Origin of the sequence: Paracoccus solventivorans (assembly GCF_900142875.1) — a bacterium.
GTDB classification, from domain to species: domain Bacteria; phylum Pseudomonadota; class Alphaproteobacteria; order Rhodobacterales; family Rhodobacteraceae; genus Paracoccus; species Paracoccus solventivorans.
On the sequence record NZ_FRCK01000005.1, the window covers coordinates 55,837 to 166,178 of the forward strand.

General features: G+C 70.7%; 103 protein-coding genes, 4 tRNA genes, 1 pseudogene and 3 riboswitches (2 of these 111 only partly in view). Of the genes and pseudogenes, 59 read left to right on the top strand and 49 right to left on the bottom strand.

Annotated elements, in window-relative coordinates:
* The 6 genes from BUB57_RS09260 to BUB57_RS17255 form a co-directional block, all read left to right on the top strand.
* Positions 1-521: the 3' end of a DNA-packaging protein gene (locus BUB57_RS09260; protein ID WP_143159694.1), read on the top strand. Its footprint begins 835 nt before the window's first position; only the last 521 of its 1,356 coding nucleotides appear in the window; its start codon lies off the left edge, out of view; the stop codon is at positions 519-521.
* 113 nt (positions 522-634) lie between these two features.
* Positions 635-1,897: a phage portal protein gene (locus BUB57_RS09265; protein ID WP_407670342.1), complete on the top strand. Its 1,263-nt coding sequence runs from the start codon at positions 635-637 to the stop codon at positions 1,895-1,897.
* A gap of 1 nt (position 1,898) precedes the next feature.
* Positions 1,899-2,129: a GTA head formation protein, RCAP_rcc01685 family gene (locus tag BUB57_RS09270; RefSeq protein ID WP_073065769.1), complete on the top strand. Its 231-nt coding sequence runs from the start codon at positions 1,899-1,901 to the stop codon at positions 2,127-2,129.
* Between the two features lie 11 nt (positions 2,130-2,140).
* On the top strand, positions 2,141-2,680 hold the full coding sequence (locus tag BUB57_RS09275) for an HK97 family phage prohead protease (protein WP_084732065.1): 540 nt from the start codon (positions 2,141-2,143) through the stop codon (positions 2,678-2,680).
* Positions 2,681-2,854: 174 nt separating this feature from the next.
* Positions 2,855-6,103 (top strand): baseplate multidomain protein megatron, encoded by a 3,249-nt coding sequence (locus BUB57_RS09280; protein WP_073065773.1) that lies wholly within the window; start codon positions 2,855-2,857, stop codon positions 6,101-6,103.
* The gene (locus tag BUB57_RS17255) at positions 6,096-6,812 is read left to right on the top strand and encodes a DUF2793 domain-containing protein (protein WP_073066158.1); all 717 of its coding nucleotides are present in this window, start codon (positions 6,096-6,098) and stop codon (positions 6,810-6,812) included. Before BUB57_RS09280 ends, BUB57_RS17255 begins: the two co-directional genes overlap by 8 nt.
* Before the next feature lie 147 nt (positions 6,813-6,959).
* Here the strand turns inward: BUB57_RS17255 and cobS are convergent, their stop codons facing one another.
* Genes cobS through cobU form a run of 3 tightly spaced genes read right to left on the bottom strand, consistent with a single transcriptional unit; the run spans position 6,960 to position 9,240 of the window.
* Positions 6,960-7,718 (bottom strand): adenosylcobinamide-GDP ribazoletransferase, encoded by a 759-nt coding sequence (gene cobS / locus BUB57_RS09290; RefSeq protein ID WP_200796438.1) that lies wholly within the window; start codon positions 7,716-7,718, stop codon positions 6,960-6,962.
* Positions 7,715-8,695: a nicotinate-nucleotide--dimethylbenzimidazole phosphoribosyltransferase gene (cobT, locus tag BUB57_RS09295; RefSeq protein WP_073065775.1), complete on the bottom strand. Its 981-nt coding sequence runs from the start codon at positions 8,693-8,695 to the stop codon at positions 7,715-7,717. The genes cobS and cobT overlap by 4 nt, the downstream gene beginning before the upstream one ends.
* Entirely contained in the window at positions 8,692-9,240 is a 549-nt protein-coding gene (gene cobU / locus BUB57_RS09300) for a bifunctional adenosylcobinamide kinase/adenosylcobinamide-phosphate guanylyltransferase (RefSeq protein ID WP_073065778.1), read from the bottom strand. Before cobU ends, cobT begins: the two co-directional genes overlap by 4 nt.
* A gap of 111 nt (positions 9,241-9,351) precedes the next feature.
* On the opposite strand from cobU, the gene BUB57_RS09305 reads away from it, so the two are divergent.
* The 4 genes from BUB57_RS09305 to cobD all read left to right on the top strand — a co-directional run bounded on the left by BUB57_RS09305 (position 9,352) and on the right by cobD (position 12,740).
* Positions 9,352-9,909 carry a histidine phosphatase family protein gene (locus tag BUB57_RS09305; RefSeq protein WP_073065782.1) on the top strand — a complete coding sequence of 186 codons (558 nt, stop codon included), beginning with the start codon at positions 9,352-9,354 and terminating at the stop codon, positions 9,907-9,909.
* A gap of 2 nt (positions 9,910-9,911) precedes the next feature.
* Positions 9,912-10,694 carry a hypothetical protein gene (locus BUB57_RS09310; RefSeq protein WP_073065785.1) on the top strand — a complete coding sequence of 261 codons (783 nt, stop codon included), beginning with the start codon at positions 9,912-9,914 and terminating at the stop codon, positions 10,692-10,694.
* A complete protein-coding gene (cbiB, locus tag BUB57_RS09315) occupies positions 10,691-11,614 on the top strand; it encodes an adenosylcobinamide-phosphate synthase CbiB (protein WP_073065788.1) in 924 nt (307 codons plus the stop codon). The genes BUB57_RS09310 and cbiB overlap by 4 nt, the downstream gene beginning before the upstream one ends.
* Before the next feature lie 175 nt (positions 11,615-11,789).
* Positions 11,790-12,740, top strand: a complete 951-nt coding sequence (cobD, locus tag BUB57_RS09320) for a threonine-phosphate decarboxylase CobD (protein WP_073066165.1) — start codon at positions 11,790-11,792, stop codon at positions 12,738-12,740.
* Here the strand turns inward: cobD and BUB57_RS09325 are convergent.
* Positions 12,737-14,179 (bottom strand): cobyric acid synthase, encoded by a 1,443-nt coding sequence (locus tag BUB57_RS09325; RefSeq protein WP_073065789.1) that lies wholly within the window; start codon positions 14,177-14,179, stop codon positions 12,737-12,739. The genes cobD and BUB57_RS09325 overlap by 4 nt on opposite strands.
* 256 nt (positions 14,180-14,435) lie before the next feature.
* Positions 14,436-15,050 (bottom strand): cob(I)yrinic acid a,c-diamide adenosyltransferase, encoded by a 615-nt coding sequence (gene cobO, locus BUB57_RS09330; RefSeq protein ID WP_073065791.1) that lies wholly within the window; start codon positions 15,048-15,050, stop codon positions 14,436-14,438.
* Positions 15,051-15,081: 31 nt separating this feature from the next.
* Positions 15,082-15,283: riboswitch (cobalamin riboswitch) on the top strand.
* 88 nt (positions 15,284-15,371) lie between these two features.
* Between cobO and BUB57_RS09335 the strand changes: the two genes are divergently transcribed.
* From BUB57_RS09335 to cobJ, 7 genes are all read left to right on the top strand, one after another.
* Positions 15,372-15,731, top strand: coding sequence for a DUF1636 family protein (locus BUB57_RS09335; protein WP_073065794.1), 360 nt, complete (start codon positions 15,372-15,374; stop codon positions 15,729-15,731).
* Positions 15,732-16,787: a cobalamin biosynthesis protein CobW gene (gene cobW, locus BUB57_RS09340; RefSeq protein ID WP_073065797.1), complete on the top strand. Its 1,056-nt coding sequence runs from the start codon at positions 15,732-15,734 to the stop codon at positions 16,785-16,787.
* Positions 16,787-19,999, top strand: coding sequence for a cobaltochelatase subunit CobN (cobN, locus tag BUB57_RS09345; RefSeq protein WP_073065800.1), 3,213 nt, complete (start codon positions 16,787-16,789; stop codon positions 19,997-19,999). The genes cobW and cobN overlap by 1 nt, the downstream gene beginning before the upstream one ends.
* A 77-nt stretch (positions 20,000-20,076) precedes the next feature.
* Positions 20,077-21,174 (top strand): precorrin-3B synthase, encoded by a 1,098-nt coding sequence (cobG, locus tag BUB57_RS09350; protein ID WP_268801861.1) that lies wholly within the window; start codon positions 20,077-20,079, stop codon positions 21,172-21,174.
* Positions 21,158-21,787 (top strand): precorrin-8X methylmutase, encoded by a 630-nt coding sequence (locus BUB57_RS09355; RefSeq protein ID WP_073065804.1) that lies wholly within the window; start codon positions 21,158-21,160, stop codon positions 21,785-21,787. The genes cobG and BUB57_RS09355 overlap by 17 nt, the downstream gene beginning before the upstream one ends.
* Positions 21,787-22,524: a precorrin-2 C(20)-methyltransferase gene (cobI, locus tag BUB57_RS09360; protein WP_073065808.1), complete on the top strand. Its 738-nt coding sequence runs from the start codon at positions 21,787-21,789 to the stop codon at positions 22,522-22,524. Before BUB57_RS09355 ends, cobI begins: the two co-directional genes overlap by 1 nt.
* Positions 22,521-23,264 (top strand): precorrin-3B C(17)-methyltransferase, encoded by a 744-nt coding sequence (cobJ, locus tag BUB57_RS09365; RefSeq protein ID WP_073065811.1) that lies wholly within the window; start codon positions 22,521-22,523, stop codon positions 23,262-23,264. The genes cobI and cobJ overlap by 4 nt, the downstream gene beginning before the upstream one ends.
* On the opposite strand, the gene BUB57_RS09370 is transcribed toward cobJ, so the two are convergent.
* A complete protein-coding gene (locus BUB57_RS09370; protein WP_073065814.1) occupies positions 23,231-23,974 on the bottom strand; it encodes a cobalt-precorrin-6A reductase in 744 nt (247 codons plus the stop codon). The genes cobJ and BUB57_RS09370 overlap by 34 nt on opposite strands.
* Here BUB57_RS09370 and cbiE point away from each other — a divergent pair.
* The 7 genes from cbiE to cysE all read left to right on the top strand — a co-directional run bounded on the left by cbiE (position 23,973) and on the right by cysE (position 30,480).
* Positions 23,973-25,154, top strand: a complete 1,182-nt coding sequence (gene cbiE, locus BUB57_RS09375; RefSeq protein WP_073065818.1) for a precorrin-6y C5,15-methyltransferase (decarboxylating) subunit CbiE — start codon at positions 23,973-23,975, stop codon at positions 25,152-25,154. The genes BUB57_RS09370 and cbiE overlap by 2 nt on opposite strands.
* The gene (locus tag BUB57_RS09380; protein WP_073066171.1) at positions 25,151-25,543 is read left to right on the top strand and encodes a cobalamin biosynthesis protein; all 393 of its coding nucleotides are present in this window, start codon (positions 25,151-25,153) and stop codon (positions 25,541-25,543) included. Before cbiE ends, BUB57_RS09380 begins: the two co-directional genes overlap by 4 nt.
* A 164-nt stretch (positions 25,544-25,707) precedes the next feature.
* On the top strand, positions 25,708-26,481 hold the full coding sequence (gene cobM, locus BUB57_RS09385; protein WP_073065821.1) for a precorrin-4 C(11)-methyltransferase: 774 nt from the start codon (positions 25,708-25,710) through the stop codon (positions 26,479-26,481).
* Entirely contained in the window at positions 26,478-27,791 is a 1,314-nt protein-coding gene (locus BUB57_RS09390; RefSeq protein WP_073065824.1) for a cobyrinic acid a,c-diamide synthase CobB, read from the top strand. The genes cobM and BUB57_RS09390 overlap by 4 nt, the downstream gene beginning before the upstream one ends.
* A gap of 55 nt (positions 27,792-27,846) precedes the next feature.
* A riboswitch (cobalamin riboswitch) is annotated at positions 27,847-28,036 on the top strand.
* Between the two features lie 68 nt (positions 28,037-28,104).
* Positions 28,105-28,782, top strand: coding sequence for an energy-coupling factor ABC transporter permease (locus tag BUB57_RS09395; RefSeq protein ID WP_073065828.1), 678 nt, complete (start codon positions 28,105-28,107; stop codon positions 28,780-28,782).
* Positions 28,783-28,833: 51 nt separating this feature from the next.
* Positions 28,834-29,574, top strand: a complete 741-nt coding sequence (gene cobF, locus BUB57_RS09400) for a precorrin-6A synthase (deacetylating) (protein ID WP_073065831.1) — start codon at positions 28,834-28,836, stop codon at positions 29,572-29,574.
* An 84-nt stretch (positions 29,575-29,658) separates the two neighbouring features.
* Positions 29,659-30,480 (top strand): serine O-acetyltransferase, encoded by an 822-nt coding sequence (gene cysE / locus BUB57_RS09405; RefSeq protein ID WP_143159689.1) that lies wholly within the window; start codon positions 29,659-29,661, stop codon positions 30,478-30,480.
* A gap of 5 nt (positions 30,481-30,485) precedes the next feature.
* Here the strand turns inward: cysE and BUB57_RS09410 are convergent, their stop codons facing one another.
* The 6 genes and pseudogenes from BUB57_RS09410 to gatC all read right to left on the bottom strand — a co-directional run bounded on the left by BUB57_RS09410 (position 30,486) and on the right by gatC (position 34,980).
* Positions 30,486-31,550, bottom strand: a complete 1,065-nt coding sequence (locus BUB57_RS09410; protein ID WP_073065838.1) for a quinone-dependent dihydroorotate dehydrogenase — start codon at positions 31,548-31,550, stop codon at positions 30,486-30,488.
* On the bottom strand, positions 31,550-31,918 hold the full coding sequence (locus BUB57_RS17090) for a DUF952 domain-containing protein (protein ID WP_234952033.1): 369 nt from the start codon (positions 31,916-31,918) through the stop codon (positions 31,550-31,552). The genes BUB57_RS09410 and BUB57_RS17090 overlap by 1 nt, the downstream gene beginning before the upstream one ends.
* Positions 31,901-32,560: pseudogene (locus tag BUB57_RS17095) on the bottom strand (N-acetylmuramoyl-L-alanine amidase); the annotation flags it as partial. The gene BUB57_RS17090 and the pseudogene BUB57_RS17095, both read right to left, overlap by 18 nt.
* Positions 32,560-33,174 (bottom strand): hypothetical protein, encoded by a 615-nt coding sequence (locus BUB57_RS09425; RefSeq protein WP_073065841.1) that lies wholly within the window; start codon positions 33,172-33,174, stop codon positions 32,560-32,562. The pseudogene BUB57_RS17095 and the gene BUB57_RS09425, both read right to left, overlap by 1 nt.
* Before the next feature lie 43 nt (positions 33,175-33,217).
* Positions 33,218-34,696, bottom strand: coding sequence for an Asp-tRNA(Asn)/Glu-tRNA(Gln) amidotransferase subunit GatA (gene gatA, locus BUB57_RS09430; protein WP_073065844.1), 1,479 nt, complete (start codon positions 34,694-34,696; stop codon positions 33,218-33,220).
* Positions 34,693-34,980, bottom strand: a complete 288-nt coding sequence (gene gatC, locus BUB57_RS09435; protein ID WP_073065847.1) for an Asp-tRNA(Asn)/Glu-tRNA(Gln) amidotransferase subunit GatC — start codon at positions 34,978-34,980, stop codon at positions 34,693-34,695. Before gatC ends, gatA begins: the two co-directional genes overlap by 4 nt.
* A 93-nt stretch (positions 34,981-35,073) precedes the next feature.
* Between gatC and BUB57_RS09440 the strand changes: the two genes are divergently transcribed.
* Complete coding sequence (locus tag BUB57_RS09440) at positions 35,074-35,763, top strand: metal-dependent hydrolase (RefSeq protein WP_073065850.1); 690 nt, start codon at positions 35,074-35,076, stop codon at positions 35,761-35,763.
* Between the two features lie 80 nt (positions 35,764-35,843).
* On the opposite strand, the gene phaZ is transcribed toward BUB57_RS09440, so the two are convergent.
* A complete protein-coding gene (gene phaZ / locus BUB57_RS09445; protein WP_073065853.1) occupies positions 35,844-37,193 on the bottom strand; it encodes a polyhydroxyalkanoate depolymerase in 1,350 nt (449 codons plus the stop codon).
* Positions 37,194-37,922: 729 nt separating this feature from the next.
* On the opposite strand from phaZ, the gene phaC reads away from it, so the two are divergent.
* From phaC to BUB57_RS09465, 4 genes are all read left to right on the top strand, one after another.
* Complete coding sequence (gene phaC / locus BUB57_RS09450) at positions 37,923-39,821, top strand: class I poly(R)-hydroxyalkanoic acid synthase (RefSeq protein ID WP_234952029.1); 1,899 nt, start codon at positions 37,923-37,925, stop codon at positions 39,819-39,821.
* A 205-nt stretch (positions 39,822-40,026) separates the two neighbouring features.
* The gene (locus BUB57_RS09455; protein ID WP_073066180.1) at positions 40,027-40,503 is read left to right on the top strand and encodes a Phasin; all 477 of its coding nucleotides are present in this window, start codon (positions 40,027-40,029) and stop codon (positions 40,501-40,503) included.
* Positions 40,504-40,639: 136 nt separating this feature from the next.
* A complete protein-coding gene (phaR, locus tag BUB57_RS09460; protein ID WP_073066184.1) occupies positions 40,640-41,323 on the top strand; it encodes a polyhydroxyalkanoate synthesis repressor PhaR in 684 nt (227 codons plus the stop codon).
* A gap of 39 nt (positions 41,324-41,362) precedes the next feature.
* Positions 41,363-41,452, top strand: a tRNA-Ser gene (locus tag BUB57_RS09465).
* A gap of 442 nt (positions 41,453-41,894) precedes the next feature.
* On the opposite strand, the gene BUB57_RS09470 is transcribed toward BUB57_RS09465, so the two are convergent.
* Entirely contained in the window at positions 41,895-42,359 is a 465-nt protein-coding gene (locus tag BUB57_RS09470) for an Lrp/AsnC family transcriptional regulator (protein WP_073066187.1), read from the bottom strand.
* 109 nt (positions 42,360-42,468) lie between these two features.
* Here BUB57_RS09470 and putA point away from each other — a divergent pair, with 109 nt between their 5' ends.
* Complete coding sequence (putA, locus tag BUB57_RS09475; protein ID WP_073065857.1) at positions 42,469-45,888, top strand: bifunctional proline dehydrogenase/L-glutamate gamma-semialdehyde dehydrogenase PutA; 3,420 nt, start codon at positions 42,469-42,471, stop codon at positions 45,886-45,888.
* A gap of 484 nt (positions 45,889-46,372) precedes the next feature.
* Here the strand turns inward: putA and BUB57_RS09480 are convergent.
* Positions 46,373-46,447 (bottom strand) — tRNA-Asn (locus tag BUB57_RS09480).
* Positions 46,448-46,526: 79 nt separating this feature from the next.
* Positions 46,527-47,390, bottom strand: a complete 864-nt coding sequence (locus tag BUB57_RS09485; protein WP_073065860.1) for an MBL fold metallo-hydrolase — start codon at positions 47,388-47,390, stop codon at positions 46,527-46,529.
* Positions 47,391-47,450: 60 nt separating this feature from the next.
* On the opposite strand from BUB57_RS09485, the gene BUB57_RS09490 reads away from it, so the two are divergent.
* The 5 genes from BUB57_RS09490 (at position 47,451) to BUB57_RS09510 (ending at position 52,759) form a co-directional block, all read left to right on the top strand.
* Positions 47,451-48,791 (top strand): ATP-binding protein, encoded by a 1,341-nt coding sequence (locus BUB57_RS09490; RefSeq protein WP_073065863.1) that lies wholly within the window; start codon positions 47,451-47,453, stop codon positions 48,789-48,791.
* Between the two features lie 248 nt (positions 48,792-49,039).
* Positions 49,040-51,469, top strand: coding sequence for an endopeptidase La (gene lon, locus BUB57_RS09495; protein ID WP_073065868.1), 2,430 nt, complete (start codon positions 49,040-49,042; stop codon positions 51,467-51,469).
* Between the two features lie 289 nt (positions 51,470-51,758).
* Entirely contained in the window at positions 51,759-52,085 is a 327-nt protein-coding gene (locus BUB57_RS09500; protein ID WP_073065872.1) for an HU family DNA-binding protein, read from the top strand.
* A 65-nt stretch (positions 52,086-52,150) separates the two neighbouring features.
* A tRNA-Val gene (locus BUB57_RS09505) sits at positions 52,151-52,225 on the top strand.
* A gap of 159 nt (positions 52,226-52,384) precedes the next feature.
* On the top strand, positions 52,385-52,759 hold the full coding sequence (locus BUB57_RS09510) for a putative zinc-binding protein (protein ID WP_073065876.1): 375 nt from the start codon (positions 52,385-52,387) through the stop codon (positions 52,757-52,759).
* On the opposite strand, the gene BUB57_RS09515 is transcribed toward BUB57_RS09510, so the two are convergent.
* The 7 genes from BUB57_RS09515 to BUB57_RS09545 form a co-directional block, all read right to left on the bottom strand.
* Entirely contained in the window at positions 52,756-54,090 is a 1,335-nt protein-coding gene (locus tag BUB57_RS09515; RefSeq protein WP_073065879.1) for a glutamine synthetase family protein, read from the bottom strand. The genes BUB57_RS09510 and BUB57_RS09515 overlap by 4 nt on opposite strands.
* 3 nt (positions 54,091-54,093) lie before the next feature.
* Positions 54,094-54,930, bottom strand: a complete 837-nt coding sequence (locus tag BUB57_RS09520) for an ABC transporter permease (RefSeq protein WP_073065882.1) — start codon at positions 54,928-54,930, stop codon at positions 54,094-54,096.
* Positions 54,927-55,811 (bottom strand): ABC transporter permease, encoded by an 885-nt coding sequence (locus BUB57_RS09525; RefSeq protein ID WP_073065885.1) that lies wholly within the window; start codon positions 55,809-55,811, stop codon positions 54,927-54,929. Before BUB57_RS09525 ends, BUB57_RS09520 begins: the two co-directional genes overlap by 4 nt.
* A gap of 52 nt (positions 55,812-55,863) precedes the next feature.
* Positions 55,864-56,622 carry a transporter substrate-binding domain-containing protein gene (locus tag BUB57_RS09530; RefSeq protein ID WP_073065888.1) on the bottom strand — a complete coding sequence of 253 codons (759 nt, stop codon included), beginning with the start codon at positions 56,620-56,622 and terminating at the stop codon, positions 55,864-55,866.
* 27 nt (positions 56,623-56,649) lie between these two features.
* Positions 56,650-57,483 (bottom strand): ABC transporter ATP-binding protein, encoded by an 834-nt coding sequence (locus tag BUB57_RS09535; RefSeq protein ID WP_073065891.1) that lies wholly within the window; start codon positions 57,481-57,483, stop codon positions 56,650-56,652.
* Between the two features lie 89 nt (positions 57,484-57,572).
* A complete protein-coding gene (locus tag BUB57_RS09540; protein WP_073065895.1) occupies positions 57,573-58,031 on the bottom strand; it encodes a tellurite resistance TerB family protein in 459 nt (152 codons plus the stop codon).
* Positions 58,032-58,157: 126 nt separating this feature from the next.
* A complete protein-coding gene (locus BUB57_RS09545; protein WP_073065898.1) occupies positions 58,158-58,454 on the bottom strand; it encodes a DUF1330 domain-containing protein in 297 nt (98 codons plus the stop codon).
* A 486-nt stretch (positions 58,455-58,940) separates the two neighbouring features.
* Here BUB57_RS09545 and BUB57_RS09550 point away from each other — a divergent pair, with 486 nt between their 5' ends.
* Positions 58,941-59,354: a protein tyrosine phosphatase family protein gene (locus BUB57_RS09550; protein ID WP_073065901.1), complete on the top strand. Its 414-nt coding sequence runs from the start codon at positions 58,941-58,943 to the stop codon at positions 59,352-59,354.
* A gap of 41 nt (positions 59,355-59,395) precedes the next feature.
* Here the strand turns inward: BUB57_RS09550 and BUB57_RS09555 are convergent, their stop codons facing one another.
* Positions 59,396-60,217, bottom strand: a complete 822-nt coding sequence (locus BUB57_RS09555) for a hypothetical protein (protein WP_073065904.1) — start codon at positions 60,215-60,217, stop codon at positions 59,396-59,398.
* A 137-nt stretch (positions 60,218-60,354) separates the two neighbouring features.
* Here BUB57_RS09555 and BUB57_RS09560 point away from each other — a divergent pair, with 137 nt between their 5' ends.
* From BUB57_RS09560 to BUB57_RS09570, 3 genes are read left to right on the top strand one after another with little or no spacing between them, the layout of a single operon-like run.
* Positions 60,355-60,768, top strand: coding sequence for a PepSY domain-containing protein (locus BUB57_RS09560; protein ID WP_073065907.1), 414 nt, complete (start codon positions 60,355-60,357; stop codon positions 60,766-60,768).
* Between the two features lies 1 nt (position 60,769).
* Positions 60,770-61,432 (top strand): response regulator transcription factor, encoded by a 663-nt coding sequence (locus BUB57_RS09565; RefSeq protein ID WP_073065911.1) that lies wholly within the window; start codon positions 60,770-60,772, stop codon positions 61,430-61,432.
* Complete coding sequence (locus tag BUB57_RS09570; protein WP_073065914.1) at positions 61,429-62,754, top strand: ATP-binding protein; 1,326 nt, start codon at positions 61,429-61,431, stop codon at positions 62,752-62,754. Before BUB57_RS09565 ends, BUB57_RS09570 begins: the two co-directional genes overlap by 4 nt.
* Before the next feature lie 193 nt (positions 62,755-62,947).
* Here BUB57_RS09570 and BUB57_RS09575 read toward each other — a convergent pair.
* A tRNA-Leu gene (locus BUB57_RS09575) sits at positions 62,948-63,031 on the bottom strand.
* Between the two features lie 45 nt (positions 63,032-63,076).
* Entirely contained in the window at positions 63,077-64,021 is a 945-nt protein-coding gene (gene lipA / locus BUB57_RS09580; RefSeq protein WP_073065918.1) for a lipoyl synthase, read from the bottom strand.
* Positions 64,022-64,174: 153 nt separating this feature from the next.
* Here lipA and BUB57_RS09585 point away from each other — a divergent pair, with 153 nt between their 5' ends.
* On the top strand, positions 64,175-64,720 hold the full coding sequence (locus BUB57_RS09585) for a peroxiredoxin (protein WP_073066190.1): 546 nt from the start codon (positions 64,175-64,177) through the stop codon (positions 64,718-64,720).
* A gap of 91 nt (positions 64,721-64,811) precedes the next feature.
* On the opposite strand, the gene BUB57_RS09590 is transcribed toward BUB57_RS09585, so the two are convergent.
* On the bottom strand, positions 64,812-65,993 hold the full coding sequence (locus tag BUB57_RS09590) for a DUF6456 domain-containing protein (RefSeq protein ID WP_143159690.1): 1,182 nt from the start codon (positions 65,991-65,993) through the stop codon (positions 64,812-64,814).
* A gap of 223 nt (positions 65,994-66,216) precedes the next feature.
* Between BUB57_RS09590 and BUB57_RS09595 the strand changes: the two genes are divergently transcribed.
* Complete coding sequence (locus BUB57_RS09595) at positions 66,217-66,543, top strand: DUF6477 family protein (protein ID WP_234952030.1); 327 nt, start codon at positions 66,217-66,219, stop codon at positions 66,541-66,543.
* 2 nt (positions 66,544-66,545) lie between these two features.
* Here BUB57_RS09595 and BUB57_RS09600 read toward each other — a convergent pair whose 3' ends face one another.
* The gene (locus BUB57_RS09600; protein WP_234952034.1) at positions 66,546-68,087 is read right to left on the bottom strand and encodes a helicase HerA-like domain-containing protein; all 1,542 of its coding nucleotides are present in this window, start codon (positions 68,085-68,087) and stop codon (positions 66,546-66,548) included.
* 492 nt (positions 68,088-68,579) lie between these two features.
* Here BUB57_RS09600 and BUB57_RS09605 point away from each other — a divergent pair, with 492 nt between their 5' ends.
* Positions 68,580-69,350, top strand: a complete 771-nt coding sequence (locus BUB57_RS09605) for an invasion associated locus B family protein (RefSeq protein WP_073065925.1) — start codon at positions 68,580-68,582, stop codon at positions 69,348-69,350.
* 103 nt (positions 69,351-69,453) lie between these two features.
* On the opposite strand, the gene BUB57_RS09610 is transcribed toward BUB57_RS09605, so the two are convergent.
* From BUB57_RS09610 to rpiA, 5 genes are all read right to left on the bottom strand, one after another.
* Entirely contained in the window at positions 69,454-70,854 is a 1,401-nt protein-coding gene (locus BUB57_RS09610) for a Do family serine endopeptidase (protein ID WP_143159695.1), read from the bottom strand.
* Between the two features lie 514 nt (positions 70,855-71,368).
* Positions 71,369-72,601: a protease modulator HflC gene (gene hflC, locus BUB57_RS09615; RefSeq protein WP_084732072.1), complete on the bottom strand. Its 1,233-nt coding sequence runs from the start codon at positions 72,599-72,601 to the stop codon at positions 71,369-71,371.
* Positions 72,601-73,848 carry an FtsH protease activity modulator HflK gene (gene hflK / locus BUB57_RS09620; RefSeq protein WP_073065928.1) on the bottom strand — a complete coding sequence of 416 codons (1,248 nt, stop codon included), beginning with the start codon at positions 73,846-73,848 and terminating at the stop codon, positions 72,601-72,603. The genes hflC and hflK overlap by 1 nt, the downstream gene beginning before the upstream one ends.
* 115 nt (positions 73,849-73,963) lie before the next feature.
* The gene (gene gorA, locus BUB57_RS09625) at positions 73,964-75,343 is read right to left on the bottom strand and encodes a glutathione-disulfide reductase (RefSeq protein WP_073065932.1); all 1,380 of its coding nucleotides are present in this window, start codon (positions 75,341-75,343) and stop codon (positions 73,964-73,966) included.
* Positions 75,340-76,068 (bottom strand): ribose-5-phosphate isomerase RpiA, encoded by a 729-nt coding sequence (gene rpiA, locus BUB57_RS09630; protein ID WP_073065935.1) that lies wholly within the window; start codon positions 76,066-76,068, stop codon positions 75,340-75,342. The genes gorA and rpiA overlap by 4 nt, the downstream gene beginning before the upstream one ends.
* A gap of 288 nt (positions 76,069-76,356) precedes the next feature.
* Here rpiA and BUB57_RS09635 point away from each other — a divergent pair, with 288 nt between their 5' ends.
* The 3 genes from BUB57_RS09635 to BUB57_RS09645 are packed head-to-tail and all read left to right on the top strand — an operon-like array spanning position 76,357 to position 78,523.
* Positions 76,357-77,526 carry a bifunctional 2-C-methyl-D-erythritol 4-phosphate cytidylyltransferase/2-C-methyl-D-erythritol 2,4-cyclodiphosphate synthase gene (locus BUB57_RS09635; protein ID WP_084732078.1) on the top strand — a complete coding sequence of 390 codons (1,170 nt, stop codon included), beginning with the start codon at positions 76,357-76,359 and terminating at the stop codon, positions 77,524-77,526.
* Complete coding sequence (locus BUB57_RS09640) at positions 77,526-78,023, top strand: phosphatidylglycerophosphatase A family protein (RefSeq protein ID WP_073065938.1); 498 nt, start codon at positions 77,526-77,528, stop codon at positions 78,021-78,023. The genes BUB57_RS09635 and BUB57_RS09640 overlap by 1 nt, the downstream gene beginning before the upstream one ends.
* Complete coding sequence (locus BUB57_RS09645; protein WP_073065941.1) at positions 78,020-78,523, top strand: CinA family protein; 504 nt, start codon at positions 78,020-78,022, stop codon at positions 78,521-78,523. Before BUB57_RS09640 ends, BUB57_RS09645 begins: the two co-directional genes overlap by 4 nt.
* Here BUB57_RS09645 and BUB57_RS09650 read toward each other — a convergent pair.
* The 9 genes from BUB57_RS09650 to BUB57_RS09690 all read right to left on the bottom strand — a co-directional run bounded on the left by BUB57_RS09650 (position 78,512) and on the right by BUB57_RS09690 (position 85,999).
* Positions 78,512-79,297 (bottom strand): HTH domain-containing protein, encoded by a 786-nt coding sequence (locus BUB57_RS09650; protein WP_073065945.1) that lies wholly within the window; start codon positions 79,295-79,297, stop codon positions 78,512-78,514. The two genes, BUB57_RS09645 and BUB57_RS09650, sit on opposite strands and share 12 nt — an antisense overlap.
* A 10-nt stretch (positions 79,298-79,307) precedes the next feature.
* On the bottom strand, positions 79,308-80,339 hold the full coding sequence (locus BUB57_RS09655; RefSeq protein WP_073065948.1) for a threonine aldolase family protein: 1,032 nt from the start codon (positions 80,337-80,339) through the stop codon (positions 79,308-79,310).
* Entirely contained in the window at positions 80,336-80,776 is a 441-nt protein-coding gene (locus tag BUB57_RS09660; protein WP_073065951.1) for a YcgN family cysteine cluster protein, read from the bottom strand. Before BUB57_RS09660 ends, BUB57_RS09655 begins: the two co-directional genes overlap by 4 nt.
* Positions 80,776-81,723, bottom strand: a complete 948-nt coding sequence (locus BUB57_RS09665; RefSeq protein WP_073066210.1) for a bifunctional riboflavin kinase/FAD synthetase — start codon at positions 81,721-81,723, stop codon at positions 80,776-80,778. Before BUB57_RS09665 ends, BUB57_RS09660 begins: the two co-directional genes overlap by 1 nt.
* 57 nt (positions 81,724-81,780) lie before the next feature.
* A complete protein-coding gene (locus BUB57_RS09670; protein ID WP_073066215.1) occupies positions 81,781-82,224 on the bottom strand; it encodes a MaoC family dehydratase in 444 nt (147 codons plus the stop codon).
* A gap of 102 nt (positions 82,225-82,326) precedes the next feature.
* Complete coding sequence (locus BUB57_RS09675) at positions 82,327-83,190, bottom strand: TIGR01459 family HAD-type hydrolase (protein ID WP_073065955.1); 864 nt, start codon at positions 83,188-83,190, stop codon at positions 82,327-82,329.
* Positions 83,191-83,275: 85 nt separating this feature from the next.
* Positions 83,276-84,193: a manganese-dependent inorganic pyrophosphatase gene (locus BUB57_RS09680; protein ID WP_073065959.1), complete on the bottom strand. Its 918-nt coding sequence runs from the start codon at positions 84,191-84,193 to the stop codon at positions 83,276-83,278.
* Between the two features lie 391 nt (positions 84,194-84,584).
* Complete coding sequence (locus tag BUB57_RS09685) at positions 84,585-84,929, bottom strand: nuclear transport factor 2 family protein (protein WP_073065962.1); 345 nt, start codon at positions 84,927-84,929, stop codon at positions 84,585-84,587.
* On the bottom strand, positions 84,926-85,999 hold the full coding sequence (locus tag BUB57_RS09690; RefSeq protein WP_073066218.1) for a TraB/GumN family protein: 1,074 nt from the start codon (positions 85,997-85,999) through the stop codon (positions 84,926-84,928). Before BUB57_RS09690 ends, BUB57_RS09685 begins: the two co-directional genes overlap by 4 nt.
* A gap of 207 nt (positions 86,000-86,206) precedes the next feature.
* Here BUB57_RS09690 and BUB57_RS09695 point away from each other — a divergent pair, with 207 nt between their 5' ends.
* The 3 genes from BUB57_RS09695 (at position 86,207) to BUB57_RS09705 (ending at position 88,761) form a co-directional block, all read left to right on the top strand.
* Positions 86,207-86,494: a co-chaperone GroES gene (locus BUB57_RS09695; RefSeq protein WP_073066221.1), complete on the top strand. Its 288-nt coding sequence runs from the start codon at positions 86,207-86,209 to the stop codon at positions 86,492-86,494.
* A gap of 43 nt (positions 86,495-86,537) precedes the next feature.
* Positions 86,538-88,178, top strand: a complete 1,641-nt coding sequence (gene groL, locus BUB57_RS09700; RefSeq protein ID WP_073065965.1) for a chaperonin GroEL — start codon at positions 86,538-86,540, stop codon at positions 88,176-88,178.
* A 151-nt stretch (positions 88,179-88,329) separates the two neighbouring features.
* On the top strand, positions 88,330-88,761 hold the full coding sequence (locus BUB57_RS09705; RefSeq protein WP_073065968.1) for a hypothetical protein: 432 nt from the start codon (positions 88,330-88,332) through the stop codon (positions 88,759-88,761).
* A 22-nt stretch (positions 88,762-88,783) separates the two neighbouring features.
* Here BUB57_RS09705 and BUB57_RS09710 read toward each other — a convergent pair whose 3' ends face one another.
* The 5 genes from BUB57_RS09710 to BUB57_RS09730 form a co-directional block, all read right to left on the bottom strand.
* Positions 88,784-89,392, bottom strand: a complete 609-nt coding sequence (locus BUB57_RS09710) for a LysE family translocator (RefSeq protein WP_073065972.1) — start codon at positions 89,390-89,392, stop codon at positions 88,784-88,786.
* Positions 89,393-89,453: 61 nt separating this feature from the next.
* Positions 89,454-90,980 (bottom strand): Ppx/GppA family phosphatase, encoded by a 1,527-nt coding sequence (locus BUB57_RS09715; protein ID WP_073065975.1) that lies wholly within the window; start codon positions 90,978-90,980, stop codon positions 89,454-89,456.
* 60 nt (positions 90,981-91,040) lie between these two features.
* Positions 91,041-93,206: an RNA degradosome polyphosphate kinase gene (locus BUB57_RS09720; RefSeq protein WP_073065978.1), complete on the bottom strand. Its 2,166-nt coding sequence runs from the start codon at positions 93,204-93,206 to the stop codon at positions 91,041-91,043.
* A 428-nt stretch (positions 93,207-93,634) separates the two neighbouring features.
* Complete coding sequence (locus tag BUB57_RS09725) at positions 93,635-94,315, bottom strand: P-loop NTPase family protein (RefSeq protein WP_073065981.1); 681 nt, start codon at positions 94,313-94,315, stop codon at positions 93,635-93,637.
* Between the two features lies 1 nt (position 94,316).
* Positions 94,317-95,588: an AI-2E family transporter gene (locus BUB57_RS09730; protein ID WP_073066224.1), complete on the bottom strand. Its 1,272-nt coding sequence runs from the start codon at positions 95,586-95,588 to the stop codon at positions 94,317-94,319.
* 280 nt (positions 95,589-95,868) lie between these two features.
* On the opposite strand from BUB57_RS09730, the gene proS reads away from it, so the two are divergent.
* The 3 genes from proS (at position 95,869) to rbsK (ending at position 98,795) form a co-directional block, all read left to right on the top strand.
* A complete protein-coding gene (proS, locus tag BUB57_RS09735) occupies positions 95,869-97,227 on the top strand; it encodes a proline--tRNA ligase (protein ID WP_073065984.1) in 1,359 nt (452 codons plus the stop codon).
* A 146-nt stretch (positions 97,228-97,373) separates the two neighbouring features.
* A complete protein-coding gene (locus tag BUB57_RS09740; RefSeq protein WP_073065989.1) occupies positions 97,374-97,820 on the top strand; it encodes a universal stress protein in 447 nt (148 codons plus the stop codon).
* Positions 97,821-97,853: 33 nt separating this feature from the next.
* Positions 97,854-98,795 carry a ribokinase gene (gene rbsK / locus BUB57_RS09745; RefSeq protein ID WP_073065992.1) on the top strand — a complete coding sequence of 314 codons (942 nt, stop codon included), beginning with the start codon at positions 97,854-97,856 and terminating at the stop codon, positions 98,793-98,795.
* Here rbsK and BUB57_RS09750 read toward each other — a convergent pair.
* Positions 98,771-99,259: an ureidoglycolate lyase gene (locus BUB57_RS09750; protein ID WP_073065995.1), complete on the bottom strand. Its 489-nt coding sequence runs from the start codon at positions 99,257-99,259 to the stop codon at positions 98,771-98,773. The genes rbsK and BUB57_RS09750 overlap by 25 nt on opposite strands.
* 112 nt (positions 99,260-99,371) lie before the next feature.
* Between BUB57_RS09750 and uraH the strand changes: the two genes are divergently transcribed.
* Both uraH and BUB57_RS09760 read left to right on the top strand, forming a co-directional pair.
* Positions 99,372-99,719, top strand: a complete 348-nt coding sequence (uraH, locus tag BUB57_RS09755; protein ID WP_073065998.1) for a hydroxyisourate hydrolase — start codon at positions 99,372-99,374, stop codon at positions 99,717-99,719.
* A gap of 1 nt (position 99,720) precedes the next feature.
* A complete protein-coding gene (locus BUB57_RS09760) occupies positions 99,721-100,944 on the top strand; it encodes a urate hydroxylase PuuD (protein WP_073066001.1) in 1,224 nt (407 codons plus the stop codon).
* Between the two features lie 169 nt (positions 100,945-101,113).
* On the opposite strand, the gene BUB57_RS09765 is transcribed toward BUB57_RS09760, so the two are convergent.
* Positions 101,114-102,010, bottom strand: a complete 897-nt coding sequence (locus tag BUB57_RS09765; protein ID WP_073066004.1) for a LysR family transcriptional regulator — start codon at positions 102,008-102,010, stop codon at positions 101,114-101,116.
* A 111-nt stretch (positions 102,011-102,121) separates the two neighbouring features.
* On the opposite strand from BUB57_RS09765, the gene xdhA reads away from it, so the two are divergent.
* The 6 genes from xdhA to thiD all read left to right on the top strand — a co-directional run.
* On the top strand, positions 102,122-103,561 hold the full coding sequence (gene xdhA, locus BUB57_RS09770; RefSeq protein ID WP_073066228.1) for a xanthine dehydrogenase small subunit: 1,440 nt from the start codon (positions 102,122-102,124) through the stop codon (positions 103,559-103,561).
* 2 nt (positions 103,562-103,563) lie between these two features.
* Entirely contained in the window at positions 103,564-105,897 is a 2,334-nt protein-coding gene (gene xdhB / locus BUB57_RS09775) for a xanthine dehydrogenase molybdopterin binding subunit (protein ID WP_073066007.1), read from the top strand.
* On the top strand, positions 105,894-106,622 hold the full coding sequence (gene xdhC / locus BUB57_RS09780) for a xanthine dehydrogenase accessory protein XdhC (protein WP_073066010.1): 729 nt from the start codon (positions 105,894-105,896) through the stop codon (positions 106,620-106,622). Before xdhB ends, xdhC begins: the two co-directional genes overlap by 4 nt.
* Before the next feature lie 14 nt (positions 106,623-106,636).
* On the top strand, positions 106,637-107,932 hold the full coding sequence (gene guaD, locus BUB57_RS09785) for a guanine deaminase (RefSeq protein ID WP_073066013.1): 1,296 nt from the start codon (positions 106,637-106,639) through the stop codon (positions 107,930-107,932).
* A gap of 97 nt (positions 107,933-108,029) precedes the next feature.
* A complete protein-coding gene (locus tag BUB57_RS09790) occupies positions 108,030-109,469 on the top strand; it encodes a Glu/Leu/Phe/Val family dehydrogenase (RefSeq protein WP_073066016.1) in 1,440 nt (479 codons plus the stop codon).
* 215 nt (positions 109,470-109,684) lie between these two features.
* A riboswitch (TPP riboswitch) is annotated at positions 109,685-109,789 on the top strand.
* A 60-nt stretch (positions 109,790-109,849) separates the two neighbouring features.
* A protein-coding gene (thiD, locus tag BUB57_RS09795; protein WP_234952031.1) for a bifunctional hydroxymethylpyrimidine kinase/phosphomethylpyrimidine kinase crosses the window boundary here: on the top strand, positions 109,850-110,342 show its 5' portion. Its footprint extends 314 nt past the window's final position; only the first 493 of its 807 coding nucleotides appear in the window; the start codon lies at positions 109,850-109,852; its stop codon lies beyond the right edge, outside the window.

Sequence of the window (110,342 nt, forward strand, 5' to 3'; positions counted from 1 at the left end):
GGGTGGTGGTGGCGGTGGACCCGTCGGTCACCGGCGGTCCGGGCAGCGATGAATGCGGGATCGTGGTGGCGGGGGTGGTCTGCGAGGGGCCGCCGCAGGAGTGGCGGGCCTATGTGCTGGAGGATGCCAGCGTCCGCGGCGGGCCGGTGGACTGGGCGCGGGCGGCGATCGCCGCGATGGCGCGGCACGGGGCCGAGCGGCTGGTGGCCGAGGTCAACCAGGGCGGCGATCTGGTGGAGAGCGTGATCCGGCAGCTGGACCCTCTGGTCCCGTTCCGGGCGCTGCGGGCCGGGCGCGGCAAGGGCCTGCGGGCCGAGCCGGTGGCGGCGCTGTACGAGCAGGGCCGGGTCCGGCATCTGCGTGGGCTGGGCGCTTTGGAGGACCAGCTGTGCCGGATGACGGTGCGCGGGTTCGAGGGGCGGGGTAGCCCCGACCGGCTGGATGCGCTGGTCTGGGCGATCCACGAGCTGATGATCGAACCGGCGGCGCATTACCGGCGGCCTCAGGTTCGGAGGCTGTAGGCGGCGGCGGCGGCTGGGGTGGTGCGGTCGCGGGGGTATTTGGGCCAGAAAGAAGCGGGAAGCGGTGGGGTCGTCCTTGGGGGGTGGCCCTTTTTCATGGACAGGAGGCACGCATGGCGATGCGGTGGTTCGGGCGGCGTGGGCCGCGGGATGTCGGGAACGCGCCGCCGCGGGCGGTGGGTGAGGTCGAGGCGATGCCGGTGCCGGTGGCGGCGGTGCCGCCCGAGGTCAAGGCAAGCGCGGCCGGGCGGGTCGCGGCGGCGGCGCAAGGGGCCGGGCGGGCGCTGTGGGGCGGGCGCGACACCGGCGGGCTGACGAGATCGGGGTTCCTGGGCAACCCGGTGGGGTTCCGGGCGGTCAAGCTGATTGCCGAGGCCGCGGCGGCGGTGCCGCTGGTCTGTCAGGACGCCGAGCGGCGCTACGAGGTGCATCCGGTGCTGGACCTGATGCGGCGGCCGAACCCGGCGCAGGGGCGGGCCGAGCTGTTCGAGGCGCTGTTCGGGCAGATCCTGCTGACCGGCAACGGGTATCTGGAGGCGGTGGACGTGACCGACTCGGGCCTGCCCGCAGAGCTGCATGTGCTGCGCTCCGACCGCGTGAGCGTGGTTCCCGGGGCGGATGGCTGGCCGGTGGCCTATGAATATGCGGTGGGCGGGCGCAAGCATCGCTTCGACATGACCGGCAGCCCCGACCCGATCTGCCATATCCGCAGCTTTCACCCCTCAGACGACCATTACGGGATGTCGCCGATGCAGGCGGCGCAGGTGGCGGTCGAGGTGCACAACTCGGCCAGCAGCTGGTCGCGGGCGCTGCTGGACAATGCGGCACGGCCCAGTGGCGCGATCATCTACAAGGGGGCGGACGGGCAGGGGGTTCTGAGCCCCGAGCAATACGACCGGCTGGTCAGCGAGATGGAGAGCCACCATCAGGGCGCGCGCAATGCCGGGCGGCCGATGCTGCTGGAGGGGGGGCTCGACTGGAAGCCGATGGGATTCTCGCCCTCGGACATGGAGTTCCACCAGACCAAGCTGGCGGCGGCGCGGGAGATCGCCATGGCCTTCGGGGTGCCGCCGATGCTGATCGGGATCCCCGGCGAGGCGACCTATGCCAATTATGCCGAGGCGCATCGGGCGTTCTATCGACTGACGGTGTTGCCGCTGGCGACGCGGGTGGCGGCGGGGATCGGCTGGTGGCTGAGCGAGCATCTGGGGGCCGAGATCGACCTGCGCCCGGACCTGGACCAGATCCCGGCGCTGGCGGAAGAGCGCGACCAGCACTGGCGGCGGGTCGGTGCGGCCGGGTTCCTGACCGAGGCCGAGAAGCGCGCGGCGCTGGGGCTGCCGCCGCTGGCCGCGGCCGATCCTGCGGGGGGCTAGGATGGAAGGGTCGAAGTTCGTCGACCGGCCGGGAATCTGGCATGAGCAGAAGCTCGAGGCGCAAGAGCGGATCATGGCGCTGCAATTCGGGCAGGTGGACCGGCGGCTGGAACGGATCGAGGCGCTGATCGAGGGGCTGGAGCGGCGGCTGTGGATGACGGTCTACGGCGTGGTCGCGGTGATCCTGACCCAGGCGGTGCAGTCGATCCTGCAATTCGCGCCGAAGGGATGAGGGAGAACGGAATGGATGATCCGGGGCTGGAGCTGAAATATGCGGGCGGGCTGCCCTTGCAGGCCGAGACCGGCGCGGAGGGCTGCGTGATCGAGGGTTATGCCAGCCTGTTCGGGGTTGCCGACCAGGGGGGCGACATGATCGCGGCGGGGGCCTATGCGGGCAGCCTGGCGCGGATCGCGGCGCGGGGGGACCGGGTGCGGATGCTGTGGCAGCACGACCCCGCCCACCCGATCGGCGTGTGGGAGGAGATCCGCGAGGACAGCCGCGGGCTGTGGGTGCGCGGGCGGCTGCTGCCCGAGGTGGCGCGGGCGCGCGAGGCGGCGGCGCTGGTCGCGGCGGGCGCCATCGACGGGCTGTCGATCGGCTATCGCACCCTGCGGGCCGAGCGCGACGGCCAGGGGCGGCGGGTACTGACCGAGGTCGATCTGTGGGAGGTGTCGCTGGTCACCTTCCCGATGCTGCGCGAGGCGAAGCTGGGGCAGAAGTCCCGGGCGGATCCGGCTGGGGTGCTGCGGGCGGCGGCGGAGGTTTTGCGCGCGGGGCGGTAGGGGGCTTTGCCCCCGTCCCGTGCCGGGACTCCCCCAGGATATTTTCAGACAGAAGATGTTTTCTGCGGCTTGTCGGCTGGGGGGCAGAGAGGATGCGGCGGGGCCCGGGCTCCGCCGACGGCAGGCGGCGTTCCCTTGGGAGCGGCCGCCTTTTTCAGATGAGGAGAGACGGCGATGACCGAGGTTAAGGCCGCAGGGGCCGGGGCCGCTGCCGGGGCCATGCCGGCCGGCGTGGAGGGTGCGATGGCGGAGTTCGTCAGTGAACTCAAGGGCTTTCGCGAGACGATCGAACAGAAACTGCAAGCACAGGACAGACGCATGACCATGCTGGACCGCAAGACCGCCCTTCGGGGCCGCTCGCCGCTTTCGCAGGCCGCCGAGATCGAGGCGCCGCATCAGAAAGCCTTTGCCGCCTATCTGCGCCGCGGCGACGACGCTGGGCTGCGCGGGCTGGCGGTCGAGGAGAAGGCCATGGCCTCGGGGACCGACGGCGGCTATCTGGCCGCGCCGGTGATTTCCGACACCGTGCAGGAGGCGCTGCGGGGCGCGGGCTCGCGGGCGATAAGGGCCTCGGGCAAGTCGGCGGTGTTCTATCCGTTCATCCTGTTGGAGCAGCTGGCGGGGAACGGCCTGCCTGATCCGTGGAGCGTGCCGGATGAGGACGGGGTGATCCCCGAGCAGCCGGTGATGCCGTGGCGGGGGCGGATCACCAGCTCGGTCGCGGCGGGGCGGGCGGGCTCGCCGCAAGGGACGGCGGCGGCTGAGGCCGAGGTGGCGGCGTTTTTCGGCCGCGCGGCGCCGGGGGATTTTGCCGTGCAGGCCGGGCGCGTGGTCTATTCCGGGCCGGATGAGTGGTCCTATCGCCGTTTCATCCTGCATTACGCGCATCTGTGCCGGCTGGCGGGGGGCGTGGGGGCATTCCTGATCGGGTCCGAGATGGTGGCGCTGACGCAGATCCGCGGCGCTGCCGGCTATCCGGCGGTGGCGGCGCTGCGGCAGCTGGCCGCGGATGTGCGCGGCATTCTGGGGCCGGGCGTCAAGCTGAGCTATGCTGCGGATTGGAGCGAGTATTTCGGCCATCATCCCGGTGGCGACGAGGCGCGGTTCCATCTGGACCCGCTGTGGGGCGACGAGAACATCGATTTCATCGGCATCGACAATTACATGCCGCTGTCGGACTGGCGCGAGGGCGATGCGCATCTGGACGCGCATTGGGGCGATGTGCGCAACCCCGATTACCTGCGCGCGAATGTCTGCGGCGGCGAGGGCTACGACTGGTATTACGCCAGCGAAGAGCACCGCGAGGTGCAGACCCGCACCCCGATCACCGACGGGCAGGCCGAGCCGTGGATCTGGCGCACCAAGGACCTGCGCGGCTGGTGGTCGAACTGGCATTATGAGCGCCGGCCCGGCGGCGAGCGCGCGGCCGAGCCGACCGCCTGGGTGCCGGGCTCGAAGCCGATCTGGTTCACCGAATACGGCTGCGCCGCGCTGGACCGCGCCACGAACCAGCCCAACAAGTTCCTGGATGCGATGAGCAGCGAATCCTCGCTGCCGCGCTATTCGCGGGGGCTGCGCGACGATGCGATGCAAGCGGCCTATGTCGAGGCGGTGAACTCCTACTGGGCCGATCCGGGGAACAACCCCGAGATGGAGGGCGGCGGGCGCATGGTCGATCTGTCGCGCGCCCATGTCTGGGCCTGGGACGCGCGGCCTTATCCGGCGTTTCCGGCGCTGGGCGATCTGTGGTCGGACGGGCCGGCGTGGGAGCGTGGGCACTGGCTGAACGGGCGTGCGGGCGCGATGGCGCTGGCGGATGTGGTGCGCGATATCTGCGCGGGCTCGGGGCTGGGGGCGGTGGATGCCGGCGGGCTTTACGGGGTGGTGCGCGGCTATGCGGTGCAGGGGCCGGAAACCGGCCGCGCCGCCTTGCAGCCGCTGATGCTGGCCCATGGGTTCGACGCGGTGGAACGCGAGGGCGTGCTGCGCTTCGTCATGCGCGACGGGCGGGCGGCGGCGGTGCTGGAGGAGGGCGTGCTGGCCGTGGCCGAGGGGCAGGGCGGGTTCGAGATCACCCGCGCGCCCGACGCCGAGATGCCGGGCCGCATCCGGCTGAGCCATATCGAGGCCGGTGCCGATTACGCGCTGGGCACGGCCGAGGCGGCGATGCCGGAACGGGCGCGCATCTCGACCGCGGACAGCGAGTTTCCGATGGTGCTGACCCGCCCCGAGGCGCAGGCGACCGCGCTGCGCTGGCTGGCCGAGACGCTGGTCGCGCAGGAGGCGGCGCGGTTCGCGCTGCCGCCCTCACTGGGGCATCTGGGGCCGGGGGATGTGGTGGCGATGGCGGATGGCACCGGCGCGGGCGGGCGCTGGCGCATCGACCGCATCGAGCGCGCGGGGGCGCTGCTGGCCGAGGCGGTGCGGGTTGAGCCGGGCGTCTACCGGCCGTTGCCGTTCGTTTCCGGGACGCTGCAGGGGAAACCTTATGTAGCGGCGGGGCCGGTCTGGCCGCTGTTTCTGGACCTGCCGCTGCTGACGGGGGACGAGGCCCCCCATGCGCCGTGGCTGGCAGTGGCGGCGACGCCCTGGCCGGGGGCGGCGCGGGCCTGGGTCTCGGTCGACGCGGCGGCGGGGTATCAGCCGAACGTGATCCTGCCGGGGCCTGCGGTGATGGGGGTGACGCTTGCGCCGCTGGTGGCGGCGCGGCCGGGGGTGGTGGACCGCGGCCCGGCGCTGCGGCTGCGGCTGAAGGGCGGCAACCTGCGCTCGGTGACGGCGAATGCGCTGCTGGCCGGGGGGAACCTGCTGGCGATCGGCGACGGCTCCCCGGACCGGTGGGAGCTGATGCAGTTCGCGCAGGCGCGGCTGGTGGCGCCGGGCGAGTGGGAGGTTTGGGAGCGGCTGCGCGGGCAGGCGGGGACCGATGCGCTGATGCCGGCGGAATGGCCCTCGGGCAGCGTGTTGGTGCTGCTGGATGGCGGGCCGCGGCAAGTGGAACTGCCTGCGTCCGCGCGGTTGCAGCTGCGGCATTGGCTTGTGGGGCCGGCAAGCCTGTCGCCCGAGGATGCGGCCTATCGCCATCAGGCGGTGGTGGCGGGCGGCGCCGGGCTGCGGCCGCTGTCGCCCTGCCATCTGCGGATTGAGGGGCGGGTGGTGCGCTGGATCCGGCGCACGCGGGTCGATGGCGACAGCTGGGAGGCGCCCGAGGTGCCGCTGGGCGAGACCTCGGAACGCTATCTGCTGCAGTTGCTGCGGGGTGATATCGAGCTGCATCGCGCCGAGGTCACGGGGCCGGAGTATGAAATCCCGGCCTCAGTCTGGGCAGCGGCGCGCGCGGGCGGCGGGTTTGCCGTCGCGGTGGCGCAGCTGTCGGAACTTTACGGGCCGGGCCCGTCTGTCAGGAGGAATGTCGATGTCTGAACAGGTCACGGGGCGCCACTTCCTGCCCTTGCTGCAGCCGGCGCAGGCGCAGAAACACGTCACGGTGAACGAGTCGCTGCTGCGGCTGGACGGGCTGGTCAATCTGGTGCTGCAGGGCGCGGCGCGGGTCCAGCCCCCGGCGGTGGTCGAGGGCGAGTGCTGGGGCGTGGGTGCTGGCGCCACGGGTGCGTGGGAGGGGCAGGCGGGCCGCATCGCCATCGGCGCCAATGGCGGCTGGGTGTTCGCGACGCCGCAGCGCGGGCAGCGGGCGTTCCTGCTTGACCGTGGCGCGGAGGCGGTCTGGGACGGGCAGGAATGGCGCGGCGGTGCGCTGACGCTGGGCCTGTGGGGTGGCGGCATCAGCGCCGGGATTCTTGAGGCAGAGGTTTCGCTGGGTGCGGGCGCGGTGGTGGCGACGGGGGTGGAAATTCCCTCGCATGTGCTGGTGCTGGGGGTGACCGCGCGGGTGGTCGAGGCGATCACCGGGACGCTGGGCGCCTGGGCGCTGGGGGTCGAGGGCGCGGCGGACCGCTATGGCTCGGGGCTGGGGCTGGGGGTGAACTCGTGGTCGCAGGGGCTGCTGTCGGCACCGATGGCGATTTGGGCGCCCGAGGAACTGCTGCTGACCGCCTTGGGCGGCGCGTTCGCCGGGGGGCGGCTGCGGCTGGCGGTGCATTACCTGGCGCTGCGGGTGCCGGATGCGGTGTGAAAGACGGGGCCGCTGCCGTGGCCTTTCTCGCTGAAACGCTCCACTGGATCATCCGGCGGGAAAACAGCCTTGGGGGCTGTTTTCTGATCCGCCTTCTATTCCGGGCGCTGGGAAGCCCCGGGATATTGCGGCCAGATGAAAAAGGATTCAGGCGATGAGGGCGGCGAGGGCGGCGATTTCGGCGGTGATCTGAGCGGCGCCGAGGACGTCGCCGGTGATGCCGCCGAGGCGGCGGCGGGCGTGGCACAGTAGCAGGAGCTGGGTCAGTGCCACGGCGGCGAGCAGGGTGAGCGCTTGGGTGAAGGGGAGCGTGGCCAGCGCCAGCGCCGCGGCGAGGGCCAGCGCGGCGGTGGCACGCGGGGCGGTCAGGCCGTCCGTTGCGGCGGCGGCGAAGCCGCGGGGGCGGGCTTGCGGGCCGGCGAGGTTCATCAGGCCGAGGCCGGCGCGGCTGGCGGTTTGCGCGGCGATCAGGGCGGCGAATATGGCGGCCGGGTGCCAGGCCGCGATGGCGGCGAGCGCGGCCCAACGCAGGCCGAGGGCGGTGATCAGCGCCACGGCGCCGTGGCTGCCGATGCGAGAGTCCTTCATGATTTCAAGCCGTTGCGCGGGGCTGCGCCCGCCGCTGAGCCCGTCGGCGAGGTCGGCGAGCCCGTCCTCATGCAGGGCCCCGGTCAGCAGCAACCCGGCGGCGAGCGCCAGTCCGGCAGCCATGGCGGGCGGCAGGACCGCCGCGGCGGCCAGCAGCACCGCGGCCTGCAGGCCGCCCACCACCACCCCGGCCACCGGCCACGCCCAGGCCGAGGCGCCGACCGGCGGGCAGTCGCGCAGCTGCGGGACCGGCAGGCGGGTGAGCATGGCAAGGGCGAGGGTGGCCTCGGCCGCGCGGCGGTGCAGGGGGGAGGTCACGCGATCCCGGCCTCGGCGAAGGTGGCCATGCCGTCGTGCATTGCCACGGCGTGACGTAGCAGCGACAGGGCCACGGCGGCGCCGGAGCCTTCGCCGAGGCGCATGTCGAGGGACAGCAGCGGGCGCTTGCCGAGCTGCCGGACCAGCGGCGCGTGGCCGGGTTCGGCGCTGGCATGGGCGATCAGGCAGTGGTCGAGCAGGGCGGGGTCCTGCGCGTGCAGCACGGCGGCGGCGGCGCAGCAGATGAAGCCGTCGAGCAGCACCGGGATGCGGGACGCGCGGGCGGCGAGGATGGCGCCGCAGATCGCGGCCTGTTCGCGGCCACCGATGGCGGCGAGCAGGTCCAGCGGCGCCAGCCCCTGATGGCGGGCGGCGCCGGTGGCGACGGCGGCGATCTTGCGCGCCATGGTGTCGCCCTCGGCGCCGGTGCCGGCGCCGGTCCAGTCCTCGGCGCGTCCGCCGAACAGCGCCAGGCACAGCGCGGCCGAGACGGTGGAGTTGCCTATGCCCATTTCCCCCAGCGCCAGCACGTCGGCGGCGGGATCGACGGCGGCGGCGCCCTGCGCCATCGCATCGTCGCGTTCGGCCGCGGTCATGGCGGGGCCTTGCGTGAAGTCGGCGGTGGGGCGGTCGAGGTCGAGCGCCACCACCGACAGCGTCGCCCCGGCCACGCGGGCGAGCTGGTTCACCGCCGCGCCGCCCGAGCGGAAGTTCTGCACCATCAGGGCGGTGACCTCTTGCGGGAAGGGGTTGACGCCCTGCGCGCAGACGCCGTGGTTGCCGGCGAACACCACCAGCTGCGCGCGGTCGATCCGCGGGCGCGGGGTGGCGCGCCAGCCGGCCATGAACAGGGCCAGTTCCTCGAGCCGGCCCAGTGAGCCCTGCGGCTTGGTCAGGCTGTCCTGCCGGGCGCGGGCCTCGGCGGCGCTGTCGTGGTCGAACTGGGTCTGCGCGGCGGTGGTGGCGAGGTCTTTCATGGATGCTCCTTTGCGTGCGTCAGCGGGGCGCCCTTGAGGCTGAGCGGCAGGCCGCAGGCGACCAGCACCACGCGGTCGGCGGCGCCCGCCACCCGCTGGTTGAGAAAACCGGCCGCGTCGCGGAAGGCGCGCGCAAGCGCGTTGTCGGGGACGATGCCCAGCCCGACCTCGTTGGTGACGATCACTACCGGGTCGCGCTGGTGCGAAAGCGCCTCCAGCAGCGCCTTGGTCGCCGCGTCGATGTCGTGGCCACCCAGCATCAGGTTGCTGAGCCACAGCGTCAGGCAATCGACCAGCCGCGGGCCGCGGCCGTCGCTGCCGTCGAGTGCGGAGGCGAGGTCGAGGGGGGCGTGCAAATCGTCCCACTCGGGGCCGCGGCGGGCGCGGTGGTCGGCGATGCGGGCGGTCATCTCGGCGTCCCCCGGCTCGGCCGTGGCGATGTAGAGCGGGCGCTGGCGGGCGCGGCAGAGGGCGCGGGTCTCGGCCTCGGCCAGGCGGCTTTTGCCCGAGCGGGCGCCGCCGGTGATGAGGGTGATGCGGGTCATGCCGTGGTCGTCCGGGCGTGGGTTCAGTCGGGGGGCTTGTCTGCCGGGACGGGACAAAGCACAACCGCGCCGTGGCCGAAAGATGAAACATTGACCCGGAGCCTGAGCCCTATGACCGGAACGCTGCTGCTGATCCGGCACGCGCCGCTGGCGGATCCCGCGCGGCTGACCGGGCGGCGCGACGTGGCGGCGGTGGTGGATGCGGCGGCGGCGCGGCGGCTGGCGGCGCTGGCGGGGCCGGTCTCGCGCGTGGTGTCCAGCCCGGCGCGGCGCTGCCGCGAGACGGCGGCGGCGCTGTGGCCGGATGCCACGGTCGCCGAGGATGCGCGGCTGTGGGAGCAGGATTTCGGCGCCTGGGAGGGGATGGCGCTGGCGGAGCTGCCCGATCTGGGGGTGATGAGCGGCGAGGAACTGGCGCGCTCGGCCCCCCATGGCGGCGAGAGCTTCGCGGCGCTGTGCGCGCGCAGCATCCCGGCGCTGGAGGAGCTGGCGGCGGGCGGCGGGCGGGTCGCGGTGGTGGCACATGCCGGCACGGTGCGGGCGGGGCTGGCGCGGGCGATCGGCGGCGCCGGGGCGGCGCTGGCGTTCCGGGTGGCGCCCCTGTCGCTGACGGTGATCGACGCGGCGCCCTCGGGCTGGTCGGTCGCCTGCGTCAACCTGTCGGTGTGAGCATGGCGCGGTCGCGGGTCCGGGTGGCGGGGCATTTCGGAGAGCTGTTGCAGGGGCGGCTGGGGCCGGAGGGGCCGGTGGTGCTGCTGACGCTGCCATGCCCGGCGCTGGGGGTGCGGGCGGTGCGGGTTGCAGCCGGCGCGGGACTGTCGCTGCGCGGCGGGCTGATTTCGCCGGCGCGGGCGCGGCGGTTCCTGGGTGGCTTGCGGCTGCCGCTGCGGGGCTGCGTGGCGCTGTTCCCCGAGGCGGTGCCGGGGGGCGGCGCGGGCATGTCCACCGCGGCGCTGGTGGCGCTGGCGCGGCTGGCGGGATGGCGGAGCGACCCGCTGCGGCTGGCGCGGGAATGTGTCGCGGCCGAGGGGGCTTCGGACCCGCTGATGCTGCCCGAGGAGGCGGTGCTCTGGGCCTCTCGCGAGGGGCGGGTGGTGGGGGCGATGGCGCCGCTGGAGCCTTGCGAGATCGTCGGCGGCTTTGTCGGGCCGCCGCGGCGGACCGATCCGGGCAAGGGGGATTTCGCGGATATCTCGGATCTGGTGGCGGGCTGGCGGGGGGATCTGCGGGTACAGGCGGCGCTGGCAGCGCAATCGGCGGCGCGGCGCTGGGGTGAGGCGCCGGCCGCGGTGCTGGTGCGCGAGCTGGGGGCGCTCGGCTGGGTTGCGGCGCATACCGGCTCGGCACAGGGGTTGATCTTTGCGCCGGGGACGGTGCCCGCGGGCGCCGGGGCGGCGCTGCGCGAGGCCGGGTTTGCCGGGGTGCTGCGGTTTCGGGCGGGGGTCGGCGCATGAGCCTGGCGATGCTGGTCGCGCTGGGGATCGACGCGGTGCTGGGCTGGCCCGCGGCGCTGTATCGCCGCTGCGGACATCCGGTGACCTGGCTCGGCGCGCTGATCGCGGCGCTGGACCGGCGCTGGAACCGCGGGCGACGGCGGCGGCTGAAGGGCGCGGCGGCAGCGGGGCTGGTGATCCTGCTGGCGGCGGCAGCGGGGGCGCTGCTGCAGGCGGCGCTGCCCGCGGGGGTCTGGGGCGCGGTGCTGGCGGGGGTGGTCGCCTGGCCGCTGATCGCGGCGCGGTCGCTGCACGACCATGTGGCGGCGGTGGCGCGGCCGCTGGCGTCGGGCGATCTGGAGGGCGCGCGGGCGGCGGTGGCGATGATCGTCGGCCGCGACCCCGCGGCGCTGGACGAGGCCGGCGTGGCCCGGGCGGCGCTGGAGAGCCTGGCCGAGAATGCCTCGGACGGGGTAATCGCGCCGCTGTTCTGGGGGGCGGTCGCCGGGCTGCCGGGGATTGCGGCCTACAAGGCGGTCAACACGCTGGATTCGATGATCGGCCACCGCACCGCGCGGCACGAAGATTTCGGCTGGGCGGCGGCGCGGATCGACGATGTGGCGAACCTGATCCCGGCGCGGCTGACGGCGCTGCTGGTCGCGCTGGCCGGCGGGCGGTTCGGGGCGGCGTGGCGGGTGATGCGCCGCGATGCGCGGCACCACCGCTCGCCCAACGGCGGCTGGCCCGAGGCGGCGATGGCGGGGGCGCTGGGGGTGCGGTTGTCGGGGCCGCGGATTTATGCGGACCGGGTGGCGGCCGAGCCGTGGCTGAATGCCGGCGCGGATGATCCGGGCGCGGGCGAGCTGCGGCGCGGGCTGGCGGTCTATCGGCGGGCGGTGGCGCTGGCGGCGGCGGTGCTTGCGGTGGTGGCGCTGGTCTGAGATGGCGCGGACCGGGGGCCATTGCCGTGGCGTTCCTCGCTGAAAACGGTCCACCGGACCATCGGCGGGAAAACGGCCTCGGGGGCTGTTTTCTGATCCGCCTCCTGTTCCGGGCGCTCGCAAGTCCCGGGATATTTGGACAAGGAAGAACGGGGATGTCTGGACAAGGATGATGATGCGGGATCACGGGGGCAATCTGGACGCGGCGCGGGGGCGCTATGGCGAGGGGGAGTGGATCGACCTGTCCACCGGGATCAACCGGGTGCCCTATCCGCTGCCCGCGATCCCGGCCGCGGCGTGGCAGGCGCTGCCGGACCGCGCGGCGATGGCGGGGCTGATCCGGGCGGCGCAGGCGGCCTATGCGACCGGGGCGGCGGTGCTTCCGGTGGCGGGAGCGCAGGCGGCGATCCAGATGATCCCGCGGGCGTTTCCCGTGGGCCTCGCCCGGGTGCTGGGGCCGACCTACAACGAGCACGCGGCGGGGCTGCGCGCGGCGGGCTGGCGGGTCGAGGAGGTGGGCGAGCTCTCCGCGCTGGCCGGGGCCGATCTGGCGGTGGTTGTCAATCCGAACAACCCCGACGGGAGATGTCATGCGCCCGAGGCGTTGCGGCGTCTGGCGGGGCAGGTCGGGCGGCTGGTGGTGGACGAAAGCTTCGCCGACCCGGTGCCGGAACTGTCGCTGGCGTCCGCGCCGGGGCGGGCGCTGGTGCTGCGCTCGTTCGGCAAGTTCTACGGGCTGGCCGGGGTGCGACTGGGGTTCGTGCTGGGGGACGAGGCCGCGATTGCCACGCTGGCGGCGATGGCGGGGCCGTGGCCGGTGTCGGGGCCGGCGATCGCCATCGGCTGCGCGGCGCTGGCGGATCGGGACTGGGCGGCAGCGAGTATCGCGCGATTGCAGGACGACGCCCGGCGGCTGGACGGGCTGGCGGCAGGCGCGGGCTGGCAGTTGGTCGGCGGCGGGCATCTGTTTCGCCTGTATGACACGCCGGATGCGGCGGCGGCGCAGGAACTGCTGGCCCGCCGCCATATCTGGTCGCGGATCTTTCCGTGGCATGGGCGCTGGCTGCGGCTGGGGCTGCCTGCGCCGGGCGAGTGGGCGCGGATTGAGGCGGCGCTGCGGCGCTAACGCGCCATCGCCAGCAGGCCGCCCACGTCCAGATGCGCCTCGAGATGATCGGCGAGGGCGTCGAGCGCTTGTTCCACGCCTGCATCGTAATCGAGGCGTGATGGCGCGGCGCCCAGCCGGGACAGGAAGGCGCGGCGGAAATCGTCGCTGGCAAAGGCGCCGTGCAGATAGCTGCCCATGATGCGGCCGTCGGCCGAGGTCGCGCCCTCGGGCTGGCCGCCGATCAGCGCAAAGGGGCGGGCACAGTCGGGGCCGGTGCTGCGGCCGAGGTGGATCTCATAGCCGCGGATCGGCTGGCCGGTGGCGGTATGGGTGCCCTCGACCAGCGCCAGGCGCTTGTCGGCGGTCATTTCGGTCGCCAGCTCCAGCAGGCCGAGGCCCGGGGTTTCGCCGGCCGGGCCCTCGATGCCCGCCGGGTCGCGGATCACCCGGCCGAGCATCTGGAAGCCGCCGCAGAGTCCCAGCACATGGCCGCCGCGTCGGACATGGGCGGCAAGGTCGATGTCCCAGCCCTGCGCGCGCAGGAACGCCAGATCGGCGCGGGTGGACTTGCTGCCGGGCAGGATCACCAGCGCGGCGTCGCCCGGAATGGGCTGACCGGCGCGCAGCAGGGTCAGCCGCACCCCCGGCTCGGCCGCGAGCGGGTCGAGATCGTCGAAATTGGCGATACGAGAAAATCCCAGCGCCACCACATGCAGCCCCTCGCCGCCGCCGGTGGGCAGGTCCAGCGCATCCTCGGCCGGCAGAAGATGCGCCAGCGGGAACCACGGCAGCACCCCGTAGCCGCGCCAGCCGGTGCGCGATTCGATCAGCCGGTAGCCGTCGTCGAAGAGCCGGGGATCGCCGCGGAACTTGTTGACCAGAAAGCCGGAAATCATCGCGGCGTCTTCGGGGTCGATCACCGCCTGGGTACCGACGATCTGTGCGATCACCCCGCCGCGGTCGATGTCGCCGGCCAGCACCACCGGCACCCCGGCGGCGCAGGCAAAGCCCATGTTGGCGATGTCGCGGGGGCGCAGGTTGACCTCGGCCGGGCTGCCAGCGCCCTCGACGATGACCAGATCATGCGCGGCAGACAGGCGGCGGAAACTGTCGAGGACCCGGGGCAGCAGCGAGGTCTTGAGCGCCGAATATTCCCCCGCCCGCACCGTCGCGGCCAAGCGTCCCTGTACGATCACCTGACAGCCGGTTTCGGATTCGGGCTTGAGCAGCACCGGGTTCATGTCGACCAGCGGCGCGATCCCGCAGGCGCGGGCCTGCAGTGCCTGCGCGCGCCCGATCTCGCCGCCGTCGGCAGTGACGGCGGCATTGTTGGACATGTTCTGCGGCTTGAAGGGCGCGACTGACAGCCCCCGCCTGCGCGCCGCACGGCAGAGCCCGGCGACCAGCATCGACTTGCCGACGTTCGAGCCGGTGCCCTGGATCATCAGCGCCGGCATCAGGGGGCAGCCCCGCGCTTGGGTGCGCGGCCGGAGCCTCCGGCGGGGATATTTGGACCACGCTGAAAGAAGGGGTCGCACCCTGCCTTGGGCCGGCGGACCGGGGAAGACAGGGTGCTTTCACCGTGGACGGTCATCGGCGTCCCCGCCTGTACCGTGCATCCCTTGGACCACGAAACGCTGAAGATTCGGTTAACGGCTCTTTCATCGTGGCGAAAATATCCCGGGGTCCGGGGCGGCGCCCCGGTCCGGCGCATCAGAACTCGACCCCCGGCTGCGCCTTGATACCGCCGCGGAAGGGGTGTTTCACCAGCGCCATCTCGGTCACCAGATCGGCCAGCTCGACCAGCTCGGGGGCGGCGTTGCGGCCGGTCAGGCAGACATGGGTCAGCGCGGGCTTTTCGTCGCGCAGGAAGTCCAGCACCTCGTCCAGCGGCAGATAGCCGTAGCGCAGCGCGATGTTGATCTCGTCCAGCAGCACGAAGCGGATTGCGGGGTCGCGGATAAGCTCCTTTGCCTTTTCCCAGCCGGCGCGTGCGGCGGCGATGTCGCGGGTCTTGTCCTGGGTCTCCCACGTGAAGCCCTCGCCCATCGCGTGGAACTGGCACAGGTCGGCGAAATTCGTGGTCAGCAGGCGGCGTTCGCCCGTGTCCCAGGCGCCCTTGATGAACTGCACCACCGCGCAGGGCATCCCATGCGCCACGCAGCGCAGGATCATCCCGAAGCCCGAGGACGACTTGCCCTTGCCCGGGCCGGTGTGGACGATGATCAGGCCCTTTTCGCCCTCTTTCCCCGCCATGATCCTGTCGCGGGCGGCTTTTTTCCGGGCCATCTTTTCGGCGTGGCGATCGAGGTCGGTGGTGCTGTCCATCGGCTGTCCCTTGACATCGGGGGTGCGCCCACGGCAGTTGGGCGGCGTCGGTTCCTGTCTATGACAGGCGAAGAGGGAATGATCTAGGGCCCCGGCCCGAAGTTCAGCCGCCCCCGCGACCGTGACCGGAGAGGTCGTCCAAGCCACTGGCATTCGTGCCGGGAAGGCGGGCGACCGGGGCCGCAAGGCCCGGCTCCGCAAGCCGGGAGACCTGCCGACACGGTTATGTTTCGGGCGGACGGGGTGTTCCGCGGCCGAGGTGTGTCGCGCCTGCCGGCCGTCCCCTTGCGTCATTGCCCCGTCCCTGAGGATGGGCGCGCGATGACGGTTACGCTGCATGTCTGCACCACCTGCCGGGCCGGTCTGCCGGTGGCCGAGGGCGAAAAGACCCCCGGCACCAGGCTGCTGGCGGCGCTGGCGCTGCACCCCGAGCTGCCGCCCGATCTGCGGGTGGTGGGGGTGGCGTGCCTCTCGGCCTGCGACAGTGGTTGCGCGGTGGCGCTGACCGGGCCGGGGCGCTGGTCCTATGTCTATGGCCGGCTGTCCCCCGACGATGCCCCCGACATCCTTGCCGGTGCCCGCGCCTATGCCGCCGCCCCCGACGGGCTGTCGCCCTGGCGCGAGCGGCCGGTGATCTTCCGCAAGCAGTCGCTTGCCCGCATCCCCCCGATGGAGAGCTGAATGTCCGATCTTGCCAAGACCCCCGTCACCGTCATCACCGGCTTTCTCGGCTCGGGAAAGACCACGCTGATCCGGCATCTGATGCAGAACCCGCAGGGTCGCCGGCTGGCGGTGCTGGTCAACGAGTTCGGCACCGTTGGCGTCGATGGCGACATCCTGCGCGATTGCGCCGATGAGAGCTGCCCGGCGGGCAATATCGTGGAGCTCGCCAACGGCTGCATCTGCTGCACCGTCGCCGACGACTTCATCCCGACCATCGAGGCGCTGCTGTCGCGCGAACCCCGTCCCGATCACATCCTGATCGAGACCTCGGGGCTGGCGCTGCCCAAGCCGCTGCTCAAGGCCTTCGACTGGCCCGAGATCCGCTCGCGCATCACCGTGGACGGGGTGGTGGCGCTGGCCGATGCCGAGGCGGTGGCCGCAGGCCGCTTTGCCCCCGACCCCGAGGCGGTCGAGGCGCAGCGGGCGGCCGACGACAGCCTGGACCATGAGACGCCGCTTTCCGAGGTGTTCGAGGATCAGATCGCCTGCGCCGACCTGATCCTGCTGACCAAGGCCGATCTGGCCGGCGAGGCCGGTCTGGCCGCCGCGCGCGAGGCGATCGCGGCCGAGGCGCCGCGCCCGGTCCCGATGCTGGCGGTGACCGACGGGGCGGTGGACCCGCGGGTGGTGCTGGGGCTGAACGCCGCCGCCGAGGACGACCTTGCCGCCCGCCCCAGCCACCACGACGGCGCCGACGACCACGAGCACGACGATTTCGCCAGCGCCGTGATCGCGCTGCCCGAGATCGCCGAGGCCGCCGCGCTGGCCGAGGCGGTGGCGGCGCTGGGGCGCGACCACAAGGTCCTGCGGGTCAAGGGCCATGTCGCCGTCGCGGGCAAGCCGATGCGGCTGCTGGTGCAGGCGGTGGGCGCGCGGGTGCGCCAGCAGTTCGACCGCCCCTGGGGCGAGGCCCCGCGGCAGTCGCGGCTGGTGGTGATCGCGGAACGGGGCGATCTGGATCCCGCCGCCATCGCCGCGCATCTGGGCGGCTCGGTCGAGGCCTCCGACCTCTGATGCATGTGGTCTTTCGCGAAAGCCACGGGCTCGAGGAAACCGCGGCCCCCTATGACCCCGGCCAGACGCCGGCGGACATGGTGGTGCTGTCGTTTTCCGACAGCGACCTGGGGGCTTTCGCGGCAGGCTGGCGGGGGATGGACGGGCCGCGGCCGTCGCTGCGCTTGCAGAACCTGGTGGCGCTGCGCCATCCGGTGTCGGTCGACAGCTATCTGGACAACACCCTGTCGGGGGCGCGGGCGATCCTGATCCGGCTGCTGGGGGGCGAAAGCTACTGGGCCTACGGGCTGGCCAGCGTGCAGGATCTGGCGCGCAGGCGCGGGATCGCGCTGGCCGTGCTGCCGGTGGACGGGCGCGAGGATCCGGCGCTGGCGGCGGCCTCGACCGTCGCGCCGGCGCTGCTGTCGCGGCTGACGGCGCTGTGCGACATGGGCGGGGCCGCGGCGGCAGGGGCGGCGCTGGCGGAGCTTGGCCGCGCCGCCGGGCTGGCGCTGCCGGCGTCGGGGCCGGTGGGCGAGCTGCCCGCCTGCGGCTGGTGGAGCCCCGAGGCCGGCGTCACCGCCCGCCCCGAAGGCCCCGGCCCCTGGGCGGTGGTGGTGTTCTATCGCAGCTATCTGGCCGCTGCCGATACCGACCCGGTGGCGGCGATGATTGATGCCCTGCGCGCGCGGGGGTTCCGGGCGGCGGGGCTGTTCGCGCCGTCGCTGAAGGGGGACGCGGCCGCGTGGGTGGAGCGCGAGCTGCGCGCCCTGTTCCCGGCGGCCATCGTCAACGCCACCGCGTTTTCCGCGCGCGAAAGGGGCGTGTCCCCGCTGGATGCGCCGGGCTGTCCGGTGCATCAGCTGGCGCTGTCCACCGCCCGCCGGCGGGATTGGGAAGGCGCGGCGCGCGGGTTGTCGCCCGCCGATCTGGCGATGCATGTGGTGCTGCCCGAGGTGGACGGGCGCATCCTGGCCGGGGTGGTCAGCTTCAAGCAGCCGACGCGGCGCGACGAGGCCCTGCAGTATTCCCGGTTCATCCACCGCGCCGACCCGCAGCTGGTTGACGCCGCCGCCGACCGTGTGGCGGCGTGGCACCGGCTGGGAACGGTGCCGGTGGCGCGGCGGAAACTGGCGCTGGTGCTGTCCACCTATCCCGGCCGCCCCGACCAGATCGCCCATGCGGTGGGGCTGGATGCGCTGGCCTCGGCCGATGCGATGCTGCGGCTGCTGGGGGATCACGGCTGGACCTGCGCGCCGGGGGCAGCGCTGGCGCCTTCGCTGCGGGAGACCATCCGCTGGCCGCTGTCTGAATATCTGCGGGCGCTGGCCTTGCTGCCGCAGCGGCTGCGCGACGATCTGGCGGCGGCATGGGGCGCGCCGGAGGCCGACCCGGCGGTCGCGGGCGGCGCCTTCCATTTCGCCGCCGTCCGCCGCGGCAACGCCTTGGTTGCCTTGCAGCCCGAGCGCGGGCAGCCGCAGCTCCGCGAGGATGATTATCACGACCTGACCCGCACCCCGCGCCACCACTACGTCGCCTTTTACCTGTGGCTGCGCTCGCAGGGGCTGCAGGCGCTGGTGCATGTCGGCGCGCATGGGACGCTGGAATGGCTGCCGGGCAAGGCGGTGGCGCTGGGGCCGGACTGCTGGCCGCAGGCGCTGCTGGGCGAGCTGCCGGTGATCTATCCCTTCATCGTCAACGACCCCGGCGAAGCCGCGCAGGCCAAGCGCCGCCTCGGCGCGGTGACGCTGGGCCATGTGCCGCCGCCGCTGCTGCAGGCGGCGCTGCCCGAGGCGCTGGCGGGGCTCGAGCGGCTGCTGGACGAATACGCCACCGCCGACGGGCTGGACCCCTCGCGCCGCACCCGGCTGATCGCGGCGATCCGGCAGGCGGCGCAGGCGGCGGGGGTCGAGGACGACCTGGCGATCCCTGTGGGCGCCTCGGCCGCCGAGGCGATCCCGCGCATCGATCGCTTCGTCTGCGATCTCAAGGAAAGCCGCTTCGGTGACGGGCTGCATGTCTATGGCGCGGCGGCGGGCGAGGCCGAGGGGCTGCTGGCGGCGCTGGACGGGCGGCGGGTCGAGCCGGGGCCGTCGGGTTCGCCCGCGCGGGGGCGCGGCGACGTGCTGCCCACCGGGCGCAACCTGTTTGCGGTCGATCCCCGCGCGGTACCGACGCGTGCCGCCCATGCGCAGGGGGTGAAGCTGGCCGAAGAGCTGCTGCGCGCGCATCTGCAGGACCACGGCGACTGGCCGCGCGGGCTGGTGGTGGATCTGTGGGGCTCGGCCTCGATGCGCACGGCGGGGGAAGAGTTCGCCATGGCGCTGCATCTGGCCGGGCTGGCGCCGGTCTGGGACGGCGCCACCGGCCGCGCCACCGGGGTCGAGGTGGTGCCGCTGGCGCTGCTGGGGCGGCCGCGCATCGACGTGACGCTGCGGGTTTCCGGGCTGTTTCGCGACATCTTCCCGGGACTGGCAGGGCTGTTCGAGCTGGGGGCCGAGGCGCTGGCCGCGCGCGAGGAAACCGCCGCCGACAACCCCTATCTGTCCCGCGCGCCGCGGGTGTTCGGGCCACGGCCGGGGTCCTACGGGCTGGGCATGGGCGACCTGAGTGCCGATCTGTCCGACGCCGGGCGGCAGGCGGCGGGGCTGGCCTGGCTGGCGGGCTCGGAATGGGTGGTCGACGGGGCCGAGGGGCGGCGCGACCGCGCGGCGCTGGAATCGCGGCTGGCCGGGGCGGATGCGGTGGTGCATGTGCAGGACCTGGCGGAAACCGACCTGCTGATGGCCCCCGATTTCGCCGCGCACCAGGGCGGCGTGCTGGCGGCGCGGGCGGCGCTTGGCCTGCCCGAGGCGGCGGCCTGGCATCTGGACAGCAGCCGGGTCGAGGCGCCGCGCGCTCGGCCGCTGGGGGCCGAGATCGCCCGCGTGGTCCGCGCCCGGGCCGCCAATCCCGACTGGGCCGCCGGGATGATGCGCCATGGTTTCCGCGGCGGCGCCGAGATCGCCGCCACGCTGGACAACCTCGCGGCCTTTGCGCAGCTGACCCGGTCCGTGCCGGGGCATCTGTTCGATCTTTACCACGAGGCCACGCTGGGGCGCGACGAGGTGGTGGCGTTCCTCGATGCCGAGAACCCGCAGGCGCTGGCCATGCTGCGCGCGCGTTTCGACGCACTGCGCGCGGCCGGGCTGTGGCGGGGGTTGCGCAATTCCACGGGGGGTGAGCGGCTGTGAGCGTGGTCACTGGGGGCGCTGCCCCCGTCTCCTGCGGAGACTCCCCCGGGGTATTTGGGCCAGAAAGAAGTCCCATCGTGCAGGGTTGGTGCCCGGGGGCGTTGCGGCCGATGGCGTCGGGCGACGGGCTGGTGGTGCGGGTGCGGCCGCCGGGCGGGCGGCTGACGCAGGTGCAGGCTGCGGGGCTGGCGGCGTTGGCCGGCGCGCATGGTAGCGGGGTGATCGACCTGTCCTCGCGCGCCAATCTGCAGCTGCGCGGGGTTCGGGACGGCAGCCACGCGGCGCTGGTCGAGGGGCTGCGTGGGCTGGGGCTGGTGGATGCGTCGGTTGCGGCCGAAACGAGGCGCAATATCGTGGTGACTCCGTTCGCCGATGCGACGGCGGATGCGCTGGCCGCAGCTCTGGCCGAGGCGCTGGCGGCGGCCGCGGATCTGGCGCTGCCAGGGAAGTTCGGCTTTGCGGTCGATACCGGGCCGCGGCCGGTGCTGCGCGGCGTCTCAGCGGATGTGCGGATCGAGCGTCTGGGAGAGGCGCTGCTGCTGCGCGCGGACGGGCTGGACGTGGGGCGGCTGACGAGCGATCCCGTCGCGGATGCGTTGGCTCTGGCGCGCTGGTTCCTGCGCAATGGCGGCGCCCCGGAGGGCCGGGGGCGGATGGCGGCGCTGGTGGCGCGGTGCCGGCCTGAGGGGTTCGACCTGGCCCCCGCCGAGCCTGCGCCCGAGCCGGTGCCGGGGCTGGTGGCGCAGGGGGCGCTGGTGGGTCTCGCCTTCGGGCAGATGCAGGCCGGGACGCTGGCCGCGCTGGCGGCGCTGGGGCCGATCCGTGCGACGCCCTGGCGGATGCTGCTGGTCGAGGGGGTCTCGGCGATGCCCCGCCTGCAAGGGCTGATCACCGACCCTGCCGACCCGTTGCGCCGTGTCGTCGCTTGCACCGGCGCACCCCACTGCCCGCAGGCGCTGGGGCCGACCCGGGTGCTGGCGCGCGCGCTGGCCCCGCAGCTGCCGCTGGGCTGCCTGCTGCATGTCTCGGGCTGCGCCAAGGGCTGCGCCCATCCCCGTCCCGCGGACCTCACGCTGGTCGCGCGGGGGCGGGGCTATGATCTCGTCCGCGCCGGCACGGCGGCGGACCCGGCTTTCCTGTCAATTCCCGGAACCCCCGATGCGCTACCATTATGAAACCGACGGGGCGGCGATCTATCGCGCCTCATTCGCCACCATCCGGGCCGAGGCCGATCTGGCCCGTTTCGACCCCGACGAGGAACCCGTGGCGGTGCGGATGATCCATGCCGCCGGGCTGGTGGGGCTGGAACGCGACATCCGCTTTTCGCCCGGCTTTGCGGCGGCGGCGCGGGCGGCGCTGGAGGCGGGGGCGCCGATCCTCTGCGATGCGCGCATGGTCAGCGAGGGGATCACCCGCGCCCGCCTGCCTGCCGGGAACCCGGTGATCTGCACGCTGAACGACCCGCAGGTGCCGGCGCTGGCGGCGGCGTTGGGCAACACCCGCTCCGCCGCGGCGGTCGAGCTGTGGCGCCCGCATCTGGCCGGCGCGGTGGTCGCCATCGGCAATGCGCCGACCGCGCTGTTCCATCTGCTCAACCTGCTCGGGGATCCCGGCTGGCCGTGCCCGGCCGCGATCATCGGCTGCCCGGTCGGCTTCATCGGCGCCGCGGAATCCAAGGCCGCGCTGATCGCGGACCCGCCCGTGCCCGCCATGGCGGTGCTGGGCCGGCTGGGCGGCAGCGCCGTCACCGTCGCGGCGGTGAACGCGCTGGCATCAAGGGCCGAGTGATGGCGCGCATTATCTGTGCCGGACTGGGCCCGGGCGACCCCGACCTGATGAGCGTGCGCGCCGACCGCGCCCTGCGCGGCGCCCGCCGCATCGCCTATTTCCGCAAGCCCGGCCGCCCCGGCATGGCGCGGCGCATCGTGCAGGGGTTGCTTGCCCCCGGCTGCGTCGAGCTGGCGATGGAATACCCCGTCACCACCGAGATCCCGCTGTCAGACCCCGCCTATAACGCGCAGTTGGCCGCGTTTTACGACCATTGGGCCGAGCGGCTGGCCGCATTGCCCGGCGAGGTGGTGGTGCTGTGCGAGGGCGACCCGTTCTTTTACGGCAGCTTCATGCACCTGCACCTGCGCCTGCAGGGGCGCTGCGAGATCGAGGTGATCCCCGGCATCACCGGCATGTCGGGCTGCTGGACCGCAACCGATATGCCGATCGCCTGGGGCGACGACGTGCTGACCGTGCTGATGGGCACGCTGGACGAGGACGCGCTGGCCGCGCGCATGGCGGGCACGGATGCGCTGGTGGTGATGAAGACCGGGCGCAACCTGCCCAAGCTGCGCCGCGCGCTGTCCCGCGCCGGGCGGCTGGACGCGGCCTGGCTGGTGGAACGCGGCACCATGCAAGGGCAGCGCGTGCAGCGGCTGGTGGAGTCCGACGCCGAGGTGGCGCCGTATTTCGCGATTCTGCTGGTGCACGGGCAGGGGCGGCGTCCCCTCGCCCTGCCGAGGGCCGCGGAATGAGCGGCTGGCTGGCCGTGGCCGGGCTGGGGCCGGGGCACGCGGCGCTGCTGACCCCCGAAGTGAGCGAGGCGCTGTCCCGCGCCACCGATATCGTGGGCTATGCGCCCTATGTGGCGCGGGTGGCGTCGCTTCCGGGGCTGGTGCTGCACCCGTCGGACAACCGGGTCGAGCTGGACCGCGCCCGCCACGCGCTGGAACTGGCGGCGGCCGGGCGGCGGGTGGTGGTGGTGTCCTCGGGCGATCCGGGGGTGTTCGCCATGGCCTCGGCGCTGTTCGAGGCGGTCGAGGCCGAGCCGCGGCTCGCGGCGCTCGACATCCGCATTCTGCCGGGGATTACCGCGATGCTGGCCGCCGCCGCTCGGCTGGGAGCGCCCTTGGGCCATGATTTCGCGGCGATCAACCTGTCCGACAACCTCAAGCCCTTTGCGCTGGTGGAACGGCGGGTGCTGGCGGCGGCGCAGGCGGGGTTTGCGCTGGCCTTCTACAACCCGCGATCCGCCTCGCGGCCGCATCAGTTCGCGCGGGTGCTCGAGTTGTTGCGCGGATGTTGCGAACCGGGGCGGCTGATCGCCTTTGCCCGCGCCGTGACCACGGCGGACGAATCGCTGCAAGTGGTGACGCTGGCCGAGGCGATGCCCGAGATGGCCGACATGCGCACCGTGGTGCTGGTCGGCAATGCCGACACGCGGCGGGTGGGGCGCTGGATCTACACGCCGCGTTCGGCCGGGGGGGTGCGATGAAGCCACGCCATCGCCTGCGCCACCGAAGCCACGGTTTCCCTTGCGGGGATCGCCGGGCGCTGCACCATCACCACCGGCAGGCGCAGCGCGCGGGCGGAGTCGAGCTTGGCGCGCGCGCCCTCGCCGCCAGCATTCTTGGCGACCACGATCTGGATGCGGTGATCGCGCATCAGCGCCATGTCGCCGTCTTTGGTGAAGGGGCCGCGGTCGACCACGCGGCTGGCGCGGGGCAGGGGCACCGGCTCGGGGTCGACAAAGCGCAGCAGCCAGCGATGCGGCAGGCCGGCGAAGATGTCGAGGTTCTGGCGGCCGATGGCGAGGAACACATTCGCCGGCGTCCGGGGCAGGGCCGCGGCCGCAGCGGCCAGATCGGGAACCGGAGTCCAGTCGTCGCCGGGTGCCTGCGCCCATGCGGGACGTTCCAGCGCCAGCAGCGGCACCCCCGTCACCGCGCAGGCCGTAACCGCGTTGCGGCTGATGCTGGCGGCAAAGGGGTGGGTGGCGTCGATCACATGGGTAAACCCGCCCTCGCGCAGACATGCCGCCAGCCCTTCGGCGCCGCCGAAGCCGCCGATGCGCAGGGGCAGCGGCTGCGGGCGCGGCGTGCTGGTGCGGCCGGCATAGGAATACAGCGCCTCGACTCCGGCGTCGGCCAGGGTGCGGGCCATGGCGGCGGCCTCGGTGGTGCCGCCCAGCAGCAGAACCCGCATGTCTGATCCCTGGCTGTCCATCATCGGTCTGGGCGAGGATGGCCTGTCCGGCCTGTCGCCCGCAAGCCGTGCCGCGCTGGACGCGGCCGAAATCGTGTTTGGCGGGCCGCGGCATCTGCGGCTGGCGCAGGCGGGACAGCGGGGGCGGGCTTGGCCGGTGCCTTTTGATCTCGCCCCGGTGCTGGCCTGCCGTGGGCAGCGCGTGGCGGTGCTGGCCTCGGGCGATCCGTTCTGGCACGGGGCGGGCGGCAGTCTGGCCGCGCAGCTTGCCCCCGGCGAGTGGCGGGCGTTCCCGGCGCCGTCCAGTTTCTCGCTGGCCGCCTCACGGCTGGGCTGGCGGATCGAGGATACCGCCTGTCTGGGCCTGCACGCCGCGCCGTTCGAGCGGCTGCTGCCGGTGCTGCGCCCGGGGGCGCGGGCGATCCTGCTGCTGCGCGACGGGCAGGCCCCGGCGGCGCTGGCGGCATGGCTGGCGGCGCGCGGCTGGGGGGCGTCCACGCTGTGGGTGATGGAGGCACTAGGCGGCCCGCGCGAGCGTATCCGCCAGGCGACGGCGGCGGGGTTCGAGCTGCACCTCACGCGGCCGCCGGTGGCGGTGGCGTTGCAGGCCGCGGGCGGCGTGGCGCGCCGGGCGGGGCCGGGGCTGCCGGACGATGCGTTCCAGCATGACGGCCAGATCACCCGCGCGCCGGTGCGGGCGCTGACGCTGGCGGCGCTGGCGCCGCAGGCGGGGGCGCTGCTGTGGGATCTGGGCGCGGGGTCGGGCTCGGTGGCGGTGGAGTGGGCGCTTGCGGGCGGCCGCGCCGTAGCGGTCGAGCGGCGTGCGGATCGTTTCGGAAATATTATTGCCAACATCAAAGGCTTCGGACTCTCTGAGGCGGTTACGACGCTGCATTCCGACAGCATCGCCGCCTTGCCCGGCCTGCCCGACCCCGATGCGGTGTTCGTCGGCGGCGGGTTGACCGAGGCGCTGGCCGCGGCGCTGTGGGCGCGCATCCCCCCCGGCACAACTCTGGTCGCCAATGCGGTGACGCTGGAAACCGAGGCGCTGCTGGCCGGGCTGCACCACCATCACGGCGGCACAATGCTGCGGATCGAACTGGCCGAGGCCGCCCCCCTGGGCGGGTTCCGCGGCTGGCAGCCGGCGCGGCCGGTGGTGCAATGGGCGGTGACGCGATGAGGGTCGCGGGCTTCGGGATGAACAGCCGCGCCACCGTCGAGTCGCTGCGCGCGGCGCTGGCCGCCGCCGGCCCGGCCGAGGCGCTGGCGGCGCTCGGTGGCGCCGGTCTGGCCGAAGCGCTGGCGGCGCTGCCCGCCCACGCAGCGATGGTCGCGGAACTGGCGCGGGCGCTGGACCTGCCGCTGATCGAGGTCGCCTCGGTCGCCGGCATCCCCACCCTCTCGCAATCCCTCGGCAGCCTTGCGACCCACCACACCGGCAGCGTCGCCGAGGCGGTGGCGCTGGCCGCCGCCGGACCCGGCGCGCGACTGCTCGCCCCCCGCGCGACCTCTGCCGACCGCTGCGCCACCTGCGCTATTGTCGTTGCTTGGCCGGGAGCCTCGACGTGACGTCGCGCGCGTCATGGCCCCTCGCGCCCTCTGGCCCGACCGCGGTGCCACCTGCGCCATCTGCTTCTTCGCCCGGCCCAGAGCCTCGGCATGATCGCCCATCCCATCGCTGCAAGTCCCGGCGGGCCAGACCGCCGCGCCATCGCCCAGACAGGAACCCACGAATGACCGTCCATTTCATCGGCGCCGGCCCCGGTGCTGCCGACCTCATCACCCTGCGCGGGCGCGACCTGATCGCGGGCTCGCCGGTCTGCCTCTATGCCGGGTCGCTGGTGCCGCAGGCGCTGCTGGAGCATTGCCCGCCGGGCGCGCGGATCGTGAACACCGCGCCGCTGTCGCTGGACGAGATCATTGCCGAGATCGCTGCCGCCCATGCGGCCGGGCATGATGTGGCGCGGCTGCATTCGGGCGACCTGTCGGTGTGGTCGGCGATGGGCGAGCAGCTGCGGCGCCTGCGCGCGCTGGGAATCCCCTATGACGTGACGCCCGGCGTGCCCTCTTTCGCGGCCGCCGCTGCCGCGCTGGGGGCGGAACTGACCCTGCCGGGCGTTGCGCAGTCGCTAGTGCTGACGCGGACCTCGGGGCGGGCCTCGGCCATGCCCGAGGGCGAGACCTTGGCCGCTTTCGCCGCCACCGGGGCGACGCTGGCCATCCATCTGTCGGTGCATGTGCTGGAGCGGGTGATCGCCGAGCTGACGCCGCATTACGGCGGCGATTGCCCGGTGGCGGTGGTGTTGCGCGCCAGCTGGCCCGACCAGCGCATCATCCGCGCCACGCTGGCGACGCTGGACCCGACGCTGGGGATGGGCGAACGCACCGGGCTGATCCTGGTCGGCCCGGCGCTGGCGCAGGAAGGTTTCGCCGAAAGCCGGCTTTACGCGGGCGATTACGACCGCCGTTTCCGTCCCGTGGGCGCTGCCCCGAGGTTCCCGGAATGAGCGCGGCGACCCCTGGGCTGATCGTCGCCGCGCCCGCATCCGGGACCGGCAAGACCACCGTGGCGCTGGGGCTGATGGCGGCGTTTCGCGGGCAGGGGCTGGCGGTGCAGCCCTTCAAGAACGGCCCCGACTATATCGACCCCGGGTTTCATGCCGCGGCGACCGGGCGGCAGTCCTTCAACCTTGACAGCTGGGCGATGTCGGCGCCGCGCATCGCCGGGCTGGTCGGCGATGCGGCGGATGCGGATCTGGCGATCGCCGAGGGCTCGATGGGGCTTTTCGACGGGGTGGCGTTGCCGGGCGAGGCCGGCACCGGCAGCGGCGCCGAGCTGGCGGTGCTGACCGGCTGGCCGGTGCTGCTGGTGCTGGATGTCTCGGGACAGGCGCAATCGGCGGCGGCGACCGCGCTGGGGTTCGCGCGGCTGCGCCCCGATCTGCAACTGGCGGGGGTGGTGCTGAACCGCGTCGCCTCAGGCCGCCACGAGGCGCTGGTGCGCGACGGCATGGCGCAGGCGGGCATCACCGTGCTGGGGGCGCTGCCCCGCCGCCCCGATCTGGAACTGCCCGAGCGGCATCTGGGGCTGGTGCAGGCCGAGGAGCAGTCGGACCTGACCGCACGCATCGACGCGCTGGCCGAGTTCATCGCCGCGCATTGCGATCTGGCCGCGATAAGGGCGGCGGCAAGCGGCATTCTGCCCCCCGCCGCGCCCCTGCCGGTCACGCCCCCCGGGCAGCGCATCGCCCTGGCGCGGGATGCGGCGTTTTCCTTTGTCTACCCACATCTGCTGGCCGGCTGGCGCGCGGCGGGGGCCGAGGTGGTGACGTTCTCACCCCTGGCCGATCAGGGGCCGGACGCTGCCGCCGATGTCTGCTGGCTGCCGGGCGGCTACCCCGAGCTTCACGCCGGGCGGCTGGCGGCGGCCGGCAATTTCCGCCGCGCGCTGGCGGATTTCGCGGCCACCCGCACGGTGCATGGCGAATGCGGCGGCTACATGGTGCTGGGGCAGGGGCTGGTGGCGGCGGACGGGACGCGGCACCGCATGGCCGGGCTGCTGGGGCTGGAAACCAGCTTTGCGAAGCGCCGGATGAACCTGGGCTACCGGCTGGCCGAGCTGCGCGGGCCGATGCCCGGCCACCCGCCGGGGATGCGGCTGCGCGGGCATGAGTTCCATTATGCCACCACCACCGCCCAGCCCGACGCGGCGCTGGCGCTGGTGCGGGACGCGACGGGGGTGGAACTGCCCGGCACCGGCTCGCGCCGCGGGAATGTCACCGGGACGTTCTTTCACCTCATCGCTGCGGCCAGTTAGTCTTTGGGGGCCAGCGATCCTTGACGCAACCCGCCCATGCTGGCACATCGCAACAGACGGTTCCCCAAGCCGGAAAAACCGCACGGGGATGAAAAGGGAACGCGGTGAGGTGTAGCCATCAGGCGCCAAACCCGCGACTGCCCCCGCAACTGTAAGCGGCGAGCCGCCCCCGATTGCGCCACTGGCCCCAAGGCCGGGAAGGCCAGGGGACCGGCCCCGACCCGCGAGTCAGGAGACCTGCCGTCAAAGCCCCGGGGCATTCCGCGCCCCAACCAACCACATTGCCGTCGGGGATGACGGGCAGGAGGGATACATGCATATCGAACCGGGCGTCGTCGACGCCGCCAAGATCGTGCTGAGCTACGCGACCGCCGCGGGCGCCGCGGGCTATGCGGGCTGGATGGCGCTCAATGCGATCCGCGAACAGGGCGTCGGCTCGCTGTTGCTGCGCAGCGGGCTGGCCACCGCCGCCGTCTTCACCTTTTTCGAGGTGCTGCCGCATTTCCCGGTCGGCGTCAGCGAGGTGCATTTCATCCTCGGCTCGACGCTGCTGCTGCTGTTCGGGGCGGCGCCAGCGGCGATCGGGCTGGGGCTGGGGCTGCTGGTGCAGGGGCTGTTCTTCGCCCCCTTCGACCTGCCGCAATTCGGGATGAACCTGACCACGCTGCTGGTGCCGCTGTTCGGGATCGAGGCCTTAGCGCGGCGCATCATCGCGCCGGGTACCCCCTATGTCGACCTGCGCTACGGGCAGGCGCTGGCGCTGTCGACCGCCTATCAGGCGGGCGTGGTCGCCTGGGTGGCGTTCTGGGTGCTTTACGGGCAGGGGCTGTCGGTCGGCACGCTGGCCGCGATCGGCAGTTTCGGCGCCGCCTACATGCTGGTGATTGTGATCGAGCCGCTGGCCGATCTGGCGGTGCTGGCGGCGGCGAAATCGCTGCGCGGCCTGCGCGGCTCGGCGCTGGTCACGCGGCGGCTGCATCACGCGGCCTGAACCTCAACGGCGCGGCCTTTGGCGGGCCGCGCCATTTCCAATGAGGCGGGTATGGAGCTGCTGCTGATCGGCATCGGCACCGGCAACCCCGATCACCTGACGCGCGAGGCGGAAGCCGCGCTGCGCTCGGCCGATCTGGTGCTGATCCCCGACAAGGGCGAGGACAAGGCCGAGCTTGCCGCCCTGCGCGACGCGATCTGCGACGCGGTGGCGCCCGCGGTCCTGCGCGGGCGCTTTGCCGTGCCCGCGCGGCGCGCGGATGCGGGCTATCTGGCGGGGGTCGAGGACTGGCACGACGCGCTGGCCGCCGCCTGGGCCGCGGCCATTCCCCCCGGCACGGGGCGGGTGGCGCTGCTGGTCTGGGGCGACCCCTCGCTTTACGATTCCACCCTGCGGATCGCGGCGCGGCTGCGCCCGGCGCCGCTTGTCCGCGTGGTGCCCGGCATCACCGCGCTGCAGGCGCTGACCGCGGCGCATGGGATCCCGCTGAACGATCTGGGCCGCCCGGTGGTCATCACCACCGGCCGGCAGCTGCGCGACCACGGCTGGCCGCCGGGCGCCGACCGGGTGGCGGTGATGCTGGACGGGGATTGCGCGTTCCGCCTGCTGGACCCGGCCGGCGTCCACATCTGGTGGGGCGCCTGCGTCGGGATGGCGCGGCAGCTGCTGGACCATGGCCCGCTGGCCGAGGCCGGTCCCCGTATCATCTCCGCCCGCGCCGAAGCCCGCGCCCGCCACGGCTGGGTGATGGACATCTATCTGCTGGCCCGGCACCCTGATTCCGGCCCCTGACGCGGCAGAAGCCTTTCGGTCGCCCGCCGTCTGCCCTAGATGAGGGGCAATGACCCCAGAAGGAGCCGCGGCATGGATGGAGACATGGACGCTCAGGCTTTCAGGAAACCCGCAGTCCCGGCCGGCGACCTCTGGCCGCATATCCAGGCCGAGGCCGCCGCCGCCGTGCAGGCCGAGCCGCTGCTAGGGGCGCTGATCCACGCCGGGCTGCTGCACCACCAGAACTTTCGCGCCGCGCTGGCCTATCGGTTCTCGCTGAAGCTCGCCTCGGGCGAGATGAGCGAGCAGATCCTGCGCGAGATCGCCGACGACGCCCATCGCCGCAGCCCGGCCTTGGAACGCGCGGCCGAGGCCGATTTGCGCGCCGTCTATGAACGCGACCCCGCCTGCCACCGGCTGATGCAGCCGATGCTGTTCTTCAAGGGGTTCCAGGCGCTGCAAGCCTATCGCATCGGCCACTGGCTTTGGGACAACGACCGCCGCGACATGGCGTATTTCGTGCAGATGCGCTGTTCCGAGGTGTTCGGCGTCGATATCCACCCGGCCGCGCGGATCGGCACCGGGGTGATGATCGACCACGCCCATTCCATCGTGATCGGCGAAACCGCGGTGGTCGGCGACAATGTGTCGATGCTGCATTCGGTGACGCTGGGCGGCACGGGGAAAGAGGACGGCGACCGCCACCCCAAGATCGGCGAGGGGGTGATGATCGGCGCCGGCGCCAAGGTGCTGGGCAATATCTCGGTCGGCCATCACAGCCGGGTGGCGGCGGGCTCGGTGGTGCTGACCGATATTCCGCCCTGCAAGACCGTGGCCGGGGTACCGGCGCGGATCGTGGGCGACGCGGGCTGCGACACGCCATCCGACACGATGGAGCAGATCATCGGGCTGGAGGGGATCGTCTAAGGCTCTCAGGCCGCCCAGCGGTCGGCGGCGCTGCCGGTCAGCGCCGAAAGCGTGGTGTTTTCGGACCTGAGCCGCGCATCCAGCCCGCGCGCGATGCGGTCGGCCAGCGAAAACCCCTGATAGATCAGCGCGCTGTAGATCTGGACGACTGAAGCGCCAGCCTCGATCTTGGTCCATGCCTCATCCACCGATCCGACGCCGCCGACCCCGATGATCGGCAGTTTCCCGTCCAGATGCCGGTAGAGCCGGGCGAGGATCCTTGTCGACAGCCTGAACAGCGGGGCGCCGGACAGCCCGCCGGTCTCGCCCGCGTGGCGCGATGCCAGCCCGTCGCGGGTCAGGGTGGTGTTGGTGGCGATGGCGCCGTCGATGCCGCTGTCGCGCAGCACCGCCGCCAGTTCCGCCAGCGCGGCCTCGTCCAGGTCCGGGGCGATCTTGACGAACACCGGAGGCCGCGCGTCTGATGCGTCGCGCGCATCCAGCACGCCGCGGATCAGCGCCGCAAGCGCCCGCGCCCCCTGCAGGTCGCGCAGCTTTTCGGTGTTGGGGGAGCTGACGTTGATGGTCAGGAAATCCGCCGCCCCTGCAGCAAGGCTGGCGACATGGGCGAAATCCGCGGCGCGGTCGGCGCTGTCCTTGTTGGCGCCGATGTTCAGCCCGACCGGCACCGGGCCGCGGGGCCGCGCCGCCAGACGGGCGCAGATCGCCTCCGCCCCCTCGTTGTTGAAGCCGAAGCGGTTGATGATCGCGCGGTCCTCGGCCAGGCGGAACAGCCGCGGTTTCGGGTTGCCCGGCTGCGGGCGCGGGGTGGCGGCGCCGACCTCGACAAAGCCGAAACCGGCGCGGGTCAGCGGTGCGACCACGCGGGCGTTCTTGTCGTAGCCGGCGGCGAGCCCGACCGGGTTCGGCAGCGCCATCCCAGCCAGCGTGGTCGCCAGAAGCTCTGATGTGAACGCCCGCCCCGGCAATGGCACCAGCCCCATTTCCAGCGCCCGGATCGACAGGTCATGGGCGCGTTCGGGGTCCAGCCGGAACAGGGCGGCGCGGCCCGCTTGCTCGATCAGGGACATCAGAGATCTCCGGTCTGGTGGTGGCCGTCGGGGCCAAGGGGCAGCGGGCGGTGCCACATCAAGTCGGCCAGCCGCAGGGGGCGGTAAAGATGGGGAAACAGCGCGCCCTTGCGCGAGGGTTCCCAGCGCAGCGCCGGGCCAAGCGCGGCGGCGTCGCAGGCCAGCAGCTGCAGCCCGTGTCCGCCCGCGAAATGCTTGCCCAGCGTTTCGGGCAGCTGCGCGGCGGTGGACAGATGCACATAGCCGTCGGCCAGATCGACCGGGGCGCCGGCGGTCTCGCCCTGCGCCTGCAGCACCGCCCATTCATCCGCGCGCAGCACCTTGTAGACCGGCAGCGTGGATTCGGGCGCGGGCAGGGCGGCCAGCACCCCGGCGGCGGCGCGGCGGTCGAGCTCGCTTTCCGGGCCGCGGTTCCACGGGCAGAAGCGCAGCCGGAACGCCGCTAGCCGCGCGCCCTCGTCGCAGGGCGGATAGCCGATGCGGTCCAGCATCGGCGGCAGCGGGCCGGGCGGCTCGGGCAGGCCATGGGGTGCCAGCGCCAGCCCCTGACGCGCCAGCCGCCCCCAGTCGAAGCGCGGGCCGGGGTCGGCCTTGCGGTCGGGCGCCATGTCGGAATGGGCAATTACCCCCTGCGCAGGGATGTTCCAGCGCGCCATGATCGCGGGCAGCAGCGCCTCGAGCGCCTGCATCTGCGGCTGCGGAAACGGGCGGTCGCCGGGGTTGTGCAGCTCGATCCCGATCGAGCGCGAGTTGATGTCGTCCATCCCGCGCCAGCTGCCGGCGCCGGCGTGCCAGGCGCGCAGGTTCTCAGGGACCAGCGCCTCGGTGGTGCCGTCGGGGGCGATCAGCCAGTGGGCCGAGACCTCTGCCGCCGGATCGCACAGCCGCGCGCGGGCGTCGGACAGCGAGCCCATGCCGGTATAGTGGATCACGATCAGCGCCGGCGTCAGCCTGCCGCGGCGGGCCGAGTGGTTCGGCGAGGCGGGCGCCGTCACGTCCCGGGGCGTCATCACATCCCGGGGCGATAGCCGCAGGCGTTGCCGTCGCCGTCCGGGTCCAGCCCCAGCGGGTCGCGCTCTGGGCCGCCGCGGGCGGTGAACTCGGCCTGCGCGGCGCGCGGGGTGGCATAGGCGGTGCAGTCGCCGCCGACCCGGATGGTGCGGGCGTAAAGCGGCTTGACCGAGCCCGGCAGCACCGTCGCGGTCACCGCCGCCGGCTGGGCCGAGGGCGCGCGGCGGCGGGCAGGCTGCGGCGCCGGGGCCGGGGCAGCCGCGGGGGCGGCGACGGCGGTGGTCACCACCACCGCATCCCCGGGCACCGGGTCGATGGCGGGGGCGCCGCGCAGCCGCACCCGGCGCGGCTGCGCCTGCGGCGCGGCGGTGGTGCGCACCGCCGATGCGCCGGCGATTTCCGCCGCCGTGGGTGCGCGGGCGGGCAGGGCGACCGGGACCACCTGCGGCGGCGCCTCGACCCGCCCGGTCAGCGCCATTTCCCGCGCGCGCAGGTAATTGCCGTAATTGCTGGCCCCCGCCTGGTAGTTGGGGTTCCAACCGCTGTTCTCGGCACAGCCCGCCAGCGCGAGCAGCGGGATCGCGACGAGGGGGATCAGGGTCTTGGCGCGCATCGGGCTCTCTCCTCGGGTGGCCGGGCGGGTGCGTGGGCTCAGCCTACCACCAGCGTTCGGGTTTGGCGACAAAGCCCGCGGCGCGTTCCAGCACCGCGGCGTGGTTGAGCAGCCCGCCCTCGTCCCAGGGCCGCCCGATCAGTTGCAGCCCCAGCGGCAGCCCCTGCGAATCGAGGCCCGCGGGCAGCGCCAGCGCCGGCAGCCCGGCCAGGTTCACCGTCACCGTGAACACGTCGTTCAGATACATCTGCACCGGATCGACCGCGTGCATGGTTCCCAGCGGGAAGGCGGCCGAGGGCGTCGCCGGGGTCAGGATCGTGTCGATCCCCGCCGCGAACGCCTCGTCGAAGTCGCGCTTGATCAGGGCGCGGACCTTGCGGGCGCGGTTGTAATAGGCGTCGTAGAACCCCGCCGACAGCACATAGGTGCCGATCATCACCCGGCGCTGCACCTCGGCGCCGAAACCCTCGGCGCGGGTGTTTTCGTACATCTCGTTGATGCCGTCGCCGGCACCCAGCCGCGCGCGGTGGCCATAGCGCACCCCGTCGTAGCGGGCGAGGTTCGAGGACGCCTCGGCCGGGCCGATCACGTAATAGGTGGGCAGCGCGTATTGCGTATGCGGCAGGCTGATGTCCACGATCTCGGCACCGGCGTCGCGCAGCATGGCGATGCCCTGCTGCCACAGCGCCTCGATCTCGGCCGGCATCCCGTCGACGCGGTATTCGCGGGGAATGCCGATTTTCTTGCCGCGGATGTCCCCGGTCAGCGCGGCTTCATAATCCGGGACCGGGCGGTCGGCGCTGGTCGAATCCCTGGGGTCGACCGAGGCCATGGCGCCCAGCATGATCGCCGCGTCGCGCACGGTCTTGGTCATCGGCCCAGCCTGGTCCAGCGACGAGGCAAAGGCCACGATCCCCCAGCGCGACACCCGCCCGTAGGTCGGCTTGAGCCCGACCGTGCCGGTGAACGCCGCGGGCTGGCGGATCGAGCCGCCGGTGTCGGTGCCGGTCGCGGCCAGGCACAGATCCGCCGCCACCGCCGCCGCCGAGCCGCCGGACGAGCCGCCCGGCGTCAGCTGCTGCTCGCCCAGCCGCCACGGGTTCACCGCGGGGCCATAGACGCTGGTCTCGTTAGTCGAGCCCATGGCGAATTCGTCCATGTTCAGCTTGCCCAGCATCACCGCACCGGCGTCGAACAGGTTCTGCGTCGCGGTCGATTCATATTCGGGCAGGAAGCCCTGCAGGATGCGGCTGGCGGCTTGGGTCGGCACCCCCTTGGTGCAGAACAGGTCCTTGATTCCCAGCGGAATCCCGCACATCGCGGGCGCATCGCCCGCCTGCAACCGCGCATCCGCCGCCGCCGCCTGCTGGCGGGCGATGTCGGCGGTGTTGTGCACGAATGCGTTCAGCGCGCCGGCATCCTCGATCGCGGCCAGGCAGGCGTCGGTCAGCTCGACGGCGGTGATCTCGCCCTTGCGCAGGCGGTCGCGGGCGTCGGCGATGGTCAGTCGGTTCAGGCTCATTCCACCACCTTCGGCACGGCAAAGAACCCCTCGCGCGCGTCGGGCGCATTCTTCAGCACCGCCTCGGCCATGTTGCCGTCGGTGACCACGTCCTCGCGCCGCTTCAGCCGCATCTTTTCGACCCCGGTCATCGGCTCGACGCCGGTCACATCGACCTCGGACAACTGCGCCATGAATTGCAGCATGTGGCTGAGTTCGGATGCCAGCGCGGGCAGCGCCTCGTCCGCGACCGCGATCCGCGCGAGCTGCGCGACCTTGCGGGCCTCGGTCTCTGAAATCGACATTGCGGGTGTTCCTTTCGATTGCCCCGCGTTTACCGCCCGTGGACCTGCCCTGCAAGCCGCGCTAGCGTTCCCGAAGATTAGTGGAGAAGCGCGATGAAACTGACCTGGCTGGGCCATGCCGGCTTTCGACTGGAGATCGAGGGCGCGGTGATCCTGATCGACCCGTGGCTGACCGGAAACCCGGTGTTCCCCGAGGAACGGCGCGCCGAGGCCATTGCCGGCGCCACCCATGTGCTGCTGACCCACGGCCATTCCGACCACACCGGCGAGGCGCTGGCGCTGGCGCGCGAGGGGCTGCCGCTGGTCGGCATCTACGACCTGCTGAGCTGGTGGGAATCGCAGCACGGCATCACCGCCATCGGCTTCAACAAGGGCGGCACGGTGGAGCTGAACGGGGCGGCGGTGACCATGGTGAACGCGACCCATTCCTCGTCCCTGACGGTCGAGGGGCGGCCGGTCTATGCGGGCCACGAATCCGGCTACATGATCCGGGGCGAGGGGCGCACGATCTATGTCTCGGGTGATACCGACATCATGGCCGATATGGAATGGATGGGGGAACTGCACCGCCCCGAGATCGGGATCCTGGCGGCGGGCGGGCATTTCACCATGGACATGGAACGCGCGGCCTGGGCGGCGAAACGCTATTTCGACTTCAAGACCGTGATCCCGTGCCACTACGACACCTTCCCGCCGATCCGGCAGGACCCCGAGGTGATGCGCCGGGCGCTGCCGGGGGTGCAGGTGCTGACCCCGAAGGTGATGGAGACGGTCGAGCTGTAGCGGCGCGGCGCGGCGGCGGAACGGCAAAAGCCCCGGCGGTGCCGGGGCTTTTTCGTGACTTGCAGCGGGGGCTGCGGCGCTCAGACCGCGATCTTGCTGTCGTCGGTATCCGGGCCGAAGCTCGAGACGCCGGTGACGCCCTCGGTCCCGCGCTTGCGCTTCTTGCGCGGCAGCTCTTGCGGCTCGCCCGAGTGCTCGTCCATGAAATCAAGCACCAGCGGCCGGATGTTCAGCCGCCAGCTTTTCCCGGCGAAGATGCCGTAATGCCCGGCGCCCTCCTCGAGATGCTGGGCCTTTTTCGCCGCGGGCACGCCGCTGCACAGCGACAGGGCTGCCACGCATTGCCCGGGGGCCGAGATGTCGTCCTTGGCGCCCTCGACCGTCATCACTGCCACGTCGCGGATCTTGCCGATGTCGGCCTTGCGGCCATTCACGCGGAAGTCGTTGCGGGCGATCTCGAGCTTCTTGAAGATGCGCTCGACGGTCGAAAGGTAGAACTCGGCCGTCATGTCCATGACCGCCAGATATTCGTCATAGAACTTGTAGTGCTTGTCGTCGACCGAGCCCTCGCCCGCGGCCTCGGCCACGATCTTGTCCACGAAGGCGCGGCGGTGGGTGTCGGCGTTCATCGCGATGAACGAGGCCAGCTGCGCCAGCCCCGGATAGACCATGCGGCCGGCGCCGCGGTATTTGAAGCCGACTTGCTGGATGAACAGATGCTCGAGCTCGCCCATGGTGACGCGGTTGCCGAAATCGGTGACCTCGGTGGCGGCGGCGTCGGGGTCGATCGGGCCGCCGATCAGCGTCAGGGTGCGAGGCTGGGCCGCGGGGTCGGCCTCGGCCAGCAGGGCGGTGGCGGCCAGCGCCAGCGGCGCGGGCTGGCAGACCGCGATCACATGCAGGTCCGGCCCCAGGTGGCGCATGAAATCCACCAGATAGCTGGTGTAGTCCTCGACGTCGAACTTGCCGTCGCTGACCGGGATGTCGCGGGCATTGTGCCAGTCGGTGATCCACACGTCGCAATCGGGCAGCAGCGAGGTCACGGTCGAGCGCAGCAGCGTCGCGTAATGCCCCGACATCGGCGCGACCAGCAGCACGCGGCGCGCCATCGGCTCGCGCCGGGCGACGCGGAAATGCACCAGGTCGCCAAACGGGCGGCGCAGCGCCGGCTCGACATAGACCAGGTGGTCCTGGCCGCTGTCGCCGGGAATGGCGGGAATGTCCCAGTCCGGCTTGATGACCATGCGGGCAAAGCTGCGCTCGGTCACCCGGCCCCATGCGCTCATCAGCTTGAACAGCGGCGTCGGCATGAGGGCGAACATGGGATAGGATGCGATGGCGCGGGCCGAGGCCCCCATCCATTCGTTGGTGTTACGCATCGTTTCGATGGCGTCATAGGACACCATTCCGCGATAGCCACTGAAAACCATTACCGCACTCCTACAGAACCCTCCCCCAACGTGTAATGTCGGGTTTACGAGTTTCGTCAAGCAGGTGTTAATGAGAATCATTACTTAGGGGGAGGCGACGCCATGGCAAGGATTCGGCACGAGAAGGACCCGGCGACATCGCGTCAGACCGGCGAAATCCCGGCAGAACCGGGCGCAATCGTTGCAGATGCAGCAGCCTCCCCGCAGGCGGCGGCCGCGGGTGAGGGGGCGGAGACCGTGGCACGGCGGACACGGCGCCGGGCCGCGGGCAGCGACGCGGTGCCGCAGCAGGCAGGCGCGACCGACCCGGCTGCAGCCGGGAAAGCCGAGATAATTCAAAAAGGTGATTCGACGATGGAACAGGACGACAGCCCGGCGCCGCGCCGGGGCAGGGGCAGCGCCGGGGCAGGGCGGGGCCGCAGGGCAGCAGGGACGGCGGACGCGGGGACGGGGCAGGGCGAGGCCGCACCGCGCCCGAATCCCGCAACGGAGGGCGGCAGGGCGGCGGATGCGCCGGTGACCCGGAAACCGGCGGCGCGGAAGGCGAAAGCCGCCGGCGCAGCGTCGGCAGAGGCCCCGGCGAAGCCCCGCACGCGCAAGGCCGCAGCGGCGCAACCGGCGCAGCCGGAAGCCGCCGTGGCCGAGACCACGCCGAAGCCGCGGGCGTCTCGCAAGGCCGCGGCTTCGGCCGCAGCGCCACAACCCGAGCAGCCGCAAGCCGCCGCAGCGATGGCCGAGCCCACCGCGAAGCCCCGCACGCGCAAGGCCGCAGAGCCGCAACCCGAGCAGCCGCTCGTGCCGCAGCCTGCGCCGCAAGCTGCGGCCGCTGAGGCGCCTTCCGCCGCCGCCCCGCTCGACCCCGCCAACCCGCTGACCACCCCCGGGCTTTCCGACCGGCTGGCGGAAAACATCGCGCGGATCGAGACGCTGGGCCACCGGCTGATGCGCTCGCTCGCCACGCGGCCGGTCTATCCCCCCGGGGTCGAGGGGCCGGGCCCCGAGCTTTACGGCTCGGTCGCGCAGGCGTGGCTGAAGCTGGCCACCGAGCAGCCCGCGCGGCTGATCGAGCAGCAGGTCCGCTACTGGGGCGAGACGCTGCGTCACGTCGCCGAGGCGCAGGGGGCGTTCGCGCAGGGCTTCCAGCCCGGCAGCCCCGACGCCCCCGCCGACCGTCGCTTCAAGAACCCGCTGTGGCAGACGAACCCGTTCTACAATTTCGTCATGCGCCAGTATCAGATCAACGCCGAGGCGCTGCGCAAGGCCGCCGAGGATCTGGAGATCGAGGGCGAGACCGAGCGCCGCCGCGTCGACTGGTTCACCCGCCAGATGATCGACATGCTCGCCCCCACCAATTTCCTGGCCACCAACCCCGACGCGCTGCTCAAGGCGCTGGAGACCGAGGGCGAAAGCCTGGTGCAGGGGCTGGAGAACCTGGTGCGCGACGTGGAAACCAGCGGCGGCGAGCTGATCGTGACGCTGGCCGACCGCGAGGCGTTCAAGGTCGGCGCCAACATCGGCACCACCCCCGGCGAGGTGGTCCACCGTTCGCGGCTGTTCGAGCTGATCCAGTTCACCCCCAGCACCGCGCAGGTCCACCAGACGCCCCTGATCGTGTTCCCGCCGTGGATCAACAAATACTACATCCTCGACCTCAAGCCGCAGAACAGCCTGCTGCGCTGGCTGGTCGACCAAGGCTACACGCTGTTCGTGGTGTCGTGGAAGAACCCCGATTCCACCTATGCCGACGTGGCGATGGACGATTACGTCTCGGCCTATCTCGAGGCGATGGACGTGGTGCGCGAGCTGACCGGCGAGCGGCAGCTGAACGCGGTCGGCTATTGCATCGCCGGCACCACCCTGTCGGCGACGCTGGCGCTGCTGAAGCAGCGCGGCGACGACCGGGTGAAATCGGCGACCTTCCTGACCACGCTGACCGATTTTTCCGACCAGGGCGAGTTCACCACCTTCCTGCAGGACGATTTCGTCGGCGGCATCGAGGACGAGGTGGCCCGCACCGGCTATCTGTCGGCGCGGCTGATGCAGCGCACCTTCAGCTTCCTGCGCGCCAACGACCTGATCTGGGGCCCGGCGATCCGCAGCTACATGCTGGGGGAAACCCCGCCCGCCTTCGACCTGCTCTACTGGAACGGCGACGGCACCAACCTGCCCGGGCGCATGGTGACGCAATATCTGCGCCAGCTGTGCCAGGAAAATGCGCTGGTCGAGGACGGGTTCGAGATCCTCGGCCACCGGGTGCATCTGTCCGAGGTGACGCTGCCGCTGTGCGCCGTCGCCTGCGAGGGCGACCATATCGCGCCCTGGCTGCACAGCTGGAAGGGCGTGGCCCGGATGGGGTCGCGCGACAAGAGCTTCATCCTGTCGGAATCGGGCCATATCGCCGGGATCGTGAACCCGCCGGGGCGGATCAAATACGGGCATTACATCTCGGACGCCGGGTTCGAAGGCAGCCCGCAGGACTGGCGCGACGGCGCCACCTATCACGAGGGCAGCTGGTGGCATCACTGGGAGGAGTGGCTGGCCCGCCACTCGGGCCCGATGGTCCCGGCCCGGGCGCCGCGGGAATCGCTGGCCCCTGCGCCCGGCACCTATGTGCTGGAAATGGCCTGAGGGGGTCCGACGGTTCCCGGGGGCGCGGCGTGCAAGGTTGCGCCCCCTTTTTCGCAGCGTCGTCAAAGGGCTGCGGCATCGGCGGATTTTTGCTGCACCGCAGCAGGAAATTTTCACGCGAGGATTGCAATGCTGCGGTGCAGCATCTATTCTTATGGGCATCAACCCGCGCCGAATCCGCGCCACTGACCCGCAGGAGATACCCATGGCGAAGACCCCCGATTTCACCAAGCCGTTCCAGGACATGCTGGCCAACTTCCCCGTCGACACCTCGTCGCTGACCGAAGCCTTCCGCTCGCAGTCCGCGCTGAGCGAGCGGATGACCCGCGTCGCCCTGCAGGCCGCCGAGCGTTCGACCGAGATCTCGGCCGCCTGGGCCAAGGACACGCTGTCGCGCATGGGCGAGCTGACCACCTCGAAAGAGCAGCCCTCGGACTATGCCAAGGCGATGTCCGACTTTGCCTCGGCCGCGGCCGAGCTGGCCGCCGAGCACATGGCCGCCTATGCCGAAGTCGCCAAGAAAGTGCAGATGGACACCGTCGATCTGCTGCTGAACGCCAGCAAGGACGTTCAGGCCGACGCGCAGCGCATGGCGCAGGCCGCCAGCGACAACGTGCAGAAAGCCGCCCGCCAGGTGCAGGACGCCGCCGGCGCCGCCGCCAGCAAGGCCCCCAAGGTCTGAGCACCTGCCACGCCGGGGCCGCGCCACGCGGTCCCTGCCATCGGAACGCGCGCCCTTTGCTGGCGCGCGTTTTTTCTTTTGCAATCGCGGGGTCGGGGCCGCATCATTGCTGCAAATGCAACAGAGCGAAGCGACCATGTCCCCCGAACCCGCCACGGCCCCCGCATCCGCCCCGGCCGAGCCGCTGCTGATCAAGCGCTACGCCAGCCGCCGGCTCTACAATACCGAGACCAGCGACTACATCACCCTGGACGAGATCGCCCGGGTGATCCGCGAGGGCCGCGAGGTCCGCATCGTCGACCTGCGCTCGGGCGACGACCTGACCCGGCAATATCTGCTGCAGATCATCGCCGAGCACGAAAGCCGGGGCGAGAACGTGCTGCCGGTGGACCTGCTGACCGACCTGGTGCGCAGCTACACCGCGCAGGCGCAATCGGTGGTGCCGCAGTTCCTCGAGGCGAGTTTCGAGATGCTGCGCAACGGCCAGTCGCAGATGCTGGAACAGCTTTCCGCGTTGCAGCACCCGATGGCCTCGATGCCCGGGTTTTCGGAAATGCAGCGCCACCAGCAGATGTTCCTGCGCGCGATGATGGGCGGCTGGACCGGCAGCAGCGGCCCGGCCCCCGACGATTCCGACGATGCCGAACCCGCCGCCTCTGCCCCCCGCAAGCCCGCCGCCGAGCCCGCCGACCCCGCCCGCGCCCCCCGCAAGCCCCGCCCCGCCGCGCCCCCCCGGGACGCCGCCGCGCCGACCGCCTCCGAGGCCGAAGAGATCCGCCGCCAGCTCGCCGAACTTCAGGCGCGGATCTCGAAGCTCTGACTTGCAGCGGCCGCGCCCCCGCGCTACACGCCATCCCACGGAGCGGTGGCCGAGTGGTCGAAGGCGCACGCCTGGAAAGTGTGTAGGCGGGGAACCGTCTCGAGGGTTCGAATCCCTCTCGCTCCGCCACTTGCACATTGCAAACCCGAAAACAGGTCCCTTGCGGGGCCTTTTCTTTATGTGCCAAAAGGGTTTGCTGGAACCTTCCTTCCTTCGGAGACCGGCCGCCGGTGCGAAATCGGGCCTTGAAGGTCCGCCGTCTTTTCATCCCTTCGCTTTCGGCGAGGCGAGGTATGAGAAATCATGATTTTCAATGGGATGTCAGAACATGTTCTGTGCTCCGGCTTCGCCGGTTCCGGCATCGTTCCGCCCCGAATGGAGACGCGACAGGGTGAGGCGGTGCTTCCTGCCTGGGCTAAACCTTACCGGGGACGCGTCCCTTGAAGTCGCCGGAAAATCTTCGATGAATCAAAGGGATTGCGCCCTGCCTGCCGTCAATCAGCCTCGGCGTTCGCAATCAAGCCGGAGGGCAACTGAGAAAACCCTCACTAGATCACCCCCGCCAACCTCTTCAATCCAGACGAAAGTTCTGCTCGACCACCGCCTCCATCGAGACGTGGCTCGAGGTGTTGCTGATATGGGGCAGGACCGAGATCTTCTCGGCCAGGATGCGGCGGAAATCGGCCATGTCGCGTGAGCGGACCTTGATCAGATAGTCGCAGCCGCCGGCGATCATGTAGCATTCCTCGACCTCGGGGATCGCCCGGACGGCGGCGTTGAACTGTTGCAGCGCCTGTTCGCGGGTGTCGTGCATGCTGACCTCGACATAGGTCACGTGGGTCAGCCCCAGCTTCAGCGGCGACAGGATGGCGCGGTAGCCGGTGATCAGGCCGATCTCTTCCAGGTGCCGGATCCTTGCGGCGACCGGGGTCTTGGACAGCCCGACCTGCCGCGCCAGCTCGGCAACCGGGATTCGCGCGTTCCGGGTCAGGGCGGCAAGGATTTTGCGGTCCTGTGCATCCAGTGTCACGCTCATGCTGCCGAAGACCCCGATTTTGTTCGCTTGGACTGTCTGGACGGGCATCTTTGGGCGAAACGCCCAGGCCAAATCTGATAGACCCGTCCCATCGAATAAGGAGACCGGCATGAGCGCTGTCAACCCCGCGACCACCCTTGATGCGTTCACCACCCAGGCGAAATTTGCCGACGAGGCGGAATTGCTGGCCACGCTGGCCGCGCAGGCGCAGCTGGACCCCGGCCAGCGCCACGCCATCTCGGCCCGCGCCGCCGAGCTTGTCCGCCGCATCCGCGCCGAGGCACGGCCGACGATGATGGAGCATTTCCTGGCCGAATACGGGCTGTCCACCCGCGAAGGCGTGGCGCTGATGTGCCTGGCCGAGGCGATGCTGCGCGTACCCGACCGCCAGACCATCGACGCGCTGATCGAGGACAAGATCGCGCCCTCGGACTGGGGCCGGCATCTGGGCGAGGCGTCCTCGTCGCTGGTCAACGCCTCGACCTGGGCCCTAATGCTGACCGGCAAGGTGCTGGACGACGATCAGGCCGGGATTGCGGGGACGCTGCGCCGCGCCGTGCGCCGTCTGGGCGAGCCGGTGATCCGCACCGCCGTCAGCCGCGCCATGAAGGAGATGGGCCGGCAGTTCGTGCTGGGCCAGACCATCGAGGGCGCGCTGGAACGCGCGGCCAAGCGCGAGGCGCAGGGCTTCACCTACAGCTACGACATGCTGGGCGAGGCGGCGATGACCGGGGCCGACGCCGCCCGCTACGACCGCGCCTATTCCGATGCCATCGCCGCGATCGCGCAAGCCTGCACCCATGGCTCGGTCGAGGACAATCCCGGCATCTCGATCAAGCTCTCGGCGTTGCATCCGCGCTACGAGGTGGCGCAGGAATCCCGGGTGATGGCCGAGCTGGTGCCGGTGGTGCTGAAGCTGGCGCGGCAGGCCAAGGCCGCCGGCATGGGGATGAACATCGATGCCGAGGAACAGGACCGGCTGGTGATCTCGCTGAAGGTGATCGAGGCGGTGCTGTCCGACCCCTCGCTGGCCGGCTGGGACGGGTTCGGGGTGGTGGTTCAGGCTTACGGCAAGCGCGCGGGCCAGACCATCGACTGGCTGCACGCGCTGGCCGAGCGCGAGGACCGCCGCATCATGGTGCGACTGGTCAAGGGCGCCTATTGGGATACCGAGATCAAGCGCGCCCAGGTCGAGGGCTTCCCGGGCTTTCCGCTGTTCGCCACCAAGGTGGCGACCGATGTCAGCTATATCGCCAGCGCCCGCAAGCTGATCGGCTATGCCGACCGCATCTATCCGCAATTCGCCACCCACAACGCCCATACCGTCGCCGCGATCCTCGAAATGGCGGGCGGTATCCGCTATGAGTTCCAGCGCCTGCACGGCATGGGCGAGCGGCTGCACGACATCGTGCTGCGCGACCACAACTCCCGCTGCCGCATCTATGCGCCGGTCGGTGCGCATCGCGACCTGCTGGCCTATCTGGTGCGGCGGCTGCTGGAAAACGGGGCGAACAGCAGCTTCGTGAACCAGATCGTGGACGAAGCCATCACCCCCGATGAGGTCGCCCGCGACCCGTTCGAGGCGCTGGAGACCGCGCGGCCGCCGCGCGCGCTGCTGGCGCCCGCGGCGCTGTTCGGGGACACGCGCAGGAACTCGACCGGCTTCGACCTCAGCGATGAACAGACGCTGGAAAGGATCGATGCCGCCCGCGAGGGGACGATCCCGGATGCGATGCCGCTGACCGTCTCGGCGCCCACCGGCAAGATGCAGGATGTGTTCAACCCGGCCACCGGCGACAGCATCGCGCAGGTGCTGATGGTCGATGCCGAGACCACCGCCCGCGCCATCGACGACGCCCGCATCTGGGACGCGCCGCCGTCGGAACGGGCCGCGGTGCTGCGCCGCGCCGCCGATCTTTACGAGCAGCATTACGGCCCGATCTTCGGCATCCTCGCGCGAGAAGGGGGCAAGGCGCTGCCCGATGCGGTGGCGGAACTGCGCGAGGCGGTGGATTTCCTGCGCTATTACGCCGCCGAGGGCGAGGCCCGCGCCGAGGCCCCGCGCGGCATCATCGGCGCGATCAGCCCGTGGAACTTCCCGCTGGCGATCTTCACCGGCCAGATCGCGGCGGCGCTGATGGCGGGCAATGCCGTCATCGCCAAGCCGGCCGAGCATACGCCGGTCGTCGCCGCCTATGCCGTGGGGCTGCTGCACCAGGCCGGGGTGCCGAAAGCTGCTCTGCAGCTGCTGCCCGGGGCCGGCCGCGTGGTCGGCACGGCGCTGAGCTCGGACCCGCGGGTGGCGGGGCTGGTCTTTACCGGCTCGACCGCGACCGCACAGACCATCACGCAGACCATGGCCGGAAACCTTGCCCCCGGCACGCCGCTGATCGCGGAAACCGGCGGGCTCAATGCGATGATCGTCGACTCCACCGCCCTGCCGGAACAGGCGGTGCGCGACATCGTGAACTCGGCCTTCCGCTCGGCCGGGCAGCGCTGTTCGGCGCTGCGCTGCCTCTATGTGCAGGAGGACATTGCCCCGCATCTGATCGAGATGATCCGGGGCGCGATGGACGAGCTGCAGGTGGGCGACCCGTGGCACCTGTCCACCGACGTCGGCCCGGTGATCGACCCCGGCGCGCGCGACGAGATCGCCGATTATATCGCCGCCAATGCCAATCGCCTGCTGCACCGGCTGGCGGTGCCCGCGCAGGGCTGGTTCATCCCGCCGACGCTGCTGAAAGTGTCGGGCATCGGTGATCTGGAGCGTGAGATCTTCGGCCCGGTGCTGCATGTCGCCACCTTCCGGGGCGACCAGCTGGAGCAGGTGATCGCCGACATCAACGCCCGCGGCTTCGGCCTGACCTTCGGGCTGCACACCCGCATCGACAGCCGCGTGCAAGAGGTCTCGGACGCGATCCGCGTCGGCAATATCTACGTCAACCGCAACCAGATCGGCGCGGTGGTGGGCAGCCAGCCGTTCGGCGGCGAGGGACTGTCGGGCACCGGCCCCAAGGCCGGCGGGCCGCGCTATGTGCCGCGCTTCCTTGCGCCCACCATGCAATCGGTCCCGGCCGGACGCTGGCGGGGGCAGGCCGACGAGGCGCGGCTGCGTGCGGCGCTGGCCGCGGCCGCGCCGCGCAAGATCGACGAACGGCTGATGCCCGGCCCGACCGGAGAGCTGAACCGCCTGACCGCGCACAGCCGGCCGCCGCTGCTGTGCCTTGGTCCGGGAGCCGAGGCGGTGGCCGCGCAGGTGGCTGCGGTCGAGGCGCTTGGCGGGCAGGCCGTCGGCGCCGACGGCGACCTGCCGCCCGAGGCGCTGACCCGGCTGCCGCAGCTCTCTGCCGTGCTGTGGTGGGGCGACGAGGGGCAGGGCCGCGCCTATGCAAGGGCGCTGGCCGCGCGCGAGGGCGAGATCGTGCAGTTGGTGACCGCGGTGCCCGACCTCGCCCATGTCGCGCATGAGCGCCACCTGTGCGTGGACACCACCGCCGCCGGCGGCAACGCCGCGCTGCTGGCCGGCTGAACAGGCGCGGGGGCCGCAAATGGCCCCCGAATTGCCGCCCCTTATCTCGCGGATATGGGCACGCCGCAGCCCGTATCCCGCGCCATCCGATGCAACCGGATATCTTTCGATAGTCGATTTCATCGGGCTACGACATGAAGCTGGCCGAGCGCGGCGATCACCGCCTACGACTACTCGATTGGGTAACTGCCCGCATCGACTGGATCGACGGACAGTTGGGCTAGCTATGCGACCGAGCAGCTGATGCCCACCCGGCGCTTGAACGAACCATTCAAGCGGCGTTCAACAGCGCAACGTCAAAACCGTCGTGCTGCAAATATTGGTGACAGACTCTGCAAATTTCGATGGCACGCTACAGTGGCAAGCTACACTGAAATATCGGGGGCGAGCTGCAGCGAGCCACAACCGGCGCGTTACTACAGTCTAGATCACACCAACGGCCTCAGAGAGGACCGTCAGTCACATGAGCCACTTGCGGGATTTTTGGCTCCGGCGGTAGGGATCGAACCTACGACCAATTGATTAACAGTCAACTGCTCTACCGCTGAGCTACGCCGGAACACGAGGGGGCATTTAGCACCCGGATTCAGGGGCGTCCAGAGGGGGCGGGCAGATTTTTGCATCGGTTGGCGACAAGGTCATCCGCCCGCCCGCTGCCAGCGCAGATCGGCCCGCACCGGCCCGTTGCCGGCGACTGCGCCCAGGTCGGCCAGGGCCAGCAGATGCGCCAGCACGTTGCGCTCGGCCGCGGGCATCAGATGCGCGGGGATGGTGTAGATGCGGGCGGCCAGTTGGGCGGCGGTGCCGGGGCCGGCGTCCAGCGCGGCCAGGATCTGGGCCGAGCGCAGGCGGCGGTGGGCGGCCAGTTCCTCCAGCCGGGGCAGGGGGGCGGTGATCGGGTCGCCGTGTGCGGGGTAGAGCACCCGCGGCGCCAGCCGCGCCAGCAGGTCGAGCGAGCGGAAATAATCCACCAGATCGCCCTCGGGCGGGGAAATCAGCGAGGTGCTCCACCCCATCACCAGATCGCCGCAGAAGATCGCGTCGCCCAGGCGGAAGCTCAGATGCCCGCCCATGTGGCCCGGTGTATGCAGCGCCTGCAGCGTCCAGTCGGAGGAGCGCAGCTCTTCGCCGTGGCGCAGCTCGATGTCGGGGCGGAACCCGGCATCGACGCCCTCGCCCCCGGTCAGCCCGGTCTCGGCCAGCCGCGCCATGGTGGGCGAGCGCCCCGAATCGGCGGCGCCGAAGGCGAACACCGGCGCCCGCGTCGCCTGCGCCAGCCGCGCCACCCCGGCGCTGTGGTCCAGATGCGCGTGGGTGACCAGGATATGCGAGATCCGCCCCTCGGCCAGCTCGAGAATCGCGTCGATATGGGCGGGGTCGTCGGGGCCGGGGTCGATCACCGCGACCTCGCGTTCCCCGATCAGGAAGCTGTTGGTGCCGGGGCCGGTCATGGCCGAGGGATTCGGGGCCAGCACGACCCGCACTTTCGCTGCGTCACTCATCGCACTAGGCTGGACCGGCGCGCGAGCCGGTGCAAGCGGCAGCCGGGCAGGGGAGGGCGCATGGATTTCGGCTGGCTGAAGCGGTTCTTCCCTCGCGGGCTTTACGGGCGGGCGGCGCTGATCCTGTTCCTGCCGGTGGTCGCGGTCACGCTGGTGGTGACGGTGATGTTCCTGCAGCGCCATTTCGAAGGGGTGACGCGGCAGATGGTCGAATCGGCCGCGGCCGAGATCGCGCTGGTGGCGGAACGCGTGCAGGCCGCCCCCGACGACGCCGCGGCAAGCAGCGCCGGCGCCGCCATTGCCGCGCCGCTGGGGCTGACGCTGGAGCTGCCCCCGGCCGCGCCGGTGACCGAGGGGCGGCAGTCTTATGATTTCTCGGGGCGGGTAGTGATCTCGGAAATGCACCGGCAGCTGCCGCAGGTGGTTGCGGTCGACCTGTGGCAGGTGCGGCAGGTGCGGGTGCTGGTCGGCGGCGAACGCCCCTTCGTGCTGGAGTTGCCGCGGCGGCGGCTGACCGCCTCGAACCCGCATCAGCTGCTGGTGCTGATGCTGGGAACCTCGCTGCTGATGACGGCGATCGCGACGGTGTTCCTGCGCAACCAGCTGCGCCCGATCCGGCGGCTGGCGCTGGCGGCCGAGGCCTACGGGCGCGGCGAGGTCACCCCCTATCGCCCCGCCGGCGCCATCGAGGTGCGCAGCGCCGGCCGCGCCTTCGTCGAGATGCGCGCGCGGATCGAGCGGCAGAACGAACAGCGCAAGCTGATGCTGACCGGGATCAGCCACGACCTGCGCACGCCGCTGACCAGGCTGCGGCTGGGGCTGTCGATGCTGTCGCCCGACCTGCCCCCGGACCCCGACGAGATCGCGGCGATGGAACGCGACGTGGCCGAGATGGGGGCGATGATCGACGCGTTTCTGGACCACGCCCGCGCCGAGGCGCAGGACGGCGCCCCCGAAGCCGTCGAGGCACGCGAGTTCCTGGACGAGATCGTCGCCGATGCGCAGCGCGGCGGCCATCTCGTGCGGCTGGCCGATTTCCAGACCGGCGCCGGGGGCGGGCAGCTGGTGGTCCGCGTGCAGGCGTTGCGCCGCGCCATCGAGAACCTGATCGCCAATGCCGTGCGCCACGGCACAAAGGTCGAGATCGCCGCCCGGCTGACCCCGCGCAGCTTTGCGGTGACGGTCGAGGACGACGGCCCCGGCATCCCGCCCGAACGGCGCGAGGAGGCGCTGCGCCCCTTCGTGCGGCTCGATTCGGCGCGCAGCCGCAACCAGGGGCAGGGGGCGGGGCTGGGGCTGGCCATCGCCGCCGACATCGCCCGCGCCCATGGCGGCGAGCTGCGGCTGGGCGACAGCGCCCGGCTGGGCGGGCTCAAGGCGGAAATCGTGCTTCCGCGGTAATCCGGCTCGCTTCCTCTGCCCGCCCCCTTCTTCCGTGTGAATATCCCGGGGCTTGCGAGCGCCCGGAAAACAGTCCGGCGGACTGTTTTCAGCGAACAAGGCCGCGGCAGCGCCCCGGTCCGGCCTCGCCGCCCCCGCCGCCTTATCCCATTGCAGCCCCGCGCTCGCGTTCCTAGATTGTCCTCAAGCAGGACCGGCGCGCTGCCCGTTCCCTGGGGGCCCGCCGGTCCGGGCATGAAAGGACGATTATGAACGACACGACCCACACCACCTATCCGGTGCTGCCGCTTCGCGACATCGTGGTCTTCCCCCACATGATCGTGCCGCTTTTCGTCGGCCGCGAGAAATCCGTCCGCGCGCTTGAAGCGGTGATGGAGGCCGACCGGCCGATCCTGCTGGCCGCGCAGAAGGATGCGTCCATCGACGAGCCCGACACCGACGGCATCTTTGCCACCGGGGTGCTGGCCAATGTGCTGCAACTGCTCAAGCTGCCGGACGGCACCGTCAAGGTGCTGGTCGAGGGGCAGGCGCGCGTCCGCATCACCGGCTTTGTCGAGAATGCCGAATATTTCGAGGCCACGGCCGAGAAACTGGCCGAGACCGAGGGCGACGCCGACGCCATCACCGCGCTGGTGCGCACCGTCGCCGAAGAGTTCGAGCGCTACGTCAAGATCCGCAAGAACATCCCCGAGGAAGCGGTGACCTCGGTCGCCGGCACCCGCGACCCGCACCGGCTGGCCGACCTGGTGTCGGGCCATCTGGGCATCGACGTCGACCGCAAGCAGGAGCTGCTGGAGACGCTGGACGTCGCCGAGCGGCTGGAGAAGGTCTATGGCCTCATGCAGGGCGAGATGTCGGTCCTGCAGGTCGAGAAGAAGATCAAGTCGCGCGTCAAGTCGCAGATGGAGAAGACGCAGCGCGAATACTACCTGAACGAACAGATGAAGGCGATCCAGCGCGAGCTGGGCGACGACGACGAGGGCCAGAATGAGCTGGCCGAGCTGGAAGAGCGGATCGAAAAGACCAAGTTCAGCAAGGAGGCCCGCGAAAAGGCGCTGTCCGAGCTGAAGAAGCTCAAGTCGATGTCGCCGATGTCGGCCGAAGCCACGGTCAGCCGCAACTATCTGGACTGGCTGCTGTCGCTGCCCTGGGGCGTGAAATCGCGCACCAAGCGCGACCTGACCGCCGCCGAGAAGGTGCTGGACGCCGATCACTACGGTCTGGAGAAGGTCAAGGAACGCATCGTCGAATACCTGGCGGTGCAGACCCGCTCGGACAAGCTTAAGGGGCCGATCCTGTGCCTCGTCGGGCCTCCGGGCGTGGGCAAGACCTCGCTGGGGCGGTCGGTGGCGCGGGCCACCGGGCGCGAGTTCATCCGCATTTCGCTGGGCGGGGTGCGCGACGAATCCGAGATCCGCGGCCACCGCCGGACCTATATCGGTTCGATGCCCGGCAAGTTCATCCAGGCGCTGAAAAAGGCCAAGACCACCAACCCGCTGATCCTGCTCGATGAAATCGACAAGATGGGGCAGGATTTCCGCGGCGACCCGGCGTCGGCCATGCTTGAGGTGCTGGACCCGGAACAGAACTCGACCTTCGTGGACCACTATCTCGAGGTGGAATACGACCTGTCGAACGTGATGTTCCTGACCACGGCCAACAGCTACAACATGCCGGGCCCGCTCTTGGACCGGATGGAGATCATCAGCCTGGCCGGCTACACCGAGGATGAAAAGCGCGAGATCGCCCGCCAGCACCTGCTGCCCAAGCAGATCAAGGCGAACGGGCTGAAAAAGGGCGAGTTCAGCGTGACCGACGAGGCGCTGACCCACGTGATCCGCTATTACACGCGGGAAGCGGGGGTGCGGAACCTCGAGCGCGAGATCGCCAAGCTGGCGCGCAAGGCGGTGACCGAGATCCTCAAGGGCAAGGTCACCTCGGTCGAGGTCACCCCGGAAAAGGCCGAGGAATACCTGGGCGTGCGCCGCCACCGCTATGGCCTGGCCGAGAAAGAGGACCAGGTGGGCGTGGTCACCGGGCTGGCCTGGACCAGCGTCGGCGGCGACCTGCTGCAGATCGAGGCGCTGAAGCTGCCCGGCAAGGGCGTGATGAAGACGACCGGGAAACTGGGCGAGGTGATGAAGGAATCCATCGACGCCGCCTCCAGCTTTGTCCGCTCGGTGGCGCCGGAACTGGGCATCAGCCCGCCCGAGTTCGCCAAGCGCGACATCCACGTCCACGTCCCCGAGGGCGCGACCCCCAAGGACGGGCCGTCGGCGGGTCTGGCGATGGTGACCTCGGTCGTCAGCGTGATGACCGGGATCCCGGTGCGCAAGGACATCGCCATGACCGGCGAGGTCACGCTGCGCGGCAACGCGCTGGCCATCGGCGGGCTGAAGGAAAAACTGCTCGCGGCGCTGCGGGGCGGCATCAAGACCGTGCTGATCCCGCAGGAAAACGAGAAGGACCTGGCCGAGATCCCGGCCAACGTGAAAGAGGGGCTGACCATCATCCCCGTCTCGAACGTGCGCGAGGTGCTGCGCCACGCGCTGGTCCGGATGCCCGAGCCGATGGAATGGGACGAGGCCGCCTGGGAAGTGGCCGAGGCCAAGCGCCTGGCCGCGCTGCGGGCCGAGGCGGTGCCGGGGCCGTCCTCCTCGGGGCCGGTCGCGCACTGAAGCGGCCGGGAAAACCCGCCGCTACAGCGGGTTGACGATAATGTGATCGCGCGCCTGTCCGGGCGCGCGATCTGTTTTCCGCGGTATGGTTGTCAGCTTGTATGCTTGCGTCCAGGCGCGCAGAACCGTGCTATGCATGGGAAAAATGCCCTCTGCCCAACGGCAGGGTAATAAAATTCCATTGTTATCAAATGTCTGCCATAACTTTTCTGAGGACATAGAAGGGTTGCATACGGCGGTGGGACGGATAACCCTGCGCGGGCCTGAGCAGCCATAACAGGTTTCAACCATGTCCGATGACAAGAAGGTGGCGCGCTTTCCGCGACCGGCGCCCGCCCCCAGCGAAGACCCGATCCCGGCGCGGATCCTGCACAAGCGTGAGTTCCTGACCCGGGTAGCCCATCAGGTCAACGTCCCGCGCGCCCAGATCCGCGAGGTCGTCGAGGCCACGCTTGAGCAGCTGGGCAGTGCCATCGCCGAGGGCGAGACCCTGGCCCTGCCGCCCTTCGGCAAGGCGCGCGTCAGCCGCCAGCGCACCACCAAGGGCGGCGAGGTGCTGATCCTGCGCCTGCGTCGCAAGGGGGCGGTCGAGGCCCAACGCGACGCGGCGGAATGAAGCTTTCCGGCACCCCAACTTGGGGCTTGCCGTCGGCGAGAAGGGGCGCTATCACCCCCTCCACCGGGCGATTAGCTCAGCGGTAGAGCGCTTCGTTCACATCGAAGATGTCAGCGGTTCAAATCCGTTATCGCCCACCATTATTGCCCTGCTACTGTCCTGAAAGACGGTAGCAGGGCTTTTCTTTCCGGCCCGGGCCGGCGTGCGTGGCTGCGACAATTCGCGCCTTCGGGTCGCCGCGCCGCGGGGGCTATGCTGCCTCCCGCACCCAAGCCACCCCGAATCCTCCGAGGGCCGTCATGTCCGCGCGCGCGCAGCTTCCGCTTGTCTATTCCTGTTCCGGCTGTTCCAGCGCCGCGCAGATGGCGAATTACCTGGCGGTGTCGCTGGACCGGCGCGGGCTGGCCGAGATGTCCTGCATCGCCGGGGTCGGGGGCGACGTGCCCAAGCTGGTGCGGGTGGCGAAGTCCGGGCGCCGCATCGTGGCGATCGACGGCTGCGCACTGGCCTGCGTGCGCAACTGCCTGGCCCGGCACGGGGTCGAGCCTTCGGAATACCACCTGCTGTCCGACCACGGGGTGCGCAAGCGCTACCGCACCGACTACGACCCCGACGAGGCCGCGCTTGTGCTGGACGAACTCGCCGCCTCGCTGGGCGCGAGGGACGCCGCCTAGACCGTATCCAGATACAGCTCGACGGTTTCCGCGTCCGAGAGTTCGGCCATGTAGTGCAGCTCCTGCCGCTTGGTCATCAGCAGATTCTCGATCAGGTGCTGCGGGAAGATGCGCTTGATCTCGGGGCAGGTCTCGAAAGCGTCGATGGCGGACGCCCAGGTGCCGGGCAGCTGTTCAAGGTCATGGTCATAGGCGTTGCCGGTGATCGGGGCAGGGCAGTCCAGCCGGTCCTCGATCCCGTTCAGCGCCGCGCCCAGCACCGCCGCCAGCGTCAGATACGGGTTCACGTCGCCGCCGGGGGTGCGATGCTCGATCCGCCGCGCCGCGGGGGCGGAGGCCGGGATGCGGATCGCCGAGGTGCGGTTCTCATAGGCCCAGCCGATGCCGGTGGGGGCATGGGCATTCGGCACCAGCCGGTCATAGCTGTTCTCATGCGGCGCAAACAGCAGCGTCGAGCCGGGCATCGCCCGCAGGCAGCCCGCCACCGCATGGCGCAGCATGTCCGAGCCCCCTTCGGTCCCGTCGTCGAAGATGTTGCGCCCCTCGGTGTCGAGGATCGAGAAATGCATGTGCATCCCGTTGCCGGCGAAACCTTCATAGGGCTTGGCCATGAAGGACCCGGCAAAGCCGAACTGCCGCGCCACCCCCTTGACCAGCAGCTTGAACAGCCAGGCGTCGTCCGCGGCCTTCAGCGGGTCGGGCTGGTGCATCATGTTGATTTCGAACTGCCCCGGCGCGGCCTCCTTGATGGCGGTGTCGGCGGGGATGTCCATCGCCTCGCAGGCGTCGTAAAGCCGGGTGAAATACTGATCGAACGCGTCCAGCGCCCGCAGCGACAGGGTTTCGGCGCCGGTGCGGCGCTTGCCCGAGCGGGGCGAGGGCGGCACCTGCAATTCCCCGAACTTGCTGTCGTCGATCAGGAAGAATTCCAGCTCGGTCGCCACCACCGGGGTCAGCCCGGCGGCCTTGTAGCGTTCGACCACGCGGGCCAGCGCCTGGCGCGGGTCGCCGTCATAGGGGCGCCCGTCGGGGTGGAACATCCAGATCGGCAGCAGCGCGGTGGGCGCGTCCAGCCACGGCATCGGCAGGAAGCCGCGCTCGGTCGGCAGCAGCAGCCCGTCGGGGTCGCCCGCCTTGAACACCAGCGGGCTGTCCTCGATATCCTCGCCCCAGATGTCCATGCTGAGCACGGAATAGGGGAACTTGGTGCCCTCGCGCAGCAGCCGCTCGGCAAAGCGCACCGGCATCCGCTTGCCGCGGGCAACGCCGTTCAGATCGACCGCCGCGACGCGGATGGTCTTGACCTCGGGGTGCTCGTGCAGCCAGTCCATGGTTCACCTGATGATGTTCGGCCGATAGCGCAGGCGCCGTGCCTGCCCGGGCAGATGCCGGTTCAGCCGCTGGTTGACGACCCCGAACAGCCAGATCAGGCACAGGGTCAGAAGGATGAAATACCCCGCCGCGATCGGATAGGCGACGAAGGGGTTGAAGGTCTTGTCGGCCAGATAGCTGGCGTAATACAGGCTGTCGCCCTCCTGCCGGAACGCGGGAAAGCCGGAAAAGAACACCAGCGTGGTGGCGTGGAACAGAAAGATCGCCTCGTTGGTATAGGCGGGCCAGGCCAGCCGCATCATCGTCGGCCAGACGATGCGGCGGAACCGCGCCCAGCCGGTCAGGCCAAAGGCATCGGCGGCCTCGAGATCGCCCTTTGGGACATTGCGCAGCGCGCCGTGGAAGATCTCGGCCGAATAGGCGGCGGTGTTCAGCGTCAGCACCAGCAGCGCCCCGGCCCAGGCCCGCGCCATCCAGCCGGTGGGCAGGGTCAGGCCGAAGATCGAAAGCCCCTCGCGCGGCAGCAGCACCAGCGCCGAATAGGCCAGGAAGAACTGGATGAACAGCGGGCTGCCGCGAAAGACGAAGATGAAGCCCTCGGCCGGGCGGCGCAGCCAGCGGCGCGGGCTGGCCTTGGCCAGCGCCAGCCCGTTGGCCAGCACGAAGCCCGCCGCCAGCGCCAGCACCCCGAAATACAGGTTCCAGATCATCCCCGAGCCGATCAGCGTCACCTGCTGGCACAGGGTGAAGTCGCTGCGCGGCAGCAGCCGCTCGCCGATCCCGATCGAGCGCAGCCCATAGTCGGCGATGGTCTGCAGGCATTCGGCGGCGGCGCTCATGCGGCCACCCCCGCCTTGCGCATCGCCTCGCCGGCCAGCGTGGCCTGGCCGCGCGACAGGCGCGCGGACAGCCGGTCGATCGCCCGCTGCGACACCCAGGTCATCAGCAGGTAGAACACCAGCAGCGCCAGGAAATACCACACCCGCCAGTCGCCATGCGGATAGGCAAAGGTGGTGGTCTTGGTGCCGCCCAGCTCGCGCGCCCAATAGACGATATCCTCGACCCCCAGCAGGAACAGCAGCGGCGTGGCCTTGATCAGGATCATCCACAGGTTCGACAGCCCGGGCAGCGCATAGCTCCACATCTGCGGGATCAGGATGCGGCGGTCGATCTGGCGCGGGGTCATGCCATAGGCCTCGGCGGTTTCCAGCTGCGCGCGGGGCACCGCCTGCATCGCCCCGTAAAGCACATTGGTGGCAAAGGCGCCGAACACGATCGAAAACGCCACCACCGCCAGCGCGATGCCATAGAAGTCATGCACCCAGCCCGGCGCCGTCCCCAGCGGCATCTTGGCGGCGGCGCAGACCACGAATTCGTTGCCCTGCCGCACCGGCACCGACGGGTCGCAGTAGACCCGCGAACGCAGCCACTCGATCCCCTGGTCCAGTGCGATGGGCACGAACAGGAAAAAGATCACGTCGGGCACGCCGCGCACCACCGCGGCATAGGTTTTGCCCAGCCAGCGCAGCGGCGCAAACCCCGAGCGCGCCGCCAGCGCCCCCAGGAACCCCAGCGCCAGCGACACCGGCGCGGTCAGCGCCAGCAGCAGCAGCACCGTCCCGAAAGAGGCATAGAACAGCAGATGCGTGCCCGAGCTGAGATAGCAGCTCAGCCAGGCGAGACCCTCGAGGGTCCTCGGATCGGCGCAATAGGCGAACATCGCGGGCGGGGGCGTTCGGGGCCGCCGTCACCGGCGGCCCCGTGGGTTCCGATCAGTTCCCCGCCTCGGCCTTCGCCTCGGCCTGGGCGGCAAAGGTCATGGATTCGTCGCCCAGCCACTTGGTGATCAGCGCGTCCAGCGAGCCGTCGGCTTTCATCTCGGCGATGGCCTTGTCGAAGCGGGCCTTCAGCTCGGTGTCGGACTGGCGCATCCCGATGCCCAGCCCTTCGCCGACGACCACGCGGTCCTGGCCCTCGACCCAGACCAGATCGTCCGAGTCGCGCTCGAACGGCACCAGGAAGTCGCGGTCGGCGAACACCGCCTCGGCCTCGCCGTTGCGCACGGCGGCGATGGCTTCCTCGCCGGTGGCGAACTCGATCAGCGTGGCGCCGGATTCGGCGACATAGCTGGCCTGGATGGTGCTGGTCTGCGCGGCCACCACGCCGGAGATGTCGGCATCGGGGGCCAGCGCCAGATAGGCCGAGGGCGGCGGCGGCGTGTATTCATCGGAAAACGCGATGGATTTCTTGCGCTCGTCGGTGATGTTCATCCCGGCCATGATCGTGTCGTAGTTCGAGTTGACCAGGTTGGGGATGATCGAATCCCAGTCGTTGCGCACCCAGGTGCATTCGGCGCCGATGCGCTTGCACAGCTCGTTGCCCAGCTCGATCTCGAACCCGTCGACCTCGCCCTTTTCGTTGACGAAGTTGTAGGGAGGGTAGGCGCCCTCGGTCCCCATCCGCAGCGGCTCGGCAAGCGTCGCGCCCGCGCTCAGCGCCAGGGCCGCAGCGGCGATCAGCAGGTTCTTCATCTGGGTCTCTCCTGTCGGTTGGTTGTCTCAGGCGGCCATGGTCGCGCTGAGGAATTGGCGCAGCCGGTCGGTCCGGGGAGCGCGGAAAATCTGGTCGGGCGGGCCTTCTTCCTCGATCCGCCCCTGGTGCAGGAACACCACGCGGTCGCTGACATCGGCCGCCAGCCGCATGTCGTGGGTGACCAGGATCATGGTGCGATGCTCGGCCGCCAGGTCCTTGATGACCTTGACGACCTCCTGCTGCAATTCGGGGTCGAGCGCGCTGGTCGGCTCATCGAACAGCAGCGCCCGCGGCTCCATGCACAGGGCGCGGGCGATGGCGGCGCGCTGCTGCTGGCCGCCCGACAGCTGCGCGGGCCAGGCGTCGGCCTTGTCGCCGATGCCGACCTTGGCCAGCAGGGCGCGGGCGCGCGATTCCACCTGCGCCTGCGGCTGGCCCAGCACGGTCAGCGGCGCCTCCATCACGTTCTGCAGGATGGTCAGGTGCGACCACAGGTTGAACTGCTGGAACACCATCGCAAGGTTGGTGCGCAGCCGGCGCACCTGCGCGCGGTCGGCGGGCTGGCGGTCGGGGCCGCTGTTGGTCCAGCGGATCGGCTCGCCCTCGATACATATGTCGCCGGCCTGCGCGATCTCCAGCAGGTTGCAGCAGCGCAGCAGCGTGGATTTCCCCGAGCCGGAGGAGCCGATCAGCGTCACCACATGCCCGCGCGGCGCCGCCATGTCGACGCCCCTGAGCACCTCGAGCTGGCCGTAAGCCTTGTGCAGGCCGCGAATCTCGATGACCGGCGGGTTCGCGTCGGCGGCAGAAGGGCCTGGGGCAGGGGCGCCGGCCCGCGAAGGTGAATGTTGCGCGGTCATGGCTGGCATCTGGCGCAATTCCGCGGCGGATTGCAACGGTGACGTGGCAAGAGAGGCAAGGGGTCGCGGGGGTGGGGCGTCGGCCCGGCTCAGCTGTCCGGGTCGGTGGCCAGCGCCACGCCTTCGCGCACGCGGGCGCTGTCGGCCTCGCTGATCCCCAGCAGCTGGGCGATGCGGTCCACCGCTGCGGTTTCCCACAGGGTTTCCGGGCCGTCGGTGCGCGCCAGATCCCACAGCGCCGCGACGATTCCCGCGCATTGCTCGCGCGGGATGCGCTCGCGGATGGCGGCGGTCAGGCGCTCGGTATCGGGGACCTCGGCCTCGACCATCTCGGCGGCGGCGCGGCGATCGGCGATCTCGTCGGGGGCAAGCCGCTGGCGCAGCGACAGCAGCACGTCGATCCGCTGCCGCTCGGGCTCGCCATAGCGGTTGTCGGCGCGGGCCAGCCGCACCAGCAGCGCCGCCACCGCGACTTCGGCATCGTCGTGCGAGAGCGCGGCTCCGGCGGGAATCTCACCCAGTAGTCGAGGCAACAATCTGCGAAACATGGCCGGAGTATCCGCACAGGTCTTTTGCGGTTTCAAGTTAAACAATAGCAACGCTGTCGCCCGGTCGGGCGGCGCCCGCGGCCGCTGCCGGGCGCGCCCCTCGGAAACCCCGGGGAAGGGGCCGGCTCAGCCCTCGTCCCAGCCGGCGACGATGGCCAGATCGGCGATCGAGACCGGCGCGCGGATCGCCAGCGCCGCCTGGTATTCCGGGCTGTGGTAACAGTCCCACGCCGCCTGGTACGAGGGAAACTCGATCACCACCGCCCGCGGCCGCAGCGCCCCCTCGACCACCTCCTGCCCGCCGCCGCGGACTAGGAAGCGCCCCCCGTATTTCGCGAACGCCGCGGCATTGGCGGCGCGATACGCCTGATAGGCGGCGGTGTCGTCGACGGTCACATGGCCGATCCAGTAGGCTTTGGGCATGGCGGTTCCTGCTGCTTGCCGTGGTCAGCCCGGGATCGCGCGGCGAGAGGGGCGGGTCAAGTGGGGGACTGCAGCCCAACTTGGAGCCGCTCGGAAGGGTGTGGTGATGATGCTCGGAACCTTGGGGCACATCCACGCGCCGGAGCCGCGCCTGGCATATCCGACGAGGAGGATGACGCCAAAGGCCCGCATCAGCAACCACCGGCAGAGGCATAGGGAACCATCTGTAAATGCTAAGCTTATTACGGCGCTTCGCCACGAAGGAACACGCGTCCACTGATCAAGGAGGTTTGAGCCGTCAAGAAGGGACTTCAACGGTCCAATATTTGCGTCAACGGTCCACCTCCGTTCGGCACAGCCTTCCCGCAGGGCATCGTAAATAACAATAATCCGTATTATGTAATTCAAGCAGACGTGCGCAGCCGCTGCTTGACACCCGGTCTTGGCCAACCACCATGCTTCGACCTCGAAGATACAGGACGAACCATGGACCTACGCCAGCTCACCCCAGATCTTTCCGTCGCGCCCCAGATCGAGCCCGAGGATATGCGCCGGCTGGCCGAGGCGGGATTTACCGCGGTGGTCGCCAACCGGCCGGATTCCGAGGTCGGGCCCTCGCATCAAAGCGCCCGGTTGGCCGAGCTGGCGGCCGAGGCCGGGCTTGATTTCCATTATCTGCCGATCCTGCCCGGGCAACTCGGCCCGGAACAGGTCCGGGCGCTGCGCGAGATCCTCGACGGCGCCCAGGGAAAGGTGCTGGCCTATTGCCGCTCGGGGACGCGCTCGACGATGGCCTGGGCGCTCGGCCAGGCCGGGCGGCGGCCGGCGGCCGAGATCATGCAGGCCGCGGCCCGCGCCGGATACGACCTCTCGGACCTGATCCCGGCGCTGGAAGGCTGAGCCCGCAGCGGCCGCCCGGGGACGGCCGCGCGGTGTCAGGTTCAGCGCGCCAGTTCGCGCACGATCACGCCGCGGGTGTTGATGGTCACGGTGACCGGCTCGCCCTCGGGGTTCACGGCCTCGACCTCGGTGCGCGGGCCGTCGCGGGTGACGGTGCCGGGCTGGGTATAGCCGGCGTCCTGCAGCAGCCGCTGCACGCCCGCGTCATCCAGCGCGGCCGGAGCTGCCTGCGGCGCGCGGCGGGCGTCGTCGCCGCGGTGGAACCGCTGCATCTGCCGCAGGCCGCGGTCGTCGCGGCCATCCTTGCCGCGCCAGCCCATGCCGTGGTCATGGGCGCCGCGGTCCTTGCCTTTGATCCCGCGGGGACCGAAATCCATCTCGCCGCGGCCAAAGCGGTGCAGCGTGCCGTCATTGCCGAAGCCGGCGCGGATCCCCTGCCCCTGCGCGTCGGTGCCGAACACCATCACGCCTTGGTCGCCACGGCCAATCCCTTGAATCTGCGCGAATTCTTTCAGGATCGCCTGGTCGCGGACCGGCTGCGGCACCAGCCGCTCGACGATGGCGGCGGGCAGCGGCGCGGATTCGGCGCGGATCATCCGCAGCGTGCCCTGGCTGTCCAGCATGGCGCGGAACGCCGGGCCGCCGGGCAGCGTGCCCTGCACCTGCTGGCCGCGCCGACCTTTGGTGACGCGGGCATCGGTGATGCCCAGATCGGTCAGCGCCTGCGGCAGCGCGGTAGCCGGTGCGGGCTGGGTCGCCGGCGGCGTTTCGGGGGCGGGCTGGGTGGTCTGCGCGGCCAGCGGCGCGGCCAGCGCCGTCATCGCCACCATCACCGCAGCGGAATTGCGAAACCTGCGAAGCATCGTGATTTTCCTTTCGTTCGCATCGTTCCGGGCTGCCTGTCGTCCCGGATCGAATCGCAATCTAGCCGCCCGCACCCGAACGAAAGACCAACGGCGCGTTTGGTTTCCGTTTGGCTTCCGGGGTAAAGATGGGGCCGATGCGCGCGCGATTCTTCATCCCCCTGCTGTTACTGGCCGCGCTGGCCGTGGCGCTGGCGCTGCTGTCGGCGCGTCACCCGCCGCCCTATCCGCGCCCCCCGGCGCGCCACCACGACCCGATGCCAGTGGATAACCCCGATTTCGGCGACGCCGCCCCCGGCTGGATGGCCGAGGTCATCCCCATGCACCAGGCCGTGCGCCGGGCCGGCCAGCGCTTCGACGGGCGGGTGCTCGACATCGCGCTGCTGCCGCCCGGGCCGGGGCCGTCGCCGCTGGTCTATCGCATCCGGCTGCTGACCCGCGCGGGCGACGTGCTGGACATCAGGATGGATGCGCTCGACGGGCGCTTCCTGGAACTGCGCGGCGCCGATCTTTCGGGCGTCCGCCGCGACAAGCCCAACCGAAAGGACTGAGATGCGCTGCCTGATCGCCGAGGATGACCCCACGCTGTCCGCCCAGCTGGCCCGCGCCATGGCCGAGGGCGGGTTCGTCGCCGATGTCTTCCACGATGGCGAGGCCGCCGAGTTCGCCGGCGCGACCGAGACCTATGACGTCGCCATCCTCGACCTGGGCCTGCCCGGGCTGCCGGGGCTCGAGGTGCTGTCGCGCTGGCGGGCGCAGGGGGTGGCGATGCCGGTGCTGATCCTGACCGCGCGCGGCGACTGGACCGACAAGGTGGCGGGGTTCCGCGCCGGGGCCGACGACTATGCGGTCAAGCCGTTCCGGCTGGACGAGGTGGTGCTGCGCGCCCAGACCCTGGTGCGCCGCGCCGCAGGCCATGCGCAGGCGGTGCTGACCGCCGGGCCGCTGTCCTACGACACGCAGCTGGGCGTCATCACCCGCGACGGGGTGGCGCTGAAGCTGACCCCGTTCGAGACGCGGATCCTCGGCTATCTCATGCACCACCCCGACCGCGTGGTCAGCCGCAGCGAACTGAGCGAGCATCTGTATGATGCCGGCAGCGACCGCGACCACAAGTCGCTCGAGGTCGTCATCGGCCGGCTGCGCCGCAAGATCGGCGACGGGCTGATCGAGACCCGCCGCGGCGAGGGCTATGTGCTGCGGCGCGCGCCATGATGCTCGATTCCATCCGCGCGCGGCTGCTGGCGGCGGCGGCGCTGTGGCTGACGCTGGTGCTGCTGGCGGCGTGGTGGTTCATCGGCGGCGTGCTGGAACGCTTCGTGACCGAGCGTTTCGACGCCGAGGCCGCGGTGATCGCCGAGACCCTGATCGCCGGGGTCGAGCCGGGCGTGGATACTGCCCCTGCCCCTGCCCTCGTCGAGATCACGCGCCCCCCCGCCGATCCGCGGCTGTCGCTGCCGCTGTCGCTGTGGAGCTGGCAGCTGGAAACCGCGGATGGGGACTTCATCGCCCGCTCGCCCTCGCTGCTGGACCTGCGGCTGGAGGCGCCGCCGGGCAGCTATGCCGGCCAGCCCGGCACCGGCCCCGATGGCGAGGCGCTGCGGGTGATGCGCCGCGTCTTTACCCTGCCTGGGGTCGAGCCGCCGCTGGCGGTGGTGGTGACCGTGCCGCGCGCCGAGATCGACGCCGCCATGTCGCTGGTGCGTCCGCCGCTGGCGCTGGCGCTGGTGGTGCTGGGCGCGGGACTGGCGGCGGCCAGCCTGGTGCAGGTGGGCTGGGGGCTGCGCACGCTGGACGCGCTTGGCCGCGACATCCGCCGCATCCGCGCCGGTCAGGCCGAGCACATCCCCCTGCCCCCGGTCGCCGAGCTGCGCCCGGTCGCGGCAGAGCTGAATGCGCTGCTTGACGCCAACCGCTCGGTGATCGCGCGGGCGCGCGAGCATCTGGGCAATCTGGCGCATTCGCTGCGCACGCCGCTGTCGGCGCTGGCCAACACCCTGCCGGACGACCACCCCGGGCGGGCGCTGGTGGCGCGGATGGACCGGCAGATCTCCTGGCACCTGCGCCGCGCCCGCAGCGCCGGGCAGCCGCGATTGTTGGGGCATGCGACCCCGGTGGCGCCGGTGGTGGACGATATCCTGCTGGTGCTGCGTCGCCCGGCCGAGGACCGCGGCCTGCGCATCGCCACCGCCTGCGCTCCCGCCGCCCGCTTTGCCGGCGAGCGGCAGGATCTCGAGGAAATGCTGGGTAACCTTCTGGAAAACGCAGTGAAATACGCGCGCAGCGCGATCGGCGTCACCGCCGGCGAGCAGTCCGGGCAGCTGGTGATCGCCATCGAGGACGACGGCCCCGGCATGGCGGACAGCGACCACGCCCGCGCCCTGTCCCGCGGCGGCCGGCTGGACGAGATGGGCCCGCCCGGCGCCGGTCTGGGCCTCGCCATCGTCGCAGATCTCGCCGCGCTGCACGGCGGCGGGCTGGCGCTGGGGCGGTCAGGCCTGGGCGGGCTGCGGGCGGTGCTGACGCTGCCGGGTTAGTTCCGGGCCAGAGTCCTGCGTCAGTGGGCTTCGCCCGCCGGCCTGCGGCCGGCTCCCCAGGATATGTGCAAAGAAGAAGTGCCGTCTGCCACGCGCGGCCGCGGTTGGTCGAACGGAACAAGACCGAGCTATGAAAGTGGGAAACTCGTGGGAAATAATCCCACTGCCAGTCGAGGGGAGTTGGCTAAGCTATTGGTGCCCGAGGTCGGACTCGAACCGACATGCCTTGCGGCGGCGGATTTTGAATCCGCTGCGTCTACCATTCCGCCACTCGGGCCACCCTGCCCGTTTATGCGCAAGCCGGCCGCCGCGCAAGCGGGGTTCAGGTGGCGAGCCGGGCCTGCCGTGCCGCCCGCAGCCGGGCGAAATCCTCGCCCGCGTGATAGGACGACCGCGTCAGCGGCGTCGCCGAGACCATCAGGAACCCCTTGCCCCAGGCGGCTTTTTCATAGCCCGAGAACTCCTCGGGGGTGACGAAGCGGTCCACGCGGTGGTGTTTGGGGGTCGGCTGCAGATACTGGCCGATGGTGATGAAATCGACATCCGCCGCGCGCATGTCGTCCATCACCTGCAGCACCCCCTGCCGGTCCTCGCCCAAGCCCACCATGATCCCGGATTTGGTGAACATCGATGGGTCCAGCTCTTTCACCCGCTGCAACAGCCGCAGCGAGGCGAAATACCGCGCCCCCGGCCGCACGGTGGGATACAGCCCCGGCACGGTTTCCAGATTGTGGTTGAACACGTCGGGCCGCGCCTCGACCACGGTTTCCAGCGCGTCGGGCCGGGCCTTCAGGAAATCGGGGGTCAGCACCTCGATGGTGGACCCGGGCGCGCGGTGGCGGATCGCGCGGATGGTCTGGGCGAAATGCTCGGCGCCGCCATCCTCGAGGTCGTCGCGGTCGACGCTGGTGATCACCACGTGCTTCAGCCCCAGCGTGGCGACGGCATGGGCGACGCGCCCCGGCTCGAACACGTCCAGCGCGTTGGGCTTGCCGGTGGTGACGTTGCAGAAGGAACAGCCGCGGGTGCAGATCTCGCCCATGATCATCATGGTGGCGTGGCCCGCGCTCCAGCATTCGCCGACGTTGGGGCAGCCGGCCTCTTCGCAGACGGTGGACAGGCGGTTGTTGCGCAGGATGTCGCGGGTGTCCTTGTAGCCTTGGCTGGTCGGGGCCTTGACCCGGATCCACGAGGGTTTCTTGGGCTGGCTCTGGTCGGGGCGATGGGCCTTTTCGGGGTGGCGCAGGATCGGGGGCGCGTCGGACATCGGTGATCCCTTCGGGCTGGGCTGGGCGGGCGCGGACTGTCCAGTCCGGCCTATCCTCTTGGCAGGGGTTGATCAACTGCCGCGTCCGGCCCAGATAGCGCACGGGGGGATTTCTGCGGCGCAGCAGCGCGCCGCGAGCAGATGAGGACCAGCATGAAGCCCGGCGACAGATTGCCCGACGTCATCTTTCACACCCGTATCCGCGACGCCTCGATCGGCGGGCCGAATCCGTTCCGCTGGAACGAAACCACCACCAGCGATTATTTCGCCGGCAAGCGGGTGGTGCTGTTCTCGCTGCCCGGCGCCTTCACGCCCACCTGCTCGACCTTCCAGCTGCCCGAGTTCGAGGAGGCGGCGGCCGAAATGGCCGAGCTGGGGATCGACGAGATCTACTGCCTGTCGGTCAACGACGCCTTCGTGATGAACCAGTGGGCGCGCTCGCAAGAGCTGAAGAACGTCAAGGTGATCCCCGACGGCTCGGGCGAGTTCACCGCCAGGGTCGGGATGCTGGTGCGCAAGGACAACCTGGGCTTCGGCGCCCGCTCGTGGCGCTATGCGGCCATCGTCGACGACGGCGTGGTCGAGCGGCTGTTCGTCGAGCCGGGGAAATGCGACAACCACCCCGAGGATCCTTACGGCGAATCCTCGCCCCAGGCGATCCTGGCCTATCTGCGCGACCGGGCCCGCGCCGCGGCCTGATCCCGCTGGCCGGAGCGGGGCATGATCCCCGTTCCGACGCCGATCCGGCGTGACCTGCAACGACCTGGCCTGCGACGCCGGGCCGCACGCATCAGCCGATCATCGGGGCGCCGCGGCCGTAGCGGTCCAGATAGTGGCGTTCCAGCCGCATCAGCGCCAGCCGCAGCACCACCTTGCCGGACCGCGCCGACCAGCCCAGCCGGCGCTCGGTCATCTCGATCCCTTCCAGGAAGCAGCAGACCCGCAGCACCAGATCACCCATGCCGGGACCCAGCTCGCGCAGCGCCTCGGCCACCCGGCTGCGCGCGGCATCAGAGCCGCCGCTGGCGCCGGGGGCGAAGCCCGCGTCGATGCCGGCGGTCATGAACCCGTCCCAGTTCTGGGTGATGCGGGTGCCCATCTGGGCCAGCTCGAAATCCTCGCGCAGCCGCTCGCCCGCGGCCACCATGCCGGGGTCCAAAAACGGCTGTCCGTTGGCGTCGCGGCGCCGCGCTATCATCTGCAACGGGCTTTCCGCGACGTTGAACCGCATCCGGCGGCTGCCGCCCTCGGGGTCGTCCATCACCCGCTCTTCCATCACCCGATGCGCCCGCGCCTGAGGCGGGCCAAGGTCGGCGGGGCCATGGCCGGGGGCGGCATAGGGGGCCTGCGCCTCGGCCAGCCCCGGCCCGACCGGCAGCGCGCCCCCGAAATCGCCGGGCGCGGGCAGCCCGGCGCCGCGCCCGGCGGCCATGGATTTCAGCGCCGCGCGTCCGGCGGCGCTGATCCGGTGGCGGGTAATGCGCCCCTGCGCCACCAGCGTCACCCAGCCCCGCAGCGCCAGCAGCTCGGCCAGCCGGCGGTCGAGGATGGCGGTGCGGATGTCGGCGCGGGTCACGATTGCCTTGTCCATCCCCTCCGCCACCGCCAGCACCGCGCCGGGTTCCGCCAGCCGCCGCAGGGCGCGGCGCAGCTGCGCCAGATCCTCGGGCGAGGGCGCGCCCTGCCCCGTCCCGGCCGTTTCCACCGCGCGATCGACCAGCGGATCGTCGCGCCGGCTCTCGAACCTGCGGATGCGCCGCAGGATGGTCGAGGCGTGGCAGCCGGTTTCCCGCGCCAGCGCCCGGATCGATTCGCCGCCCTGCACATGGCGCAGATACAGCCGCGCATCCTCGGGAAGGGTTGCGGCCGCATCCGCCGCGGGTTCCGGTGCGGCCGTGCTGCCGGGCGGCACCACTCCGCAGGACAGCGGAACGGCGGCCCCGCCCGAGAAACCACCCGTCAATATGGTCATGTCGTCTAGTCCTCTGTCATCCTTGGGCCACGCCGGCCCTGGGCCTGCACCTGTCGAAAAGGACAGGTCCGGGACCACTTCGGTGACGAATGGCTAAGATTTCCTAAAGATCATTAACCTTACCGGACGCTGCATCGCCGAGTTACGCAACAACCGCACATTGAGTGCAGGATCGGGTCCAAGGAAAACCGCCCCGAATCCCGGAGACTCGAAGATGAGCGTGATGTCCAACATCCTTGCCTTTCCCGCCCGCCCGGTGGGCAGCGCGTTGCGCCGGCCGGCGGTGCTGGTGCGGGCCGCGGTCGCCGGGCAGTCGCTGTGGCGGCGCGAACGCGACCTGCGCCGGGTGCTGCATTGCGAATCGCTGCCCGCGCCGGGGCAGGCGCTGGCGCGGCTGCGCGAGGAAGAGGACCGGCTGAACCTGGCCCGGCTGGAGGATGCGGCCGATTACGACATGCAGCAGCACGTGCGGCTGCTGATCGCGATCCTGGCCGAATCGCGGCTGGCGGCAGCGCGCGCCGCGGCGCCGCGGCTGCGGGCGCTGGGGTAAGGCTAGCGCCTGCCGCTCAGCGAGCCGAGGATCCCCCGCACCAGCATCTGCCCGGTGCGGGTGCCCAGCTGCCGCGCCATGCTTTTCCCAAACGCCTCCAGCATGGAATCGCCGCGCCGGGCCGCAGGCTTGCGCGCTGCCCCGTTCCCCGGCTGGTAGCGCCGCCCCCGCGACCCCCCGTCCTCGCCGGGGGCATCGGCGTCGCCAGCCTCGGCCTCAGCCGCGGCGCGGGCCACGGCCTCGGTCCGCCGCGCCAGCATCTCATGGGCGGAATCGCGGTCGACGGTGGCGTCGTATTTCAGCCCCAGCGGCGACAGCTGCATCACCCGCGCCCGCTCGGCATCCGGGATCGGCCCAAGCTGCGACAGCGGCGGCCGGATCAGCGTGCGCTCGGCCACCCCCGGCGCGCCCTTGGCCCCCAGGAACGAGGTCACCGCCTCGCCGGTGCCGACATGCTGGATGGCGTCGGCGGTGTCGAAACCCGGGTTCGCCCGGTAGTTTTCCGCCGCCATCCGCAGCGCCCGCTGGTCCTTGGCGGTAAAGGCGCGCAGCGCGTGCTGGACGCGGTTGCCAAGCTGCCCCAACACCGAATCGGGCAGGTCGGTGGGGTTCTGGGTGATGAACCAGACGCTGACCCCCTTGGACCGCACCAGCCGCGCCACCTGCTCGATCTTTTCGACCAAGGCGCGGGGGGCGCGGTCGAACAGCAGATGCGCCTCGTCGAAAAAGAACGCGAGCCGGGGCTTATCGGGGTCGCCGACCTCGGGCAGCTGCTCAAACAGCTCGGACAGCAGCCACAGCAGCAGCGTCGAATACAGCCGCGGCGACTGCATCAGCCGGTCCGCGGCCAGGATATTGACCACCCCCAGCCCCGAGGCATCCGTGCGCATCATGTCCGCCAGTTGCAGCGCCGGTTCCCCGAACAGCCGGTCGCCGCCCTGCTGTTCCAGCACCAAGAGCGCCCGCTGGATCGCGCCGACCGAGGCGGCGGCGATATTGCCGTAGCGCAAGCCCAGCTCGCGCGCGTTCTGCCCGACCCACAGCAGCATCGCCTGCAGGTCCTTCATGTCGGCGATGGGCAGCCCCTGTTCGTCGGCGACCCGGAAGGCGATATTCAGCACGCCCTCTTGCGCCGCGGTCAGGTCCATCAGCCGCGACAGCAGCAGCGGCCCCATCTCGGCCGGGGTGGTGCGGATCGGGTGGCCCTGCTCGCCCCAGACGTCCCAGAAGGTGACCGGAAAGCCGCGGTAATCCAGCGGCGCCCCGATCTGGGCGGCGCGTTCGGCAAAGGGTTGCAGCAGCTTGGGATTGCCGCCGCCCGGCAGCGCCATGCCGGCAAGGTCGCCCTTGACGTCGGCCAGCACCACCGACACCCCGGCCAGCGACAGCGATTCCGCCAGTGTCTGCAGGGTGACGGTCTTGCCGGTGCCGGTGGCGCCCGCGATCAGCCCGTGGCGGTTGGCGTATTTCAGCAGCAGGGTCTGGGGGGTGGCGTGCCCCTCGCCGCCGCCGCCGACCAGGACGGTGCCGGCGGCGAAATCCACCAGCGGCCGCGCAGCCGTGGCAGAGGGATCGCCGGCCGGGACGGCGGAGGGTTCGGGCGGGCTCAGGGGGGGCGGCTGGTCGGTCACAGGCATCCTCGGGGCGGTCACGCGGAACGGGCGCGCGAGGCCAGCATAACGCGCCCCCCTCGCACCGCCAGAGATTTCGCACGGGCGCTGCGCAAGCCGAAACCGCCGGGCGGCGCATATTGAACGACCTGTCTTTTCAGGCAATTGACGCCACCTGCGCCCCAGCCTAACGTCGCAGGCAATAAACCGCCGGTCCGACAGGGACGGACGGGGAATGCGGCCACGCGGGCTTCATTCCCCGTCTTCCATTGACGCAATACGGACCAGACGCAGCGGCGGAAAACCGCCGGCGGGAACGGCGCAACCCCCTTGCACGCAAAGGTCATTCCGCCGCCGGGCGCGGGCGCTGACAAGATGTCGCCGCCATGCTACAGCGCGGGCGCGTTCAGCCGAAAAGGAAAAGACATGGCTCGCACAACCTCTGCCGTTCTGGCGGCCCTGATCGCCATGGCGCCCGTCGCGGGCGCCTTTGCGCAATCCGAGACCCAGCCCGAAACCCCGCCCGCGGCCGCAACCGAGACCCAAGCCGAGACCGCCCCGGAGGCTGCGCCCGAGGCCGCCGAGACCGCGCCGGCGGCAGCGGCCGAAACCGGGGACGCCGCTCCGGCCGAGGCTGCGCCCGCCGAAGCCGCCGCCCCGGCAGCGCCCGCCGGCGAGCAGGCCCAGCAGCCCGCGGGCGACCAGATCGTCGCCAGCTACTACAATCGCGAAACCCACGGCGACTGGCAGCTGCGCTGCCTGCGCACCCCCGACGGCAACGACCCGTGCGAGCTGTATCAGCTGCTGCGCGACGACAACCAGGGGCCGGTGGCCGAGATCTCGGTGATCCCGTTCGAGGGCCAGGCCGCGGCGATCATGAACTTCGTGGCGCCGCTGGAAACCGACCTGGAAATGGGCCTCGGGCTCAAGATCGACACCGGCGAAAACCGCCGCTACCCGTTCCTGGTCTGCGCGCCGATCGGCTGCGTCGCGCGCATCGGCATGTCGGAGGCGGAGCTGGGCGCGCTCAAGCGCGGCAACCAGGCGACGGTGACGCTGCTGCCCTTCGGCGGCGATCCCGAAAAGAACGCGGTGCACCTGCCGGTGTCGCTGAAGGGCTTCACCGCCGGGTTCGATGCGCTCAAGAGCCAGCCGCAGGGCGACGGCCCGCAAGAGGACGCCGCCCCGGCCGAGTGAGCCTGGCCGCCGGACACGAAAAGAGGCGCCCGCGGGCGCCTCTTTGCATTTCAACGGAAGGGTTCCGGGAACGGCGGCCCGCCGTGACGGGCCGCGCGCCGGATCACTCCTCGGCGATGGACAGCGCCACGAAGCGCGGCTCGCCCTCGCGGCGCACCAGCACCAGCACCGACTGCCGCCCGGCTTCGCGCGCCTCGTCGATGCGGGCGCGCAGGTCGGCCAGCGTCGCCACCGGCTGCTGCCCGGCCTCGACGATCACATCGCCGACCCGCAGCCCCTTGGCCGAGGCGTCGCTGGTCGCGTCGATGTCCTGCACCACCAGCCCGCGCGCGGTTTCCGGCAGCTGCAGCCGCGCCGCGAGTTCGGGCGTCATCGGCACTAGCGACATGCCCAGCAGCTCCGAGGACGCGCCCTCGGACGGCTGCTCGCCCTGCGGCGCACCGCTGCCGTCGGCATCCGCCAGCTCGCGCCGGCCCAGCGTCACCTGCAGCGTCACCGATTCGCCGCCGCGCAGCACGGTCACGTCCACCGCCTCGCCCACCGGGGCATCGGCCACGCGGCGCACCAGGTCGCGGGTGTCGGTCACCGGATTGCCCGCGAACGAGGTGATCACGTCGCCCGCCTGGATCCCGGCGTCAAGCGCCGGGCCCGCCGGCACATCGGTGACCATGGCGCCGGATTCGGCCTGCATCCCCAGCGATTCCGCGATCTCGGGGCTGAGGTCCTGGATCTTGACGCCCAGCCAGCCGCGGCGGGTCTCGCCGTATTTCTCCAGCTGGTCGACCACCCCCTTGACCACGTTCGAGGCCATGGAAAACCCGATCCCGATCGAGCCGCCGTTCGGCGACAGGATCGCGGTGTTCACCCCGATCACCTCGCCCTGCAGGTTGAACAGCGGCCCGCCAGAGTTGCCGCGGTTGATGGCGGCGTCGGTCTGGATGAAATCGTCGTAAGTCCCGGTGAGCGCACGGCTTTTCGCCGAGATGATCCCGGCCGAGGCCGAGAACCCCTGCCCCAGCGGGTTGCCGAGCGCCAGCACCCAGTCGCCGACCTGCGCAGTGTCGCTGTCGCCGAAGCGCACGAAGGGCAGCGGCTTGTCGACCTCGACCTTCAGCACCGCAAGGTCGGTCGAGGGGTCGGTGCCGACCAGCTTGGCGGGCAGGCGGGCGCCGGACTGGAACTCGATCTCGATCTCGTCGGCGCCCTCGATCACGTGGTTGTTGGTGACGATCAGCCCCTCGGCCGAGACGACGAAGCCCGACCCCAGCGCGTTCGAGCGCTGCTGCATCTGCGGCGCGCCGAAGCCGGGGTCGCCGAAGGGCGATTCGGGCCCCGGAAAGCCGGGGATGCCGAAGTCGCGGAACAGGTCCGAGAACGGGCTGCCCGGCGGGAACATCGGCCCGCCCCGCTGCTGCGTCACCGGCCGCGACACCACCGAGGTGGTGGTGATGTTGACCACCGCCGGGCTGACCTCGGCCACGATGCCCGAAAAGCTCTGCGGCATGATGGTGCCGACCGCGGCCACATGGTCGCCCGCCGCCGTGGTGGCGTCGGGGGCCTGCGGCACCTCGCCGGTGTTGGCGGCGTCGGGGGAGGTGGTGGTCTCGGGGGTGCCGGGAGCGGCTTCCGAGCCGGCGGGGGGCAGCACCTGGGCCTGGACCTGCGACTCGCTGCCTTGCGGGGCGTCGGGCTGCGCCGGCGGCGGCGCCACCTGCCCCATCGCCGGGGCCAGCGCCAGCAGCAGCGCCGCGGCCGAGGCGGTCAGGCCCAGCCGGGCCGACCCGTGTCTGGTCGGAAGCGGAAGAAACCTCATGCGTGATCTCCATGACTGACCGGCACAGCTGTCCCCGGCCGGTTGCGGGATGCGTCCCCGATATGGAAACAAGCGTTGCGGATTGGCAACTTGTTCCGGCGTCATTTCATCGTGATGCAAGACGCGGCTTGACAGTGCCCGCCGCACGGCGGGCAGCGGCGGGCGGGTTTCCCGGGGGAAACCGCCCGCCGGACCGGCCGGCCGGTCAGTCCCCGGCCGCCGGGGTGGTGGTGGTCGGCGCGGTGTCGGCGGCCGCATCCGGCGCAGCCCCCGGCGCGGTTTCCGGCATGGTGGTGGCGGGCAGTTCGGGCGCCGCGGGTGCGGCGTCCTCGGCCGGGGCCGCGGCTTCGGGTGCAGCCTCGGGCGCGGCGGCCTCCGGCGTCGCCCCCGGTTCGGGGACCGGCGCGGGCGCGGTGGCGGCGGTCGCCGCTTCGGCCTCGGCGGCGGCGGCTGCGGCGGCGGCAGCGGCCTGCGCCGCGGCTTCCTGCGCGACCTCGTGCGACGAGGGCGCGTCGGGCGGAACCGCCGCGGCAACCTCGGGCGGGACGGCGACCGGGCTGGTGCCGCCCTGCCCGCCGGTGCCCAGATAGCTGAAGAACTCGCCGTCCGGGCTTAGCACCACCGAGCTGTTGCCGGCCTGCAGCGCCCGCTCATAGGCGGTCATCGAGCGGGTGAAGGCGAAGAACTCGGGGTCGCGGCCGAAGGCGTCGGCGTAGATGGCGTTGCGCTGCGCGTCGGCCTCGCCCCGAATGATCTCGGCCTGGCGGCGCGCGTCCGAGGTCAGCTCGACCACGGTGCGGTCGGCGGTGGCGCGGACCCGCTGCGCGGCCTCGCCGCCGCGGGCGATCTCGTCGGCGGCCTCGCGTTCACGCTCGGCCCGCATCCGCGCATAGGTGGCGGCCAGGTTCTGTTCCGGCAGGTCGGTGCGGGTCAGCCGCACATCGATGATCTGGATGCCCAGCGAATCGGCCTCGGCCCGCGCGTTGTCGCGGATGCGGTTCATCAGCGCGGTGCGGTCGTCCGACAGCACCGTGGTCGAGGGGACCGAGCCCAGCACCCCGCGGATGGCGTTGGTCATGATCCCGCCCAGCCGCTGCTGGGCGAAATCGATGCCGCCCTCGCCCACCGCGCGGCGGAAGGTCACCGCATCGGCGATCTGCCAGCGGGCGAAGGCGTCCACCACCAGCCGGCGGTCGTCCAGCGGCGTTACCTCCATCGGGTCGGTCTGCAACCCGAGGATGCGCGCGTCATAGCGCACCACGCGGTCGATCACCGGCAGCTTGAAGCCCAGCCCCGGTTCCTCGCGCACGTTCACCACCTCGCCAAAGCGCAGCACCAGCGCCTTTTCGCGGACATCGACGATATAGACCGAGGCCATCACCGCGATCGCGACGACGACCAGCAGCGGCAGGGCCATGATGGAAAGCATACGGCGCATCAGTTGCCCCCCGGCTGAGTGGTGTTGCTGTTGGCGGGCGCGGCGGTTCGGGGCTGCAGCGGTGGCGTATTGCGCAGCTGGTCGAGCGGCAGATAGGGCACGACGCCCTGCCCGGCCTCGTTGTCGATCAGCACCTTGTCGACGCCGCCCAGCACTTTCTCCATGGTTTCCAGATACATGCGGCGGCGGGTCACGTCCGGCGCCTTGACGTATTCGTCATAGACGGAATTGAAGCGCGCGGCCTCACCCTGGGCGCCGTTGACGGCCTGGGCGCGGTAGGCCTCGGCCTGTTCGACCAGCGCCGCAGCCTCGCCTCGGGCGGCGGCCAGCACGCGGTTGGCGTAGGCGTCGGCCTCTTTTTCCAGCCGGTCGCGTTCCTGCTGGGCGGCCTGCACCTCGCGGAAGCTGTCGATCACCTCGCCCGGCGGGTCGGCGCGGCCAAGGTTGACGCGCAGCACGTTGATGCCGGCCTGATAGCTGTCCAGCGTCGCCTGGATCGCCTGTTCCAGATCGACCTGGATCACGCCGCGGTCGCGGTTGAGGATCGGCGCCAGCTCGCTGCGGGCCACGATGTCGCGCATCGCGCTTTCGGCGACGGCGCGGATCGTGCCCTCGGGGTCGGCGAGGTTGAACAGATATTGTTCGGGGTTCGAGACGTTCCACACCACCTGATAGGTGATGTCGACGATGTTCTGGTCGCGGGTCAGCATCAGCCCGCTGTCCATCGGGTCGCGGCCGGTGCCAATGTCGATGGTGCGTTCGCGGGTCACGCCGACGATCTGCTTGGTGACGAAGGGCCAGGGCGCAAAGTTCAGACCGTCATCGCGCACCGCATAGGGACGGCCGAACAGCAGCTCGACCGATTTCTCGGACGTGTCCACCTGATAGACGCTGGCAAATGCCCACAGCGCCACGGCGCCAAGCGCAAAGATCCCCCACTGCCCGCGGTTCATCCGCGGCAGTTCCGGGCGCGGACCGCGCGGGCCGCCGGGGCGGCGGGCGCCGCCGTCGCGGCCGCCCATCAGCACCCGCAGCCGTTCCTGGCCGCGGCGCATCATCTCTTCGATCTCGGGCACCTGGTCGGGGCGCCGTCCGCCACCCGGGGGCTGCTGCCCCTGCTGGCCGGGGCCGCCCTGGCCCCAGGGACGCGGCGTCTCTCCCCGGTCGGGGCCGGGGGTATGCGGGCGGGGGGGGCGGCCGTCGTCGTCTCCGCCGCTGCCGCCGCCCCAGGGTCCCTTTTGTGCCATCCATCTGCCTTTCGTCTGAGTCTGTGTCCTAACTAAGGCCAAAGCCGGGCAGGACAAGGGTTTGCGGGTGCGCTTCCTACGGTCTGGTGCGCCGCCGGTCCGGGTTGTCCGTCGTTCAGAGCGTTGCGCCGCCGGCGCGGCGCACCGGCTGGCGCATGGTCACCAGCTCTTCGGCGAGCGTGGGATGCACGGCGATCGTGGCGTCGAACTGTTCCTTGGTGGCGCCCATGCCGAACGCCACCGCGGCCAGCTGGATCATCTCGCCCGCCTCGGGGGCGAAGATATGGCAGCCCAGCACCCGGCGGCTGTCGCAATCCACCACCAGCTTCATCATCGCCCGGATGTCCGAGCCCGCGAACAGCGAGCGCATGGGCCGGAACCGCGCCTGATAGACCTCGATCGGGCCGCGGGCGGCGGCCTCGTCCTCGGTCAGGCCGATGGTGGCCAGCTCGTGCGGGCGGACATAGACGGCGCTGGCCACCAGATCATGGCAGACGCGGCGGGGCTGGCCGCCGAACACGGTGTCGGCAAAGGAATGCCCCTCGCGGATCGCCACCGGGGTCAGGTTCACCCGGTCGGTCACGTCGCCCACCGCATAGATCGAGGGCACCGCGGTCTGCGACCACGCGTCCACCACGATCTGACCGCGCTTGCCCAGCTGCACGCCGGTGTTTTCCAGCCCCAGCCCGGCGGTATAGGGATTGCGGCCGGTGGCGAACATCACCGCGTCGTAGCTTTCCACCGCGCCGTCCTCATAGGTGACGCGGATCCCCTCGCCTTCCCGGTCCAGCCGCGCCGGGTTGGCGTTCAGCCGCAGGCTGATGCCGACATGTTCCAGCTGATGGGTGACCAGCTGGCGGCATTCCTCGTCAAAGCCGCGCAGCACCTTGTCGCCGCGATAGGCCAGCGTGGTGGCGGCGCCCAGGCCCTGCAGGATGGTGGCGTATTCGCAGGCGATGAAGCCGCCGCCGACCACCAGCACCCGGCCCGGCACCCGCTCCATGGTGAACAGGTCGTCCGAGATCATCCCCAGCTCCTCGCCGGGGATGCCGGGCAGGCTGGGGCGGCCGCCGACCGCAATCAGGATGTGCTTCGCGGTGAATTGCCGCCCGTCGGCCAGCGCCACCGTGTGGTGGTCGACCAGATGCGCGCGGGCGTGGTGGATGTCGACCTCGGCCGAGCGCAGCCCGTCGGTATAGATCGCTTCCAGCCGCGACAACTCGTCATGCAGCTTGGCGCGGAACGCCGGCCAGTCGAAGCTGCCGGCATCGGCATCGGGCCAGCCATAGCCCCGCGCCTCGGCCGCCGCGACCGGGGCCTGCGAGGCAAAGATCATCAGCTTCTTCGGCACGCAGCCGCGGATCACGCAGGTGCCGCCCATGCGGCTTTCCTCGGCCAGCGCCACGCGGGCGCCGTGTTGGCTGGCCGCGATCCGCGCCGCGCGCACGCCGCCCGAGCCGCCGCCGATCACGAACAGGTCATAGTCGAAGCTCATTCCGCCACCTGCGCCGCCGTCATCTCGATCACGCGTCCGTCGGGGCTGCCGATCAGCGCCAGGTCGCACATCCCCAGGAACAGCCCGTGTTCCACCACGCCGGGAATCGCCGACAGCCCCGCCGCCAGCGCCTCGCATTCCGGGATCGCCTCGAGCGAGAGGTCGAGGATCACGTTGCCCTCGTCGGTGCGGAACAGCTGGCCGTCGCGCTGGCGCAGCAGCATCGGGCGGCGGCTGAGTTCGAGCGAATCGAGCAGGCGCTGGATATGGGTGCGGGTGGTCTGCATCCCGAAGGGGATCACCTCGACCGGCAGGTGAAAGGCGCCCAGTTGCTCGACCACCTTGGTCGGGTCGGCCACCACCACCATCCGGTCCGAGGCCGCGGCGGTGATCTTTTCGCGCAGATGCGCGCCGCCGCCGCCCTTGATCAGGTTGAGGTCGGGGTCGATCTCGTCGGCGCCGTCGATGGTCAGGTCCAGCCAGCCGATCTCGTCCAGCTCCTCGATGCGAAGCCCGAGGCTTTCGGCCAGATCGCAGGTGGCGCGGCTGGTCGCGGCGCAGCGCAGCCGCAGCCCCTCGGCCCGCACCCGCTCGGCCAGGCGGTGGACCATGAAGACGGCGGTCGAGCCGGTGCCCAGCCCCAGCCGCATCCCATCCTGAACCAGGGCGATGGCGGCGCGGGCGGCGGCATCCTTGGCGGCCTCGGCCGGTGACAGGTCTGGCATCGCGGGCTCCTGCGGTTTCGGTTTCCGTTGCGGGATATAACGGGGATGGCCGGGGGATGCGAGGGGTGCGCGGCGGGAGTGCGGCCGGTGCGGGGGCCTTGCCCCCGGGCACTGCCGTGGTCTTCCTCGCTGAAAACAGTCCACCGGACCATCCGGCGGGAAAACAGCCTCGGGGATTGTTTTCTGATCCGCCTCCTATTCCGGGCGCTCGGAAGCCCGGATATTTTGGGCAAGATGAAAGAGGTGGCCGCGATTGCGAGCCCCGGCGCCATGGCGTATCGGGTGCGGATGGAAACCGCCCCTGCCCCGTCCCGCGCCGATATCGCCATCCTAATCACCGCCGCCGGCCGGGGCGAGCGGATGGGCGGCGATCTGCCCAAGCAGTGGCAGGCGCTGGCGGGCCAGCCGGTGCTGGCGCGCAGCATCGCCGCATTCGACGGCTTCGGCCGGGTGGTGGTGACGGTGGCGCCGGCAGACATGGACCGCGCCATCGAACTGCTGGGCGGGCGGGTGACGCTGGTCGCGGGCGGCGCGAGCCGTGCCGAAAGCGTGCGGGCGGGGCTCGAGGTTCTGGAAGGTTCCGGCATCACCCATGTGCTGATCCATGACGGCGCAAGGCCGCTGGTATCCGCCGCGGTGATCGAGGCGGTGGTCGCGGCGCTGGACTCCGGCGCGGTCGCGGCGGCGCCGGGGCTGGCGGTGACGGACGCGCTGTGGCGCGGCGCGGGCGGCGTGGTCACGGGCATCGCCGCGCGCGAGGGGCTGTTCCGGGCGCAGACCCCGCAGGGGTTCCAGCTGGCGGCGATCCTGGCCGCGCATCGAGAGGGCGGCGCGGACGCCGCCGACGATGTCGAGCTGATGCAGCGCCGCGGGGTTCCGGTGCGCATCACCCCGGGCGACGAGGACAACCTGAAACTCACCTGGCCCGGCGACATGGCGCGGGCCGAACGGATCCTGGCAGAACGGAGGGGCGGCATGGATGTGCGGCTGGGCAACGGATATGATGTTCACGCCTTCGGGCCCGGGGATCGGGTGTTTCTGTGCGGGGTCGAGCTGCCGCACGACCGCGGTCTGGTCGGCCATTCCGACGCCGATGTGGGGATGCACGCGCTGACCGACGCCATCTATGGCGCGCTCGCGCAGGGCGACATCGGCCGGCATTTCCCGCCCTCGGACCCGCAGTGGAAGGGCGCGGCGAGCGAGATTTTCCTGCGCCACGCCGCCGATCTCGCGCGCGAGATGGGCTATGCCATCGGCAATGCCGACGTGACCCTGATCGCCGAGCGGCCCAAGATCGGCCCCCACGCAGGCGCGATGCAGGCGCGGCTGGCCGCGATCATGGGGATCGAGCCCGGGCGGGTCAGCGTCAAGGCCACCACATCAGAGCGGCTGGGCTTTGTCGGGCGCGAGGAAGGCATCGCCGCCATCGCCACCGCCACGCTGATCGGGGGACGCTGATGGACCGGCTGGTCGCGACCGTGTTCGGCATCGGCTACCTGCGGCCGGCGCCGGGGACATGGGCCTCGGCCGTGACGGTGGCGCTGGCGGTGCTGGCCTATGAATGCCTCAGCCCGTGGCTGGTGCCGGCGGGGTTCGTAGTCGCCACGCTGCTGGGGTTCTGGACGGTGCCGCGGCTGCTGGCCACCATTTCCGACCGCGACCCGTCCTGGGTGGTGATCGACGAGGTGGCCGGGCAGTTGCTGGCGCTGTGTTTCACCGTGGTGCCGCTGGCCTGCCACGGGGTGTCGATCCTCGACGCCTGGCCGGGCTATGTGGTGCCGTTCCTGCTGTTTCGGCTGTTCGACATCTGGAAACCCTGGCTGGTCGGCCGCGCGGACCGGCGCGGCGACGCCACCGGGCTGATGCTGGACGATATCCTTGCCGGGTTGTTCGCCGGGCTGGGCTCGGTCATGCTGGCGGGGCTGTATCACGCGGTGCTGGAGCCGATGCTGTGACCGAAGGCGCGACCGGGGATCTTGCGGCCCAGGCGGCGCGCGTCATCGACGCCGCCCGCGCCCGCGGCGTGATGCTCGCCACCGCCGAAAGCTGCACCGGCGGGCTGATCGGGGCGGTGCTGACCGAGATCGCCGGGGCCTCGGACGTGTTCGACCGCGGCTTCATCACCTATTCCAACGAGGCCAAGACCCAGATGCTGGGCGTCCTGCCCGCCACCCTGCGCGCCCACGGTGCGGTCAGCGAGGAAGTCGCCGCCGAAATGGCCGCAGGCGCGCGCCGCAACTCCGCCGCCACGCTGGCGGTATCCGTCACCGGCGTCGCAGGGCCCGGCAGCAGCGGCACCAAGCCCGAGGGGCGGGTCTGCTTCGGGCTCTCGGACCCATCCGGCACAAGCACCGAAACCGTGGAGTTCGGGGCCATCGGCCGCGGGAACGTGCGCCGGGCGACGGTCGCCCATGCGCTGGCGATGCTGCTGGCGGCGCTGGGGTCAGGACGATAGCTGAGCCATAAGCCGTTCAAGAACGGCCTTTTGGGACTTGTGCTTCAGCGTGGGGTCCTCGACCTGCAGGAACTCACGCTCCGAGAAGTCGTCGCCGCGTTTGCGATTCAGCGGCGGTTCGAGCGCTTCAATCAGGATGGCCTCCATCAGCGAAATAATCTGTTCGCGGCTGGCCGTGAACTCCGAGGGACCAAGCTCGCCGTCCTCGGTCACCCTGCGCAGGCCGAACCAGCTGAACCTGTCCCACCGGCCGTTCAGGCGATCCTTCATGTGCTGCGAAAGACGCTGGCCTAACGGCTGGTCGATTGCACGACCGACGTAGATCACCCGGTCGCGATCATACAGGATATAGATGCCGCATTGACCACCAAAATCGACCAGCTTGCTACCTTGTTGCTGCTGCCCCCAGAGCCGTGGATTCGTCTTCCAGTCCACGCGGGTGATATTCCAGTACATCCCGACCGCCTTGACGACGGGAATGTCCTCGGGCTCGGGCGCTGGCGCAATGTCGGGGGTGTCCGCAGTCAGAGCCCCTACCCATTGCGGATTGAACATGACCCGCCCTGGCTCGGTTTTCAGAAAGGGGCTGTCTTCACCGCTCTTGTTGGACGTGCTGACCATCGATGCTACCGTGGCCGCAGGGGTTGCGCCCAGATTCTTGCGCAGTTTGCGCTTGGCGATTTCCTCGGCAATCTCAGTGTAATGCATTGCACCGTCGGCATCCTGCAGCACCGTAATGATTGCATCGCGCCATTTCAGGTCGGAATGGGTCATCGCTTACTCCTCACAAAGCGCCGAGTAGCGCCGCGATCTCTGCGTCCGTGGTGGCCCAGCTGGTCACCAGCCGGATCGTGGCGTTGTCCGCATCGTCCCCCGGCGTCGGCCAGTCGGCGGCGCGCAGGCCGGCGGTGCGCAGCCGTGCGATGGTGGCGGGGGGCAGGCGCAGGAAGATCTCGTTCGACTGCACCGGGGCCATCGGCTCGAAACCGGCCGCGACCAGCCCGGCGGCCAGTTCCGCCGCGGCCGCATTGGCGTGGCGCGCCAGTTGCAGCCACAGCCCGCCATCCAGCCAGGCCAGCATCTGCGCGGCCAGGAACCGGTGCTTGGACCACAGCTGCCCGGCGCGCATCCGGCGAAAGGCGAAGTCGCGGGCGCGGTCGGGGTCGAAGAACACCGCCGCTTCCAGCGCGAGGCAGCCGCTTTTGGTGCCGCCCAGCGACAGCGCGTCGACGCCGGCCTGATGGGTCAGGGCTGCGGGGGTGGCGCCGGTGGCGGCGACGGCATTGCCGAAACGGGCGCCGTCCATGTGGACCGTCATCCCGGCCCCATGCGCGACCGCGGCCAGCGCCGCCACGGCTTCCGGCGCGTGCACCGTCCCCCATTCGGTGGCGTTGGTGATCGAGACCACCGCGTTCCGGCCGTCGTGTTCGTCCTCTTGCGGGTAATCGGCGATGCGGGCCGACAGCCTGTCCGGGGTCATCCGTCCGAACTCGCCCTCGACCAGCGCCAACTGCGCGCCGCCGGCCATCCAGGCGGGGGCGCCGGATTCCGAGGTCTCGATATGGGCGGTGCGGTGGCAGAAGATCCGGCCCCAGGGCGGGCACAGCTGCGCCAGCGCCAGCGCGTTGGCGGCGGTGCCGGTGCCCAGCAGGAACACCGCGGCATCGGGCGCCCCCAGCATCTCGCGCACCGCATCCGCCGCCCGCGCGGTCAGCGGATCGCGCCCATAGGACGCCGCCGTGCCGTCATTGGCCGCCGCCAGCGCCGCCATCACCGCCGGGTGCACGCCCGAGCTGTTGTCCGAGCCGAAATTCATGACAGATCCTCGATCACATGGTCTTCCCAGTCGTCCTCGGAGACCTCGAGCTCGCTGACCGTCCAGCCGCGGACCGAGGCCCCGGCGCAGTGCACCGATTCCCGGTCGCCCGAGAGCAGATAGTGCCAGTCGTACAGCGGCTTGCCCTCGGCCCGCAGGCGATAGGCGCAGGTCGCGGGCAGCCACCAGGCGATCGAGCCCAGTTTTTCCGGGGACAGCACCACGCAGTCGGGAACGTAGTCATGGCGGTTTTCATAGGACGAACAGCGGCAGCTGTGCCCGTCCAGCAGCCGGCAGGCGATGCGGGTGTAGGCCAGCGAGCCGTCGTCCTCGTATTCGATCTTGTTGAGGCAGCATTTGCCGCAGCCGTCGCAAAGCGCCTCCCATTCCTCGGCGCTGAGCGAGTCGAGCGGCAGTTCCCAGAAACGCTCGCGCATCACGGCGCCGACAGGATGCGCCGCGCCTGCGCCGCGTCGCTGTGCATTTGGGCGACCAGCGCGTCGAGCCCGTCGAACTTTTCCTCGGGGCGCAGATAGTCGACCAGCGCCACCGACAGGCGGCGGCCGTAGAGATCGCCGTCGAAATCGAACAGATGGGTTTCCAGGTTCGGCGCGTTCTGCCCGAACATCGGCCGCACCCCCAGGGATGCCACGCCGCGGTAGCTGCCGCGGTCGGGACCGTCCAGCACATCGACCTCGACCGCATAGACGCCCAGTTTCGGCAGGTGCAGCCCCTCGACCGCCATGTTGGCGGTGGGGAAACCCAGCTCGCGGCCGCGTTTTTCGCCGTGCAGCACTTCGCCCTCGATCCGGTGCCAGTGGCCCAGCATCCGCTCGGCGTCGCGGGGGCGGCCTTCGGCCAGCGCGGCGCGGATGGCGGTGGAGCTGGCGCGGCCCTCGGCCCCGCTGCAGACCAGCGGCACCACGGTCACGCCGAAACCCAGCCGCGCGCCCGCCTCGGCCAGCGTCGTCGCGTCGCCCGCCCGGCCGCGGCCATAGCGGAAATCTTCGCCCACCGCGACATGGGCGATGCCCAGCCCCTCGGCCAGCACCTGCCGGGCGAAATCCTCGGGCGAGAGCCCGGCCAGATGCGGGCCGAAGGGCAGCTCGTAAAGCTGGCTGACCCCGTGGCGCGCCAGCCGCGTCGCCCGTGATTCGGCGTTCATCAGCCGGAACGGCGGCTCGACCCGCCCGGCCAGCGCGGCGAAATATTCGCGCGGATGCGGTTCAAAGGTGATGATGCCCAGGGGCGCGTCAGGGCGGGCGGCGCGGGCTGCCTCGATCACCGCGCGGTGGCCGCGATGCACGCCGTCGAAATTGCCCATGGCCACGGTTGCGCCGCGAGCCGACGCGGGAAGCCCGCGCCAGTCGCGATGGATATGCATCGGCGGATGTTGCATGGGCTCCCGTCTCCGGGCCATGCGATGCCCCGGTCGTCGTGGTCAGTCGAACTTGCGCGACGGCGCCAGAACCACCGCCTCGCCCTTGAGCACGACCGTATCGCCCACGAGGCAGCGGGTGGCAAGGGTCACGCGGCGGCGCGAATGGTCGATCGCCTCGACCTCGACCTCGGCGCGCACCATGTCGCCGGGGCGGACCGGGGCCATGAACTTCAGCGTCTGGCCCAGATAGACCGTGCCGTGGCCCGGCAGCTGTTCCCCGATCACCGCCGAGATCAGCCCGGCGGTCAGCATCCCATGCGCGATGCGGCCCTGAAAGATGGTGTCGCGGGCGTAATCGTCGTCCAGATGCACCGGGTTGCGGTCGGTCGAGACCTGCGCGAACATCTCGATGTCCGCATCCGTCACCTGTTTTTGCAGGCTGCGCAGCATCCCCACCTCAAGATCCTCGATGACGATGGTGCCCCGGGGCTGATTGTCGAGCATCATTCCGGCCTCCCTAGCCGCGGTGCAGCATAGCAGCGGGAAAACGCTCCCGCAACAATATTATCCATGAGGGGCGCAAGGAGACGGATTGTTGCGCGGCGATCAACGCAGGCGGCCGATGGCGAAGGTCGGGTGGATCCCCTGCCCGTCCAGCCAGCGTTCCAGCAGCGCCGGATCGGGGCTTTCCACGTCGCCGCCCATGAACTCGGCCGCCAGCCCGCCGGTGACGAAGATCGAATCAATTCCCTGCGCGACGGCGCCGGCGATGTCGGTGCCGATGCCGTCGCCGATGGCCAGCGCCGGCACCTCGGGCCCCACCCCCAGCCGGCGGCGGGCAAGGTCGTAGATCGGCGCGTGCGGCTTGCCGAAATACAGCGCCTCGCCGCCCATCTCCTCGTAAAGCTGCGCCAGCGCCCCCGCGCAGTAAAGCCGCTGTTCGCCGTAATCCACCACCAGATCGGGGTTCGCGCACAGCAGCGGCAGGTTGCGGGCCCGGGCGGCGGCCAGACGCTCGCGGTAGTCCTCGGGGGTCTCGGTCAGGTCGTCATAGGGGCCGGTGACCACGATGCCCTCGGCCTCCTCCAGCGCCACCCGCTCCAGCGCGGCGGCGCGGGGGTCGTCGGTGTCGGTGAAGAAGCTCAGGTCGCGGTCGGGGCCGACATGCCAGACCCGGCTGCCCACCCGCCCCGCCAGCATCGCATCCTGCGCCGCATCGCCCGAGGTCACGATGTCGTCCCAGGCATCGCGCGGCACCCCCAGCCGGTCGATCTGCTGCTCCACCATCGCCCGCGGCCGGGGCGCATTGGTGACCAGCGCCACCTTGCCCCCGCCAAGACGCCAGCGCTGCAACGCCGCGATCGCCGCCGGATAGGCGGCCTTGCCGTTGTGGACGCAGCCCCAGAGATCGCAGAACAGCACGCCGTAATCGCCGCCGATCTCGGCAAGTTCGTGGATGATCCGGGTCATGTGGGGGCCTTTCAGGGGATGGACATGGAGAGGGGGCCGGGGCGCGATCCGCCCGGCCCCCCGAGAATTGCGGCGGTCGCGCGCCTCAGAGCTTGAGCGCGGGGATGATCTGCTTCTTGCGGCTGACGACGCCGGGCAGCACCACGCTGTCGCTGTCCACGCGGACGCCGAACGACGCCGCGGCCACCTTGGCCACGAAGTCGTTCGGGACCAGCAGGGTCGAGCGCTCGTTCAGGATGTCGACGATGAACAGCAGCACCTCGTCAGCGCCGTCCTCGGCCGCGACCCCGGGCATGGCGGCGATCAGCGCCGCCTTGCGGTCGATCAGCACCTGCGGCGCGGTGGTTTCCAGCACCGAGACCCGCAGCTGCTTGCCGCCGAGCTCGTATTCCTTGCTGTCCATCCGCAGCAGCGCCGCATCCGAGAACGCCGAAACGTCGGATTTCGCCGCGAACATCTCGGCCGCATAGGTCGGGATCGCGATGTCGAGGTCACCCGCCAGTTTCTCTGCCACCCAGCGGTCATGCGGGGTGGTGGTGGGGCTGCGGAACTCCAGCGTGTCGGACAGGATGCAGGTCAGCATCATCCCCTTGACCCAGCGGGGCGCGCGGTCGAGGTCCTCGCCGATCAGGTCGTGCATGATCGTGGCGGTGCAGGCCAGCGGCCGGATGGTGACGTTGATCGGGGTGCGGGTGGTGATGCCGCCCGCCAGCAGGTGGTGGTCGATGATTTCCAGCACCTCGGCCTGCGCCAGCGAGGCGGGCAGTTCCGCGGGGTTGTTGGTGTCCACGATCACGCATTGGTCGCCCGCGGCCACGTCCTGGATGATCTCGGGCATCTCGACGCCCCATTTCCCCAGCATCCACAGCGCCTCGGTGTTGGGCGTCCCCTGCAGCACCGCTTTCGCCGGGGTCTTGCGGATATCCGACAGATACCAGGCCCAGATCAGCGGCGAGCCGGTGGAATCGGTGTCGGGGGCCTTGTGGCCGAAAACCTGGATCATGGGAACGCGTTCCTTCGTGGCGGAGTCGCTGCGGCTTATAGGGCGGCGGCGGGGGGTTGTGAAGCGCGGCGCAGGACCGGGCTGCCGCGGCCTTCCTCGCTGAAACGGTCCACCGGACCGTTTTCCGGGCGTTCGGAAGCCCCGGGATATTGGGGGCAAGATGAAAGAACCGCAGGCGGTGCGGAGTTGCCGCCGGGCGCGGTGCGTTCGGTCAGCCCGGCGAGCGGTGGTCTTGGGGGAGTCAGGACGCCTTTGCTTTCGGGCCCCTGCAGCCCGGGGATGATTAGGACAAGATGAAAGAGCGGAGAGGGTGCGGCCTTGGGGGCCACCGGACGCCGTTGCTTTCGGGCCTCCGCAAGCCCTCGGATAGGCAGGATCGGAGCGTCGGGCGTCAGCCCCTTGCCGGCAGGGTCTGCTGGTGCTGGATCAGTTTCCAGTCGCCGGCCTGGCGCACCCAGGTCGAGCTGCACAGCACGTCGCGTTCGGTGCTGCCGCGGGTGGCGCGGGCGCGATAGGCCAGCACCATGGTGTCGCCCAGTTCCGAGGTGTGGCGGTCGCTGATGCGCAGGTTCTGCCAGCGGCTGCCCTGCTTCATCCCCTCGACGATCTGCGGCCCCTGCATCACCCCTTCGGGGAACACCATGATGCAGACGGGGGCGATGCGCAGCGCCGCCTCGGCCGCGCCCAGCGTCCACAGCGCTTCCTCGTCGGCCCAACGGTCCTCGGTCCTGCTCATCCTGCGTCTCCTACACGTTCGATCGTCCAGCCGTCCCGTTCCAGCAGCCGCAGCACCCCGGTCTCGCCCGGCAGGTGCAGTGCCCCGAAGGCGGCGACCACGTGGCGACCCGCCTGCGCGGCGCCAGTGGCCGCTTCGGTCAACGGCGCGATCCAGTTTCTGTTCCGTGCGGTCATCAGCCGCTCCTCGGCCAGCTGCAGCTGCCGCTCGACCGCCGCGGGGGCCAGCTCCGACGAGGCCAGCGCGTCCAGCCGCCCGAACTCCCAGATCGCCCAGATGTCGCCGCGGAAATACGCCTCGAGCGTGGTGGCGGCGTAATCGTCGGCCAGCTGCGCGGCCGGCAGCGCCGCGCGGATCATGTCCAGCTCTTCCTCGGGGGTCAGCCCGGCGAAGATCGCGAACACCGTATCCCAGGGCTCCAGCGCCAGCACCTCCGTGCCCGCGTCCTCCGCCGCGGCGATCAACTGGTGGTCGAGCCCGCCGCTGGCCGGGTCGCTGCCGCGGGCGCGCGCCGCGTCGATCATGCAAGGCGACAGCCCCAGCACGGTGGCGACATACCAGGGCCGCATCCGGCTGACCATGATCGCGGGGATGCCGCGGGCCTCCATCGCCTGCCCCAGCGCCTGCCACTGTTCGGGCGGCAGGCGCTCGGGCAGGGTCGGGCCGCTGGCGTCCACCATCAGTGAGGGATCCTCGGCCAGCGCCCGGGCCAGCCGTGCCTCGCCCTCGGGGCCGACCTCGACCAGCAGCGCCCCGGCCCCGGCGATCAGCGGGCGCAGCGCCGCGACCATGGGGGCGTGGCGCGGGTCGGGAAAGTGATAGGTGCCCACGATCTCGATCACCGCATCCTCGCGGGTGGCGCGAAAGCGGGTGCCGGTGGCATAGGGGGTGGCGGCCACCGCGCGGGCGATCTGCGCACGGTCGGCATCGGACAGCGCCGCCATCAGGTCGCGGCCGGTGCAGACGGGGGCGGCATCGCCCTGACCCGCCACCGCCATCTGGGGGGCGGCCAGCAACAGCAGCGCCAGCGCCAGCAGCCACGCCGCCAGCCGGGTTGTCGCGACCCTCATCATCCTGATTCGCCCCCGTTTTTCCGCCCGCACCCCTGCGCCGGGCCGCGCCAGCATCGCACGCGGGGCGGGCGAACCCAACCCGGCGCGCCCGGACCGGCCTGCGGGTTGACAGGCTCGTGACCGCGGCCTATCTGGCGGGCATTGGCACTCACCAAGGTCGAGTGCCAACAACGCAACACTGCAACCTGAATCGGAGTGTTCACGATGGCTTTCACCCCTCTGCACGACCGCGTCCTGGTCCGTCGCGTCGAATCCGACGAAAAGACCAAGGGCGGCCTGATCATCCCCGACACCGCCAAGGAAAAGCCCGCCGAGGGCGAGGTCGTGTCCGTGGGCGCCGGCACCCGTGACGACGACGGCGATCGGATCGCGCTGGATGTCAAGGCCGGCGACCGCATCCTGTTCGGCAAATGGTCGGGCACCGAAATCACGCTGGACGGCGAAGAGCTGCTGATCATGAAGGAAAGCGACATCCTCGGGATCATCTCGTAATCCCTGACGGATCGTTTTCAACTCATTGACAAGGAAGAGATAAATGGCTGGCAAGGAAGTCAAGTTCAACACCGACGCCCGCGACCGGATGCTCAAGGGCGTCAACATCCTGGCCGATGCGGTCAAGGTGACGCTGGGCCCCAAGGGCCGCAACGTGGTCATCGACAAGTCCTTCGGCGCCCCGCGCATCACCAAGGACGGCGTTTCGGTCGCCAAGGAAATCGAACTGTCCGACAAGTTCGAGAACATGGGCGCGCAGATGGTCCGCGAAGTCGCCTCGCGCACCAATGACGAGGCCGGGGACGGCACCACCACCGCCACCGTGCTGGCGCAGGCCATCGTGCGCGAAGGGCTGAAGGCCGTCGCCGCGGGCATGAACCCGATGGACCTCAAGCGCGGCATCGACCTGGCCACCGCCCGCGTCGTGGAATCGATCAAGGCCGCCGCCCGTCCGGTCAACGACAGCGCCGAAGTCGCGCAGGTCGGCACCATCTCGGCCAACGGCGAGACCTTCATCGGCGAGCAGATCGCCGAGGCGATGCAGCGCGTCGGCAACGAAGGCGTGATCACCGTCGAAGAGAACAAGGGGATGGAGACCGAGGTCGAAGTCGTCGAGGGGATGCAGTTCGACCGCGGCTACCTGTCGCCCTATTTCGTCACCAACCCGGAAAAGATGATCGCCGAGCTGGAAGACGCCTATATCCTGCTGCACGAAAAGAAACTGTCGTCGCTGCAGCCGATGGTTCCCCTGCTGGAAGCCGTCATCCAGACCCAGAAGCCGCTGCTGATCGTGGCCGAGGACGTGGAAGGCGAGGCGCTGGCCACGCTGGTCGTCAACCGCCTGCGCGGCGGGCTGAAGGTCGCGGCCGTCAAGGCGCCGGGCTTCGGCGATCGCCGCAAGGCCATGCTGCAGGACATCGCGATCCTGACCGGCGGTCAGGTGATCTCGGACGACCTCGGCATGAAGCTCGAGAACGTCGGGCTGGACATGCTGGGCCGCGCCAAGAAGATCTCGATCAACAAGGACAACACCACCATCGTCGATGGCGCCGGTGAGAAGGCCGAGATCGAGGCCCGAGTCAGCCAGATCCGCCAGCAGATCGAGGAAACCACCAGCGACTACGACCGCGAGAAGCTGCAGGAGCGTGTGGCCAAGCTGGCCGGTGGCGTCGCCGTCATCCGCGTCGGCGGCCTGACCGAGGTCGAGGTGAAAGAGCGCAAGGACCGCGTGGACGACGCGCTGAACGCCACCCGCGCCGCGGTGCAGGAAGGTGTCGTGGTCGGTGGCGGCGTGGCCCTGGTTCAAGGCGGCAAGGCCCTGGAAGGGCTGGAAGGCGCCAACTCGGACCAGAACGCCGGCATCGCCATCATCCGCCGCGCGCTCGAGGCGCCGATGCGCCAGATCGCCGAAAACGCCGGCGTCGACGGCGCCGTGGTGGCCGGCAAGGTGCGGGAATCGAACGACAAGGCCTTTGGCTTCAACGCGCAGACCGAAGAATATGGCGACATGTTCAAGTTCGGCGTGATCGACCCGGCCAAGGTCGTGCGCACCGCGCTGGAAGACGCGGCCTCGGTCGCGGGCCTGCTGATCACCACCGAGGCGATGATCGCCGAAAAGCCCGAGCCGAAGGCTCCGGCCGGCGGCGGGATGCCCGACATGGGCGGCATGGGCGGGATGATGTAATCACCCCACCCATGCCGATCAGGCACGGACAGGAAGGGCGCCCCTTGCGGGCGCCCTTTTTCGTGGCGCTTTTTTCGTGAACCGCCCCATGGGCAGCGGCGGCAAGCCGTGCCATGCTGGCGCGGATCGGTCGAACAAGGGGGCAACAGCGATGGACGCCGCGGTCAGGGCGCTGTTCCGGCGCTATGAGCAGATGTTCGCGCAGGCGCTGGCCGGGCGCGCCACGATGGACGAGGTGGCGACGCTTTACGCGCCCGAGTTCATTGCCAGCACCCCCGCCGGGGTGATCACCGGCCGCAACGACGCGCTGCTGCGCGAGCGCATGGCCCAGGGCTATGCGCATTACCGCGCCATCGGCACCACCGCGATGCGCATCCGCGACCTGCGCCTGTCACCGATCGACGCGCTGCATTGCGTCGCCCATGTCGCCTGGACCGCGACCTATGCCCGCGACGACCTGCCCGAGACCGCCATCGATTTCGACGTGCATTACCTGGTCCGGCTGGCCGAGGGCGAGGCGCGTGTGTTCGGCTGGATGTCCGGCGACGAACAGGCGCTGCTGCGCCAGCACGGGGTGATCTGAGGGGGCACGGCGCCCCCCGCGCTCAGCGCAGCGGCAGCGCCGCGCCGATGGCGACGAAGATGCCGCCGCAGACCCGGTTGAAGCGGCGCCCGACCCGGGCCAGCCAGGGCCGCACCCGATGCGCGGCGGCGGCGTAAAGATATTCCACCGCGAACTCGATCACCGCATAGGTGGCGCCCATCACCAGGAACTGCCCGGCCAGGCTGCGCTCTGCCGACAGGAACTGCGGCAGCAGCGCGCTGAAGAACAAAAGCCCCTTGGGGTTGGTGGCGGCGGTCAGGAACCCCGAGCGGAACAGCGCGGCACCCCGCACCGCCGCCGCCCCGCCCCCGGCCGCCACCACGATCGGCGGCGAGGCCCACAGCCGGATCCCCAGCCAGACCAGATAGGCGCCCCCGACCAGCTTGAGCCCGGTCAGCCACAGCGCTGAGGTCCGCACCAGCGCCCCGATCCCGAACATGCACAGCCCCATGACCGCGACCAGCCCGGTGACCCCGCCCATGATGGTCCACAGCGCGCGGCGGTTGCCGTGCAGCGCGCCATGGGTCATCGCCAGCAGCACGTTCGGCCCCGGGGTCAGCGCGATCCCGGCCGAGGTCAGCAGGAACAGAAGCCAGGTTTCAAACGACATGCCCCCTCCGAAGCGAAAGAAGGGGCCGCGCCCCCCGGTCCGTGGAACCCCCCGCGGCGGCTCAGGCCACCACCGCCGCCACCTTAAGCGCCGAGGCAAGCGCGCGGAAGCGGGCTTCGACCACTTCGCCCATCAGCTCGCGCCCGCTGTCGGTCAGGGCCAGGGTCAGCGTGCCGGCGTCGCGGTCCAGAGCCAGCGCGCCGGCCTCGGTCGGGTCGCCGATGGAGAACATCGCCCCGAAGCGCATGGCGCGGCCGACGATCTCGGCCTCGCGGATCTCGTCCTGGGCCAGCAGCGGCAGCAGCGGCTCGACCAGGCAGCCGGTGCGGCTGTTGGTATAGCGGTGCAGCAGCGACAGCCCCAGGAACACCCGTTCCGGGTGCGACAGCGCGGTCATGTTGGAATGGGTCACGTTGTCGAAACTGGCCTCGGCCCGGTAATCGGGGTGCGCGCGCCAGCTGGTGTCGTGCAGCAGGCAGGCGGCGCGGATCAGCCGCTCGCGCTCGGGCGGGGCGCCCGCGAACACCGGCGCCAGGAACTGGAACAGCCGCTTGCCCGCCCCGGGCAGCCGCGCCATCTTGCGCTCGGTGAACTTGGCGGCCTCGATCAGCGGGTCGCGCTTGCGGATGCCGGCGGACATCTGTTCGTAAAGCAGCCCCTCGCGGATACCGTAGGAGCTGACGGCGATCTCGCGCGGGGCAAAGGTCAGCACCAGCTGGCGCAGCACCTGCACCGCCAGCGGCACCAGCTCGAGCCGCGAGGAGGAGATGCCGCTGCGCGACTTCATCTCGGCCTGCGGGGTGTCGCCGATCCACTTGACCGTGGCCAGCACGTCCTCGGGGGTCATGCGGTATTCGTGCAGCACCGTCATCGGATAGCCGCGCCGCTCCATGTCCAGCCGCGCGATCGCCCGCCACGAACCGCCGACCAGATAGATGCGCTCGTGGTCGTCGCCGACCGCGGCGGCCAGCCCCTCGACCACCTTCTGGATATGGCGGCGCAGGGCCTTGCGCTCGACCAGCTGCAGGCGGAACGGGCCCAGCGGCGAGGTGGCGCGGCGGCCGATCTTTCCCTCGCCGACCTCGGCCAGCTCCATCGAGCTGCCGCCCATGTCGCAGACCAGCCCGCGCGCGTCGGGCCAGCCCAGCAGCACCCCTTGCGCCGACAGCCGCGCCTCTTCCTCGCCGTCGATGATCAGAAGCTTCAGCCCGGTTCTGCGGGTAACGGCGCGGTTGAAGGCGGGGCCGTCCTCGGCCTCGCGCACGGCGGCGGTGGCGACGCAGGTCAGCGCCTCGATCCCCATGTCGCGCGCCAGGGTGGAAAAACGCTTCAGCGCCGCCATGCCCCGCCGCACTCCCTCGGGGTTCAGCCGCCCGGTCGAGGCCAGCCCTTGCCCCAGCCCGGCCATGACCTTTTCGTTGTAGAAATACGCCGGGCTGCGGGCGGCGCCGTCGAACACGACCAGCCGGATCGAGTTCGAGCCGACGTCCACCACCCCCACCCGCGCCAGTTCCCGCATCGACCGGACCGGCAGCCCGTGCTTGCCGAAGGGGGCGATTTTCTGGCCGCTGGCGGTCTTGACGTTCATGGCGGGCCTTTTCTTCCGTTGTGCGGACGGGCGCAGGAAAGCGCCCGACGCGGGTTCAGGTCAATCCCGGGTATGGGTCAGAGCCGCGACATCCTTTGCCCCGGCCGTTCCCCGCCCAGAAAGCGAGGGGTTGTCAAGGAAATACTGGTGGCAGTTGAACAGATCCTCGCGGTCCTCGGGCAGGTGGCGCAGATAGCGGCCGTCGGGTTGCAGGATCCAGCTCTGCGCCTCGTCGGCCAGGTTGGCGGCCATGATCTGGCTGGTGATCTGCGCCTTCACCGTCTCGTTGATGCATTCGACCAGCGACTCGACCCGGCGGTTGAGGTTGCGGTCCATCCAGTCGGCCGAGCTGATGAACACCCGCGCCTTGCGCGAGGGCAGCCCGTGGCCGTTGCCGAAACAGACCACGCGGCTGTGTTCGAGGAAGCGCCCGACGATGGACTTGACCCGGATGTTGTCCGAAAGCCCGGCGATGCCGGGGCGCAGCCCGCAGATGCCGCGCACCACCAGGTTGATGCGCACCCCCGCGTTCGAGGCGGCGTAAAGCGCCTCGATCACGTCCTTCTCGATCAGGCTGTTCAGCTTGGCCCAGATCTCGGCCGGGCGGCCTTGGCGGGCGAATTCGGCCTCGCGCGCGATCAGGTCCAGCAGGGTGGACTTCAGGTTGATCGGGCTGATCGCCAGGTTTTCCAGCCCCACCGGCTCGACATAGCTGGACAGGTAGTTGAACACCTTGGTCGCGTCGCGCCCCAGCGCCGGGTCGCAGGTCAGCAGCGACAGGTCGGTATAGATGCGCGCGGTGATCGGGTGGTAGTTGCCGGTCCCGAAATGGGTATAGGTGACCAGCGCATCGCCTTCGCGCCGCACCACGGTCGAGATCTTGGCATGGGTCTTGTAGTTGAAGAACCCGTAGACCACATGCGCGCCCGCCCGTTCCAGCCGCCGCGACTGCCGGATGTTGGCGGCCTCGTCGAAGCGGGCCTTCAGCTCGACCAGCGCCACCACCGACTTGCCCGCTTCCGCCGCCTCGCACAGGGCGCTGACAATGGGGCTGTCGCGGCTGGTGCGGTACAGCGTCTGCTTGATCGCCACCACGTCGGGGTCGCGCGCCGCCTGCTGCAGGAAGCGCACCACCATGTCGAAGGTCTCGTACGGGTGGTGCAGCAGCATGTCCTTTTGCCGGATGGCGGCGAACATGTCGCCGTCGTGGTCCTGGACCCGCTCGGGCACCCGCGGCACGAAGGACGGCCATTGCAGGTCCGGGCGGCTGTCCAGCACCAGCTCGCGCATGTCGGCCATGCCCAGCAGCCCCTCGACCTGGATCACCTCGTCCAGCCCGACCTGCAGCCGCTGCATGATCAGCTTGCGCAGCCGGTCGGGGGCGCCGGCGGTGATCTTCAGCCGGATCACGTCGCCGCGGCGGCGGCGCTTCAGCGCGGTCTCGAACTCGCGCACCAGATCCTCGGCCTCGTCCTCGAGCTCGAGGTCGCTGTCGCGCAGCACCCGGAAGGCGCAGTGGCCGACATCGCGATAGCCGGGGAACAGCCGCGGCAGATACATCAGCAGCAGATCTTCCAGCCGCAGGAACCGCTGCCCCCCGGGCAAAGGGATAAATCGCTTGAGCTGCCCCGGAATCGGCAGCAGCGCCTGCATCTGGCTGCCGTCGGATTCCCGCGCCAGCTCCAGCGCCAGGCAGAAGCCGGCGTTGGGGATGAAGGGGAACGGGTGCGCCGGGTCGATGGTCAGCGGCGTCAGCACCGGGAACACCTGTTCCAGGAAATGCGTGCGCAGGAACGCCGCCTCGGCCCGGGTCACGCGCGAGCGCGACAGGATGACGATGCCCTCGGCCTCCATCTCGCGGCGCAGCTTGTTCCAGACGGTCTGCTGCGCCCCCATCAGCCGGCGGGCGTCGGCGTTGATCAGCGCCAGCTGCTCGGCCGGGGTCAGCCCGTCGTCCGAGGGGGTGACGTTGCCCTCGCGCACCAGCTCGCGCAGCCCGGCGACGCGGACGGTGTAGAACTCGTCGAGGTTGGTGGCCGAGATCGACAGGAAGCGCAGCCGCTCCAGCAGCGGCACCCGCGGGTTGCGGGCCTCGTCCAGCACCCGCCAGTTGAAGCTCAGCCAGCTGAGCTCGCGGTTGAAGAACCGCGCCGGCCCCTCGGGCGGCCCCTCGGAAAGGACGCGGGCGGGGGGAATCGGGGTCTTGAGGAAATCGGCCTGGGTCATGGAAACATCATGCAGGAAAAAGCGGGGCAGTTGAGGGGTTTCTGGAACGCCCGCGAAAGACTGTCAAACCGCGCCCGACAATCTTCACGCAACCGACATAAAGCGCGCAGGCCATGCCGTCCCGGCCGCCGCCTACCGGCACCCCATGCCTTCATCTTGCCGGAAATATCCCGCGGGCTTCCGAGCGCCCGGAACAGGCGGCGGATCAGGAAACAGTCCCCAAGGCTGCTTTCCCGTCGGAGGGTCCAGTGGACCGTTTCAGCGAGAGAGGCCACGACAATGGCCGGGGACTGGCCCCCGCTCGGGCAGCGCCCGGAATAATAGGCGGATCCGAAACAGCCCCAAGGCTGCTTTCCCGCCGAATAGTCCAGTGGATTGTTTTCAGCGCCACGGCAGACAGCCCCCGGCTCCAACCCCGCCCCCGCCGCTCAGCCCGCCATCCGCGCCAGCGCCGCCAGTGCCAAGGGCCTTGTCACCGCCCGCCCCTCGGCCAGCGCGGTGCGGTCGATCTCGGCCACCACGCGCCGGGCCAGCCCCAGGTCGCGGTCCATGTGCCGCGAAAGCGATTCGACCACGCCCGGCCCGGGCACCAGCTGGCGGTCGGCGAACAGCTTGACCAGCACCGCGGCCAGCAGCGCCTCGTCGGGGGGCTCGAGCCGCACCAGCGCCGTCGCCGCCATGCGCGAGGCGAGGTCGGGCAGCGCCAGCCCCCAGTCGCGCGGCGGCGTCCGCGCGGTGATCAGCAGCAGCGCCCCCTGCGCCGCGCAGAGGTTCCACAGATGGAACAGCGCCGCCTCGGCCCCGGCAGCGCCACCGGCGCGATGGGCGTCCTCGACCACCAGCGCACCGCCCGGCGCGACCAGCGCATCCGCAGTCTCGGGCCGCAGCGCCGAGGCGCGGACCCGCTGCGCCCCGTGCTCGGCCGCCCAGAACGCCGCCAGATGCGACTTGCCCGCGCCCTCGGGGCCGACCAGCAGCAACCGCCCCTGCGGCCAGTCCTGCGGCCGGTCCAGCATGGCCAGCGCCTCGGCATTGGCGGAGGCGGGCAGGAAATCCTGCCGCGACAGCGCCGGGGGCGTGCGCAGGTCCAGCGTCAGCTGGCGGGGCATCTCAGCCTCTCCCGAGCCTGCCGCCCGGCACGGGGAGTCCGGCCCTGCTGTCGGGAAGCACGGGTCCCTGCGGCTCGGGCCCCTGCGCCTCGGGCGGCGGCGCGCCGACCCGCGCCTCGCGCACCGCCTCGTCATGGGTGCGCTGTTCCTGCGCGATGCGGCGGGCGACGGTGCCGTGGGGGACGATCTCGACCAGCGTCGGCTGCGGCGGCGGCGAGGGCTGCTGCGCGCCAGTGTAAAGCGCGCTTTCCTTGTAGCGCGCGACCGTGTGGCGCACGATCACCCCCACGGCCGCGCCCAGCGGCACCGCCACCAGCAGCCCGACGAACCCGAACAGCGTGCCGAACACCGCCAGCGCCAGCATCAGCCAGACCGGGTGCAGCCCGACATGGCCGCCGATGATCTTGGGCTGCAGGTAGTTGCTTTCCAGCATCTGCCCGGCGGCGAAGATCCCGGCGACGATCAGGATCCGCGCCGGCTCGTCCCAGAACGAAAACAGCGCCACCCCGATCGACAGCACGCCGCCCAGCAGCGTGCCCAGATAGGGGATGAAGGACAGCGACGCCGCCGACACCCCGATCACGATGCCGAAGGGCAGCCCGGCCAGCGCCAGCCCGGTCGAATACAGCAGCGCCAGGATCAGGATCACCACCGCCTGCCCGCGCACGAACCCGGAAATGCTGTCGTTGATCTGCGCAAACAGCGTGCGCAGCGTGTCCAGATGCGGGCGCGGCAGCAGCGCGTCGATCCGGTCGACCATGCGGTCCCAGTCCAGCAGCATGTAGAAGGCCACCACCGGCGCGATCACCACCACCATGACAAAGCCGATCACCCCGTTGATCGAGCCCATGACGCTGCCGACGATGGTGCCCATGCTGCCGGCCACCGTCTCGCGCCCCTTGTCCAGCGCCATGTCCAGGAACCCGCCCGAGGGCAGCAGGTCGGGAAACCGCGCCTGCACCACCTCTTGCAGGCGCTGGATCATGTGGGGGGCGGTCTCGACCAGCTGCGTGCCCTGCCGCAACAGCAGCGGCACCAGCCAAACCAGCGTCGCCGCAAAGGCCAGCACCACGATGGCGGTGATCAGCACCACGGCCAGCGTGCGCGACAGCCCGGCGCGTTCCAGCCGGTCGGCCACGGGGTCAAGGAAATAGGCGATGGCCATGCCCAGCAGGAACGGCATGATCGCATTGCCCAGGAACCACAGGACCAGCACCAGCACCAGCGCCGCGGCGCCCCACCAGATGGCCTGCTTGCTGCCGGCAAACCGCATCGCGAACGCTCCGTTCCCGGGCACCATGGCCCGCATCCCCCGGGCCCGCCCCGGTTCGGGCCCTGTTTGTCGCGTCCCGGGCGGCGGTGCAAGCGCGCGCTGCGCGGCTCTCACGCAAATGCGTCCCTTGCCCCTTTGCGCCAGCCGCTTCTTTCTGGCCCAAATACCCGCGCCGCAGGCAGGGCGGAACTTGGCCCGCCAGGCGCCGCCCGCCGCAACCGTTGCCCCCCGCGCCGCGATCCGCTAACCCGGCCGTGAACTCGCCCAAAGGTCCCGTCCCATGCGTCTGTCGCGCTATTTCCTGCCCGTCCTGAAAGAAAACCCCGCCGAGGCGCAGATCGTCAGCCACCGGCTGATGCTGCGCGCCGGCATGATCAAGCAGCAGGCCGCCGGCATCTATTCCTGGCTGCCGCTGGGGCTGAAGGTGCTGAAGCGCATCGAGCAGATCGTGCACGAGGAACAAGGCCGCGCCGGCCACATCCCGCTCTTGATGCCGACGCTGCAGCCGGCCGATCTGTGGCGCGAATCCGGCCGCTACGACGATTACGGCGAAGAGATGCTGCGCATCACCGACCGCCACAAGCGCGACATGCTCTATGGTCCCACCAACGAGGAGATGATCACCGACATCTTCCGCGCGCATGTGAACAGCTACAAGGACCTGCCGCTGACGCTGTATCAGATCCAGTGGAAGTTCCGCGACGAGATCCGTCCCCGCTTCGGCGTGATGCGCGGGCGCGAGTTCCTGATGAAGGACGGCTACAATTTCGACCTCACGCGCGAGGACGCGCTGCACGCCTACAACCGCCATCTGGTCAGCTATCTGCGCACCTACGAACGCATGGGGCTGCAGGCGATCCCGATGCGCGCCGACAGCGGCCCGATCGGCGGCGAGGACACGCATGAGTTCCTCGTCCTTGCCGAGACCGGCGAATCCGAGGTGTTCTACGACAGCGCCATCACCGACCTGCGTTTCGGCGACCGCGCCATCGACTATGACGACCCCGCCGCCTGCCGCGCGGTGCTGGACGAGTTCACCAGCCGCTACGCCCGCACGGACGAGACCCACGACGAGGCGCTGTTCAACCAGATCCCCGAGGAGCGCCGCCGTTCCGCCCGCGGCATCGAGGTCGGGCAGATCTTCTATTTCGGCACCAAGTATTCCGAACCGATGGGCGCCACCGTCGTCGGCCCGGACGGGGCGCGGGTGCCGGTGCACATGGGCAGCCACGGCATCGGCGTCTCGCGCCTGCTGGGCGCGATCATCGAGGCCAGCCACGACGAGCGCGGCATCATCTGGCCCGAGGGCGTCACCCCCTTCCACGTCGGGCTGGTGAATCTGAAACAGGGCGATCCCTCGACCGACAGCGCCTGCGAGGCGCTGGAGCGCGAGCTGCGCGCCCGCGGGCTCGAGGTGCTCTACGACGACCGCGACGAGCGCGCGGGCGCCAAGTTCGCCACCATGGACCTGATCGGCCTGCCCTGGCGGATCACCGTCGGCCCGCGCGGCCTGGCCTCGAACGTGGTCGAGCTGACCAGCCGCCGCAGCGGCGAATCGCTCGAACTGCCGCCCGCGCAGGCGGTCGAGCGGCTGGCCGCGATCTACGCCCCGGTGTTCGACGCCGGCTGGCGTCCCTGACCCCGGCGCGGGTCGCGCCCCGCCCCCCCCCGCGGCCCGGCCTGCGGCATCGTGAAACAGCGCAGGTGGGCGCCCCGGCGCAACCTGCCGCCTTGCGTTTGCGCCGCGATCATGCACCCTGACCGCACAAGCAGAAGAGGTTGTGGATGTACAAGCATATTCTGATCGCCACCGACGGCTCGGAACTGGCGCTCAAGGGGTTGCGGCAGGGGCTGGGGCTGGCCCGGATTTCCGGGGCCAAGGTCACGGTGCTGACCGTGATCGAGCCGCTGCGCCCCCAGGTGCTGGCGGCGGCGCAACGGGCCGGGATCGAGGATCCCGTCGGCCGCTACGACCAGCAGATCGACGAGATGATGAAGGAACGCCTGGCCTCCATCCAGGCCGAGGCCACCGAACAGGGCGTGACGGTCGAGCCGATCCACGAGGTCGACGACTCCCCGGCCGAGGCGATCCTGCGCACCGCCAATCTGCAGGGCTGCGACCTGATCGTGATGTCCTCGCACGGGCGGCGCGGGTTGCAGAAGCTGCTGCTGGGCAGCCAGACCTCGGAAGTGCTGGTGAAGACCACGGTGCCGGTGCTGGTGGTGCGCTGAGGCGCGCGGCCGGGGCGGCAAGGGGGGCGGCGCATGGCCGGGCGGATCGCGGTGATCGGGTCGAACAACGTCGATCTGGTGACCACCGTCGCCCGCCTGCCCGCGCGCGGCGAGACGCTGGCCGGGACCGGGTTTTCCACCGGCTTCGGCGGCAAGGGCGCCAACCAGGCGGTGGCGGCGGCGCGGCTGGGATCGGCGGTGACGATGGTCACCCGCACCGGCGACGACGGTTTCGGGCGCGACATGCGCCGCAATCTTCAGACCGCCGGCATCGAGCTGACCCATGTGACCCCGGCGCCGGGGCTGCCGAACGGGGTCGCCTCGATCTTCGTGGAGTCTTCGGGCGAAAACGCCATCGTCATCGTGGCCGGCGCGAATGGCGCGCTGTCGCCCACGGATGTGGACCGCGCCGCTAGCGATCTGGCGCGCTGCGACCTGATCCTGCTGCAGCTCGAAGTGCCGCTGGAGACGGTCTATCACGCCGTCGCCGTGGCGGGGGGGCTGGGGGTGCCGGTGATCCTGAACCCCGCCCCCGCCGCGCCGGGGCTGGAGCTGGCGCGGCTGCGCGGGCTCGGCTGGATCTGCCCGAACGAGACCGAGCTGGCGCAGCTGACCGGCCTGCCAGTCGGGACCCCGGCGCAGATCGAGGCCGCGGCGCGGGCGCTGTTCGCGCAGGGCCTCGGCAATGTGGTGGTGACGCTGGGCGCGCGCGGCGCGGCCTTGGTCACCGCCGCCGGCACCACCCCGATCCCGGCGCTGACGGTCGCCCCGGTCGACACCACCGGCGCGGGCGATGCCTTCGTCGGCGCCTTTGCGCATCACCTCGCGGCGGGAGATGCGCCCGAGCGCGCCCTGCGCCGCGCCTCGGCCTATGCGGCGCTGTCGGTCACACGGCCGGGGGCGCAGTCCTCCTATGCCACGCAGGCCGAGTTCGCGGCCTTCCTTGCCACTCAGCCCAGCACCGTCCAGTCCTGATCCCAGCGGTATTCCTGAAGGTTCGGGCCATCCGCACAGCGGTCCACCACCGCAAACAGCCCCGGATCGCCCAGCGGCGCCAGCACCCCGTGCCACGCGCCCCGCGCCAGGTTGATCCCCTGACCCGGTGCCGCCACGAAGGCCAGCGGCCGCCCCGGCCGCCCGCCCTTGTCCGGGGCCACGATCACCAGGAACGGGTTTTCGGTCATCGGCAGGAACGCCTGGCTGCCCAGCGGATGCCGCTCGACCAGCCGGAACCGATAGGGCAGCCGCACCGATTCCGAGCGGAAAACCGAGATCCCCGCCCGCCCCTCGACATCAAGCGCCGCGCGGTCGTGCCAGCGCCCGCAGCGGCCCTCGTTGATCAGCCGGTCTGGGGCGCCCGCGGCCTCGATCACCTGCCCCCAAGGGGCAAACGCCTGCGCGGTCAGGGGCGCGGCCCGGATGATGCGGTCGTCGTGCATGATTCCTCGCTTATCATTCTTTCGCGAAACGATAAGCTGAATGTTGCCGCGGGCGCTGTCCAGCGCCCGGCGTCCTGCCGTATCACGGGGACAAGCAACCAACGGGGGGACCATGGCCGGCTATCTGACCACCCATGTGCTTGACACCGCGCGGGGCCGCCCCGCCGCGGGGCTGCGCATCACGCTTTACGCGCTGGAGGGCGAGCGCCGCTGCTTGCGCGAGCTTGTCACCAACGCCGACGGCCGCACCGACGGCCCGATCCTGCCCGAGGCCGAGTTCCGCCCCGGCCGCTACGAGCTGCTGTTCCACGTCGGCGAATGGCTGGAGGGGCAGGACGACGCCCCCGCGCCGCGGTTCCTGGATCAGGTGCCGATCCGCTTCGGCATGGCCGAGGACGACCATTACCACGTGCCGCTGCTGATCTCGCCCTACGGCTATTCCACCTACAGGGGCAGCTGAGATGGAGGCGATCATCCTGCACGACTGGGCGGCGCTGGCGATCCGCTGGGTCCATGTGGTCACCGCCATCGCCTGGATCGGGTCCAGCTTCTATTTCATCGCGCTGGACCTTGGGCTGCAAAAGGCCCCCGGCCTGCCCGACAAGGCGCATGGCGAGGAATGGCAGGTCCATGGCGGCGGCTTCTACCACATCACCAAATACCTGGTCGCCCCCGAGCGCCTGCCCGAGCATCTGACCTGGTTCAAATGGGAAAGCTATTCCACCTGGCTGTCGGGGGTGGCGATGCTGATGGTGCTCTACTGGGCGCAGTCCGAGCTGTACCTGATCGATCCGGCCAAGCTGGCGCTGGCGCCCTGGGGGGCGATGCTGATCTCGGCGCTGTCGCTGGGGGTGGGCTGGGTGATCTATGACCGGCTGTGCAAAAGCCGGCTGGGCGAGAACCCCACCACGCTGATGCTGCTGCTGTTCGTCCTGCTGGTGGCGATGGCCTGGGGCTATGACCAGGTGTTCACCGGCCGCGCGGCGCTGCTGCATCTGGGCGCCTTCACCGCTACGATCATGACCGCCAACGTGGCGATGATCATCATCCCGAACCAGCGGATCGTGGTCGCCGATCTCAAGGCCGGGCGCACGCCGGACCCGCGCTATGGCAAGATCGCCAAGCTGCGCTCGACGCACAACAACTACCTGACGCTGCCGGTGGTGTTCCTGATGCTGTCGAACCACTATCCGCTGGTGTTCGCCAGCCGCTGGAACTGGCTGATCGCGGCGCTGGTGTTCCTGATGGGGGTGACGATCCGGCATTTCTTCAACACCATGCACGCACGCAAGCCCGCGCCGTGGTGGACCTGGGGCGCAACGGTGGCGCTGTTCCTGGCGGCGGCATGGTTGTCGGCACAGGGCACCCAGCGGCTGGACGACGACGGCACCGCCCTGACCACCGCCGAGGCGCGGCTGGTCGGCGACGCGCATTTCGACGAGGTGCGCGACATCGTGCTGGGCCGCTGCTCGATGTGCCACGCGGCGGAGCCCGGTTGGCCCGGCATTGCCACCGCACCGAAGCGGGTGGTGCTGGAAACCGATGCCCAGATCGCCCGCCACGCACGCGAGATCTTCCTGCAGGCCGGGCTGACCGACGCCATGCCCCCCGCCAACGTCAGCTTCATCGAGCCGCAGGAACGCGCGCTGCTGCGCGCCTGGTTCGACAGCGCGGGCCGCGGCTGATCCGGCGCCGCCGCGACCGGGGGCTTCGCGCCCCATCGTCGTATACGACGATCCCGCGGGATATTTTCGTGATGAAGAAGCCCGCGGCCCCTGTTCTGCTCTTTGCAGCCTTGTCTTTGGTGCAGAAATATCCTGGGGGGAGCGCGCAGCGCGGGGGGGCAACGCCCCCTTACCCCATCGTCCCTTTCAGCTCCCGCACGGCAAAGTCGATGAACAGGCGCAGCTTGGGGTCCTGCAGGTCGCGGTGCGGGGTCAGTACGCCGAACTCGACGGCCATGGGGGGCGTCTCGGGCAGGACCTCGACCAGCTGCCCCTCGCGCAGCGCCGCGGCGACCTCATAGCGGGGGCGGTTGGCGATGCCGGCCCCGGCCAGCGCCCAGTCGGTCAGCACCTCGCCGTCGTCGGAATCGAACCCGCCCGCGACCGCCAGTTTCTGCGGCCCTTCCGGCGTCTGCAGCATCCAGTAATATTCGGGCGAGCGCGGAAACCGCAGCAACAGGCAGTTGTGGCGCTTCAGCTCCTCGGGCGCCTCGGGCGTGCCGTGCTGCGCCAGATAGGCGGGCGAGGCCACCAGCATCCGCGGGCAATCGGCGATCTTGCGGCGGATCAGCGTCGAATCCTCGGGCTGGCCCAGGTAGAAGGCCAGGTCGATGGCGTCCTCTACGATATTCACCACCCGGTCGGACAGGCGCAGCCGCACCTGCACCTCGGGGTTCTCGGCCACGAAGCGCGGCACCAGCGGCGCCACCAGCCGCCGCCCCGCCCCCAGCGGCGCCGACACCCGCATTGCCCCCAGCGGGGTGCCGGAATGGCTGGCGACCGCCGCCTCGGCCTCGTCCAGCGCCGCCAGCACGCGGCGGGCGTTGTCATAAAGCACCTGCCCGATCTCGGTCGGGGTCAGGGTGCGGGTGGTGCGGTTCAGCAGCCGCGCGCCAAAGCGGTTTTCCAGGTCGCGGATGCGGGTCGAGGCGGCGGCGGGCGACAGCCGCATGTCGCGCCCGCCCGCGGTGATCGAGCCCAGCTCGACCACCCGCACGAACACCTTGAGGCTTTCCAGATAGGACATTTCCGCCCGCTTTTTCTTGAAATGGCGTAAACTGTTCACGCGTGGAGGCGTTTTGTGCAAGCGGGAAAATGCGCCATGCTGGGGCGCAGTGACGAAAGGCGGCTGTTTCCAATGATCCGTTTCCTGCTCAACGACACCGAGATCCGCCTGACCGAGGCGGGGCCGGGCGACACGCTGCTGGATTTCCTGCGGCTGGGGCGCGGGCTGACCGGCACCAAGGAGGGCTGCGCCGAGGGCGACTGCGGCGCCTGCACGGTGCTGGTCGGGCGGCTGCACGGCGACGCGCTGGTCTATGAGCCGGTGAACGCCTGCATCCGCTTCCTCGCCTCCTGCCACCGCTACCATGTCGTCACCATCGAGCATCTGCGGGGGCAGGACGGCGGCTTGCATCCGATCCAGCGCGCCATGGTCGATCATCACGGCAGCCAGTGCGGGTTCTGCACGCCCGGCTTCGTGATGGCGCTGTACGGTCTGTGGATGGCGACCCCCGACCCGGATGCGGTGCAGGTCGAGACCGCGCTGCAGGGCAATCTCTGCCGCTGCACCGGCTATGCGCCGATCGTCCGGGCGGCGCTGGCCGCGGCGCAGGCGGGCGGGCAGCTGCAGGATTTCCTGACGCTCGAGCGTGACTCGGTGCGCGGGAAGCTCTCGGCCATCCCGGCGGGGGCCGAGGTCAGCCGCGGCGACGAACGCGCCATCCTGCCCGCGGACAGCGATGCGCTGGCGGCGGCGCTGCTGGATCATTCCAAGGCCACCATCGTTGCAGGGGCAACCGATGTGGGGCTGTGGGTGACCAAGCAGATGCGCGCGATCTCGCCCGCCATCTTCATCGGCCATCTGCTGAAAGGCGTCGAGGTCACTGCCGATGAAATCCGCATCGAGGCCGGCGTCACCTATTCCGAGTTCCTGCCGGTGATCCGCGAGCACCTGCCGCAGGCTCAGGACTATATCCAGCGCATCGGCGGCTGGCAGGTGCGCAACGCCGGCACCATCGGCGGCAATATCGCCAACGGCTCGCCCATCGGGGAAACCCCGCCGCTGCTGATCGCGCTGGGGGCGCGGATCGTGCTGCGCCGGGGGGATGTGCAGCGCGAATTGCCGCTGGAGGATTTCTTCATCGAATACGGAAGGCAGGACCGGGCCGAGGGCGAGTTTCTGGAAACCGTGGTGATCCCGAAACCCGGCAAGGCGCTGGTCGCCGCCTACAAGGTCTCGAAACGGCAGGCCTCGGATATTTCCGCGGTGGCGGCAGGGTTCTGCATCCGGGTCGAGGCCGGGCAGATCGCCGAGGCCCGCGTGGCCTTCGGCGGCATGGCGGGCACGCCCTCGCGCGCGCGGGGCGCCGAGGCCGCACTCGTCGGCCAGCCCTTCGCCGCCGGCAGTTTCGAGGCTGCGGCCGCCGCTGTTCGGGACGATTTCACCCCGCTGTCCGATTTCCGCGCCACTGCCGATTACCGCCGGGCGGTGGCGGGCAATCTGTTCCGCCGCTTCTGGCTGGAACATGGCGGCGGCGACATTCCCGTCCGGCTGGACCGGGCGGTGGGGGGCTGAGCATGAAACACGAAACCTTGAGCGCGCCGCAAGTGGACACGCCGCATGAATCGGCCGAGCGCCATGTCACCGGCCGGGCGGATTACACCGACGATCTGGTGCTGCCGCAGGGGACGCTGCACGCCTATCTGGGGCTGTCCACCGTCGCGCATGGGCGGATCCTGTCGATGGAGCTGGCGGCGGTGCGTGCGGCGCCCGGCGTGATCGACGTACTGACTGCCGAGGACGTGCCCGGCCGCAACGACGTCAGCCCAATCAGCGCCGGTGACGATCCCATCCTTGCGCGCGGCGAGGTGCATTTCCACGGCCAGCCGGTGTTCGCGGTGATCGCCGAGACCCGCGAACAGGCACGGCGCGCGGCAACCTTGGCGCGGATCGATTATGAGCCCCTGCCCCACGCGCTCGACCCGCTGGCGGCGCTGGCGGCCGGGGGTGAGCTGGTGGTGCCGGGCATGACCCTGCGCCGCGGCGATGCCGCCGCCGGTCTGGCCGCTGCGCCGCGGCGACTGGACGGGCGCTTTGCCATCGGCGGGCAGGATCACTTCTACCTCGAAGGCCAGATCGCGCTGGCGATCCCGGGCGAGGACGAGATGACCGTCTTTACCTCGACCCAGCACCCGACCGAGGTTCAGCACATGGTCGCCCATGCGCTGGACGTCCCGGCCAATGCGGTGGTGGTGAACGTGCGCCGGATGGGCGGCGGCTTCGGCGGCAAGGAAACCCAGATGAACCTGTTCTGCTGCGTCGCCGCCATCGCCGCGCGCAAGTGGAACCGCGCCGTCAAGCTGCGCCCCGACCGCGACGACGACATGATCGCCACCGGCAAGCGCCATGATTTCGTGGTGGATTACAGTGTCGGTTTCGACGATTCCGGCCGCATCCTCGCCGTCGAGGGCGACTGGTATGCGCGCTGCGGGTTTTCGGCGGACCTCAGCATGGCGGTGACCGACCGGGCGCTGTTTCACGCCGACAACGCCTATTACTATCCCGATGTCGAGCTGCGCTCGCATCCGCTGCGCACCAACACCGTGTCGAACACCGCCTTCCGCGGCTTCGGCGGGCCGCAGGGGGTGATCGTCGCCGAGCGGATCATCGAGGAAATTGCCTATGCCACCGGGCAGGACACTCTGGCGGTGCGGAAAGCGAACCTCTACCGCGACGGCCAGCCCACCCCCTATCACCAGCCGGTCGAGGACATGATCCTGCCGCGCCTCTTCGACGAGCTGGAGGCGTCTTGCGACTATGCCGCCCGCCGCCGCGCGGTGCTGGATTTCAACGCCCGCATGGACGCCGCGGGCAGCCCGATCCGCCGCGGCATCGCCCTGACCCCGGTCAAGTTCGGCATCAGCTTCACCGCCACGCATTTCAACCAGGCGGGCGCGCTGGTCCATGTCTATACCGACGGCTCGATCCAGCTGAACCACGGCGGCTGCGAGATGGGACAGGGGCTGCACACCAAGATCGCGCAGGTGGTGGCCGAGGCGTTCCAGGTGGACCTCGACCGCATCCGCGTCACCAAGACCACCACGGAAAAAGTGCCGAACACCTCGGCCACGGCGGCATCCTCGGGGACCGACCTCAACGGCATGGCGGCACTGGATGCCGCCAACCAGATCAAGGCGCGGCTGGTCGCGTTCTTGTGCAAGGCCAAGGATGCGACGGCCGAGGAAATCCGCTTCATCCCCGATCACATCGTGGTCCGGGACGAGACCATTCCGTTTTCCGAAGCGGTGCAGATGGCCTATCTGGCCCGGGTGCAGCTGTCGGCGGCGGGGTTCTATGCGACGCCGAAGATCCACTGGAACCGCGCGCAGGGCTCGGGGCGGCCGTTCTATTACTTCGCCTATGGCGCCGCCTGTTCCGAGGTCTCGGTCGATACGCTGACCGGGGAATATGTGATAGAGCGGGCGGATATCCTGCATGACGTCGGCCGCTCCCTCAACCCGGCCATCGACATCGGCCAGATCGAGGGCGGCTTCGTGCAGGGCGCCGGCTGGCTGACCAGCGAAGAGCTGTGGTGGGACGATGCCGGGCGGCTGCGCACCCACGCGCCCTCGACCTACAAGATCCCGCTTGCCTCGGACCGGCCCAAGGTGTTCAACGTGCGGCTGGCCGACTGGTCGGTGAACCGCGAACCCACGATCAGGCGGTCGAAGGCGGTGGGGGAGCCCCCGTTCATGCTGGGGATTTCGGTGTTCGAGGCGATCGGCCATGCCGTCGCCTCGCTGGCCGGCTACCGCGAATCCCCGCGGCTGGACGCGCCCGCGACGCCGGAACGGGTGCTGATGGCGGCGGAACGGCTGCGCGGCGGGGCGCTGGGGCTGCGCGACCCATGATCCGCGTCCGCATCACAAGGGCCCGCGGCTCGACCCCGCGCGAACCGGGGGCCGAGATGCTGGTCGGCCCGGAGGCGACCACCGGCAGCATCGGCGGCGGGCAGCTGGAATATCTGGCCATCGACCGCGCCCGGCAGATGCTGCGGCGGGGCGAGGCGGTTGCGGTGATGGACATTCCGCTGGGGCCCGAGATCGGCCAGTGCTGCGGCGGAAGGGTCGAACTGACGCTGGACCGCGAACCGGCCAGCCCGCCGCCCCCGCGCCCCGCAGTGCTGATCTTCGGTGCCGGCCATGTCGGGCGGGCGCTGGCCCGCGCCATGCTGCCGCTGCCGGTGTCGGTGCGGTTGATCGACCCCCGCGCAGCCGAGCTGGCACTGGCGCCCGAGGTGCCGCAGCTGCTGACCCCTCTGCCCGAGGCCGAGGTCCGCCGCGCGCCCGCCGGCGCCGCCCATGTCATCGTCACCCACGACCACGCGCTGGATTTCCTGATCGCAGCCGAGGCGCTGGCCCGGGGCGACGCCGCCTATGTCGGCATGATCGGCAGCGCCACCAAGCGCGCCGGTTTCGCCCGCTTCGCCCGCGCCCGCGGCATCGACCCCTCGGGCTTGACCTGCCCCATCGGTGCGGGCATCCGTGACAAGCGCCCCGAGGTGATCGCCGCCTTTGCCGCCACCGAGATCATGGCCCGGCTGCTGGCCCCGGCCCGCGCCCACGCGCCCGTCTGAAGGAACCCCGCTTGATGAAGACCCTGATCCGCGGCCGCGTGCTGAGCTTTCACGCCGACCCGGCCGAGACCGACGACAGTCACCGTTTCTGGGACAACGGCGCCATCCTGGTGCAGGACGGCCGCATCGTCGCCGTGGGCGACTACGGCGACATCGCGGACCCGCAGGCGCAGGAAATCGACCATCGCCCGCATCTCGTCATGGCCGGCTTCATCGACCCGCATATCCATTTCCCGCAGGTGCAGGTGGTCGCCGCCTGGGCGGCCGAGCTGCTCGACTGGCTGAACGACCACACCTTCCCGATCGAGGCGCAGTATCGCGACCCCGACCACGCCGCCCACATGGCCGGGGCATTCCTGGACCAGCTGATCCTGAACGGCACCACCACCGCCTGCGCCTTCGGCTCGGTTCACAAGGCCAGCGCCGAGGCACTGTTCGCGGCGGCCGAATCCCGCGGGATGGCGCTGCTGGCCGGCAAGGTGATGATGGACCGCAACGCGCCCGATGCGGTGCTGGACGACGCGCAGCCCTCGTACGACGACAGCCGCGCGCTGATCGAACGCTGGCACGGGCGCGGGCGGCTGGAATACGCGATCACCCCGCGGTTCGCGATCACCTCGACCCCCGAACAGCTGCGCGCGGCGGGGACTCTGGCCACGGAAAACCCCGGCATGGCGATCCAGACCCATCTGAGCGAAAACCACGCCGAGATCGAACTGACCCTGCAGCTTTATCCCGAGGCAAGGGATTACCTGGACATCTACGACCGCTTCGGCCTGCTGGGGCCGCGCAGCCTGATGGGCCATGCGATCCACCTGAGCGCGCGCGAAGCCGCCCGCATGGCCGAAACCGGGACGCGGGCGATCCACTGCCCGACCTCGAACCTGTTCCTCGGCTCGGGGCTGTTCGACGACCACGCCATGCGGGCCGCTGGTGTGGTGACGGGCGTCGCCACCGACATCGGCGGCGGCACCGACTGGTCGATGCTGGCGACGCTGGCCGAGGCCTACAAGATCGCGCAGCTGCGCGGGCGGCGGATGCATCCCCTGGCGGCGTTTCACTGGGCCACCCGCGGCAATGCCGTCGCGCTGGGGATGGAGGACCGCATCGGCAGCGTCCAGCCGGGACGCTTTGCCGATCTGGTGGTGCTGGACCCGCGCGCGACCCAAGCCATGCGGCTGCGCCACGACAAGGTCGACAGCCTGATGCAGGAGCTGTTCATCCTGCAGGTGATGGGCGACGACCGCGCGGTGGTGGAAACCTATGTCGCCGGGCGGGCGTTGAAACCCACCGCAGCCGCGGGCGGGTAAGCCGGATCGCTGGACGCAGCGGGGCTGCGCTGCCACAACAGGGGGACCGGCCGCCGCCCGTGACGCGGCGCCCCGCCGCCGCAACAGGGACGCAACCATGAACGACTCAGCCCCCCTCCAACACCCGTCCTTCCGCGATTCCGTCGACCAGATGTTCACCCGCGCCGCGCGGCTGCTGGACCTCGGCCCCGGGCTGGAAGAAAAGATCCGGGTCTGCAACTCGACCTATGTCGTGCGCTTCGGCGTGCGGCTGCGCGGGCGGATCCACACCTTCACCGGCTATCGCTCGGTCCATTCCGAGCATCACGAGCCGGTCAAGGGCGGCATCCGCTATGCCCCCAACGTCGACCAGGACGAGGTCGAGGCACTGGCGGCGCTGATGACCTATAAATGCTCGCTGGTCGACCTGCCCTTCGGCGGCGCCAAGGGCGGGCTGTCGCTGGACCCCCGCGACTGGTCCGAGGACGAGCTGGAAAAGATCACCCGCCGCTTCACCTATGAACTGTCGCGGCGGCGCCTGATCTCGCCCAGCCAGAACGTGCCGGCCCCCGACATGGGCACGGGCGAGCGGGAAATGGCGTGGATGGCCGACGCCTACAAGCGGCTGCACCCCGAGGACATCGACGCCCGCGCATGCGTGACCGGCAAGCCGCTGGGGCTGGGCGGCATCGCCGGCCGGGTCGAGGCCACCGGCCGCGGCGTGCAATACGCCCTGCGCGAGCTGTTCCGCACCCCCGAGGTGCTGGCCGCCGCCAGGCTGTCCGGCGGGCTCGACGGGCAGCGCATCGTCGTGCAGGGGCTGGGCAACGTCGGCTTCCACGCCGCGCAGTTCCTGTCGACCGAGGACGGCGCCCGCATCATCGCGGTCGCGGAACGCGACGGGGCGGTGATCAACCCCGAGGGGCTGAACATCGCGCTGCTGCGCGAACATCTGCGCGAGACCGGCGGGGTGCGCGGCTTCGACGGCGGCGAGTACATCGCCGATTCCGCCGCGGCGCTGGCGCTCGACTGCGACATCCTGATCCCCGCCGCGATGGAGGGCGCGATCCACGCCGGCAACGCCGGGCAGATCAAGGCCAGGCTGGTGATGGAGGCCGCCAACGGCCCCACCACCGCCGAGGCCGACCGCATCCTGCGCGAACGCGGGGTGGTGATCGTCCCCGACCTCTATGCCAATGCCGGTGGCGTGACGGTCAGCTATTTCGAATGGGTCAAGAACCTGCAGCAGATCAGCTTCGGCCGGCTGGAACGGCGGCTGGAGGAACACCGCCACCAGATGCTGGTCGAGGAACTCGAACGCCTGTCCGCCGACCGCGACCTGGGCTGGACCCTGTCCGAGGGCTTCAAGCAGAAATACCTGCGCGGGGCCGGAGAACTCGAACTGGTGCGCTCGGGGCTCGACGACACCATGCGGGCGGCGTTCCAGCAGATGGTGACGGTGCGCGCGAACGACAGCCGCATCCCCGACCTGCGCACCGCCGCCTATATGGTGGCGATCCGCCGCATCGCCGCCAGCTACGACGCGCTGGGGCTGTAACCCCGGCGCTTCGCGTTACCGCCGCAGGGGGGCTGTCCGCCCCCCGTCGCCTGCGGCGACTCCCCCCGAGGATATTTCTGACCGCCCGAATCACGCAGGAGTTCGGGCGGTCCCAAATATCCTCCCGGGGTGCGGGGGTGGAAAACCCCCGCTGCGGCGCCGACGCCCGCAGGACGCCGGCTTGCGCCCGCCGCCGCTGACGCTATATTGACAGGCAACGCTCGTTGGGGCGCCCCGCGCGGGGCTGAGATGTGCCAGGCACAGCACCCATCGAACCTGATCCGGGTCATGCCGGCGAAGGGAACGGGCTGCGCGCATCCACGTAAGCGCCATACCCTTCCGTCCGCTCGTGCGCTGGCCCCAGCATGGGGGAAGACGATTTGGGCAAGCAGACGGCCATTGCGCTGACCATCGCCGGGTCCGACAGCGGCGGCGGCGCGGGCATCCAGGCCGATCTCAAGAGTTTTTCGGCGCTGGGCGTCTATGGCGCCAGCGTGCTGACCGCGATCACCGCGCAGAACACGCGCGCGGTGACCGGGGTCGAGCCGGTGTCGCCCGCGATGATCCGCGCCCAGATCGACGCGGTGCTGGACGATCTCGCCGTCGGCGCGGTCAAGATCGGGATGCTGGGCACCGCCGAGGCGACCGTGGCCGTGGCCGAGGCGCTGGCCGGCCGCGGCCTGCCCGTCGTGCTGGACCCGGTGATGATCGCCAAGTCCGGCGACCGGCTGATCCGGGACGACGCCATCGCCGCGCTGCGCGAGCTGCTGCTGCCACGCGCCACCGTCCTGACCCCGAACCTGCCCGAGGCCGCGCGCCTGCTGGGACGCATGGTGGCGTCGGACCCCACCGAGGCCGAGGCGCAGGGCCGCG

Excerpts from the sequence above, each read along its gene's own strand:
- BUB57_RS09680 (WP_073065959.1), bottom strand. The coding sequence starts at position 84,193 with ATGATCCAGGTTTTCGGCCACAAGGCCCCCGACACCGATTCCACCGGC.
- BUB57_RS09540 (WP_073065895.1), bottom strand. The coding sequence starts at position 58,031 with ATGTTTCGCAGATTGTTGCCTCGACTACTGGGTGAGATTCCCGCCGGA.
- BUB57_RS09730 (WP_073066224.1), bottom strand. The coding sequence starts at position 95,588 with ATGCGGTTTGCCGGCAGCAAGCAGGCCATCTGGTGGGGCGCCGCGGCG.
- BUB57_RS09585 (WP_073066190.1), top strand. The coding sequence starts at position 64,175 with ATGAAGCCCGGCGACAGATTGCCCGACGTCATCTTTCACACCCGTATC.
- rpiA (WP_073065935.1), bottom strand. The coding sequence starts at position 76,068 with ATGCCAGACCTGTCACCGGCCGAGGCCGCCAAGGATGCCGCCGCCCGC.
- phaZ (WP_073065853.1), bottom strand. The coding sequence starts at position 37,193 with ATGGTTTTCAGTGGCTATCGCGGAATGGTGTCCTATGACGCCATCGAA.
- BUB57_RS09500 (WP_073065872.1), top strand. The coding sequence starts at position 51,759 with ATGTCCGATGACAAGAAGGTGGCGCGCTTTCCGCGACCGGCGCCCGCC.
- BUB57_RS09740 (WP_073065989.1), top strand. The coding sequence starts at position 97,374 with ATGTACAAGCATATTCTGATCGCCACCGACGGCTCGGAACTGGCGCTC.
- BUB57_RS09790 (WP_073066016.1), top strand. The coding sequence starts at position 108,030 with ATGAACGACTCAGCCCCCCTCCAACACCCGTCCTTCCGCGATTCCGTC.
- BUB57_RS09570 (WP_073065914.1), top strand. The coding sequence starts at position 61,429 with ATGATGCTCGATTCCATCCGCGCGCGGCTGCTGGCGGCGGCGGCGCTG.
- BUB57_RS09675 (WP_073065955.1), bottom strand. The coding sequence starts at position 83,190 with ATGACCCGGATCATCCACGAACTTGCCGAGATCGGCGGCGATTACGGC.
- BUB57_RS09765 (WP_073066004.1), bottom strand. The coding sequence starts at position 102,010 with ATGTCCTATCTGGAAAGCCTCAAGGTGTTCGTGCGGGTGGTCGAGCTG.
- proS (WP_073065984.1), top strand. The coding sequence starts at position 95,869 with ATGCGTCTGTCGCGCTATTTCCTGCCCGTCCTGAAAGAAAACCCCGCC.
- BUB57_RS09695 (WP_073066221.1), top strand. The coding sequence starts at position 86,207 with ATGGCTTTCACCCCTCTGCACGACCGCGTCCTGGTCCGTCGCGTCGAA.
- BUB57_RS09335 (WP_073065794.1), top strand. The coding sequence starts at position 15,372 with ATGACGGTTACGCTGCATGTCTGCACCACCTGCCGGGCCGGTCTGCCG.
- cysE (WP_143159689.1), top strand. The coding sequence starts at position 29,659 with ATGGACGCTCAGGCTTTCAGGAAACCCGCAGTCCCGGCCGGCGACCTC.
- uraH (WP_073065998.1), top strand. The coding sequence starts at position 99,372 with ATGGCCGGCTATCTGACCACCCATGTGCTTGACACCGCGCGGGGCCGC.
- BUB57_RS09715 (WP_073065975.1), bottom strand. The coding sequence starts at position 90,980 with ATGAACGTCAAGACCGCCAGCGGCCAGAAAATCGCCCCCTTCGGCAAG.
- xdhC (WP_073066010.1), top strand. The coding sequence starts at position 105,894 with ATGATCCGCGTCCGCATCACAAGGGCCCGCGGCTCGACCCCGCGCGAA.
- cobF (WP_073065831.1), top strand. The coding sequence starts at position 28,834 with ATGGAGCTGCTGCTGATCGGCATCGGCACCGGCAACCCCGATCACCTG.
- lon (WP_073065868.1), top strand. The coding sequence starts at position 49,040 with ATGAACGACACGACCCACACCACCTATCCGGTGCTGCCGCTTCGCGAC.
- BUB57_RS09665 (WP_073066210.1), bottom strand. The coding sequence starts at position 81,723 with ATGCATATCCATCGCGACTGGCGCGGGCTTCCCGCGTCGGCTCGCGGC.
- BUB57_RS09660 (WP_073065951.1), bottom strand. The coding sequence starts at position 80,776 with ATGCGCGAGCGTTTCTGGGAACTGCCGCTCGACTCGCTCAGCGCCGAG.
- lipA (WP_073065918.1), bottom strand. The coding sequence starts at position 64,021 with ATGTCCGACGCGCCCCCGATCCTGCGCCACCCCGAAAAGGCCCATCGC.
- BUB57_RS09265 (WP_407670342.1), top strand. The coding sequence starts at position 635 with ATGGCGATGCGGTGGTTCGGGCGGCGTGGGCCGCGGGATGTCGGGAAC.
- cobT (WP_073065775.1), bottom strand. The coding sequence starts at position 8,695 with ATGAAAGACCTCGCCACCACCGCCGCGCAGACCCAGTTCGACCACGAC.
- BUB57_RS09410 (WP_073065838.1), bottom strand. The coding sequence starts at position 31,550 with ATGTCCCTGATCGAGCAAGCGGGCCGCGCCGCCCTGTTCCGGCTGGAC.
- BUB57_RS09280 (WP_073065773.1), top strand. The coding sequence starts at position 2,855 with ATGACCGAGGTTAAGGCCGCAGGGGCCGGGGCCGCTGCCGGGGCCATG.
- BUB57_RS09560 (WP_073065907.1), top strand. The coding sequence starts at position 60,355 with ATGCGCGCGCGATTCTTCATCCCCCTGCTGTTACTGGCCGCGCTGGCC.
- BUB57_RS09530 (WP_073065888.1), bottom strand. The coding sequence starts at position 56,622 with ATGAAGAACCTGCTGATCGCCGCTGCGGCCCTGGCGCTGAGCGCGGGC.
- gatA (WP_073065844.1), bottom strand. The coding sequence starts at position 34,696 with ATGAGCCTGAACCGACTGACCATCGCCGACGCCCGCGACCGCCTGCGC.
- BUB57_RS09305 (WP_073065782.1), top strand. The coding sequence starts at position 9,352 with ATGACCGGAACGCTGCTGCTGATCCGGCACGCGCCGCTGGCGGATCCC.
- BUB57_RS09760 (WP_073066001.1), top strand. The coding sequence starts at position 99,721 with ATGGAGGCGATCATCCTGCACGACTGGGCGGCGCTGGCGATCCGCTGG.
- BUB57_RS09610 (WP_143159695.1), bottom strand. The coding sequence starts at position 70,854 with ATGCCGCAGAGCTTTTCGGGCATCGTGGCCGAGGTCAGCCCGGCGGTG.
- cbiB (WP_073065788.1), top strand. The coding sequence starts at position 10,691 with ATGAGCCTGGCGATGCTGGTCGCGCTGGGGATCGACGCGGTGCTGGGC.
- BUB57_RS09425 (WP_073065841.1), bottom strand. The coding sequence starts at position 33,174 with ATGCGCGCCAAGACCCTGATCCCCCTCGTCGCGATCCCGCTGCTCGCG.
- BUB57_RS09750 (WP_073065995.1), bottom strand. The coding sequence starts at position 99,259 with ATGCACGACGACCGCATCATCCGGGCCGCGCCCCTGACCGCGCAGGCG.
- BUB57_RS09640 (WP_073065938.1), top strand. The coding sequence starts at position 77,526 with ATGGACCGGCTGGTCGCGACCGTGTTCGGCATCGGCTACCTGCGGCCG.
- gorA (WP_073065932.1), bottom strand. The coding sequence starts at position 75,343 with ATGAGCTTCGACTATGACCTGTTCGTGATCGGCGGCGGCTCGGGCGGC.
- BUB57_RS09490 (WP_073065863.1), top strand. The coding sequence starts at position 47,451 with ATGGATTTCGGCTGGCTGAAGCGGTTCTTCCCTCGCGGGCTTTACGGG.
- BUB57_RS09710 (WP_073065972.1), bottom strand. The coding sequence starts at position 89,392 with ATGTCGTTTGAAACCTGGCTTCTGTTCCTGCTGACCTCGGCCGGGATC.
- BUB57_RS09455 (WP_073066180.1), top strand. The coding sequence starts at position 40,027 with ATGGCGAAGACCCCCGATTTCACCAAGCCGTTCCAGGACATGCTGGCC.
- BUB57_RS09550 (WP_073065901.1), top strand. The coding sequence starts at position 58,941 with ATGGACCTACGCCAGCTCACCCCAGATCTTTCCGTCGCGCCCCAGATC.
- BUB57_RS09395 (WP_073065828.1), top strand. The coding sequence starts at position 28,105 with ATGCATATCGAACCGGGCGTCGTCGACGCCGCCAAGATCGTGCTGAGC.
- rbsK (WP_073065992.1), top strand. The coding sequence starts at position 97,854 with ATGGCCGGGCGGATCGCGGTGATCGGGTCGAACAACGTCGATCTGGTG.
- BUB57_RS09510 (WP_073065876.1), top strand. The coding sequence starts at position 52,385 with ATGTCCGCGCGCGCGCAGCTTCCGCTTGTCTATTCCTGTTCCGGCTGT.
- cobD (WP_073066165.1), top strand. The coding sequence starts at position 11,790 with ATGCGGGATCACGGGGGCAATCTGGACGCGGCGCGGGGGCGCTATGGC.
- BUB57_RS09605 (WP_073065925.1), top strand. The coding sequence starts at position 68,580 with ATGGCTCGCACAACCTCTGCCGTTCTGGCGGCCCTGATCGCCATGGCG.
- BUB57_RS09725 (WP_073065981.1), bottom strand. The coding sequence starts at position 94,315 with ATGCCCCGCCAGCTGACGCTGGACCTGCGCACGCCCCCGGCGCTGTCG.
- cobO (WP_073065791.1), bottom strand. The coding sequence starts at position 15,050 with ATGGACAGCACCACCGACCTCGATCGCCACGCCGAAAAGATGGCCCGG.
- hflK (WP_073065928.1), bottom strand. The coding sequence starts at position 73,848 with ATGGCACAAAAGGGACCCTGGGGCGGCGGCAGCGGCGGAGACGACGAC.
- BUB57_RS09565 (WP_073065911.1), top strand. The coding sequence starts at position 60,770 with ATGCGCTGCCTGATCGCCGAGGATGACCCCACGCTGTCCGCCCAGCTG.
- BUB57_RS09470 (WP_073066187.1), bottom strand. The coding sequence starts at position 42,359 with ATGAGCGTGACACTGGATGCACAGGACCGCAAAATCCTTGCCGCCCTG.
- BUB57_RS09525 (WP_073065885.1), bottom strand. The coding sequence starts at position 55,811 with ATGTTCGCCTATTGCGCCGATCCGAGGACCCTCGAGGGTCTCGCCTGG.
- BUB57_RS09270 (WP_073065769.1), top strand. The coding sequence starts at position 1,899 with ATGGAAGGGTCGAAGTTCGTCGACCGGCCGGGAATCTGGCATGAGCAG.
- cobJ (WP_073065811.1), top strand. The coding sequence starts at position 22,521 with ATGAGCGGCTGGCTGGCCGTGGCCGGGCTGGGGCCGGGGCACGCGGCG.
- BUB57_RS09310 (WP_073065785.1), top strand. The coding sequence starts at position 9,912 with ATGGCGCGGTCGCGGGTCCGGGTGGCGGGGCATTTCGGAGAGCTGTTG.
- putA (WP_073065857.1), top strand. The coding sequence starts at position 42,469 with ATGAGCGCTGTCAACCCCGCGACCACCCTTGATGCGTTCACCACCCAG.
- BUB57_RS17255 (WP_073066158.1), top strand. The coding sequence starts at position 6,096 with ATGTCTGAACAGGTCACGGGGCGCCACTTCCTGCCCTTGCTGCAGCCG.
- BUB57_RS09670 (WP_073066215.1), bottom strand. The coding sequence starts at position 82,224 with ATGCTCGACAATCAGCCCCGGGGCACCATCGTCATCGAGGATCTTGAG.
- BUB57_RS09720 (WP_073065978.1), bottom strand. The coding sequence starts at position 93,206 with ATGACCCAGGCCGATTTCCTCAAGACCCCGATTCCCCCCGCCCGCGTC.
- BUB57_RS09650 (WP_073065945.1), bottom strand. The coding sequence starts at position 79,297 with ATGACCCATTCCGACCTGAAATGGCGCGATGCAATCATTACGGTGCTG.
- gatC (WP_073065847.1), bottom strand. The coding sequence starts at position 34,980 with ATGTCGATTTCAGAGACCGAGGCCCGCAAGGTCGCGCAGCTCGCGCGG.
- cobN (WP_073065800.1), top strand. The coding sequence starts at position 16,787 with ATGCATGTGGTCTTTCGCGAAAGCCACGGGCTCGAGGAAACCGCGGCC.
- BUB57_RS09355 (WP_073065804.1), top strand. The coding sequence starts at position 21,158 with ATGCGCTACCATTATGAAACCGACGGGGCGGCGATCTATCGCGCCTCA.
- BUB57_RS09535 (WP_073065891.1), bottom strand. The coding sequence starts at position 57,483 with ATGACCGCGCAACATTCACCTTCGCGGGCCGGCGCCCCTGCCCCAGGC.
- cobM (WP_073065821.1), top strand. The coding sequence starts at position 25,708 with ATGACCGTCCATTTCATCGGCGCCGGCCCCGGTGCTGCCGACCTCATC.
- xdhB (WP_073066007.1), top strand. The coding sequence starts at position 103,564 with ATGAAACACGAAACCTTGAGCGCGCCGCAAGTGGACACGCCGCATGAA.
- cobW (WP_073065797.1), top strand. The coding sequence starts at position 15,732 with ATGTCCGATCTTGCCAAGACCCCCGTCACCGTCATCACCGGCTTTCTC.
- BUB57_RS09635 (WP_084732078.1), top strand. The coding sequence starts at position 76,357 with ATGGAAACCGCCCCTGCCCCGTCCCGCGCCGATATCGCCATCCTAATC.
- BUB57_RS09555 (WP_073065904.1), bottom strand. The coding sequence starts at position 60,217 with ATGCTTCGCAGGTTTCGCAATTCCGCTGCGGTGATGGTGGCGATGACG.
- BUB57_RS09655 (WP_073065948.1), bottom strand. The coding sequence starts at position 80,339 with ATGAATTTCGGCTCGGACAACAGCTCGGGCGTGCACCCGGCGGTGATG.
- cobU (WP_073065778.1), bottom strand. The coding sequence starts at position 9,240 with ATGACCCGCATCACCCTCATCACCGGCGGCGCCCGCTCGGGCAAAAGC.
- BUB57_RS09595 (WP_234952030.1), top strand. The coding sequence starts at position 66,217 with ATGTCCAACATCCTTGCCTTTCCCGCCCGCCCGGTGGGCAGCGCGTTG.
- BUB57_RS09515 (WP_073065879.1), bottom strand. The coding sequence starts at position 54,090 with ATGGACTGGCTGCACGAGCACCCCGAGGTCAAGACCATCCGCGTCGCG.
- hflC (WP_084732072.1), bottom strand. The coding sequence starts at position 72,601 with ATGCGCCGTATGCTTTCCATCATGGCCCTGCCGCTGCTGGTCGTCGTC.
- guaD (WP_073066013.1), top strand. The coding sequence starts at position 106,637 with ATGAAGACCCTGATCCGCGGCCGCGTGCTGAGCTTTCACGCCGACCCG.
- BUB57_RS09370 (WP_073065814.1), bottom strand. The coding sequence starts at position 23,974 with ATGCGGGTTCTGCTGCTGGGCGGCACCACCGAGGCCGCCGCCATGGCC.
- BUB57_RS09440 (WP_073065850.1), top strand. The coding sequence starts at position 35,074 with ATGAAACTGACCTGGCTGGGCCATGCCGGCTTTCGACTGGAGATCGAG.
- phaC (WP_234952029.1), top strand. The coding sequence starts at position 37,923 with ATGGCCGAGCCCACCGCGAAGCCCCGCACGCGCAAGGCCGCAGAGCCG.
- BUB57_RS09520 (WP_073065882.1), bottom strand. The coding sequence starts at position 54,930 with ATGAGCGCCGCCGCCGAATGCCTGCAGACCATCGCCGACTATGGGCTG.
- BUB57_RS09590 (WP_143159690.1), bottom strand. The coding sequence starts at position 65,993 with ATGACCATATTGACGGGTGGTTTCTCGGGCGGGGCCGCCGTTCCGCTG.
- groL (WP_073065965.1), top strand. The coding sequence starts at position 86,538 with ATGGCTGGCAAGGAAGTCAAGTTCAACACCGACGCCCGCGACCGGATG.
- BUB57_RS09545 (WP_073065898.1), bottom strand. The coding sequence starts at position 58,454 with ATGCCCAAAGCCTACTGGATCGGCCATGTGACCGTCGACGACACCGCC.
- BUB57_RS09485 (WP_073065860.1), bottom strand. The coding sequence starts at position 47,390 with ATGAGTGACGCAGCGAAAGTGCGGGTCGTGCTGGCCCCGAATCCCTCG.
- cobI (WP_073065808.1), top strand. The coding sequence starts at position 21,787 with ATGGCGCGCATTATCTGTGCCGGACTGGGCCCGGGCGACCCCGACCTG.
- BUB57_RS09380 (WP_073066171.1), top strand. The coding sequence starts at position 25,151 with ATGAGGGTCGCGGGCTTCGGGATGAACAGCCGCGCCACCGTCGAGTCG.
- xdhA (WP_073066228.1), top strand. The coding sequence starts at position 102,122 with ATGATCCGTTTCCTGCTCAACGACACCGAGATCCGCCTGACCGAGGCG.
- BUB57_RS09325 (WP_073065789.1), bottom strand. The coding sequence starts at position 14,179 with ATGCCGGCGCTGATGATCCAGGGCACCGGCTCGAACGTCGGCAAGTCG.
- BUB57_RS09685 (WP_073065962.1), bottom strand. The coding sequence starts at position 84,929 with ATGAGCAGGACCGAGGACCGTTGGGCCGACGAGGAAGCGCTGTGGACG.
- BUB57_RS09705 (WP_073065968.1), top strand. The coding sequence starts at position 88,330 with ATGGACGCCGCGGTCAGGGCGCTGTTCCGGCGCTATGAGCAGATGTTC.
- cbiE (WP_073065818.1), top strand. The coding sequence starts at position 23,973 with ATGTCTGATCCCTGGCTGTCCATCATCGGTCTGGGCGAGGATGGCCTG.
- BUB57_RS09390 (WP_073065824.1), top strand. The coding sequence starts at position 26,478 with ATGAGCGCGGCGACCCCTGGGCTGATCGTCGCCGCGCCCGCATCCGGG.
- BUB57_RS09690 (WP_073066218.1), bottom strand. The coding sequence starts at position 85,999 with ATGAGGGTCGCGACAACCCGGCTGGCGGCGTGGCTGCTGGCGCTGGCG.
- phaR (WP_073066184.1), top strand. The coding sequence starts at position 40,640 with ATGTCCCCCGAACCCGCCACGGCCCCCGCATCCGCCCCGGCCGAGCCG.
- BUB57_RS09275 (WP_084732065.1), top strand. The coding sequence starts at position 2,141 with ATGGATGATCCGGGGCTGGAGCTGAAATATGCGGGCGGGCTGCCCTTG.